Here is a 115,343-nt window from a genome sequence, read left to right as displayed (position 1 = left end):
GGCTCGTCGCCGACAACGACGTGGATTACGTCCCGTTCTATGTCAAAGCCGAGGTGGGAAACGAGAAGAAGATCTGTTTCCTGGCGCCCACGGCCAGCTACATGGCGTACGCGAACGACCACGTGAGCCTCTCGGCTCCGCTCGCACAGCTGTTCGTCGCAAGGACTCCCGTCCTCGAACAGAACAACATCGTGCTCAGCGAGCACCGCGAGTTCGGCCTGTCCACCTACGATCAGCACACCGACGGATCCGGTGTCGCGTACTCCACTCGGCAGCGACCGATCCTCAACATGCGGCCCGGCTTTCGGCACTGGCTCTCTCCATCACTGTGGCAGTTCAACGCCGACTTGCACCTGATCGACTGGCTGACCGAACTCGGCTATGAGTTCGACGTCCTCACCGACGAAGATCTCCAACTTCAGGGCGTGGACGCGATCGCCCCGTATCGCGTCGTGCTCACCGGTTCGCATCCCGAGTACTACTCCGAACAGATGCTCGACGCGATCCACCAGTACACCGCTGAGGGCGGCCGGTTGATGTACCTCGGCGCCAACGGCTTCTACTGGGTGATCAACTTCGACCCCGAGGACCCGAGCGTGATCGAGGTCCGCAAGGGCAACGGCTCGAACGCCTGGAAGTGCAAGCCGGGCGAGTACCACCTGTCTTTCACCGGCGAGTACGGCACCCTCTGGCGGCATCGCGGCCGGGCGCCGCAGCGTCTGGTCGGGGTCGGCTTCGGTTCGGAAGGATTCGATGTCTCCTCGTACTTCCGCCGCGTCGCCGATGGACTCGGCGGCGCCGCGGACTGGATGTTCGACGGAATCGGCCGCCACGAACGCATCGGCGACTTTGGACTGGTGGGCGACGGCGCCGCCGGACTGGAACTCGACATCTACGACGCCTCGCTGGGAACACCGCCCGAAACGGTCATCGGCGCGACGTCCGAGGGACACACCGACGTCTACCTCGAAGTCGCCGAGGAACTGTACTTCAACGTTCCCGGTACCGGCGGGACGCAGAACGGTCGGGTCCGTGGTGACATCACGTATTTCCCGACCCAGGGCGGCGGAGGCGTCTGGTCCTGCAGCTCGATCGCATACTGCGGTTCGCTGTCGCACAACAATTACGACAACAACGTCTCCCGGCTGACGCGCAATGTTCTCGACCGGTTCCTCCAGGACGGCCCCGCACCGGCGGGCGCGTCCGAAGCCCCAGAGCCGACGACCAACTCCGCCTCCTAGCGGACCGCCAATCGGTTGTGGCGCCGGCGATGCGGCGCCACAACCATTTCACGAAAGCGTGCCCAGAAATGCTCCCCGTATTTCTCCTGTTCGTCGGCGCGAGCCTGTTCGTCAACGGAATCTGGATGTGGCGTTCCACCGCATCGGGTTCCTCGATTCAGCTGGCCGGCAAAGACATCGCAGTTGTCAACGTGTTCACCGGGCTCGTCGGCGCGGTAATCATCGCGTTGACCCTGGCGAAGAGCGCCGACGCCGCGAGCGCGGCGCCCGCTGCCTACATCGGACTGTTCGCGCTGACCTATCTGTGGGTAGGTGCCAACCAGTTCACCGGAGTCAGCGGTGCCGCACTCGGGTGGTTCTCACTCGTGGTGACAGGGGTCGCCGTCCCTCTTGGCGTCCATTCGCTGTCGATCGCCCACGGCACGTTCGACCACTGGATCGCGATCAGCTGGTTTGCATGGGCCGGGCTGTGGTTCCTGTTCTTCCTCACCCTTGGATTGGGCAGACCCTTTGTCCGCGCCACCGCGCTGGTCGCAGTAGCCGAAGCGATCGGCACCGCACTTCTTCCCGCGGTCCTCGTGTTCACCGGAGTGATTCCGGCATGATCTTCGAAGTGATGACGAACTGAATATCGACCGAGCACACCTCTGCGACAGTTCCATACCCCGCACTCGAATTCACCATGGCGGCCGCATGCAGGCACCTGCTCCACAACACTGCGGAGTCACCGGCGCGCAGCCGGTGACTCCGCAGTGCGCTCTCGGCCGGCGAAGTCCGCCGCGACCTGCTGCATGATCTCCCGGGGATAGTCCTGCGCACGACAAACCGACTTGCCGAGGCCCATGACCGGCAACAGGTACATCACCGTCCCACCTCTCGCGCGCAATGACCGATCCGCCGCCTCCGATTCAGCCGACAAGGGGTGTATCGACACACGTCGCGCAACTGGACAGCCGCCTCTGAGGCGGCGCCGAACTCGCCCCGGAGCGCAATATCGGTCAACTTACGGATTCCGGCCAAGAGATAAGACTGCCATGCTGAGTACATCGTTCTTTTGTGGAGTTCAGCAGGAGTCCATGATGACCTCGATGTGGCATTCTGGTACCGACCTCAGCGGCACCTGTAAATTTTATGTTGCATTCGGCATCGATGGACGCCGGCCGAGTGATCCCTGCATCGTCGCGGTAAGGATCGCGGAACTCTGCGCCGTCATCGGAGGCAACCCGTGAGGTAATGAGAAATGTATATACCCGGATATGCCTCACGCGTCACCGAGCCAGCCGCACAGCCTTCGTCGAACAGGGCGGTGCCGCTATTGGAGCCCGAGCATCTGCTTCAGGCGATCTCGGGTCGCAGCGACAATACGACACCCCTTGCCGGGTGGGCGCGAGATCTCAGCGATCTGCACGCCGAATTGATACATGCCAAGCTCGACCGGGAACCTCTGCGGGTCGGCAACACTTGTGAGCAAGTCCGGGCGCAAATCGAAGAACTTGTCGACGAAATCAACGCATGGGCGGCATGTTACGTACCGCGCACGAAAGGCGCGCGCAAACACACGCACTCATTGGGGGAGGTGATGAATCATATCGCAAAGATTTTCGCGGAGGCGTGGTGGACGGTTCTGCATTCAGCCGAATCCGATAAGCGGCACCAAGCGTGGTTTCACCTGAGCGAAGCTCGTGAAGGATATGCCGAAATGGTAGATCAGATCCGGGAACGACGTCTCCAATTACCCATGGGATGGAGAGGAATCTGATGATGCGGGACAGCCGCACGACTGTACGAGTGCCGTTTCCCGTGAACCGTCCCCACGGCAGGCCATCAGAGCGGCGCGCCGCTCCGGTGTTCCGGGATTTCCGTTTCGGGTGTGGGTGCTCGACACTCCGCCGTCTGGCAACGACGCCGATGACGGTCCACAATGGCGTGGACCCGAACGGGCCCTCATCATGGCTTTCTGGTCAGGCGTCGGAGGAATATCGGCAATCTTTGCGCATCCGTGCCCGGAAGCACTACCTGATGAAATCGGATAACTGGTGGACCACATTTATTGCGGTTTATGCGGAATAACGTTGTTTTCCACAATGGAGCGACGTCAACGCCTGCATGCCTCGTGTGTCAGCGAGCACGCTCGTACACGGATGACTTCTAATGATTGGAAAGCTGTCGCGTGTTGGCTCGATCCGGGTAGAGGTCATCCGATGGGACAGATGGGGCCGGAATAGTAACTCCGTTCAGCGCGGCGCCCAGGCCGGCTGCTGGCCTTCGTGGCGTATCGGCTATTCGGAAGGACCACTGTTCCAAGAGATCGGTCGCGCGCACAGACCGGGGCGCCCCTTGGTTCCAGAAGGCTTACGCGGTCAGGTGCCGCGGTGAACCTCCCTGCCGCGATCCGAGTACGCGATCGTGCCCGTGGACTCGGCCGCCAGGCTCAGCGACCACCGCATCGATGGCGCCGGTGACCATGTCGGGCGTCGAAGCGACCTTGATCGAGATGGCGTTTCACCAGATCCGGCGGGAACAGCACCGCCGGATCGGCCTTGGTAACGCGCACTTCGAAAGTTGGAGGACTGATTCCTTCGGCCTGGGACATGATCTTGGCGACAGTCTTGGCTGCGACCCGCTCGCCCTGGTCGCGAAATGCACCCGGGATGTGTACCCGCCGTCGGACTGGCGATGGACAGTGGCGATCTTCGTTTCGAGGCCCGCCCGTCGCTGCTGCCGATCGGTGAGAACGTTGTCGGATTGCGCTTCCAGATATGCGTAGTAGCCCGACTGCGATACCCGGCGAAGCCGTGCCATTCGACGAAGCGAAACCACAACTGGCAGTCGGATCAGTGCCATCAACGCTGGTGGGATCGTCGGGGTCGACGTACTTGGCAATCCTCGATACCGCAGCTGTGCCGGCCGCCGACACCTTTACCCCGACGAGCCCGACCAGCTGCTCACCAACTCCGGCCGCATCTGCCAGTTCGCGTTAGGCGGAGTGGCGTCCAGCCTCAGCCGAGGCTGAAGGGTTGTCCCCACAGCGTCACCCAGGTGGTAATGCTCTCGGTCTCGACGTACACGCTGACGAAGGCGCGCGCCTGGGCGTAGCCCGCGCAGCCGTTCAGGCCGATGGTCTCGTCGGCCCACGCCACCGAACCGCTGGTGCCCTTGAAAGAATTGCGGATCTTGTGGGTCTCGTTGCCGAAGTCGTCGGCCTGCTCCAGATCGAGCACATAGAACGACTTCGCCTGACCGGGGCCGAGCGAGAGGTTGCCGCCGGAGTTGGCGCCCACGCCACCAGTGACGTTCTGCCCGTCGCTCCAGTCCACATTGCCGTCCACACCGCCGGTGGCACCACCACCGGCGATGTTGACCTGGCAGCCGACGGTATAGCCGGGAAAAATTAGTCCACCCGCCGCGCCGGAGAGCTCGACCTGCGCGCTTCCGGAGACCCACGCGTTGCGGTGCAAGGGTGTAGCGCCCATGGAGGGGTTGATGTTGGCCGATTCGCCGACCAGGCGAATGGTCACGACGGTGCCGTCCGACAGCGTCTTGGTCAGTTCCCCGCCCGGCAGCGGGACGAAGGTGTCGGCGTTGGCCGCGCCGGTGGAGAACAGGCCCATGGCGATGGTGGCGGCGGCGCCGACGCCGGCCATCCGTGCCAGGTTCTTACGGTTGAACATAGTTGATATCCCTCGAGGGTTGAGTCCGCTTCAGCGGGAGGATGGTTCGTTGGATTCGACAGACGTCAGCCGATGCTGAACGGCATCCCGTAGAGGGTGGTCTTCGAGTAGTGATCACCGATGATCTCGACAACCGTGTACGAACGCGCCTGCGTGTAACCCGCACAACCCTGGATCTGGATCTCGGCATCCTGGTACTCGACGGAATACACACCAGGCTTGAGGATGTCCTTGTAATCGATCTGAACGAACTTGACCTCGCCGGGGCCGAGGTTGACGCCGATCGAACCACCGGCGCTCGCGCCGCTGAGGTTCACACTGCCCGACACACCCGCGGCGATCGCGTCATCGGCGATGCCGACCTGGCAGCCGACGATGTAACCGGTGCTCAGCTGCGACGACCCATGCGTCGAGGAGTTGTTGGTTCCGGGGTTGCCCGTCGGACCGTTGTTGGGACCGATGGCGCCTTCCGGCGTCTCGGTGACATCGGCGACGGCGTTGCCCGACACCCAGACCACACGACCTGTGCCGTTGGCGGCCAGCGACGGCGAAATCAGGGCCCGCTCGCCGTTCCGGGTGATGGTCACGCCAGGTCCCATCTTGTGGCCGTCCGGCAACGGCACGAAGGTATCGGCATTGGCGGCACCGGTCGAAAGCAGGCCCATGGCAACAGCCGCGGCAGCGCCGATGCCCGCGACGCGGGCACCGCGGCGCAGACCTGTGGTGCGGTTCTCATTCATACATTTCCTCATCACATGATGCGTGGAGTTATCCCCGCAGTGGTTGCAAACTACATATTCGCGACAATTACTTCCGCCAACGATGCTCCATCTGCGCAGCGATACAACCCGACTGTAACCGAGCGTCACATTAGGAAGCTCATATGACCGGATGCATTTCTGATGCGATAGTCGCCGAAACTGAGACGAATGTTGTTCGGGGATCCTGAATGCGGCACTTTTTACGTCGCGGCGATTCGCTGGCGACCTCGATCGAACTTCAGGGCGACAGCGCTCCGTGGCGAGCCCGGCCGCAAGGATTACACTCGAATATTTGATCGAGAGGCCGATGTGTAGCGTTCCGGCATCGCCGCAGGATCGTTCGAACGGAACCCGCTTCCCGACCCACCGAACTGGCCTGACCGTGACGGCGATATCAGGACGGGTTCGGCTCGAACGGTTTCATGCACACTGCCGAGAATTATCAACATCGCCGTATGCTACGGATTTCGTCTCCGCCTGTAGGCGGTCGACGGTCTCGTACCATCGCTCATACAGTTCGTGTAGAGATCTCCATAATTCGCCCGCGGTGGAAATCCACTTTTGCTTTAGTTCCGCCGACCGCAATGCGGGGATTTCCCGTTCGACTTCGTTCTCCGCGTGCGCGGCACGGTCGACCAGTTCCGTCCAGAGGCCGAAATCCCGATACAACTCATTCTCGATCGTTCGCTCCATCGTAATTCCCTTTGACATCTATTTCCCGTTTACGAACCCCCGAACTCATCCATCAGCTCGCGGACTCTGGTGGGTTGGTCCCCACCTGAGCCCATGGCGCTCCTTCTCGATAGATAGGCAGTCAATGCCCACGACTCGTGAAGCGTTCGATCGCCTGGGCTGTCGTCGGCTAGCAGAGACTCATGTCTGCCAAGGGCGTCAGCCTCGACGCTTCGTCGGCTTCTTGCCGATACTCGTAGGATCTCCGCCCGAGCACGCCGAGGCCATACGTCGATCGACCGATTTGTGTGACGCAAAGTCCGCTCAGCCCAGTCGTCGATGTCGCGGTGGTGGCGCTTCCGCTCGAATTCCGGGTGCGTCGAATCGGAACGGCGCTGCGCCGCGCCCGATTGCCAATTCGCGAAGTCCGCAGATAGCACCTGTCGGCACAACGGGGCCCTTCCTCCAGTGTGGCGAGGCCGGACACGGAGGAGTCGGCTCGGGTGCGGTCAGACGCTGATAGCTGGCGACGGCTTCCCCTGTCGATGGTTCGCTGGTGGTCGACTTCGAGATCGCGCCTCGTCGGGGCGATGTCCATGAGATCGTCACTCTTCGTGAAGAGAGGAAGTCTTCGTTGAAGAGCCCGCATCGGTTGCTCGAACACTTATGGCAGCGGATTCGCCACACAAGTGGGTTCACGGCGCGTGTCGACACCCTCTCGCGCCGGCTGGGCACCGTCGTTTCCTGCGGGAACGGCGCAGGGGGGCGTGCTGAACGAGATCCTGGCACTGGTGGTGTCGGACGGGTTCGTTCGCACCGCGTTCCGCACGCCGGGACGACCGTTCTCTCATAACCCTGTACCGTCCGCAACATGTGTCCGAGCCGCGGTGCTAATGCAGTGTGTGACAGGTCGACGCGCGGCCGGGTGATCGATACCACCGTTTCTTCCCGCGCTGGGATGGGTCCGGCCTCGAGCTCGGTTATCGGCGACACGGCGGCGCACTCGTTGTGGGGCACTTGGACCCCGTGCGGCTGTGGATCACCTCAACCCGGTGAGCTTCGGCTTCGGTATTCGACCGGCGCGTGATGGGCACGCCGCTCACGTCCGATGAGCGAAGGTCGGGCTTCGACACGTCGGGCCTACTGCGTACCCGGTGCAGCGTGACGCTGCTGCTTCCGTGGGAGGCGAGGTCAGCCCATCAATCTGTCATCGGGATTCGTAGAGGCGTTTGTGGCCGGAGATCGCGGCCAACCGGAACGGGCGGGTGGTCTCCGTGGGAATGGCGTAGTACCTCCCGTCGGTGGGAGTCCGGGTTTCGTGGAGTTCGCGGTAGCGGTCGTAGCCGAGGGGTGCGCGAGTGGTCACGGCGGCCCGGTTGGCGTCTGTTCTGAGGTGGTCGCGGTAGCCGGATGCCAAAGTACCGCCGAAGAATTCGGCGACGCTGCCCGATCCGTAGCTGATGAAGGCGACGGGTCGGTCGGTGAGGTCGTCGGCGTGGTCGAGCAAGGAGATCAGACCGAGGTACAGCGAGGCGGTGTAGCTGTTGCCGACGGTGCGGTTGTAGCTGGTGGTATGGCGAATCGCGGTGTCGATCGCGGCCGAGTCGGCGGTGTGGCCCTGGCTTTCGAGTAGGTGGCGGTGTGCTTTGGCGGCCATCCTGGTGAACGGTTGGTGGTAGCAGAACGCGGCGAACTCGCTCAGGTTGCGGCCGCCTTGCCGCCGGTAGTCGGTCCAGGCTTCCTGGGTGGCCTTCTGGTACGCGTTGACCGATGTCTTGCCGTCGACCAGCGCGGCGGTGCGATAGTTGGGGCGCCAGAAGTCCATGATGTCAGCGCTGTAGAGCCCGGAGTGGGGTTCCAGCCGCAGGATGGCCGGATTCGCGCTGACGAGCATCGCGACCGCGGCGGCGCCCTGCGTCGGTTCGCCGGGCGTGTCGAGTTCGTACTTCGCGATGTCGGTGGCGATGACCAGTACGCGCTGGGAGGGGTCACGGGCGATCAGTCCGGCGGCGAATTGAAGTCCGGCTGTGCCGCCGTAGCAGGCTTGTTTCAGTTCGACGACGCGGGCGGTATTGGGCAGTCCGATCAGGGGGTGGAGGTAGAGGCCCGCTGATTTCGACTGGTCGACACCACTTTCGGTGGCCAGCAGCACCGTGCGGATGTGGTCGACGCCGTGGCGGTCGATTATGGGCTTGGCGGCGGCCGCGGCGATGGTGACGATGTCCTCGTCGGCGGCGGCGACGCTCATCTTCTCCTGGCCGATGCCGAGGTAGAACTTGCTGGGATCCACGCCGAGGCGCTCTGCGAGCAGGGCGTGATCCAGCGCGTAATGAGTGGTGGCGAAGGACAGGTCGTGGATTCCAACCGGCGGGGTGGTCATGGCAGTACTCCGTTGCTCGTGGTCGACCGTTCGAATCGGGTGTGGGAGCGCATCAATTCACCGCGGTTGGTCTGGGCCGCCATCAGGGACAGTTCGCCGCACAGCACGGTGGCCGCCGCGATCACGGCGAGACGGCGGGCGTTGTCGCCGTTCTGCCGCTGCGATCGGCAGCCGAGGCGGGTGAGATTCTCGTCGACGAAACTCTGGTGCTTGCCGTTCCCGACGGTCCCGACGATGAGGTTGGGCAGCGTGCACGAGAAGTAGAGATCCCCGGCGCGGTCCTCGGCGTGCGTGACGCCTTGGGATCCCTCGACGATGTTCGCGGCGTCCTGCCCGGTGGCCAGGTAGAAGGCCAACAGCATGTTGGCGTAATGGGCGTTGGCGGAGCGGATTCCACCGGCGAGCAGCGTGCCGATGAGGTTCTTGCGGATGTTCAGCTCGACCACCTGTCGAGCGGTGGTGTGCAGTCGCCTTTGGACCACGTCGCGGGGTATGAGGATTTCGGTGACGACATTCTTGCCGCGACCGAGGATGCCGTTGACCGCGGTGGCCTTTTTGTCCGTGCAGTAGTTTCCGGACACCGAGACGTATCGCAGCCCGGGAATCGTCGCCACGATGTGGTTCATCAGGTGATCGGAGGCGAGCGTGGCCATGTTGTGGCCCGCGGCGTCACCGGTGGTGAATGCGAATCGCAAGAACAGCAGATTCCCGGTGATCTGATGGTGCACGTCGATGAGGCGGGCGTACCGGCTGCTGCCCGCGGCCACCTCCTGCAGTTCGCCGAATCGGCTCGCGAGCCGCTGCACGGCGGTGTGGGCGGTGTTCGCGTCGTCGGCTTCGAGCAGGATCGAACGGGTCATGCGGTCGTCGACCAAGGTTGCCACCACACCGTTGTCGGCCAGCGTGGATATCCGCGCGCCGCGCCCGACCGACGGCCACAGCGGAGATTCGTAGGTGGCTAAAGGGACTGCGACGGCGTCGTCGACGGTATTGCCGGTGATGCGCACGGGTCCCACCCACTGCAGCGGGACAGCCGCATACGACATGTCGTTCACGGGTGGCTCCTTCTCTCCGATTCGTTCCACCACAGGCTCCGGTGGGCGTACGAGGCCGCGTCGATGCCGCGAAGCCGGCAGAACGTCGCCACGTCGCCGGTGATCAGCAGATCGCAGCCGACCAGGTCCGCGGGCGTGGCGGCGCCGAGGACGGTCGAGATCAAGCGCAGTTGGACGAGCCACGCACGGATCATCTCGACCAACGCGGCGGCGCCGCGGCCGACGAGCGTCTCGAGGAAGCGTCCCGCCACACCTGTCGCGCGGGCGCCCAGCGCCAGTGCCCTGGCGATGTCGAGGGGCGAGCGGATACCGCCCGAGGCGAACAGATCGATCCCGGTGACGCCCGCGCAGTCCAGCAGGCAGCTCGGCGTCGACTGGCCCCAGCCCTCGATGAAGGAGAAATCCGCGGCCGCGCGTCGATCGTTCTCGATACGCGCGAAATTGGTACCGCCGCGGCCGCCGACATCGGCCACGGCGACTCCCGCGTCGCGCAACCAGGCGACGGTGGGCCTGCTGAGTCCGAACCCGACCTCTTTGACGATCACCGGCACGGGCACGTGGGCCGTGATGTGCTCGATCTGGCGTGACCAAGACCCGAAAGACCGGTCGCCCTCGGGCATCACGATCTCCTGGACCGAGTTGAGGTGGATCTGCACGGCGTCCGCCTCCAGCAGGTCGATGGCCCGGTGCACCTGGTCCAGGGTGGCCGTCGCGTTGACGTTGGCCATGACGAACCCGCGCGGGTTCTCCTGCCGCAGCACCCGGTAGCTGTCGGCGACCGAGCAGTCGCGGAAGTAGGCGCTCATCGACCCGGATGCGATGGGGATACCGGTCTCGCGGGCGGCGATCGCCAGTTGGCGATTGATCTCACCGGTGTTCGGGCTCCCTCCGGTCATCGCGTTGACGAACAACGGTGCGTCCCAGAGCTTCCCGGCGACACCGACGGCGAGCGACACGTCTGCGCGGTCGATACCGGCGAGGGCGTGGTGCACGAAGGTGACCGAGTCGAAGTCGTTGGACCCGGTGCCGTCGCGGTGCTGGTCGACGGCGTGGCGGACGTGGTCGTCCTTGCGGTTGCCGGTCATCCGCGGTTCTCCTCGTGCGGGTGGGTGCGCAGCGACAGTGGGTGGATGCCCGCGGCGATCCAGCGAGCGGTGAGTTCGGTGATGGCTGCGCTGCGGGTGCGGTCGATCAGCGCGATGCCGCAATCGCCGCCACCGGCTCCCGACGGCTTGGCTGCGGCGCCTACCGCTTCACTCGCCTCGCACAGCGCGTGCAGGCGCGGTGTCATGATGCCCACCCGCGCCTTCGCGTCGATTTCCATCAGAATTGTTCTGGCATTGCGTATTTCGCGTTCAATTCCGGCGGAATCGTCGGCTTCCAGTGCCGTGCCGAGCCGTTCGACGCACTGCTCGCTGTTGGCCAGGAAGGCGCCGTGGTCGGGCAATTGCCGGTGGTGGCCGTGGCGGAGTCCCGCGACCAGCGCCGGTGTCGACGCGGGTTCCCCGGTCCACCCGACCTTCATCGCGAGTCGCGTCGGCGGCGGCAGTCGATGCACCGACAACCCGGGCCACGGCGCGCGCAGTGCCGCGTCGACCCCTTTGTCTGCAATCGATTCGGACATGCGCTTCCGGTCGGGGGAACCGTAGGCGATCCAGCCGCCCCAGGTGCTCGCCGCCACATCGCCACCGGAGGCAGCCGGGTTGACCGACAGGGTGGCCACCATCGCCAACCGGTACCTGTCCATCGTGCTCAGGCCGAGCCGGTGGAAAATGCCGAGAGCCGCGACGGTCGAGGCCGTGACCGCTGCGCTGGCACCGAGACCGAGCTTCCTGCCGTCGGAGTCGGCGAAATCGCCGGTGACTCGCAAACGATAGGGACGCGCCCAGATACCTCGCTCGATTAGCAACCGATCGATGACCGCGACCGCCGCGAAGACGTATGCGAACTCCGTCGGCACACGGGCATCGGCGGTTCGCGGGATCAATCGGGCGCCGTCGCGCCGGAACGACAACTTCCCGGCGCCGTCCAGGTCCGTCCACAGTGTGGTGTCCTCGTCGGAGGATGCCTCGACCACGGTGGCGGTCGCGTAGCGGTCGACCGCCGTGAGTATCGCGCGATGGCCCGGCTCCACGACGGCGTACTCTCCGGCGACGAACAGCTTGCCGGGGGCGCGGTAGCCGATCATCGGTCGCCGCCCCGGACGACGGCGGCGCCGGGGCCGAGATGCGCCGTGTGGGTTTCGACGAAATCGCCGACGTCGCGCAGGGCCGCGTCCACCCGCTGCACGTCGGCGCGGGCACAGAGCACTGTGACATTCGGTCCGGCATCGATCGTGGCGTAGGCGGCGACACCGTCGTCACGCAGCCCCAGTACCCGGTCGAGAATCGCCACCGACTCCGGTGAGAGATACCGGATCGACGGTTTCGCCGCCAGCATGGTGGCGTGCATCCCCAAGGCGTTGCGCTCGGCGATCTCGCCTGCCGCTGGAAGATCCCGGCGCGCAATGGCTTTGCGCATCTCATCGAGGTCGGCGGCCGACGACTCGGCCCACGCCCGGTAGAGCGGCGAGGTGGCGCAGGTCCGGCGCATGGCCTCCCGGCTCGACACCGCCTTCGACGCGGTGTCGACCACGGCGACGACCAAAGCCGGGTCCAGCGCATCGCCGTCGATCGGTTCCGCGTAGGAGCTGAGATCACCCGCCTCGCCGGAGCCGTCACCGGCATGCCACACCACGAACCCGCCGAAAATGGATCGGCAGGCCGACCCGGAGCCCCGCCGCGCCAGTCTCGACAGCGCGCGGACGTCCCCGCCCAACCCGTAGCATGCGGACGCCGCGGCGGCCAGTGCGGCGAATCCGCTCGCCGAAGAGGCCAGGCCCGCGCCGGTCGGTCCGGTATTGGTCGAGACGACCAGAGCATGTTCGGCGCGCTGGGCGCGGGCGCGAACCAGGTCGAGGAACCGCTCGACCCTGGTGTGCGCCGGACCGGTGGCGCGGCAGCCGTTGAGCACGACGACGTCGGCCGGGCCATCGATCAACCGCACCGTCGTCGTGGTGGGATAGATGTCCAGCGTCATCGACAGACTCCCTGTGACGGGCAGGAAGAACGATTCGTCGCGCTTGCCCCAGTACTTCACCAGGGCGATGTTCGGATGGGCGACGGCGACCGCTTCTTCGCCGACCTCGTTGCCACGGAAGAGATTCGGATCGTGCCCGAGAAGGTCGATGCCGTCGACGGCGAGAACGGTCGCCGCATCGGGGGCGAAAGTCGTCGGTGTGTACCGAGTTCCGTTTTCGGGCGGGATCGCGGGGGCGGTCATGGCAGCACGCTCCGGGTCGGGACGGTCCAGGTCTGTACGGCTCCGGCCCGGCGTAGCGCCGAACTCACCGTCGAGGCGCCACGGCCCGCCTCGGTGAGGGCGAGGACGCAGCCACCGAGGCCGGCGCCGGTGAGTTTCGCCCCGAACGCCCCGGCCTCGAGCGCTGCCGTGACCAAGGTGTCGATCCGCGGACTGCCGACACCGAGTTCATCGAGAAGTTCCTGAAAGTACAGAAGCGCCCTGCCCAGCGGCTCGGCGCGCCCGGCCGCCAGGGCCGCGTGAGCGGACTCGACGAGTTCCGTCGCGCGCTCCAGAAGCCGTCCAGCGGACTCGCGATCTCGGTCCAGCCGTCCGCGCACCTCGGCCACCGCCTGCTGTGTGGCACCGAGTATCCCGGTGTCCGCGATCACCAGGGCGGCGTCGAGGCCGACGTCCAGCGGGCGGGCCGTGCCGGCATGGAACCAGATCGGCCGGTCGGACGAGGCGGCGCGGGCGTCCACGCCGCTGGCTCGCCCGTGCGCGAACTGTTCGCCGCATTGCACCAACTCGTAGAGGGAGTCCGGGTCGACGGTCCTGCCATGCAGACCCGCGACCGCCCGCACTGCGGCGGCCGCGTCGGCCGCACTGGATCCCAGGCCACGCGCCTGCGGAATCTCGCGGCGCAAAACGACCTCGACGACCTCGCCGGGCAGATCCCACCGTCGCAACGCCTCCTCCACCGCGACGCGAGGGCCGGACACCGGAGTCGCCGCGGGAAGACCTTTCCCAGCGAGAAATCGAGAGCCGTTGTCGGACAGCGCAAAACGCCCCGACAGGGCTGGCGGCGCCACGGTAGAGCAACCTGCCTCGCTGGAGTACGCGACAGCGCGTACCGGCAGCGCGGGCAGGGGGAACGCGATCGCGGGCGTTCCGTGGACAACCGTGTGTTCGCCCAGCAAGATCGCCTTGCCGTGCGCGCGCCCGATGCCCACGCACGGGGCGGCGGGCTTTCCGCCGCTGTGGACACGAGGACTGTTCACGTCGATTCATCTCCAAACTCGAGTAGGGCCGCCCACGTGTTCCCTCGGGGACGCGGCGACGGACGGTGATGGTGGGGTCCGGCGAGGACATCGGCGACGAGCAGTTGGGGGACGCGTCCCGACGCGACGTTCGGCTCAGCCGCGGGCGTGCGAATTCGCCTTTAGCGCTGACGAATCGACGGGCGTGACACGCGCGGCCCGCGCGGGCGTGCCCGCGCGGACGGGCGCAGCGGCGACGGGAAGAACGCGGGCACCTGGGTCGCGTAGGCGCGATAGGTAGCACCGAAGCGAGCGACGAGATCTCGCTCTTCGAGGACCGTGCCGAGCAGGATGTAACCGGTCAATCCGACCGTCCAGAGCAGGTGACCTGCCGTGAGCGTGCTCGCGCACCAGAAACTGAACAGCAGGCCGGTCATCAGCGGATGGCGCACCAAGCGGTAGGGCCCGTGCACTTGCAGCCGGTCGGCGGTCGCGTCGGGTACCTGGATGACGTAGTGGCGGTATGCCTGGTCGAGGCCGAGCAGATAAAAGTGGTTCAGCAGGAGGGTGGCCGCGTAAACCAGTGCGAAACCGAGCCAGAATCCGGCGTCGAGTACCGTGGCGATGATGCCGTCGGCCGACCAGATCCGGTGTGGCAGCGGCTGCCAGCCCAGGCACAGCACCCACACGGCGAGACTGGCCATGACGACGTAGACGGTGCGCTCCAGGGCTTGCGGCACCCAGCGGGTGACGAACGCCTTGAACGACGGCCGGGCCATACCCGAGTGCTGCAGGCCGAACAGCGCCAGCAACAGTACGTCGATCACGACCGCCGGGCCGGGCGGCAGGTGCGGTCCGTCGTCGACCGTCTTGGGTAGCCACCAGCCTCCGGCGAACAGCAGGAACAGGGGCACGGTCACCCCGGTGAAGGCGTATCCGGCGAACGCGAGCAGGAACGGGACGAGCCGGCGACGGTCGGTGAGCACGCCCCGGACCTGGCGCGGAGTGATCAGATCCATGCGAACCAGGGCAGGTACCGCGAGCGGACGCCACCCTCCTCCATTCGCTTCTCCAGCTTGGCCTTCCACCGCTCGCCGTAGGGTGTGTCGAGGAAGCCGCCCGGCACGACCAGACGCCAGGCCGAGTTGAGGGTCATCCAGTAGGGCACGATGACGCCGGGGTCGACCTGCCGCATGAAGTCGAGTTTGTCGGGGATCTGGCTCCAGTGGACGCCGGGGTAGCGGTGGTGCACGCTGTGGTAGCCCTGGTTGAAGATGAAGAAGTTGAGCCAGTTGCCCGCCGTGTTCAACGATTTGCTCGGATCGTCCTCGAAGCCGCGCGCCGGGGCGTGGGTTAGCCAGGCGAAGTAGCCGGAGTTCACCTGGGTCACCAGGAACGGGATCCAGTAGAAGAGCACGAATCGGGTGTCGTCGGCGAAGTACCAGGTGACTCCGATCAATACCAGGACCAGCGTGAGATCGAACAGGAACTGGTTGCGCCGCTGGCGCTGCTTGGTCGTCGCGTCGGCGGCGAAGATCTTCCGGACGGTGTGGTTCTTGACGATGGTGCCGTATCTGATCCAGTACCAGACGGCGCCGAGCCCGTGCTCGCGCCCTTCGGTGGAGGTGATGTCACCGGGCCCGTCGTTGTAGCGGTGGTGGTTGAGGATGTGCACCTCGCGCATCTCGGCTGCCGTGAGCGTGGCGGGCATGCAGCAGAACAGATCGACCACCCGGTTCAACCGTTTGGACACGAACAGCGGCCGGTGGGTGTGCATGTGCAGCACGCCGATCGTCAGCGAGAAGCTCAGCAGCGTCAGCGTGATGATCAGCGGCACGGCCAGGTACCAGTTCGTGGCGGCGGGCACGAGCAGGCCCACGGCCAGCAGCGCGACCCACGCCACGATATGGGCCAGCGGGCCGATGTTCGCGGGGTGCTCGAGCTTCAGCACACGTCGGCTGAAGGGTGTTGGGCCGGATGGGCCGGGTGTTCGGGGGCTGGGACGAGGCGTTATGGTGCTCATGAGGGGCTCCTTGGGAATGTCTTGTCGAAGGCGGCAAGCGGGGTTTTCGCGACAGGGCTGATGAGCGGCCTCCTCAGGTAGCGGTGTCGAGTGCGGCGAGCTGGAATCTCGCGGCGAGGTTTCGCATCGCCTCTGCGTCGCCCGGGTGCACCCGTTCCAGGGCGCCGAAAGCCAGATGATCGGCAATCATCATGCGGCGGATGTCGGAGCCGGGAAGTTCGCCGGTCAGCGGTTCTTCCGGCAGCGCGCGCACCAGGGTGAAGGCGGATTCGATGATCAGCGGCCGCATCGCGAGCGGCATCGAGCGATAGTCGACCGAGCCGAGCATCTCCGGTGCCGGGCCCGCCCCGGCAGCAAGGTCGGGTGACGCATCGAGCGCCCGGTGGACCGCCTGATCCACGGCATGCAGTACCCGTTCCTGCATAGTCGTCCAGTACGCCGGTGAACTGGCAGCCAGTGCGGCCGCCGCGAGTCGCAGTCGCCGCCGGTAGGGTGCGGGCGCTCCGACCGCGGTGCACAGGAAAGCCGTTGTCGTGATGGCCATATAGGCCATCGCGGCCCGTGCACTGAGGCCGGGCGTGCGCGGGCCCAGCCGGGCCAACAGGGTGAAGCTGCCCAGTGCCGGTGCCAGTAGCTGTAGCATCACCACTCGGGTCAGTTCTTCGCGGTCGGCGACGCCGTACAGCGCTAGTTCGCCGTCGCGCAGGTCGTTGGCCAGCTGGGCGGTGACCCCGACGCATCCGGCCAGCTCGCCCAGATCTTCTTCGGCGTAAGCCTTTTCGGCGACAAGCGAGCAAGCGTAGAGAATTACGCGTCCCAATACACCCTCGCCGTAAGCGGCCCGCGGCAGGGGCTGATCGAGGTTGCGGGCCATCACGCCCCCGACGTCGAGCAGCATTTGGCCGATGCGTTTCCGTCCATCGGAGGGAAGTGCCGACAGCAGTGTCCGGACGTCGCGCACGCGTTCGGCCAGTATCAGGTCGACGGCTTCGCTGTCACGGGCGGCGACCGCCTCCAGACGTGGGGGAGGCGTATCGGTGTCGCCGTTCAGATAGGCCACGGCCGCCCGCACAGCGTTGCCCGCCGAAGAGCGATCCATGAGGTCCTCGTAGGCGTCGAGCACCCGGCAGGCCAGTAGGGCGGCGGTGGCCTCGGCTCGCTGGTCGGCGGGTAGTAGACCCACTGCGATGCCCAGGTTCCGCGCTGCCGGAACCAGCGCGATCCGGGCCAACCTCTCCGGTGATTGAGCGCTGCGCAGCGCAGCGACATCCGGCGCTCGCCGCACCTGCCGCAGCCCGCGGGCCAGGACGCCGATGCGCTGCCCGATCATCGCGAAACCACCCGCGTCGAGAGTTCGCGCAGGTGCTCACGCGCAGGGGAGGGCGGGAACACTTCTATCGCCCGGCAGGCCGTCTCGGCGGCTTGGGCGGCGACCGCGCACGCGAGTTCGGTGGCCCCGCTGCTGACCAATTCGGCCTGCAGGTCCGCACTGGAAGTTTCTGTGGAAAGCCACATTTCAAGAGCTGCGTGCCGCAGGCCCAGCCATTCGATAACCGGCCAGGTCGGCACGCGGCGATCGAGGTCGCCGCAGGCGTCCTTGCCGAGTGCAGGGTCGCCTTCGACGTCACGCACGTCGTCCATGACTTGGAAGGCGAAGGCGAGTTGGTCGGCGTATCGCATCAAGGCGCGCAGCCGTTCGGGATCGATGGCGCCCGCCGTACCGCCGTAGGAGCAGGCCAGCCGGAATAGCGTCCCGGTTTTCGCACCGGCCACGAGCTCGTAGTGCCTGCGCAGGGCGGAGTCCTCGACCGTGGGCGGGAGAGTTTCCACGAGCTGACCGAACGAGAGATCCGACAACCGGTCAAGGTACGTGACGCCGGCCGCCGCACCGAGCGTCGCGAACACCGCCGGGTTGTCGGCGACTACCTGTGCGAGCACTTGCAACGCAATGCCCGCCAGATGAAATCCGGCTCTGGCCGCCGTGCGTATTCCGAACTCGGCCGGCACCGAGGGGGCATCGCGCCGCAAGAGTGAACCGTCGCAGATGTCGTCGTGCACGAGTGACGACTCGTGGAACATCTCCCAAACGCAGGCCATGTCGACCGCGTCGCGCAACGGTACCGCGGCGGCCGACGGGAGCAGTTGGGCGCAGGACAGAGCGAGCCCCGCACGGACCCGCTTGCCTGGAGCGGCGAGGATGTGGCGGTATACGGCGTCGAAAGGGCCACCGCAGACCAGGAATTCGTGCAATCGATCGTTGACCTGAGTCAATTGATCGGTGATGCGGTCGAACCGCTGAGTGGCCCGCTCGGAGTTCGTGCCGACAGAGGTGAGGATGTCGTCGGTCGACTCCCGCCGGGACCAGGCGCGGCGCGGCTGGGAGCCCGCGACTATCGTTGTGGCGCTGAGCATTACGTGGCCGGGCGGAATGTTATCGGCCCGCTGTCCCGAAGGCCCGGTCACATGAGCAGGTGGACGAAATGCTGGTGGTGGCACGGAATAGTCCATGGCGGTGAGTCCCCTTGGCATGATCACGATGGAAGGGAGAGATAAAGCGGACAGCACACAACTGACTTGTCGATACTGTTGTGCGGCAGCGTTTCTAGGTTTATTCGGGCGGGCCACTACATCGTCGCCCCAGATGTCCCCGAACCCCTACGGTCGTCGAACCCCGCCTTCGAAGGCTAACGCCCGACCCAGTTGCTCAACCAGAGCCTCTGGAAAAATCCCTAAGACGATGCCGTGTGACCTGTTCGATGTCACATCGACATATCGCAGCAATGATCACGAAAACTGTGGAGCCGCAACGCATATGGATACGGCGCAACAGCGTCAGCACCGCTGGCGGCTCCGTTGCGACGCGCGCATGTCATGTGGCAGAGTGCCACATCCGGGCTGCGCACGATGACGTGCATCCCGACTGAGGCTACTACGTTCGCCAGGCGTGCCCGATGCCGGCGGGGTGGCAGAAGACCCGCTACAACCTGCGCTGCCGTGGAAGCCGAGGCATAAGCACCAAGCATGCGGCCGAGGCGTCTCGCCGTCGGGCCCTCGCCCAGCTCGGGCACGCCGCGCAGCATGGCCGCAGCGCAGACAACGGACTGGTGGGCGGTGCAGTTCAAACGGTGCGGCAAGGATATGCAGTTGGGCGTGAGTTGCACTGTGGCTCTGGGTAATCCAGGCCGGACACTCTCCGGTGGTCCCCGTACGTGGTTCGGTCCACGTCCGCCGCTCGATCGCCCCGGGCCTGGCACCTGAGGGGCCAAGCCGGTTGGCGCGGCCGCGCGGACACGTTCTCGGACGTCGGCATCGTTCGGCGTGTCGACGAAGGGACACGCCGAAACCTTCTCCGCGCAGCTATCTACTGGCAAATAGGGGCGGTTCGCTCACATGGAGCCTTGTTATCAGGCGCGCGTGCCGATCGGCGGGTTCATCTCAGGACGACACCGGCCGCGTGTGACTGTAGGTGGTGCGGGACCGGGTCGGTGGTAGGTAGGGCGCCGACGTGTGCGAGCCGGCCTAGAGCGGCGGCCTCTCCTCGTGAGCTGACTTTCAGCTTCTTGAGAATCCCGGCGACGTGGAATTTGACGGTGCTCTCGGCAACGCCGAGGTCTACGGCGATCGCTTTGTTCCGTTTGCCAGCACTGATCAGGGCCAGGACTTCTCGTTCCCGCCGGTTCAGTGTCGCCAGTCGGTCTTCGTCGGGACGGGCGGCTGGGGCATCGAGGGGGAGTTCGATGGTCACCCGGCTGCCCCACTGGGGGACGGTCTCGATGCGTAGGTCGCCCCCTAACGTCCGCGCTCTGCCGTGCAGTTGGCGCCGCAGGATCGCGGCGTCGAGCTCGCCGGACTCATGGTCGCGGACATCGATGGTGAGGGCGGTGTTGTCGCATGCCCATGCGATGCGCAGACGCGTGAGAGTGGGTTGGGTGGTGAAGGCCAGGACGGTAGCGCGTGTCATCGCCCTTGCCGCGTAGGCGATTTCGCCTGGTAGGGGTTTGCCGTCGGTGGGCGGCGGCACATACTCGACGCGCGCGGGGTGGTGCCGCAGTAGTTGGCGCATTTCTTTGCGCAGGCGTGTGAATGCGGTGGCAGCTGGTTCTTCGGATAGTTCGCGGTCGGTGTTCTGTGTTGATCGCAGTGCCAGAAGCGCCTGGGAGGCGGAGTCGGTAGCGGTGAGGCGAGCGGTGTTGTCGTCGAGGCCGGTCGAGCGCAGGGTGTTCAGGATGGCGACGAGTGCGGCTTCGTGGGCGGCGGTCAGTTCGGCGATGGTTCGCGCTCGTTCGGTGGAAGCGGCGCGGGACTCCGCTAAGTAGTCCGGGCTGGCTTGGGCGACTTGCTGTCTGATGGATATGGCAACGATGCCGAATGCCGCGGCCAAGTCGGCTGGTGCGGCGAGTTGCTGGCCCGGGTTGCGGGGTATGAGGACCAGCAGGGTGTCAGTGACGTCGCGTAGTGTCCACACCCATCGCTGGGCGCCGCCGATCGAGGCGGTGGTGCCCAGCGATGTTCCTGGCGCGAGTCTAGTTTTGAGGTCTTCTAGTTCGTTGATGGTGATCTTGTCGACGACGGTGGGGTCGCCGGCGATTTTGCGGGGTCGGCCGGTGCATTCGTGGGTGAAGATCACCAGAGCCGTATGGGGCCAACGAGGGCTTAGGAAGCGGGAGAATCGACGCGCGATCTCATACAGCGGGCCCGCGATGACATCGCGGAGAGCGCGAAGTTCCGCAGCGCCTTCGGTGGCTGTTGGAGCCATCAGCTCGGACATTCCGGCAACTTTACGCAGGTGAGGAGACCTACGGGTCGTCGACCTCGTGATTGGCGACCTGGATTCATGGATGGGTTCTTCCAGCCTTTCGGCTAGGTCACCGTGTGGGCCGGTTGTACCTAGTGTCTTCGGAGTCATGCCGGGAGGCGCATGACTCCGGCTCGAGATGAAGGAACCGAAGTAACATGCCACAGCAGGTCCGCGGTGTGATCGCCCGCTCGAAGGGGGCGCCTGTCGAGCTCACCGACATCGTGATCCCTGATCCAGGTCCGGGTGAGGTGGTCGTGGCGGTGGCTGCGTGCGGGGTCTGCCACACCGACCTGACCTATCGCGAGGGCGGCATCAACGACGAGTTCCCGTTCCTGCTCGGCCACGAAGCCGCCGGCATCGTGGAGAGCGTGGGCGAAGATGTCGACTCGGTGGAAGTCGGCGACTTCGTCATCCTGAACTGGCGCGCGGTGTGCGGCCAGTGCCGGGCCTGCAAGCGCGGCCGGCCGCAGTACTGCTTCGACACGTTCAACGCCAGCCAGAAAATGGCGCTGATCGATGGCACCGAACTGACTCCCGCGCTGGGCATCGGTGCGTTCGCCGAGAAGACGCTGGTGCACGCGGGTCAGTGCACCAAGGTCGACCCCACCGCGGATCCGGCGGTGGTCGGACTGCTGGGCTGCGGTGTCATGGCCGGTTTGGGCGCCGCGGTGAACACCGGCGCGGTCGGGCGCGGAGACTCGGTGGCGGTGATCGGTTGCGGCGGCGTCGGTGACGCCGCGATCGTCGGCGCGCGCCTGGCGGGGGCGGCGAAGATCATCGCGGTGGACCGGGACGCCAAGAAGCTGGCCTGGGCGACCGACCTCGGCGCCACCCATACGGTCAACGCCACCGACGCTGATGTCGTCACCGCGGTGCAGGAGCTCACCGGCGGGTTCGGCGCCGATGTCGTGATCGACGCGGTCGGGCGCCCGGAGACATGGAAGCAGGCGTTCTACGCCCGCGATCTGGCGGGCACCGTGGTACTGGTCGGTGTCCCCACCCCGGAGATGCGGCTGGAGATGCCGCTGCTGGACTTCTTCTCCCACGGTGGGGCGTTGAAGTCGTCGTGGTACGGCGACTGCCTGCCCGACCGGGACTTCCCGGTGCTGGTGGATCTCTACCATCAGGGGCGTCTGCCGCTGGAGAAATTCGTCACCGAACGCATCAAGATCGACGAGGTCGAAGACGCGTTCCACACCATGCACGCCGGCAGCGTGCTGCGCTCGGTGGTTGTCCTGTGAGGGGCGAGCTGCATATCGATCAGGTCGTCACCTCCGGGGTGTTCGAACTCGACGGCGGCACGTGGGAGGTCGAAAACAACGTCTGGATCGTCGGCAACGACGACGAGGTAGTCATCATCGACGCCGCACACGACTCCAAGCCCATCATCGATGCTGTCGCGGGCCGCAACGTCGTCGCGGTGGTGTGCACCCACGGGCACAACGACCACGTCACCTTCGCACCCGAACTCGGCAGAACCCTCTACACCCCGGTGGTCCTGCACCCCGGTGATGGTCAGCTGTGGGAGATCACCCATCCAGGGCAGCCGTACTGGCACGCGACGGATGGTCAACGTATCGCGCTGGCCGGTACGGTGCTCGAGATCATCCACACCCCCGGCCACTCGCCGGGCTCGATCTGCCTGCACCTGCCCGAGGCGAAGGCCCTGTTCTCCGGAGACACTCTGTTCTCCGGCGGCCCCGGCGCCACCGGGCGGTCCTTCTCCGATTTCCCGACCATCATCGGCTCCATCCGCGACCGCCTGTTCGCCCTCCCGGAGGACACCCGCGTCTACACCGGGCACGGCGAGGGCACGACCATCGGCACCGAAGCACCGCACCTGGCCGAGTGGATCGAGCGGGGCTTCTGAGATGCGCGATGCTCCGCAGCGCGACATCGACGAAGCAGCGCTGACTGTCAGTGCGCCGAAGACCGCGGCTGCCGGAGTAAAGGCAGTCACCGTGGCGCTGGAACGCGCCGTCGAGCAAATGGGCGTCGCGCGTTCTGCGCGGGCGCTGGCACGGCTCAACCAGCGTCACGGTTTCGACTGCCCCAGTTGCGCGTGGCCCGACCCCACTGGCACGCGGCGGCCCGCGGAATTCTGCGAGAACGGCGCCAAGGCCGTCGCTGAAGAAGCCACAGTGCGTACGGTGACGCCGGAGTTTTTCGCGGCCCACTCCGTCGCGACACTGAGCGAGAAGTCGGGTTACTGGCTCGGGCAGCAGGGCAGGCTCACACACCCGATGGTGCTCCGACCGGGTGATACTCATTACCGGCCGATCGAGTGGGAGGACGCCTATCGGTTGATTGCAGATACTCTGCGCGGTCTGGGTTCACCGGATGAGGCAGTGTTCTACACCTCCGGGCGCACGGCCAACGAGACCGCGTTCGTGTATCAACTGTTGGTGCGCAGCTTCGGAACGAACAACCTTCCGGATTGTTCCAACATGTGTCACGAATCCTCCGGGACCGCGCTGACCAAATCCATCGGTATCGGCAAGGGGTCGGTCACCCTCGATGACTTCCCGGTCGCGGATCTGATCATCGTGGCCGGGCAGAACCCGGGCACCAACCATCCACGCATGCTCATCGCACTGCAGCACGCGAAAAACCGCGGTGCGCGGATCATCGCCGTCAATCCGTTACCCGAGGCCGGACTCCTGGGGTTTCGGGATCCCCAGACGGTCAAGGGCTTCACCAGTGGTGGGAGGATCGCCGACGAATTCCTCCAGATCCGCCTCGGCGGGGACATGGCCTTGTTCCAGGGCCTGGGCAAGCTGCTGCTCGAGGCCGAGGACCGTGCTCCCGGCACGGTGATCGACCATGCGTTCATCGACTCCCACACCGCCGGCTACGCCGACTACGAAAGCCACATTCGCGCAGTCGATCCGAGTGAGGTCGAGGTCGCCACCGGGCTGACCCGCCAGCAGCTGGAACATACTGCTGAGCTGCTGGCCGGGTCGAAGGCCACCATCCTCTGCTGGGCGATGGGCCTTACCCAGCAGTCGCACGGTGTGGCCACCATCGAGGAGGCCACCAACCTGCTGCTGCTGCGCGGCATGATCGGCAAGCCTGGCGCGGGCGTGTGCCCGGTGCGCGGCCACTCCAACGTCCAAGGCGACCGCACCATGGGCATCTGGGAGAAAATGCCCGAGGACTTCCTCGACACGCTCGATCGCGAATTCGGGATCACGAGCCCGCGCCACCACGGATGGGACACCGTGGACTCCATTCGCGCCATGCGCGACGGCCGGGCAAAGGTCTTCTTCGGCATGGGCGGCAACTTCGTCCAAGCTACTCCCGATACTGCCGTCACCGAAGCAGCATTGCGACAGTGCGAACTGACGGTGCAGGTGTCGACCAAGCTGAACCGCAGCCACGTCGTGCACGGCCGCACCGCGCTCATCCTGCCGACACTCGGCCGCACCGACCTCGACCTCGCCCCGAACGGCACCAAGAATCAGGTCTCGGTCGAAGACTCCATGTCGATGGTGCATCTGTCCACCGGACGGTTGAAACCGGTCAGCCCACACTTGCGCAGCGAGGTTGCCGTCGTCTGCGAGCTCGCCGAAGCGCTGTTCGGAAGCGGCCATGTCGTGCCCTGGGACCGCTTCCGTCACGATTACGACAGCATCCGCGACGCCATCGCCCACGTCGTTCCCGGCTGCGCCGATTACAACCGCAAAGTACGGCAACGCAACGGTTTTCAACTGCCACATCCACCGCGTGACAGCCGGGAGTTCCACACGATGACGGGCAAAGCCCACTTCGCGGTCAACGACCTGACCTGGCTGCCGGTCCCCGAAGGAAAGTTGATCCTGCAAACGTTGCGCAGCCACGACCAATACAACACCACCATCTACGGGCTCGATGACCGTTACCGCGGAATCCGCGAGGCCAGAAAAGTCATCATGGTCCACCACGACGACATCACCGTCCTCGGCTTCCGCGATGGCGACCTCGTCGACCTGGTCTCGGAGTGGGGTGACGGCATCGAACGACGGGTCGAGGGCTTCCGCCTGGTCTCCTATCCCACGCCGCGCGGCAACGCCGCCGCCTACTATCCCGAGACCAACCCGCTGGTACCCCTGGACCACGTCGCGGCACAATCCAACACCCCGGTCTCGAAAGCAATCGTGATAAGACTCGAGCCGTCTAGATATCCGGAGCGGTAAACACGATGGACCAGATGTGTGCTCGTAGGCAGTTCGCGGGGACTGTCAGCTCGGATACCGGCGAGATGCGGTCATGTCGCGAGTGACCACTCGACGCCGGATGACGCGGGTCTCCGAGTCCGGACAGAGCGCTCGTCCCGATACGCTCGTTGTCGAAGAACCCTTCGAGATCAGGGTGGACGGAGTGCCGCTGACTGTCACGATGCGGACCCCCGGCCACGACATCGACCTGGTGCACGGATTCCTGCTCAGCGAAGGAATCATTCAGGACCGTGATGATGTCGTGGCGGCACGCTACTGCGCGGGTTCCGACGACAACGGTCGCAACACGTACAACATTCTCGATGTAAGACTGCGCCACCCCGTTCCGATTGTGAAGCGCAGCTTCCTGACCACGAGCGCCTGCGGGCTCTGCGGCAAAACAGCGCTCGATGAGGTCCGCGCGGGTACCAGATTTCCCATCCCCGCGCGTAGTCTCGTGATCGACGCCGCGACGTTGTCGGCACTGCCGAGTATTCTCCGCTCACGCCAAGCAATCTTCGATTCCACCGGAGGGCTGCATGCCGCAGGCCTTTTCACGGCCGACGGAACTGCGGTCGCGGTGCGGGAAGACGTGGGCCGGCACAACGCTGTCGACAAGGTGATCGGCTGGGCATTGCGTGAACATCGAATGCCCGGCCACGATCTTGTGCTGATCGTGAGTGGCCGTGCATCCTTCGAACTGGTGCAGAAGACGGTGATGGCGGGCATTCCCGTGCTCGGAGCGGTCTCTGCACCTAGTTCACTCGCGGTGGACATGGCCGCTGAATCAGGCCTGACATTGGCCGGATTCTTGCGTGGGGAGACGATGAACATTTACACCGGCGAAGAACGCATTGCCTTCGCTTGACTTGCGCAGTGACCTCCGGCAGGAAGCAGTCACGGCAGTGGCGAGATCTCGCGTGGGAGACGAGGATGTTCTCGACTTCGATCGGGTAGATGTTGAATCCGCCCTGGACGAACATCTCGGTGGCCCGGCCACTCAGGAAGATCGAGCCTCGGTGTCGACCCGGGTTATGTCGTTGGTGTGCAGCCAGCCGTCGCTGTCGAGGACACTAGCCGTGTCGGCGGGGCTTGTCGTGGTAGCCGGCCATGGTCGACACACCGCGAAGCAGGGAACTCGGTTGTCGATCGGTCATGGGAGCGTGTCGCCGGGCGCCACGTCGATCGCGGACCGGTAGACCATCGGCCGCGCGACGACGTCCAGGTCGGGGTCGTCGATCATCCGCCGGATCGATTGCTGCCACTGCGGGTCGGTGCGCGCCGCGTCCAGCGCGGTGCCGGTCTCCCATTCCGCCACGTTGACGAAGGTCAGTTCCGCCTTGTCGCTGACGGCTTGGAGCATGCGGGCCTGGATGAACCCCGGCGCTGACGCCATGCACCGCGCGTTGTCCTTCCAGCGGTCGAGGAATCGGTCTTTCTGCGACATCGGCACTGAGAAGGCGTTGATCAGAGTCACGGGCTGCTCGGTGCCGGCTGCGGCATGTCCGGTAGGCAAAGTCATATTGTCATCTTAGAAGACAGTCTTCTTAAATTGCTATACTTCGTGTGTGCTGAATCAACCATTGGACGATCGCGGCGCCTTCCTGCTGTCCCAGATCGGTCATCATGTCTCGCGCAGGTTCACCGAGCGGCTCGCCCCGCTCGGGGTCGAGCCAGCCCATTTCGGGATCCTGACGCACCTTGCGGGCGGTGACGGGCGCAGTCAGCAGGAACTCGCCGACCTGCTGAAAGTGCACCGCAACGCGATGGTCGGCCTCATCGACGAGCTCGAAGGGAGGGGCCTGATACAGCGGCGCCCGCACCCGGCCGATCGTCGTGCCCATGCGGTCCACCTAACCGAGCAGGCGCACGTGCTGCTGGCGGCGGCGACGGCCGAGGCCGAGGCCCTCGAGGGGGAAATCCTCGCACCCCTCGACGGCGCCGAGCGTGCGCAGTTGATCCAGCTCCTTCGTCGCACCTCCGCGCAGGCAGGGTTACCTCGGGGGGCGCATCCCGGTCTGCAGCGTCGGCGACGTGCCGCCCGCAGCGCTCCTGCACCTAGCTCCAGATAGATATATGTGATAGATATTATATGACATAGATACATTATCCGGCTGTGGCCGAGCGCGCCGGACGTGGAGAACGCCGTCCCGCCACCGGCTCGGTCCCCGCTGTGTCGACCACACGCGCGGATTCCTGCTGTCGGATCAACCGAGGAGATTGTCATGGCACACACCGACCGAGTCGCCGTCGTCACCGGCAGCGGGCGCAGCATCGGCCGCGCGATCGCGCTGCGCCTGGCCGCCGACGGGGTGAAGGTGGTGATCAATTACCGCACCAATGCCGCGGCCGCCGAAGACGTGGCCGCCACGATCGAGGCAGCCGGTGGGCAGGCGCTCGTCGTGCCCGCGGACGTCACCGATCCCGGCCAGCTCGAGTCGCTGTTCGACACCGCCGAACGGTGGCGCGGCGGACTGGATGTCTTCGTGCACAACGCGTATGGGTATGCGGCGGGGCCGATCGCGAAGGCGGCCGACGAGGACTACGCGCGGACGTTCGCCGCCAACTCACAGGCGGCGTTCTCCGGTTTCCGGCATGCTGCCCGCCGGGTGCGCGACGGCGGCCGTATCGTGTACATCTCCTCCTCGGCCACCCGCGCCAGCGATCCGTTCATGCCTCTGTATGCGGCGAGCAAGGCGGCAGGCGAACAGCTGGTCCGCGCGCTCGCCCGCGAGGTCGGACCGCGTCAGATCACCGTCAACAGTGTTCTGCCGGGACCGACCAATACCGATGCCACGCAAGGCATTCGGGACCTGTTGGCAGAACGCGTCGCCCGTACGCCCCTGGGCCGGTTGGGCGAGCCGGACGATATCGCCGAGGTTGTCGGGTTCCTGGCCTCTCCTGCTGCACGCTGGGTCACCGGCCAGAGCATCGCCGCGGACGGCGGGCTCACCGCCTGAGTCCGCGGCGCCCGGGGAGAGGTTCTCGCGGCCCGTTCGGCATCCGGGGAGACCTGGGCGCTGTCGGCGGAAGGGGGAAATGCTCGCCTCATCGGCGGACCGCCAATTTCTCCCGGCCACTTCGAGCACCAGATGGCTCGACGTCAGTTGTCCAGTGCCAGTTCTTCGGCGGATTGCTGCCCGGCGGCGCCGGTGCGCCGCAGGAAATCGGCGATCACTTCGAGTTCGGCGTCGGAATAGCTGCGGCACAGCTCGTCCATGCGCTGGTTCATGCCGGAGAATATGTCGAACAGGACGGAGTTGCGTTCGCGGACGGCCCGTAAGGTGACCGCGCGGCGATCGGCGGCGTCCTGGTCACGCTCCCGCGCAACCCAGCCCCCTTTTTGCAGGCGGTCCAGGATGCCGGTCAAGGTGGCCGGGTGCAGGCCGGCGCGGCGCGACAGCTCCGTGGGTGACATCGGCCCGTGCCGGTTGATCAGGTCGAGGCAGGTCATGTCCACGTCGCGTAACTCTGCCCGCCCGCTGAATCGCCGGTTGAGCAACGCCATCTGGATGTTCAAGTCCCGCAAGGCGTCCTTGACCTCCACGGTCAGCTTCCGGTGACCCCGCGACCTCGCCCGGTCCGTCGCCATCCTCGCCCTTTCTCCAGCACCCGAAATACGATATGAGTCTCGTATTATACGAACGGCTGGCATCGGCCGGTCGATGCCGTGCCGGTGCGCGACGGTTTCGGCGGTGCGCCGGGCTGCCCGGTCGGATCGGACGGACCGTGGCTTTCCATCGTCGTTTGCACGGCCTCGGGTGTCACGATTCGCTCGCACTGCACGCCACCTGTTTCGGGAGGTGGCGTGCAGTGCTGCCGCAGTGCGACGGCTTATCGACTTGACATGCACTTCTTGTAGTCGGCCTGTGCCCACTTGTAGCACTGTGCTCGTTGGTCGTTGCTCTTGTAGTTGAGATCGCAGAGCGCGATGGCCTTCTGATACATGTCGGCACAATTGCCGCCGGTGGCGTGGTAATCAGCGTGGCGGTCGGGCGAGGTGATCGTCGCGGCGGCCGAACCGGCGCCGAGGCCGGACAGGGCGGTCGACGCCGCTGCCGCTGCGATCACCAGAGAGAACTTTCGCATGTCAAACTCCGTTCAATGGTCACGCCCGCCGGTCCTGACACGGCCCGGCGAGCCGGATTCGGGCACACGAGTGGCCCGTTCGGATGTGTTTCGAGTCCCGCGCGTATGTCTCAGCGGCGAGACCGTGGTTCCGTCACCACCTCCCTCGGTCGGGTCCCGAGTTCGCCGTCGGCTTCGTCGTGGTGGGTCGGCAACCCGGTGCCGCTGGTCGCGCGGATGAACTCGTCGATCAGTCTCGCGAGTTCGGGGCCCCGGTCCTCTTGTAGGAAGTGACCGGCACCGGTGATCGTGGTGTGCGGCTGCCCCGATGCGCCGGGAATGTGGTTGCGCAACAGCGCGTCTCCGTTTCCGACGCCATAATCGCGGTCGCTGAACGCGCACAGCACCGGCAACTGCAATGTCGCGAGTGCGGCCCACGCGTCGCGGTTGGCCGGGGCGGCGTCGTCGAGACGCGAGATCGGTACCAGCAGCGGAAGCTGTCGCGGTCCGGCGAGATACGACTCGTCGGGGAACGGGGCGTTGTAGGCCGCGCGCACCTGCGGATCGAGGTCGGTGACCGTGCCACGATCGACCACCTGCCCGATATCGAACGGGTGGGCTCGCTGGCTGAGCTGCAGCCAGACCGCGTACGAATGGCCGAGGTCCTGGTCGCCGGTGGGGAAGAAGGTATTCGTCGCGACCACACGCCGGAACCGGTCGGGCTGCTCGGCCACCAACCGAAATCCCAGCAGGCCGCCCCAGTCCTGGCACACGAGGGTGATATCCCGTAACCCCAGCCGGGCGATTGCCTCGCCCAGCCAGTCGACCTGCGCCTGATAGGTGTGCGCGAAACGGTCGGCGGGTTTGTCCGACCTGCCGAAGCCGATCAGGTCCGGCGCGACACAGCGATGCCCGGCCCGCACCAGGGGCGGAACCACATGCCGGTACAGGAAGCTCCACGACGGCTCGCCGTGCAACAGCAGCACCGTCTCACCGGAGTCCTCCGCCGCATCGCCCGGTCGTTCGTCGACATAGTGCAGCCGCAGCCGGGTACCGGCCCCGTCGCCCGCGGCGACCTCCGTGTAGCGCGGCGGGAACGGGTAACCGGGCAGATCGTCGAATCGCGCCTCCGGCGTGCGCAGCACGGTCATCGCACGGTCGGTGCCGATGCCCATCGTGTCTCCTCTCGATCGGGCGGGGGAGCGGCCGGGCCGAGACCGACCAACTACGGTTTCAATAATGTATTTTTATCATATAATCGTGTTGTCGTAGTAGTGGTCTTCGAGAGTCGGGCACCACTCACTTCCGAAGAAAGTGGCGAAAGGATCCGTCGCACATGGCAATTCGGTATCCCGTTTCGGACAGCGGGCAGGGAAGGGCAGTTCGTGTCGCCCTCGTCTGAATCCCTCCGGCCCAGCCTGCGCAGCCGCGGCACCCTGCTCGCCTCGGCACGATTCGCGAGTCTGGTATTCGCGGGGATGTTCGCCGGATTCCTGATCACCGTGCTCGTAATGGAGCTATCGATGGGCGATGCCGACGGTGCGGTGTACACGCAGGTCCGCCACGTCGAGCTGATCGCCATGGACGTACTCGCGACCGTCACCCTCGTGCCCGCCATCATCGCCACCGCCACCGTGACGGTGCTGTACCACCGGACCAGCACCGCAGGTCGCCGGCTGGTCGCGGTCGCGTTGCTGCTCCTCGCGCTGATCGTGATCGTGACCGCCCTCGTCAACCTGCCCATCAACGCCGATCAGCGCGACTGGCTGATCACCGCGCCCCCGCAGAACTGGGCGGACATCCGCGATCGCTGGCAGCTCGCCCACGCCGCCCGCACCGCCGCCGCCGTGATCGCGTTCGGCTGCGTCGTCTTCGCCGAGACCGTCGGCACCCGAACTCAGCGGCCGTTCATCACCGAATCCCCCGATACACAGGAGTAGAGATGGTTCACACACCGTTCCAAATCACCGACGACACAGGCCGAGCCATCTGGCATTTCGGCTCCCTGATCCAACTCGACGCCACCGCCGAACAAACCGGCGGCCGCTTCGCACTCATCCGCCACACCTGCCTGTCCGGCACCGCCGCACCCCTGCACAGGCACACCCGCGAGGACGAACTGTTCCTCGTCGTGCACGGCCAACTCGACATCCACATCGACGGACACCGCCACCACGCCCCAGCCGGATCAATCACTCTCGCCCCCAGAGGCATCCCGCACGCCTACCGCGCAGTCACCCCAACCTGCCAATTCCTCACCCTCATAACACCCGGCGGATTCGAACACTGGTTCACCGAAACAGGAACGGCAGCAACCACACTCGCCTTACCGCCCGCACCGACTACTCCACCCGACATGGCCGCCCTCACCACGGCAGCATCCCGGCACGGAGTCGAAATCCTCGGCCCCCCACCGAGTTCAGAATGAGACGGCTCCGCGACGCACGCAGCGTGTCGAGGACCGGCGCACTTGCGCCGAGGCGAGCAGTATGTAAAGCGAAATTTCTGAACTAGATAGGAGATCTTGATGTTCCTGGTAACCGGCGCGACCGGCCTCATCGGCCGGCCGTTGATCGACGCCTTGATCAGTTCGGGCCGAGACGTTCGGGCACTGTCACGACAGCCCGCAGCAGGCCTTCCCGAGGAGGTCGAGGTCTTTTCCCTGGAGGCCGCCGAGGCCGCTATGACCGGGGTCGACTGCCTGTTCGTCCATCCACGAGCAACGCAGGACCACGTCGATGATCTACTGAAACTCGCCGCCACCTGCGGCGTCGCCCGTGTGGTGGTCATGTCTGCCATCAATGCCGACGACGAACCAACGCACCAGCCGTCGCGATACAACGGCGACCGCAACACAGAGGTGGAACAAGCCGTAGTCGGCAGCGGCCTGCCCTGGGTGAGCATACAACCGAGTTCGTTCGCCATGAATACCTTGACGATGTGGCGCAGCCAGATCGCCAGGGGCGACACCGTCTTCGGACCGTACGCCGGCTATGCCGAGGCAGTCATCCACGAACAAGACGTCGCGGACGTCATCGCCCACGCCATGTCCGACGACACCCTGCTCGGCCGCCGCATCCCGATCACCGGGCCCGACGCGATAGCTTTCGAGGGTATGGTCGCTATCATCGGCCAAGTACTCGGCAAACCTATTCGTTACCAACAGATTCCCGCGGACGCCGCCGCACGCGGAATGATCGAGCATGGGCTCGACCAAGGGTTCGTCCATGCCCTCATGGCCCGGTACGCCCGCGAACTGGAGCGGACACCGGTCGTAACCGACCACGTCGAGGCGCTCCTCGGACGACCAGCACGCTCATACACCGCCTGGGTACGCGACCACGCCGACGCGTGGACATGAGTTAGGACCCGGTCGCCGCCGACCACGACAACATAAACGGCCGGAAGCGCATGGGCCCGGTGATACCGGGGGCAACACTGCCGCGGACCAGAATGCTCTTGCCCGCAACCGGCGCACGCGGTCCCGGAACATGCCACAGCAGGCGTTTGCCGCGCCCGTCGGCCACGCAAGGCCGCACCGATCGACGTGCTGCGCGACGGGGTGCTGTTTCGAGGCCGCCAACAACTGCGGTACCCGCACCAGGATGCCGGTGGGTTCAATTGAGTTGGCTGATGTCACCCGGCAGAACATCTGCGTGACGTTGCGTTCTCGTTCCCGTTCGACGTTCGCGCGAGCGCCGTCGAGTGATCGCCGTAGAGTGAGGTTCTCGGTCCTGGCTTTGGTTAGGTTCTCGTTCAACGTGGCGAGACAACGTCGCAGCTCGGTGCGGCAGGCGTCGACACGCTGGATGCCGTGGTCGAGAGTGTTCCAGTCGATGATGCGGCGGGCGAAGGCGGGGTCGGCGGCGGTGGATTCGTAGGGTTCGAGGACCCAGCGCCGACCGGGATCGGGGCGTGGAGAGCGTACTGGAACGCTTCGTCGACGTAGTAGAACGAAACCTCGTAGCAGAAATCGATGCGGGCTGACCAGGATGCCCCTCCAATCGAGAGCGTCCAGCTCATCGTGGGCGACGAACATGAGGCCGATCGAGTCAGCTCCTGCCGCAGGCTTGATCGCGTAGCGGTTGGCCTGCGGCAGGCAGTCCAAATCGTCGAGGCGGTCGACGGTGGGGATGACTGGATACCCGTCCGCAGTCAGGTCCAGCAGATACTGCTTGCCGACCATGTCGGCCCGTCCGGTCAGCGAGTTGAACACACGGATGCTGCGGGCGGCGGCCTGGTCCCGGAACTCGTCGTATTCCCGGATAATCCGCCGATATCCGCAGCCCAGCAGCGCGCGACAGGTGTACGCCCGTTACTTGCGGGCTAGGGGGTGAGGCGCGCCGGTGAGTGCGACCAACACCTCAGCCACTTGTGCTATGCGCCTGGGATCGTACCGATCGTGGTGTTCGTGGTTGTCGATACGTCTGGGTCCGCGTTTGAACAGGCTCGCAGTGCGACGCCCGAATTGCTTCTCGACGAACGCCTCTGTGGTCTGACAGATCCAGTCCATGTTCACTTGTAGCTCGTCAGCCCAGGAGAGTTCACAACGGAACCGGCGGACGAGGTATGAGCTTGCCCCGGTCTTCCGGACACCAATAGTGAGGCGAGATACTCGCCTTCGAAAGGAGTCTGGATGCCACCAGCACACCCGCCGGAGTTCCGGCAGCGCGCGATCGAGCTGGCCCGCAGCAGCGACAAGCCGATCGGTCAAGTCGCAATGGGCTTGGGGATCTCAGAGTCGTGCCTACGGAACTGGCTCAAACGAGCCGACATCGACGCCGGCGCACGCGAGGGCGTGACCAGCGCTGAACGCAAAGAACTGGCCGAGTTACGGCGCAGGACTCGCCAGCTCGAACTGGAGAACGAGGTGTTGCGCAAGGCCGCGGCCTACTTCGCGCGGGAGAACGTCCTCCCAAAATAGTGTTCCCGGTGGTCGCGCAACTTGCCGAAGCCGGCATCCCGGTCACGGTTTCATGCCGTGTTCTGCGGGTGTCGACCTCCGGGTACTACGAGTGGAAACATCGCGGCGAGTCCGCGCGTGCCCGCGCCGATCGTCAACTCACGGCCACGATCATCGACATCCACATCGCGTCACGCGGCACCTACGGTGCTCCGCGGGTGCATGCAGAGCTGCGGCTCGGTCGAGATATCCGGGTGGGCCGCAAACGCGTGGCCCGGCTGATGTGCAGCGCTGGACTGGCTGGAGTCTTCCGCCGCCGCCGGGGTGGCACCGCCCGGGACCCGCAGGCCAGTCCGCACCCGGACCTGGTCAACCGCCGCTTCGCCGTTGAGGGCCCGGACCGGCTGTGGTGCATGGATGTGACCCAGCACCGGACCACCGAGGGCTGGGTGTACTGCGCGGTCGTGCTGGATGCGTTCTCCCGCCGCATCGTCGGGTGGTCGATCGCAGACCATTTGCGTGCCGAGTTGGTCTGCGACGCGTTGGACATGGCCCGCTGGCGGCGCCAGCCACCAGCCGGCCGCACGATCGCCCATTCCGACCACGGAGTCCAGTACACCAGCTGGGCCTTCGGGCAGCGGATCCGCACAGCCGGATTGCTCGGCTCGATGGGGTCGATCGGGGACTGCTTCGACAACAGTATGGTCGAAAGCTTCTTCGGAACACTGCAATTGGAGTTGCTCGACCGCAAACAGTGGATCACGCGCCAAGAACTGGCGAACGCGATCTTCGGCTACATCGAAACCTTCTACAACCCCGCAAGGCGACACTCGAAGATCGGAATGCTCAGCCCCGTAGAGTACGAACGAGCCCACACCCCCGCTCACGCAGCCGCGTGAGCATCACACCCAACCAGTCCGGGAAACCGGGGCAAGCTCAGTATTGGTAGCGGGCGAGATCAACTGGCCTACCGTCTTGGTAGCGCAGTACTTGATCGGTGGCTTTGCGACCACCACGGTGTCTGATGTGGCCGAGCAGTCGGTTCATCAGAGTGGGGGAGATCGGCTGCCACCGGATCGCGCCACCGTATTCGTGGAGTCGGACCAGGCAGTCGTCGCGTTCGAGGTCCTCGATACGCAGCGCGAGAACTGGTTTTCTGCGGCAGGCTGTTTCGATGTGTAACCGCAGGATGAGCGCGTCGAGTTCGGTGTCGTCACCGGTGGTCGAGGCCACGCGGCCGAGTTCCGCGATGTGGTCGAAACTCAATACCCGCGCCGGCCCGGGAGGCTGGGGTGTTTTGCCGGCTTTGGCGGCCGGATTCGCATCCGGTTGGATCAGGCCGTCATCTTGGGCGTCCTGGTAGAGGAAGCGCATCGCGGAGATGACGTTGGCTTCAGCGCCGCGTCCGCCCCTGCTGTTCGCTCGCACGACAGCTCGGCACCGGTGCCAGGCCGCCAACTCCTCGATCTCCACCACCGTGAGCGAGTCGAGAAGTCTTTCGCCCCAAGCTGTTTCGATGATCGGCCAGTAAGAGCTGTAATGGCTCGTGCCTTTCGGTTTCTTGATCGCCACCCGCCGGAGGTACTGGCTGATCGTGGGCATGCCCGCTCGATCGGATTGCGCCGATGCCAGGTCGTCGAGGGTCAACCCGAGCGAGCCCACGAACTCGAGCGCGATATCGACATCGTCACGCTTCATACGACAACACCCTCGAACAGATCCGGTCGATACGACCACAACGCCGCACCGACCGCCCGAAGAGGGCAGATGACGAGAACATCGCACTCCAGCCCACCAGCCATCAGAACCCGCTCGCCGACACGCAGACGCGAAGCGCGGCGTGCTGAGATCGGGAGGAACACATAGCCGTTCGCCGCCACCAAGGACTCGCTCTCGCCAACGCGAGTGATACGCAGCAGCCCCTGGCTGGGCTCGATCGACACCGGTTGACCGGCACTCCAGCCGAGCCTTTTCATCACCGACCGGTCACCCAACCGGCCCGCGGGATCGATCGTTGTCGTGGCACAGGTGAACTCACCCTTCGGCGGCACGGGTAACTCGACGGGAGGGAAGGCGAACGGAATCCCGGCCACCAGGGCGCTCTGGGGCTCCGGCGAAGCGTCCACGACGCCATCTGCTCGGTCGATCTGGCCGCTGACGTCTCTATCACCGCCTACGACACCAGACCGTGATCCGGGCGTCGAGGACATCGACTCGGTTTCCGCGATACCCCCGTTTGCCCCCACCGGGCTGAATGGCAGACCGCCAGAAATACTGTCCACGCTTCGATTACTCCTTCTAAACCCTGCAAACGATCCGCTGCCGCGCCGACATCGCGTTCACCATCGCCACGACCGGACCTCTGCCGCTGTTTCACAGCTCAGCCCAGGTCACCCGTGTCTCCTCTCCCATGACGATGACACCAACCCCTGAGCAGGAACAATCCACCCGACGCAAAGCAATTGCGGCACAAGCTCTTACAACATGCTACACCGCCTTCCGACGATACTTATGGCGTCCCAACCGATCGACGTCGGCGTGCTTCAAGCATTCAAAACGAATACCCTGCGCGTCAATATCAAAAGGGCACCCACGTTGTACGACTTTTCGGTGGAATGCACCCAGCGTGGGTGCCTTTTCTCTGTCGATAGATAAAAAGGCACCCACGCTGGGTGACTTTTCAGCCGAAAGGCACCCCACTGGTCGCTATTCGGCTTCAGTAGACGCCTTCAAGGACAAAGGCTGCCGCACAGACCGCCGCGACGGCAAGCAGCAGACGCAACACGGACCCGCAGCCATACACCGACAGCCCAACCCGGACCCCGCCCTATACCGCGGTGACCGCAGCGCCGTCCCGTCGGACCCATCCAACTCTTGTCCATAGGCGCACTCCGACGCCTTACCGGCTACCAGTGAGAAGCCCACAGACACCCCCGCGAGGCACCCGGTAGCGAAGGCGCCAGCTCCACTGGAGCGATCCGCGCTTCGATTGCCGCACCGATCCGCGACCACCGAACCCCTCACTCACCGATGTTACCGATTACGCCTTTTAACGGGCCACCTGCGCAAATTTGCAGATCGACCGTGTCCGGACCCGCTCCGGACACCGTCCAGAGCCCAAAAAAGAATGCATCCTCTGCAGAATTGCGGAGGATGCATGACAAAACAGTGTCCGGAGGGGGAGTCGACCACTACGCACACGTGCTGCACCGGCAGAAACTGCTGGTCGTCGGCGGTTGACCTCTGGATGCTGTCGCAAGTTCGTTCCACCGGCAGGGACGTAAAACGTGGGCAACCTGCACGCCTGGTCATCGCGGGACGTACCCGACCTGGCGATTGTGGTGCGCCTGCACGGATTGGTTGACCATTTCCCGTATCCGTCGTGCCCAGGGTGAGGCGTGTCGAGTACGGAAACGGGGGGCGACCAGCGGTTTTGGGTGGGCGGCTGGTGATCGCAGCCGATTTCCAGCTGTGAGCGAAGCTCGAACGCGGGCGGACTTCGTGACCACACGACACGCCGCTTGCCAGACGGGCTCAATCGCGGCCGATCGACTTGTCGTACCGAGGCGATAGAGTCGGGTGCGTTTGTACCGAGACAACAAAGCGGGGGAGCATTGGCCAGCCTGCGAGGCCCTATCGGCGGTGCGGGTGCCGAAGTTGGGTCTGTCCACCGCGCTGGCATCGCGGCAATTGTTGTTGTCCATGGCCTGTGCCGGACCCCGTTGTTACCGGTGTTCGCTAACTCGGCATCTACGGTTGCCGATGCCGTACCGTTCAGCGTTCAGATGGAGGTCGATCATCCGGTCGACGACCTGCTGGTGGTCAGCGAGGCTGGACAGCGCAGCTATGTCCAGGCAAAAGCCGACCGCAATACGAAGCGCGCGCTGCTTGGCGCCCTTGAGCAGTGGATCAGCGCTGTAGTCCAGGGGGGAACGCAGGACGACGCGTTGGTGCTGTGCACCGCGCATTCGTCCACGACGCTTGATGACCTGAACAAGGCTTTGGCTCGTTCGCGTGACCGGTATGCGCAAGTGCTCAGCGCGAAGGAGCAGGCTGCTTTCGACGCTTTCACAAGCGAGATTATCAATGGGAGTCCGGAGGGGGACGAACTGAGGGTGCGCGACGAAATCCTGCGTCGTTGCGTGATCTGGCACGCCGATGGTGCCAGCGATGATTCTCCTGCGGTCGTAGCGGCGTGCACGATGCTGGGATCGGTTTTTGGCGGCTACGACAAGGGGCGGGCCGCGTTTGCGCTGCTGCGGGACAAGATCTGTAGCCAGGCGATGTTGAGGTCCGGGCTCGACATCAATCAGGCGCGGGAGCTTCTCGCCAGTGCTGGTCTGCTTCCGGTCAGGTCGATTCCGGCCTCGACCAGGGCAGCGCTGGCAATGTATCGGACGGCGATGCGTGATCGGGCCGCGGCTTTAGTGGTGCCTGGGCTACCGCTCGACGTCCCGTCACTTCCGGTGCCTCGGTTGTTGGACAACCTTCGCGTCTACTGCCCCAGTTTTGTCGACAGGCCGTATCACACCGCCGATGCCTACAAGTTTGTCCCGCTAACTGTGTTGGCGCGTCGCGTCGCACGCCTGCTGCTCCTGGGCGGACCGGGAGTCGGAAAGACGACGGCGTTGGTCCACCTCGCCGCTGCCACTATCGGCCATGCTGGCGCACCGATGCCGATTCTGGTGCGGCTTGGAAAGCTTGCGGATCGGTTAAAGAATGAGCGGGAGATTCAGATTGCCGACCACGTCTTGATCGACGCGATGGACATCCCCACACTCGATGCAGCGGCGGCGGATCTGGTGAGAGGCGAAGCGATCGCGCAGATGCGAGACGGACGCGCACTCGTCATGTTGGATGCGCTCGACGAGACCGGCGAGATTCGGCATGACGTCGTGCGGGCGCTGAAGGTGTGGCTCGACACCGTTCATGACGATCTGCATGTGATCGTGTCCAGTCGGGATACTGCCTATGCCAGTGCCAGTGTCCTTGGCCTCACAGAAGCCGTGCTCGGGCCGCCGTTTGACCTGAACGAAACCGTTGTGCGTGTGCTGCTGTCGGCAGCTGACTGGTCTGGACGGCCAGACTTGGGCGACGACGCTGGCGTGTGGTTGGACAAACGCCTGCAGTGGCTGAATACAGCGGTCGGTGATTTCTGGGAAATGATGGACATCCCGTTGTTTGCGATCCACATTGCCGCCGTCGCCGCCGGAAGCCGGATCAACGACCTTCCGTCCGATAATGCTCATGCACTTCGATCGGTGGTGGAGTCTGTGTGGCTCCAATGGGAAGCTGGAGTGCGACGCCAAGGGCCCGACGCGTTGCCTGGTCTACCTGACCGCGGTTCTTCTGCAGACGCTTTCAACTCCACGTTTTCTCTGGTCACAGACCAAATCGATAACGACGGCGCACGCATCGAATCATTGGTTGGAACGGTCGCCGATCATCTGGAGGCCGACTACGGGTTACCACGAGGTCTTGCGCGGACCAGCGCACGACGACTGTTGCAGATGTGGGATGACGCTGGCTTGTTCGTCGCTGGTGGTCCATATGCCGTGGTCACTGCTCGCACGAGGCTGCTCCTCGAACTCGGCCGGGCAATCCGGATATCGACGATGGACAAGGGTTCAAAGGAAGCGCGGATCCGGGAACTGCTCAGCAATCCTGCGAAGAAGGAGATCGTGCAGTTCGTTGTCGCGTTTGATCCGGAAGTTTCCGAGCTGGTAGTGCATATGGCCACCAAGGAAGGAGACCTCCCCGCCGCACTGGTACTCGGGACGGCTTTCCGCAGACATCCCTCCAGGTTCGCCGACTGCTTACATGCATTGATCAACACGCTCATCGCGAGCGTTTTCGATATGAGAAACCAGCGGTTCGTATCGGTCGCTTTGCTGCTCGCTCACCTTCCGATACCGCCTCAACGGCAAGACACTGTACGGTCGGCTGTGCAGTGGCGGTTACCTCCGGTCTGGGCTGCCATTGCCGAAGCGATCGCGGCCTACGAGTGGGGTATCAGAGATTCTGACCAGTTGACGCTGGATCTGCCAGGGGTGCGAACTGCGGGATCTCTTGACCCGGACGACGTCGCATGGCGAGTGGCTGCCTTTCATAGGGTGATGACAGTCAACGAACCACCCGAACGCGGTGTCGAGGTCAGCGACCTGGAGTGGAAGATCGAGCCTGGTTTCGCATTGCTCAAGGCTGCCGAGGTGCTCGCGGCCGCCGACTTCGATCTCGACATCGTGGAGATGGCACGTGCTTCGCCACTGGTCTTGAACGAACACGCTATGTTGCACGTTGATATGTTGGCCGCCGACCAAGCGCGCCTACCTCCGGGCTCGGCTGCGGCTCAATCACAGCAGGGCTTGCCTACGGCGTTTCGTCGCGATGCCGCGGCATTAGCCCGGGTCATAGACACGTTGGCCGAGTCCGCAGCGGCAACACCTGACTCTGGTGACTGGTCATTAGACGTATTTGTAGATGTACTACGGATAGCGAACCTTCACCAGGTAATGCCCGGTGTAATCGATGACATCGTCAAGCAGGGGCTGAGCAGCTTCGTGCGTCTACTCCGTGACATTGCCTCCGTCGCGGGGATCACACAGCAGGAGCTGTCGAGCTCAGCAGTGTCGTGCGCCGAACTCCTGTCCGTTAATACCGACAATGAAACCGTCATCGACTACCAGTGGGATGCCGTCCTCTACGGGAATGGGGCTGAATGGGCGAAGCTGGATTTGCCGTACTCTATCGACATGAGCGGTGACGAAGGCGGCCATCGCCAACAAGCGCTCGAACGGATCGTCTCCGTGGCGTTGTCCGATGACCCGCTCGCGCTTTACGTGGCGGGTGTCGTGCTTCAGCGGCTGGGAAGCGGAAGTCCCGCTGCGGTTGCTGGTGCTGTCCGGTCTCGGTTGGTCGGCATCGACACTGGTGAATTCGACGAGGCGTCGGCGGCATTGTCGGCTCTGATCTGCAAACTCGACCCAGATGCGATCTCCGAGCACCGAGATTCCTGTGCCCCAGGGATACGGTGGGGTGTGTTATACAGTCTCACTCATCGTGTGGCTTGTGAAGGCGCCGCCGAGTGGCGCAGCGAATTGGAATCACTGGCTTGTGATCCGGATCTTACCGTTCGTGATGCAATCCTCCAGCATCTTGAGTTCCATGAGGAAGAACTTGTTATTGATGCCGAGGAGGTTCTCAACGCCGCGCTGGTCCGGCCAGCCGAATACTGGTCCTGTATTGAGTGTGGTTCCACCGGACAACCCGTCGACTCCACGACTTGCCGGAACTGCGGGGAGGAGACACGCCCAATCTTGAGCGAAGACAACCCTTTCGACAGACACAACTAGTATATGAGATAAGGATCAGCCCTGCTGGGGATGACAATGGAGCCTTGTTAGTCTCTCTCTACTGCGGACTGAAGCCGTGACCGTCGCGAGCCGCACCGCATCAAGATCGGCCTTGGCACAGTCGGCGCGCGGAGCATCATAAGGACTCTCGACCCCGCAATCGGTGCCATCCAGAGCCGACAGAAGCCCGCATCAAAGACTGCGAAAGTCTTCTCCAAGCAGCCGAGGTCACACCACCGTTCACCGGTCGATCAGTCACGGATTGCAAATCGCACGGACCGCCCTGCGCGGCAGTGCCGAACTCGATTAAGTCGGCACCAAGGGTGACCGTGCCTGCAGCTGGCACCGCTGATCGGCTCGAAGATGATCGGGGAATCCGACAGCACCAGCTCCGACTGCGCTGGACCGGCTGGTCGACCGACCTGGGTCAACCGGGCATCGTTCACGGCGGGCGGTGACCATCACCACTGTCAGATCCTGATCATCCGACGCTCGCCACGGCACGGTCAAGATCTTCAAGGCAAATCCACCTTGACGAGGTTTACCGAGGTCATCGGACTGAACGTGGTCCGGTTCGGACATGTTCTGTCGCACCCAACCAACACAAACCGCGCACAGTCGCGGCGGCGGAGCCTTCGTGCCAGCCACAGCGTCACGAATGGTGCGCCATCGACATCGGCGTTCACCTGCCGTCCGCCGTGTGTAACCACCGAACGCGCAGCATTGGGCTCACTGACAACTGAACCAGGTTCGCTCATCGAACCCACGTTGATCGAGCCTGCAGAAGGCCGCATCTCGGGCAAATCGACAGCACATGATTCCTGAACAGCTTTCACCATGTGGATTAAGCATCGACGGACATGGTGCACGTATCTCTACGAGGGGCGGCGCGTGATCGACTGACTCACAGCCGATCCGCATCAACCGTACGACGAGGCCGGGTCAGCTCCCATCATAGGCAACCTGCAGTCGTACGGTGCCCTTGGCTGTGTGCAGGAAGGCATCGCCCTGTCCGGCCAGGGCTTCGGCTCCGGTCTCGTCCAGAATGATGCGGCTATCGGTCGCGGTCTTGACCCGCAAGGCGAGCTGGGCGGGGAAATTGGACCGGATGGTCGTCGAGATAACGTCCGCGCTTGGGCGCTGCGTGGCCGCTATCACATGGATGCCCGCAGCTCGAGCCTTCTGTGTCAGGCGCTTGAGTAGCGCTTCGATTTGCTTCTTCTCGTCAGGGTCGCTTGTCAGATCGGCGTACTCGTCCAGGACGATGGCAATCCATGGTTTTCGGTCGGCTTTATCAACCTTGGCGTTGTACTCGGCAAGTTTGCGCGTGCGGATCGCCTTCATGTCGGCGTAGCGCACAGCCATCTCTTCGACCGTTTCCTCAAGAATCTCGATGGCGTCGGCGGCGTCTATACCGATCATTCCATCAAGGTGAGGGTCATCCTCGAAGTCGACAAGCTCAGTGCCCTTGGGATCGACGAGGCGGAGCCGCAGGGTATTCTTGTCGTACCGAACCAGGCCCTTGAGGATCGTATCCAGGGCGACAGACTTTCCTGATCCAGTCGTGCCAGCCACCAACAAGTGCGGTGAGTCCGCAGAGGACAGGTCAACGGTGACCGGGTTGCCTTCGATGTCAGCGCCCAGTGGGGCGATGAGGTTGTCGGGATTTGTTGGGCACTGCTGCCACAGTGCCTTGGCGTCAACACCGTACTTCTCGTCGTCGGTCTTGGGGATCTCGAAAAGTACGGAGCCGCGGTCGGTGCGGGTACGAATGCTGAACCCGGAAGGCAGTTCCAGGGCCAGGAAGATTTCGTCGCGTCGATTGATCAACTTGTCCACGGTAACCCCAGGACTGGGGATAAACCGGAAGATGTAGAAGCCAGGCCCTTCTTGCCATTTGCCGACATCCGGCGCCGTTACCGTGACCCTGTGGTGGGAGAAGACGTCGAGAACCTTGTTGTATCGGAGCCTCAGCTCCTCCTCGGAGAGCGCGCCGCGCTGAGTATCGAGAGGAGCATCGTCTATCTGCGCAGCAGGGTCACGCCCCACTATGGTTCTCGGCGCGGTTGTCGAATGTGTCGCTCCGGAAATCTCGGTAGATACCGCCGGCACTTCGGTCGTGGGTAGTTCGGCGGAAATATCTGCGGAGACGGGCTTGACGACCGCGTCGGAGACAGCCGGGTTGGGGATGCGATCCTCAAAGGCGACAAGGGGAACAGCATTCGTGGGATCTTGGTTGGCACGCAGAGCGCCGATAAGATTCAGCAACTCGCGCTTATTCAGCCTGACCAGAGTGTGCCTGCCGAAGTCGCTTACCGCTGGGGCTAGCCGCTCGTCCTCAGCGGAGATAGCCACGGCAACGCCGGTGACTCGACCGAGCTGAACGTCCTCGGAGCGCAGGGCATCAAGGACTTTCGCCTCGACCTGGCGGGGGTCGTCGCTTCCGATAATGAATCGGGCTGGAAGATCCGCGGGCTGTAGGACACTGCCACTGGTCTGAGTGATCGCGGCCGCGAGCTCGTCCAGCCAGAAGGGACGGTCATCACGAGCCTCGCCATCCGACCGGAAGGCATCCACGCACAAGTCGGTGGTGCGATTGAGCTGTTCCTCGGCTGAGCCCACGTCGAAGGTCTGGCGGAACTTGGACTCGACAACCAGGACATCGAGCTGAATCGTGCCGTCATCCTGAATGGTCAGTACGAACCGGCCTAGATCGGCGCGCGTTTTTTGGCCGCGACCGAACCAGCGGTGATGCTCGTCGAAGCTGATCCAGGTGACCAGACTCGTGCCCTGGCGAGGGACCGGGAAGTTCTGGTCGATGACAAACCGGGTGGCGACCAAGCCGACGACTTCGTTGACTGTGGTGCCGATACCGAGCGAGCGCAGGACGGCGCCAGGGGCCACATTGCGGCCGACCTCGTAGATCCGCTTGGCAGTGCCCTCGGAATCCTGCGGAGTGACGACCCTGATCTGCTCCAGCCGGCGACGCAGTCGCTGGACGACGAACTGCTGACCCGTTTGGGAGCTGACAATCAGGGTGTACGACTCGTTCTTGCCGACGTTGGGTTTGACGAGGATCACGTCAGGACGGTTACGGAGGGCATCGATCTGCTCACGACCGATGAAGCTGTCGAGGGTGACGACCCAGTGGGCCACGTCGTGCAGTTTCGCGAACAGATCCAGGTGCTGGTCGAAACGCACCTGCATCTCGAAGTAGTCGATGCCGTCGACGCTCTCGCGGGCGACCGGAGAATCGCGGTGGTAGCGCACGCACATTGTCGACCAGGACTCGAGCGCCTCGTCTGCGGTCTCGGGTAATAGAGCCCGTACGACGTTCTCACTGGTCTGAGCCAAGCTATGTGAGGCGGGATGCTTCCAGGAGTTGAAGGAGCCGGACAGGGATTCCTTCTTGGTGCTCTCGTTGATACTTGTCTGCGCGCCAAACAGCGCGGGAGCCAGAGCGAGATCGATGGTGTCTTCCAAACCCGACAGATCTGCTTCCTGGTCAGGCTCCCATGCTCGCAAGATGAGTTGGACGTCGGGGAGGAAGCTGTCCTCGGACATCTCCGCTCCGGAGAACTGCAGGTCGAATCCCTGGATGATCTCGTGATGGTTAGCCTGCGGAGCCAGCACGACTAGATCAACCTTCAGTTGAGGGTTTTTCGCACGCATTTGCTTTGCCACGCGCAGCGGCAAGACGGGGTCGCCGTTGCGGTCCAGAAGCAGTACGCGCAGGCCGTCGAGTTTGTGGGGGTAGGTCGTCAGGTAGTCGGTGATGACGCGAACCATCTCGTCGATCGCGGTCTCGTCCACGCTGGAGAGCCAGTCCTTGGACTCGTTGCCACCGTAACGGACCGGTGCGTACTCCTCGTGCCCGGCCGATTCGCGCATAGGAATGGCGATAGTATCGCCGGGGCCGACGAGGACCGCCGGTGTCCCGTGGGGGGAGATCCGGTCGATGGCGTCGAAGAACAGGTCCTCGTTCTCCTGATTGAGGCTTAGGCCTCCCTCGCTGTTCAGGGCGGTCCCGATGTTGCGGGCCGTCTCGACGTAGTTCCTTGCCAGCCAGCGCAGCTTCAGCGGGTGGGTCGCCAGCATCATCATGCGGCGGTCGGCAAGTCTGACGACATCGGTCAGGACGACCGCCCTCAGATCCGCGTCCGGAGCATTGTTGGGAACCAAGGCAGCCCGAGCTTCGCGGATTACGCGTTCCCACTCGTCCAGGTAATCGCTGATCTTCCCGGCATCGAGTCCAGTGGATAACCGCTTGAAGTGCTTCAGTTTGAGTTGTTCCAGCTGGTCGGCGAAATGTGTCGTGGAGACAGACTCAGATTCGTCTGCCTGCCATTGCCGGGGGTCGTTGAACTTTCCGAGAAAGGTGTCGAAAGTCAGATCGCTGGCATAGCCAGGTGGATTTCGTCGGCCATGGATGATGGCCGCCAGCGCTATTTGCCCGGGGATGCCCAACGGGTCCCAGCGAAAGCGTCGCTGCGCAGCGCCATCTATCTCGATCAGGATGCGCAGCGGCGCCCACTCTGTGTTCGGATCAAACGGCTCGTCTTCGGCGGGCAGGGGCGGCTTGGCCAGGTCTAACAAGCAGTCCTTAACATCAAGACTCAGGCGAAGGCCGGTGGAGTCCTGGATATCACGCAGGGTGCGTGCGTAAAGGAAAGCAAACAACCAACGGCTCCACTGTCCGGCAGCCTGGTTGCCTTCGAGCCCGACGACGACAGAGCCTTCCTCTTCGTCGGCGAAGTAAGTCAGCTCACGCAGCAGGGCCCGGAGTGGGTCCTGGACGGACTGAGTGTTCGGGAAGGCAAGCTTCTCGACTCTGCGGCGAGACCGCTTGGACAACAGGTCAGCGAGCGAATCGACCTCACTGGCCGGAGCCTCGTCGAGGAATCGCTGTGCGGACTCCTGGTCTCCGCGGTCGAGCGCGTCTTCGATCAGCATGGCGTCGAACTCATCGACCCGAGCCGGCGCGGTCCTCTCGATCTCTTGCCGGATCTGTTGGCCCAGGCCGACCTTCTTGGATTTCTGCTCAAAGACCTCGAGCCAGAGCGTCAGGTCGTGCTCGCCGCGCAGCTGACGAGGGTCCCGCGGGTTGGAGCCACCGCGATTGCGGTTGAGTACGAGGTTTCGCATGCGCGTTTTGACGGTATCGGAGTCCGTACCGATGTGGTCAAGGGACTCCTCGCTGAACTCGGTCTCGGCGATGCGGTCGCTCAAGTCGTCTTCGGTGATCTCCTTGCCGGTGGGCTGTTTGAAGGCGCTGACCGAGACGTTCTTCTTGATCCGGGCAGGCAGTGCGGCGGGCCTTGTGAAGAGTTGCCGGTCCGGGAAGAGGTCGAGTGTGGGGAGGGCCGCGGAGATCTCGGGGTAGACCGCGTCAGGGGTGCGGACTGGAATCGCCGCGACCCTCCGCGCGGTCTCGACCAGGAAGGCCGCCCAGCGGCGTAGAGATCGGGGCTCCGCATCGGTGGTGGCGCGCCAGATCTCCGACAGGGAACTGGCCATCACGTCCGGCACGGTGCCGCTGCCACCGGCCTCCCGCCATGCCTCTGCTATAAGCCTGTCGAACCCACGCTGGCCATCGGCGTCGTGGTGGTCACCCAGGATCATGGCGTCATCAAGGGCGTTCATGGCCGCCAACCCTTGTGCGTCCGGCGACTCGTCCCACTCGAAGAGCAACACCGCCGTACCCTGTCCCGAATTTCGCCACTTGGTCAGTTGGTCCTGTGGATCCAGCAAGTACTCAGCTGGTACGCCTTCGATCGGCTTAGAGGTGCCGACCTTGACGACGACCTGGCGGTCGGGCGACCGCAACTGGCTCTGGGCGACATGACGGAGGGCCTCGGTCACGGTTGGTCGATCGAACCCACTGACTCGCAGGCTGGCGCGGGCTCCGGTGATCTCAGTGACCTTGCGGAGCGCTTCGTCAGCGACGAAGCGACCGAGGGCTTGAGTACTGCTGTCGGTCACTGGGCTTCCCCTCGAACCATGCTGGTCGCATCCGAATATTGCGTGAGCAGGCCGATAGCGGCCAGCTTTTCCCTGAACGCCCTACCGTTGTGGTCGAAGACCGATCTGTCGACCTCGTAGGCCAGGGGGTCCACGGCCACAACCTTCCCCGTGACGAGCCCGTACCTCTCGTACAGCAGTGAGCAGAACTGATCGAACTCCATCTCCGTGCCCTGCGGGACGGTGGCGTAGACCAGGCACTCAAGCATCGCGGGCTTCATCGTGAAGTGTCGGCGCCCACTTGTCGCGTTGAGGGCTCCCACAGCGGCGAGGGTCTCACTGAAGAATGATCGGGGCGAGGCGACGGCTTTGCCCGCCTTGGTGAATCTCTCGTAGCCGCGCTTCTTCACCTCGTCACCACGGGCGTCGCGGATCATTTCCGTGGCCTGGACGTTGATCGCGTTGACAATGTCATTGCGGCAGTTATTGAGGTTCTTTTGTGATTCTCTGCGAAGTGGACTCGCCTCGTTGCCGAAGTCCAACAGGATCGACCCGCGATCGGTGGCACCGAGCTTCGCGTGTGCCAGATGCAGTTGATGGCGTGCCAAGCAGTATGGGACCCAGTGCATGAGGCTCTCCGTGCGCTTGGCCCGCGGAGCGTTCGCCCGAGTGACGATGTTGCGGGCCCCTTCTCTCAGCAGATCGGGCCACGGGCTGATATTCTCGTGCAGCTCAATTTCCGCATCCGAGCTTCTTACGGGCGCTTCGTCGGAGGCGAAGTCGTGTGCGCTGAGGGCCTTGGCGAGGTCGCCCAAGGGGGTGCCGCTGTCCTGTACGAGCTCGGTCAGACCCCGGCGGGTCGATTCTTTGCGGTCAAGATCACGGTCGGTGCGTAGGACCTTGTAAGCCCAGGTCCCACCATCGCGAAAGAGGTAGCGCTCGATATTGGGAGCTTTGGTGGTGGTGCCAGCGGAGGCCCTGCTAGCCAGTGCCCGCTTCTTAGCGCTTGCTCCCTTAGAGGCATCGCCTCGGCTGATTTTCCGGTCGACCGCGTCGTAGTGGATGAGCTCACCGACGAACGGATAGAAGTGCGCGGCAAACCAGCTGGGTTGGATACGACGCCCAGGAATCTCGACCAACAGGGACGAGAACAGAGCGTGGAGCGTTGCCAACGTCTCAGTAGAGTCCATATCGATGGCCTTGCCGAGTTCATCGTCGCCTTCGACGATGACGGTGTTGGTAGCGATCCGCCGCGCCAAGTCGTGCGAGGTGCGCTTATAAGCCGTATCTGCTCCGTCCGCCAGGAGTCCTGCGAACGTATCCGGGTCGTCCTGATGCGCCAGGTAGACACCGCGGGCGATAGCGAGCATCTCAAGCGGTACATAGAACCCCCGGCCGTGCTCTTCGAGATTCACCCCGAAGAGGCCACGGACGACCTCGGACCTGGAATAGTCAGCCACCATCACGCACGCACCGATCTGATCTTGTCGCCGATGTCGATCATGAGCTTCCTCATGACGTTGCCCACCAGTACCTGGATCTCATCGACGTTGTCCGATGAATCGGTCAGCCGCGCGAGGGATGCGCTCAGGCCCCGGATCTCCGCCTCATGCTGGACCTCGCTCCGCAGGCCCGCGGCCCACCGTGTCAGCATCTCGAAGCGCAGAAGATCGGCTTCCACGGAGACCGCGTCATGGCCGGAGGCGATGGCCGGGATACGGATGTAGATAGCCCGGTTCAGCCACTCGACAGCGTCCTGCATCTCCGGAGTGACGTTGGTCTGGCTTTCCCGCTGCCACTGAGTGACCTGGTCGACGACCTCGATGCCCTTGCTAGGCTCCCGCCGAGAGATCACGGCAGCGCGGGCGTGGTGTGTGAGGAACGCTGGGTCGAGTATCAAGAAGTCGGGGTTGCGCCCCGCTCGGTAGATACCCTGGACAGCTTCCAGGCCCTTGAGGAACCCATCTCGCACCCGGGTGTCCGCCGGGTCCCGATTCTCATCCTCGATACTGATGAAATCGTCCCCGGCCAGCAGGCCCATGCGGGCGAACCGATCCTTGTTGTCGTCGCAGTTGAAGAAGTCAGTCCGTCGAAGGAACGTGTACAAGCCACGCAACTGTTCGGCCTGCCTCTGAACTTCTCGATTCGTACGGACCTTCTGCAGGTAGCTGCTGGCGTCTGCGGGAGGGAAGTCGCCGGCCGCGTCCGGGTCCAGCTGGTCGTCGACTTGGCGGCGAGAGACCTTGCCCGGGTCCAGCTTTCGTAGCGCCAGGAAGGTGGTAACCCGATGACGTTGCTGCTGGGTCAGCCGGTCACCGAAGAGAGCCTGGTGATACATGTGGGGAGCCTGCCACGACGTATCCGCGTGTGACCGCTGGTACTTGGCGTGGACGTTTTCGCAAGATAGGCCGCCTGTCAACATGTAGCTGGTTACCGATAGCGCCTGGCGGGTCGTGACAACGGCCCCGGTGCGTTCGGCCGCGGCGAACACGTCCCGGATCGCGGTCCGGCGCTGAGGCCCACGAGTGGGATCGCTTAGTTCGTTGCGGTTGGCCAGGATTGGGCAGACGTTCCGCGCATCACAGGTCTCGCAGGTCTTCCACCGCTGTTGCATCGTCCACTGCTTCAGGACCCACGGGAGCAGCCCGCCGCTGCCGCGGCTGTCGGCCGCGACAGACTGGTAGTTGAGGTTGATGACAGTGACCGTGCCATCTGGGTCACTGACCTGCCCACGCGTGATGCCGGCCGCGAGTGTGGTCACCAGAATCTTCGCGCGCTCGGTACCGTCTTCGGCGACACACTTGCGCAGCTGGCCCTCGTTCGCGCAGATGATCGCAACACCCTCGTCCGGAGGATCGAGCAGCCTCACGAGCGTCTCGGCACCAATTCGCACGCTGAGCTCGCTGAGATCTCTGATGATGTACAGCGGGCGCCCAGTATGGGTCCGACCGATAGGGCGGCTGGCGTCGCCGGCCTCCGAGAGCTCGCGGAAAACGGCCTTCCGGGCAGCTTCGGGCGTGACCGACTCAGCATCGGTCCGCAGCTCAACCAGAAGGCTGGCGCACAGGCTCGTCTTCCCGTGCCCAGCATCCCCGGTCAGGACGATGGTTTTCGTTGTCGGTCTCTCGATAGCCGCCTGCAGATAGGGGAGCGTGGCAACGGGGAAAAGCGCCTGCGTGGAGTCCGCCTGCTGCTCGTAGATCATCTCGGAGGCGTCGGCGTCGAATGGCTGGTAGCGACGTATGCGTTGGACGTGTTTGTTGACCTCTAGCGACATGCTGCCCTCCCTCATCGACCGACCCCGAAGCGCTGCGAATTCTAGCCGGAAGCGCCGGCGACGGAGATTCAAATCCGTTGTCGGTGAGTTGGAGTACCTCGTTGTGAGCGACGGTGTAGCGTGGTCCGCAGGTCTTTCGTGCCCCGATTGTGGGGCTGGGACACTAGCCTCCGGGAGCAACCCGTGACAAGGTAAACCCTGGAACAGGGAGGGCGGCCGAGGGCCATGTCAACCCGATCGATGTTGGAACGGCACATGGGCGCCCACCCGAGCTCGACTAACTGACAGAACGATCGAGTTCCGTTCCGGCCGCAACCGCGCCTCGGTTACGACGAGAGAGGCACAGCCGAGGTGGTGGCGCGAACGCCCGGCTCTGCGGAGGGGTTTTGCCGGTGTTGGAGTACCGCGTCCTCGACGCGTATGGCCGCTGCGGCCGGGTCCTCGTGCTCCCAGATCCGGAGGACGGTCCATCCCGCTTCGACGAGTCGGGCGTCGGTCTCCGCATCGCGCTCGCGATTGCCCGCGATCTTGGCTTCCCAGAACTCGGCGTTCTTCCGCGACGGCCTGTGATGATCCGGGCAACCGTGCCAATAGCAACCGTCCACGAAGACCGCGACCCGTGGACCCACGAAGACGACGTCAGCTCGTCGCCGGAGCTGCGGAAGTGGTCGCGCGTCGACTCGATACCGGAGGCCTCGCGCCCAAAGGTTTTTGCGCAGCGCGAGTTCCGGCCCGGTATTGCGGCTCCGGTTGCCTCGCATCACCGCCCGGACGGCAGGGGTGCTCGCCCAGGAACCCGTCGTGGCGGTCGGAGTCGGCAGGAGGCTCATCGCTATAACCGACTGCCATGCTTTCTCAAGGTTTCCTCGCCGCGTGGTGGCGTCGACCTCTCCGACGTAGCGCGTGACTGTCCTGCCGCAGTCGTACCAGCGAACGTAGGCGCGGATCCGGCGCGTCCGCGGCAACACCTTCAAAACGACTGAGGCGTGGGCGATCCGGCCGTCGGCGAGCCCGACGAGCCGGTTGTGGTTCCCGCCAGCGGCTCGGTCCTGCTCCGCTGTCCGCTTGGCCCTGTCCAAGCCGGGCCGACACTTCCACGCGCTGTCCGGTGGCATCCTGTCGCGCCACCGGTTCGGGTTCGACCTAGTCACCATCGTACCTAGTTCTTGCTCTTGGCCATTCCGGCGACCTTGGCCTCCGCCTCGGTGAGGACCGTGGCCACGGCGGTCGCGAAGACCTCGCCGAGCCGGACCGGCACCGCGTTTCCGAGCTGCCTCATCTTCTCGCCGCGGGGGCCGGAAAGTACCCAGTCGTCGGGGAACGTCATCACCCTGGCAGTCTCGCGGACTGTCATGTAGCGGTGGGTCCCGTCGTCGAGGAGCATCACCGACTCGCCGCCCGGTACACCGTGCACGCCCGCCTTGACCGTCTTCGCTGGTCGGTCCAGCTCGTTCGGCGTGTGGCCCGGGTAAATACGCGCGTCTGGCCAGCCGATGTGGTCTTTGACCACGACCGCCCTGGTCACCGGGCTCCAATGCTTTTTGGCGAGGTCCTTCCAGTGGTCCTTGCGGTCCAGCTGGCACGGCGGGATATCCGGCAGGGGTGGTATCCCATTGGCCTCGTCGCCGAGCAGCGCGTCACGTAGCGTCCTCCAGGGCTGTAGCTGCGGTTCGTCCATGAGCAGCGGACTCTGGGGCGTAGGGGGGATCCGGCTCATGACCGATTTGCGCACGGCGGCAGAAATTTTTGCCTTGTAGTGCCGGTTCCAATACGTGCCGTCGTGCATGTCCGCGTACAGACGCGCGGCGGAGTGCGTGGGGCGCACGAGTTTTCGGAACCTGTCGAAGTCGACGCCGAGGTCCCGGCGAAAGGCGATGAGGATCACCCGGTTTCGGATCTGCGGTACGCCATAGTCGGCGGCGTTCACGGGGAAGTGAGCGACCTCGTAGCGCTCGTCGTCCGGGATCGACGAGGAAGTGGACAGGCGGCGCAGGATCGCGTCGTGGTCCTCCCAGTTGGATCCCTCGGCCCGTCGCTCGAACGGGAGGGACAGCTCTCGCTCGATGTAGTCGAAGTACGGCCTGAACGACGGGCGCAGCAGGCCGCGCACGTTCTCGCAGATCACCGCCTTCGGGCGCATCTCGCGGATGGCGCGAAACATGTGCGGGAAGCCGTTGCGTTCGTCCTCGTCGCCCCGCGCCGCGCCGCCGAGCGAGAACGGCTGACACGGCGGACCGCCGGCGAGAACATCGACTCGGCCACGAAGGTATTCGAAGTCGACCTTCGCCACGTCCCCCTCCACGAGGGGTGGGCGCTGCTTGCCCACGGGAATCCAGGGCGTGTCGCCATCTTCGACACGTCTGGCCGCGTTGTAAGCAAGCGTCTCGCACGCGCGCTTCGCGAACTCGTTGAATAAGAGCGGCCGAAACTTGGCCCGGCCCACGGCCATCGCCAACCCGCCACCGCCCGCGAAGAGCTCTACGCTGGTGCGCTCGTGGACTTCCCCGCTGGGCTGCTGCGACATGGCGGAAACCATACCGCGGAACGGTGGCGTCGAACACATGTTCGATAAAGCGACTTCGGGTGATGCGTGGCGATTCAGGAGAAAGCCTCGTCGGGTGTAGCGGGCAGCCGAGGATGTGGATGACGCTCAGCCGGGTCTGCCATGCCTCCCGTTCACGGACGACCTGGTGACATCAGCTCTTCTATCTCCCTGGTCGTCGGCTCGCTCAACACTCGTCACCCATGCCTGACTGATCACCCTCCATGCCGAGTCGTAAGTCCTCAGCATCTTTGGCGGGACCTTCCTACGCATCCGGTCGATGTACTCACCGAGCCGCGGAGAACCGACCGGCGAGCGGCCAGCATCGCCGGCGCCGCGGTCGAGCACCGGCGGCTGATGGGGGAGCGGGAGTGGTGTGACGGGGACTTCGTCGAAACTCACGGTGCTCCTCAACACGAGACGAAGTGACGGTGTTTGCAAACCCCAGGGCTGATTGGCTGGAGACGCTCGGGAAAATAACGGCACCAGCGCCGACTGCACTGGACTGGGGTGGTCGACCGACCGGCACAAACCGGGAATACTTCACGGCTCGCGGCGACCATCACCACCGTCAGGTGTCCATTATCCGATGTTCGCCAGAGCACGGTCAAGATCTTCAAGGCAGATCCACGACGACGACTTTTACCCAGGTCATCGGGTGAATGTGATCCGGTCGGACATGCCCTGACGCGGCAAACCAACGCATGCCCGCGCAGCCGCGGCGGCAGATCATTCGTGCCAGCCACAGCGACACCGGGACCGTGTCCGAGCCGTTCAATGACACCACCGCGCGGCAATCTTGCCGCTGAAAACGAGTCCGGACCCCGGTTAAAGCCCCAAAAAAAACACGGTTCTGTGGCAAATCTGCCACAGACCGTGTCATTGAATGTCCCGGAGAGGGACACATGCGCTAACCACAGAGATCGACCTGTGGAAGCGGTGACCTCCGTTGAGAGCTTGCGTCGCAGCCCAGTGCGTCGATGATCACCGATGCTCAGGCGGCTCGTGGAAACCATCGCGCCGAACGTAGACCACCTTGCGATTCCCGCGACGACAGTCGGAGGTGAGCCAACGCCTGCGAACCTATGCGGTTGGAGACTCGAGCCACGACGGGGGTATAAGTTTCTCCCCGTTGCGCCAGTTCTGGACCACCGATTGCTGGAACCAGTCCTCGGGAAGATTGGCATGGTCGCATACTATGATCTGCAACTCGGGCGCTAACTCCTGAACGACGTCGTGGATTAGCTGGAAAAGTCTACGGACGGCTTCGCGGTCGGTGTCGGAACTCGGCGAACCGGATTGTTGGTCAACCTCGGATCGGTACCATACCTGCGTTGGCTGGTCGAGCATGAGGATGCGCGGCACCGGGCGCCCCTGCCGTACGAAGTACCGATGTAAGGCCAAGTGCGCCACGAGGTGGTAACCCACCCAATTCTCGCCGCTGCCGATGCGAAACAAGGGTGCCGGGCCTTGTTCGGTGTCCGCGACAACGGTGAGCCGATTTAGGTCCAGCCGCACATTGCTGTCGCCGTGCTCCAACTGCAGTCGGTTCGCCCACTCGGTCATGTCTTGGCTGATAGTGACCAGACGTGAAGTAAGCTGTTCGCGCTCCTCTTCAGGGTCGAGTTCGGCCTCCAGTCCCCGTACACGCTGTTCAGCGATGTCGAGTAGATGCTTCAGGCGTGCGATGTCGCTATCCGAGCCATTCGCAATGGCGCTGAGCGTTGCGTGGATTCGTCCACGAGTGAATTCAGTGCGGGTCTCTTCCGGCAGTTGATCGGTTGTCGCTCTGCTCTCGTTGATCGAACGCAGAGCCGACTCGATACTGCGCAGTCTGGCACGGACCTCGGCGGCACTCGCATCCAAGTCGGTGATGGCTGCACGACGGGCTGGTCGCGCGGCATCGATTCTTGCCAGCTGGGCACTCAAATCCCGCAGGCTGTTGTCAAGGTCCCGAACTGACGGAGCCGGTTCATCTACCGTGTTACCGCAGAATGCGCATACAACCTCTGAATCCGTATGGCCGAGACCGTTTTCGCCCTGGGAGGCGAGGCCGAGCAAATTCAAGCTCTCCAGGCGGGCCGATTGCGTGCGAACCGCACCGACATACCCGGCCTCCGATGATTGTTGTTGTAGAAGCATTTCGCGGTCCGCGTTGATGGCTCGCAGCTGATAGCGAAGCGCATCCCGCTGCTCGTTCAGCTCGACCGTCCGTGCAATCTCAGTATCGGCATCTGGTACTGAGCTGTAAGCGGATGTCGCTGCGTGGAGAGCACTGATGGCTGCTGGACGGGTGGGCGGGTCAGCCGTATCGACCAGGCCCTGTGCGTAAGCTTCCCGCCATAGGGCGGCCAGTGTGCCTTCAGCGAGTTGGCTGGCATCTTCCGCTTGCCGGTACCGGCTCTCGAGATTGCGCAGATCGCGTCTTGCTGCGACCAACTGTGCACGGCGCAGTGCTTGGTCACGAGGTACCGCGCCGATGAAGTAGGGGATCGTTTCTTTGAGTGTCTGGAAGATACCCTGGTCGCCTTGACGGTGGAAGAGGTAATGACGGTCGGCAATTTCGTTCTGCCCTTGAAGACACAGCAGAGCTGCGTGCCCGAGGTGTGCTTCGTACGCGTGCCGGACCGGCCCTGCTGGTTCGTGCAGATTCTCTTCGATGCCGATTCTTCGACCGATTTGCTCACGAACCGAGTTGGAGTCGGTATCAGCGGTTAGTTCGTGCAACTCTGGCGGCTCGAGTTCGGTGCCGAAGCGGAGCATAGCCAGCTGAGTCGAGCTCTTGCCCGACTTCGGTGCTGGCCGCGCCACGAATGCCCTACCGCCGCCGAGGTCGAATAGAGCCGAGTACCACATTACCGAGCGGGTGATCGGTCCGATCGGCATCTGAAGGCTGTCTCGTCCGAGGCAGTACTCCAGGATGTCCAACAGGGCGCTCTTCCCGGTCTTGGACTCGCCGGTAACGATGTTGAGGGAACCTGGCTTGAACTCGAGGGTGCGCTTGGCGCCCGATGCGTTGTAGAGAACGATCGCAAGCAACTGCACAGGTATCAGGGTGCCACGCCGAGGATCGCGAACACAGTAGCGGGGCTGTCGGTCTTGGACAGCCACCGACCGACCAGGTTCGACTTGCGTAGGATCCCGTCGAGTTCCGTGGGCGTTTGGAAGCCACGAGGGCGTCGCCGCTGCGACGTTACCAACCGGTCGCCTTCCACTCGAAAGACTCCGTGTGCAAGACCGAATCGCATGCCGGCCCGGACTGGTTCTACCAACGATATCGCGCGCTGTGGGAGGCCGGCTCGCGCTACTGGGTTTCGTGAAACCCAGGTGGCGAGATGTGTTCTGGTCGTCGTCGGCAGCGTGTCGCGTGTGCTGCGGTGAAGAACCATTGGAGCAACGACGAACGACAATGCCCACGGTAGTCCAACGCCGGATTCCCTGGCATAGCCATCAGCCGCGTGGGCGATCACCGCAGCGAGCAGAGCGGGATTCAGCATCGTCGCGACTGCCGCGGGTTGGTGGCTCTGTACCGTCAATGGAGGCTTCCGATCTCAACTCATGCCGACAGTTGGTTCAGACTCGTATCCGGAGTAGGTCTTCCAGCCGGGCCTTGAAGTCGGCATGCCAGCCGATGCGGCCGGTGTCCGCCAGCGCATGTCGCTGCCCACGGGCGTAAAATGAATCGTTGTAGCGCGACCGCACGGTGATCGCTGTGTTGGCTAGAAGCGTTCGAAGTAAGTCCTTGCCTGCCCGCTGCTTCGCTATCTCGTCGGCTGGTTCTTCCAGGCCATCCAACATCCATTCGAACTCTCGCTCCCACTCGTCGACGAGCTCGCTCTCGAATTCAGCCAGTTCACCGACGCCGATCAAGTCCTCATCGAGCCACCGCACGGTCTGCGTGTAGGCGCGGTAGTAGTCGACGATTGCTTTCTGCAGGTTGTTAGGCGGAAAGGCGACCCAGTGCATCTGCTGGACGAACTTGTGGGTGCGGTAGCTCTCGACGACGTCGTTCTCGTTGATGTCGGCGAGCTGAACTAGGGTCGGTAGTGTTTCCTGTGTGAATTGGTCGCGTATGTGGGCGATTGCTTCTTGCGCCGCACCGACATCAAGGTTGGCGATGCGCCCCTGCAGGAGTGCGAGGGCTTGGCTGTCCCACCACTGCCAGACCATCGCGAGGAACAACTCTTCGTGTCCCTTGGGAAGCGTCCACCGAAGGCAGCTCCGTACGGCCTCGTGAACGTCTTCCGCATGGGGGGACGCGTCAGAAACAGAGATTCTATGGAGAAAAGCGCGTTGTTGCGAAGTACCCAGAGCAAGGAACTGTCGACGGGTATCCAGTGTTTCCTTCGCGCCCTCTTCCGTAGCGACCGCTAGTAGACCAGCGAGCGCCGCATCCTCGTTGCGGCTCGTCGGACGCAGTGCTGCCATGGCGCTTCCCGATGCCGCCTTCTGGGTGGTGACCAAGATCAGTCGTGGACCGTCGGCATCGCCTGGTCGCGCCGTATCCATCCAAACTTGAATCGTTTTCCATACGTCCGTGGCGCGGTCCGTTAATGAGCGACTGTTGCCTTGATGATGTTTGACTTGCAGTAATTCGGTTGGAGTACCGGCATTATCCCATGCGATATCGTCATATAACTCCAAACTGATGGCGCTGTCCGGCCGGTCAGGCCCTGATCGCAGGAGTTCGACCAGGGCCCACCAAGTTTGATGTTGGTAGCCAACCGCGTTCGGTGCAGCGTTGTGTGAGCCATCCGCCATCCTACAAGTCTCCAGTGCCCAGGCATCTTCGTCTACCTATGAGCAGGCCGAGGCGTGGCGGGAGCGGGCCAGCAGCATTCGCGACTACAGAGAGCTACTTGTCGCTTGGCTTGCAGTTGGCTGACGGTGCCCTAGTTGGCCAAGAAGGGACGAGTCCAGTCAGCGAACTCCTGCCCGAACTACGCCTGTGCCGTAGCGACGACCGCCTCCGGATTTTCTGCCACCAGCAGGCCGAAGTGCTGGCCAATCCAGGCCGCGTACTAGGAGTGGTCCGTGCTGTGCGGTTCGTCCGACTCGCGCCAGAATGAGACTCCGTCCCAGTCCACTTGATCTCCGACTCGAAGCCGATCGTTCGTGCCCTCGGCAGGATACGTCTCGGTGTGCGCTTCCGGTCCAGCCGATGATGCGTTCTCAGGCGCGCTGCTTCACCGTAGTCAATGCGGTTGGGTCGGGTGTGGTGTGCCATGCGTCGGCCATGGCGCGTGCCAGGGGTGGACGGTTTGGTGGTGGCGAGCAACGATTCAGCCGCTGCTGGTGACGGCGTAGCGGGTGTAGTTGATCGCGTCGTGGCGTGGTTGTCCGAACTCGGTGTCGAACCGAATCAGGGCGTAGTGCAGGTAGGTCCAGAATCGTCCTGGGTCCATCGACGGCTGGGTGTGGTCGGCGCGCCAGCGGCGCGCATCTGTTCGACGAGGTGCAGCGCAATGTGACCGAAGTCGTGTGGGTGTAGTCGCCGTCGCACATGGCGGTGGCTCGCAGGATCTGCACACACGTGGGCTGATCCATCTTCTCGGTCAGCCGCGACGCCGTCAAAGAATTGCAACCTACCCAAGGCGTGCCCGGCAGATCGACCGAGGCGCGCTCGGTGTCGAGTGGCCGGGCGCTGCTGTCGCCTCTAAACGGAAGCCGGGAATTCGTCCAGCCGTTGTCTGATGAACGTCAAAGCCTTTACCAGGGCACGGTCGTGCCCTTCGGCAGGCAATAGGTCGTGCTCGATGTCGAGGCGGGTAAGCACCTTCTCGACATGGTGGTCGGCGAGAGCGCGGAATTCCATGTCGGTGTCGCGCGGTTTCGCCAGGCCCAGCGGTAATCGGTTGTCCAGCACTGTGCGCAGGACGAGATCGTAGTTCTGGCTGTGGTTGGCGATGAGATCTTCGAGATGGTGGATGCGGTGAGGATCGGCGCGGTGGTCGCGGTAGTCGAGGGCTGCCTTGTAGTAGCCGAGAGCATCGGGTACGGCGCGGTCGATTAGTACAACATCGGCAGTCGTCCATGATTGAATCTCGTTGCTGATACCGCGGGTGACGATCCACAGCGTCGATGCCCAGGTGTGGTTATACAAGATTGGCAGACCGAGTTGCTGGGCTTGGGCGCCGAGGTCGCTGACAACGGCGACGTTCACTCGGTCGCGTCTGAGCCTGTCGGCGAGTCGAGTCAGGAAGGTCGTTTTCCCGGTGGAATGTGTTCCGGTGATCGCGACGGTGACTGGTCGCACCACTTCGGGTCGTGGTTGGCTCACCAGAGTCCTCCTTCAGGCTCGGGTGCCGGCACGAACTCCTTAGGTGCTGCCGCGTTGACAAGACCGGTCCAGTCCAAGTGGGTGTCGTCGATGAGTTTGCACAGCAGCAGCCATGCGGCCCACGTGTCGTAGCCTGCGCGGTGGTATCCGTGTTCGGCGAGTGCGGAGACGTCGAGGTGGGCGTGGTCGATGAGTTTGTCGAGGCTGTAGCCGGGCAGGCCGGGCCAGACTTTCTTCGCGAGTCGGAGGGTGTCCAGCACCATGGGTGGGGTCCAGGACGGCAGGTGTGCGGCCAGGACACGTTGTTCGACGCCGGCGTTGTGGGCTACGAGGGTGCGTTGTGCCAGTGCGGCATCGATCTCCGGTGCGACGTCTGCCCATCGGGGGCAGTTGTCGACGTCGTTGTTGGTGATGCCGTGGACTTTGCGGGTGACGATCGGGGTGATCGGGTGTTGTGGGCGGATGAGCCATGACCGGAGGTCGGTATGGCTGGCGGTGTCGCCGGAGACGGGGAGGATGGCGATCTCGATGATTTCGGGTGGTGTCTGGCCGTTGCCCTCGACGTCGACAACGGCGAGGTTGTTGCCGCGCAGTGCGTTCGGGATGGCGATCACTGCTTCTCCTTGCTCTCGGGCCAGCCGAGGTCGGCGCGACCGTGGCGGTGGGGGTGGTGCGGTTTGGTGACGTCGTGGACCTGGTAGCGCAGGTTGTGTTGCATGAGGTAGCGCGGCTGCTCCGATAGGCCGCTGACCACGATTGCGCGGTCGTTGACCTCCACTAGACTGCCCCCGAGTTGCTCGGCGAATGTGGCTGCCTGCTGGGTGTCGGGGCGGTGCCAGTCGTCGGCGCAGCGCTGGATCTGGGCGGTGGGGCAGATATCGCACAACTCGCGGATACCGTAGTGGCCGTTGTAGTCGGCGACGCCATGGGCGTAGGCGACGGCGCAGCTGGTCTTGCGAAACAGTGGCGATCCGGTGCCGTGTTCGGCTGCCGCATTCAGGATGCGGTGTTCGATGTCTGCGGGGAACACTTTGCGGCGCGCGCCTTCCAGGTACGGTTCGGGCAGTCCGTGCGACTGGTAGTAGTCCCGGATTTCGTCTTTGAAGAACAGTCCGGTGAAGACGGTCGCGTGCGCGTAGTGGCTCAGTTCGAACGCGTGTTGGAGGTGGTCGTCGGTGTCGTTGAGCGCCGGGACGATCGGTCGCCAGTACAACACGACCCGGTATTTGTCGGCGTGCTGGTAGGCGGTGCGCAGGGATGTGGCGGCGATGTTCGAGTCGACGGGCTCGATGCGATCGTCGTCGATGCCGGAGTGTGTGACGAGGACGGTGAGTCGAAGGTTGCTGATCGAGTTGAGGATGTCGCAGTCGGCGGGTTCGATGCGCCAGCGGGTGATGACCAGGACGTGGTTGGTCAGCGCTTGCTGGTCCAGCAGTCTGAGCATCTCGAACGTGTGCGGCTTGACCGGCGGCAGCATGGGGTCGGTGGCCCGGTTGAACAGCTGGATCGGGGTGATGTGGGGCCGGAAGTATGGGTGTGCGAGCAGCATGGCCGCGGCGTCGGCGTCGGTCATGAGGGCGCGTGGTGTCTTCATCTCGAAGTTGTCGAAGACGTGCCGGATGCAGTATCCGCAGTCGAGCGGGCAGCCGATGATGTGGTTGACGCTCAGTCCAGATTTCCGGTATTCGATGACTTCGCGCAGGTCTGGTCGTAGCAGTTCCTGTTGCGCAACGGTGAGGAGCGGCAGTTGCCGCCTGGCGCGGGACAGGCTGGATACTTGCTCGCGGTCGCTCATGGCAAGCGCCTTTCAATCGGTGATTCGCGGCAGTGGTTCGGTGGGTGCGGACGCGGTGACGCGCGGCCGATGACGTTCTGCGGCGTCGAGGGTTCGGTCGATTGCCCGACGTCGGGCGCAGTGTCGGCGGTCGCATTCGCGGTGGTGGACCAGTTGCTCGCGGGCCTGGGCCACCGACAGTGGACGGTGTGGCGCGTCGTGGGAGAGCCGGTCTCTGATGGTGGCGACGGTCAGCTTGCCGCTGCGCTGTGAGCGCGAATGCAGCAGTAACCAGCCACCTGTGCCGATGACACTTGCCCCGACCAGCACGTAGATGACCGTGACAGCTGAGAACGTGTCAATTGTTCTGCGCCTCATCTGCGAACCAGCGCCACGGTTGGGAGTTGGTGATCTGCTCGACGAGATCGGTCCACCGGTTGGCGAGTTCGCCAAGTGCTGTCCATGCTTGGTGCACGGCGCCGACTGATTCCGAGCCCAGCCGCAGCCGGTCGGCTTCGACCTCAGCTGCAGCCATGTCATCGAGCAGGGCACCGAGCGACCTTCGCGGGCTGCTGGTGCCCGGCCGCGAAGGGATGGCCAAGGCGACCCAGTTGTCCACCATTGAAGCCACTTCCGATCGGCGGCGGTCGATGCTGTCGCTTCGGGTTGGAAAGAGTGCGCGATTCAAGTGAAGTTGGCCGAAGGCGCGGGCCTGGCGGATGAGGAACGTGTCAGATGGTCTGTCGCGGAACGCGTTTCGGATAGCATCCGCCACCGATCGATAGTCTGGAAGCACGACTTCGGCGCCAGTCCTTTCGATCAGCATGGTGCGTTGGTTTGACGTCATGGCGCGTCCTTCCTGCGTCGCTGTGGAACGCCGTAGACGCCCGTGCCGCTGGCTCCTTTTCGTGGAGCGACATCCGTGAGACAGGCCGTCTTGCCGAATTCGACGCGGTCAGGATTCGGCGGTGCTGGCGCGGACATCTCCTTGCTGAGATCCGTCTCCCAGAAGCCGCCCGGCTCGGCGCGAACAGCGCTGCTCATGTTCGACCTGCCGTCCGGCAAGACCGGGGGCTTGGCTTCGTTCAGGACCTCTTCGGTGTCGCATGCTTCGCCGAGCTGCGCAGACGGCGCATCGGCCGAGGTGTGGCGCACCTGGACTTCGACCGGGCCGGGGTTGGCGTCGCGCTCTTGAGGTGAAGGTGGTCCTGCGGCACGCATCCGTGCGGCGTGCTCTGTCATGCCCAGTTGGTCACACCAGGCGAGCATGGAGTGGTAGATCTGTCGTGGAGTTGCCTCTGTCTCGTTGCCGCTATGCACGGCCATTGATTCGCCTCTCGCCGTCGGAAAATCCCGACGCCGGGGGCTTTCGCCACCAACCGCGGCTCACCGCTGGTCGGTGTGCCGGGATGTGGGACCGGCATCGACCCGGCGTCGGGTGTCTTCGACGCTATGGCGAAAAGCAAAGAGGCGGAATGAGTTTGGCGTTGCCTTATCGTTGCCTGTCAGCAGGCGGCGACTTCGGCGACCAGGCGGCGTAGTGCGACGCTGTGGCGATCGGCCGACAGGTCATTCAGCGCTCGGCGTGCGTGCGCGATGCCTTCGGCCCGGTCGCCGGACTTGGCGAGCGCCAGCCCTCGGTGCATTTCGAGGTGAGTGGCGTAGCGAGCGAATCGATTGGGCATGGTCCGCTCGGCCTCTTGCTGAGCCCGGTCGGCGGTCTGGTCGCCGAGTCGAGCGAGCACCAGCGAGATGTCGACGTTCATCCGCCACTCCGGCATCGCCCAGTCTGAAACCTCGTCGGTGGTGCCCACCGAGTCGAAGACACGTTGTGCGTCTTCGAGCACGGTCCGGGTGGCTGATTCGTCGCCGCTGAGAGCGTGGACGTTGGCCAGCGAGATGAGTGACATCAGCCGACCCACCGTCGGAGCTGGGGATATCTGGCTGCCTGCCTGCGCCAGCTCCTGGCAGACGGACAGGGCTGCACTCGGATGCGCCATGTTCAACGCTGAGCGTCCGCGCACCCACACCTGGGTGGATGTGTCGTCGGAGCGGTCGGCGGCGCTCACCGCTGCCTGGTACCAGCGCGCGGTTGCCTGGCTGTCGGCCACGTCGGACAGCGGTGCGCCGTGCAGGACCATGAGGCGGGCGGCAATGGCCCACATCTGGCGAGACAGCAACTGCGGGCGCAGAACGATGAGATCTGCTGCGATGCGCGACTGCATCTCGGCTGCACCGACAGTCATGCAGTCGGCGGCGTGCTGCTCCATGCGTGCTGTCCAGGCATCGATGCCGATCGGCATGACGTCGTCTTCGAACATGCGCCGGACAGCATCGGTGACCGGGCCGGGCACGACGGCACCGGCCAGACCACCGAGCAGGGTACGACGGCGTATGTCCACTCCGAGTTGCTCCTCGTATCGGTCGATGATCCAATCGGGGACGGCTTTCCCGGCCGGTCCCGTTTCGACCCGGCTCAGGTACCCCTTATCGAGCATGATCCTCTTCGACATCTCGCGCAGCGAGACATCCGCGGCCACACGTGCATCCCTGAGCATCTGTCCTGTCACCAGCATGACACCACCCCCTGAATAGGCAACGCACAGGCAACGCCGAAACACTGTGCCGACTCGTCGCACCGTTCGACGCTGGTGCGCAAGCCAGAGCGGCGGTGGCATCGAACGGTGATGAGGAGTGCGACATGTCGGATTCTTGCAGAGTTTCGATGGCAACAACCATAAGCCGACCAGGGCGTTTCTCGCCGGGACAACGGCCTACGCGGAATTGGCCAAAGAATTGGTCAGGCTGTGCCGCCAGTCGGCGGGGAGTCGGGCTGCCTGATGCGGATGTGTCGTGTCATGGTGTTCGTTCGGCGACGCCGTGCAGACGAGGGAGTAGTGATGGGACGTGAGCTGTCCAGAATCTTCAAGGCGTACGACGTGCGGGGGCTCGTCGACGTCGACCTCGACGAAGACCTTGTCCGGCAGATCGGAGCAGCATTCGCACGGGTGGTCAGTACAACGGTCGCGGTCGTGCGGGACATGAGGCCGTCATCGGAGTCGTACGCTGCGGCGTTGATCGATGGCGTGACCGGCCAGGGCCAGGATGCGATCGATCTCGGGCTGGGTTCGACCGACCTCGTCTACTTCGCCGCAGGACAGCTCGATGTCGCTGGCGCGGTGATCACCGCCAGCCACAATCCCGCCCAGTACAACGGCATCAAACTGTGCCGCCCTCGGGCCGTGCCCGTCGGGCGGGGCAGCGGACTCGATGACATCCGAGGCATGATCCACCACGGCATCCCGTCGTACACGGGATCGACAGGCCGAATCGTCAAGCGCGACGACCTGCCCTACCGCTACGCCGCGTACCTCAGGGAACTGGTCGATCTGTCCGGCATCCGACCTCTCAAGGCAGTGGTGGACGCGGGCAACGGCATGGCGGGGAAGATGGTTCCGATCGTCTTCGATGGATTGCCGGTGGAGCTAGTACCGATGTACTTCGAGCTCGACGGCACCTTTCCCAACCATGAGGCGAACCCGCTCGACCCTGCCAACCTGGTTGATCTTCAGACAGAAGTTCGACGCGTCGGCGCGGATATCGGACTGGCCTTCGATGGCGATGCCGACCGCTGCTTCGTCGTCGACGAAACCGGTACACCCGTCTCGCCATCATCGATCATCGCGCTCATCGCTAGCCGAGAACTGCGAAAGGCTCCGGGCTCAACGATCGTTTACACCGCGATTACCTCCCGCGCGGTGCCAGAGATCATCGCCGAACACGGCGGGCAACCCGCACGGACGAGAGTAGGGCACACACACGTCAAAAGCCTGATGGCCGAACGTGACGCCATCTTCGGTGGTGAGCATTCCGGCCACTATTACTTCCGCGATTTTTGGAACGCTGATACGGGAATGCTCGCCGCGCTCCACGTCTTGGCTGCTCTCGGCAGCACGGATCAACCACTTTCCCGGCTGATCTCCCGATACCACCGCTACGTCGCATCCGGGGAGATCAATTCCACGGCAAGCGACGGCGCCAGGGTGCTGGCCGCTGTCGAGCAGGAGTTCGCCGATGCCGAGATCGATCGACTCGATGGGCTCACCGTCCAGCTTCCTGGCGGCGCGTGGTTCAACCTCAGAGCCTCCAACACCGAGCCTCTGCTTCGCCTGAATGTCGAGGCACCGGACGAACACGCCATGGCACGGCTTCGAGACGATGTGCTTGCCCTCATCCGGCGGTGACTACCGCGCCATAGCAAGACTTTCCGAGCGGCGGGCTTGACCACGCATTCGGTGTTGAACGGCGAGCAATCGGCGGCACCAGCACGTGTTGACAAATCTGGTCTGCTCGGCGCTGGTGCAACTGTGCTACAGCCCTTGGTCGTATTCGTGACTGTAACCGTAGTCAGGACCGAATTCCGGTGCGTCGAAGGGCTCCTCGCGGCTCGCCTGGGTTTCGGCAGCGGCGGGAGCCTGCGCCAACTCCGGTTCGTCGGGCGCATTGAGGTCGAGATAGCGGCGGGCGCGGTCTTCGAGGTCGCGTTGCTCCGGGGTCAGCTGCGCGCGGCGCTGCTGTTCAGTGAGCGCGTCGTCGAGTTGACGCTCCTCGCGAAGCCAGCGTCGTTCCGCCTGCGCCAGCTGATGCGCAAAGGCGCTGTCGCTCTGCTCCGCGGCGGCCAGCTCGGCGGCGCGCGCGGCATGGTTGTCAGCACGGTGAAGTGTCGAGTCCCATACGTCCTCCGCGAGGGGCACCGCGGCCCGGGAGCGGCGCGCGGCATCGCGGGCGGCAAGCAGATCGTGCTCGGCATCGCTGACGGCTCGGCGCAGGTGCTCGACGCGGGAAGCGTGCTCCGCGCGGATGGCGCGCGCGGTATCAGTGCCGGTGCGCCACCACGGGATCTTGGGTGGGCTGTCCTGCATGGTCGCCTGCTTCTGATGGGCGATGGAGACTGCGTGTTCAGCGGCCACGACCGCGGCCTGTGCTTCGCGTGCGGCACGGATCGCCAGCGCCTGTTGATCGAGTTCTGCGTGAGCGCGGCGTACAACGTCGGCGTCGTTGCCGCGCTCATGTCGCTGGCCGCGTTCGATGATGAGACCCATGTCCAGGATTGGGTCGAGATCGAATTCGAGTTGAGCGGAATGGATCTCGTCTTCCAGTTCGGCGTCGCTCATCCTCCGCCACCGGTCGACCTGGACCTCAGAGACGGCGCGGGTGAGCTGGTCGGTGTTGCGCCGCTGGGCTTCTTCGAGGGTTTCTACCAGCCGCCAGCGCAGCGCGGCCGCGGGCTGCTCGTCCGGCAACGGACGCTGCGCGGCCGCGGTGCGGACAGCGGTCGGTATGTCCAACCCAGTGGCGACGGCGTGGGACAGTTCCTCGGCCAGCTGCGGCCAGTACGGGTCTGTGGTGATCCGTTCGTCGATGTCTTGGGCGAGGGCTGCCCAGCGGCGGGTGTTGGTGTCGAGGTCGCCGAGACAGGACCGCACCGCGGCATCCAGCTGTAGCTGGGTGTGGCGTTCGTCGATTGGGTATTGCACTGGGCCGGTTGGGCGTCGGTCGTGGTCGGGGATCGCGTGCGCGGCGCGCCAGATCGCGAGGGAGGCTGTGAGGTTCGGGTCGTGCTCGGCCAGCTGTTGCGCCCACACCGGTGCGGTCTCGGGCGTCCAGCCGCGGGCGGTGTCGTGAATCTGGGTGGCCAGGTCCTTGATCTGGTCGGCGCGGTATTGAAGGTGCTGACCGTAGTTGGTGTCGTTGCGCAGGACGGCTGGGATCACCGGGATCCATCCCAGCGGGCCGCCGATGGTGTGGTGGCCTATGCGCCACACGAGTACGGCGGCTTTGTCGTCGGCGGTGTCGAGTTCGCGCGCGGTGACGGCGTCGGTGAGCGCGGTGATCGGGTCGCGCCCGGTCAGGGCGACTATGGCCAGGTGCTGGCGCAGCACCGGCCACGCCGCCTCGTCGGTGAGACCGGGCATGAGTCGTTCGGCGGCTGCGGTGACGGCGGTGTGGTGCTCGGTGCCGAGGTGTGTGTCTGCGACCGTGGCGAGTGCCTCGAGGTAGGCGTCGATGGCTCCGGCGAGTTGGCGTTGGGGGTCGGCGGCCTGGCGGGTCTGGGTGGTCGCGGAGACTTGGCTTCCGTCGCGGCCGAGGATTTGGGTGAGCATGTCGATCGCAGTCGGTGGGTGCAGCGCGTTCCACGTCTCGGCGGGAGCGTCCTGGCCATCGCCCGCGGTGGCGAGGTAGAGGTGTCCGCAGGCACGGGCGCGGGTGGCCAGTACATACAGCTGGAAGCAGTCCTCGCTGCCGGTCAGCACGCCATGGCAGGTGTCGGTGGTCAGCCCTTGCGCGGAGTTGATCGTGCGGGCGTAGCCGAGCTCGACGCATTCACGCACGTAAGCGGTGGGCAGGGTGACTTTGCGGCCGGATCCGATGTGGCTGGCGGTGATCCGCCTGTCCGAGTGGACGGCACGGACCTTCCAGCGGTAGCCGTTGCGGACGTGATCGGTTTGCGAGATCCGCAGCCGATAGTTGTTCTCCCTGGTCGTGATGATGTCCCCGACCGAGGCCGAAAGCCCATCCGACAGCAGCGTTTCCGGTCCCTGCAGGCCTTCGCGGCGGAGGCGTTCGTCGCGGGCGAGGGCGTTGAGCTGGCGCACCAGCTCGTTGGTCGGCGCCAGCAGCGCGACGTCGCGGCCTTGGGCGTAGTCGACCCGCCACGCCCGGTACGCGGCGTGCACTACGGCACCGAGGGTGCCGACGTGGACGCGGCCGTGGTCGGTGTAGAACGCGATCGCGGCCGTATCGCCGTGGCGTAGGGCGAGGCTGGCGGCGCGCTCGCTCGGGTTGTCGAAGCGGACGACGCTGGTGAGGGTGGCGGCTCCGGCGTGGTGGACGATGTCGCGGATCACGCCCCCGGCCTGCACGGAAGACAGTTGCCGGTCATTACCGACCGACCGCACGCTGGCCCCGCGTTCGATCAGCCAGGACACGGCCGAATCCAGTTTCAGGGTGGGGGTCTTCGCTGCCTCATCGAGCACGACGAGGGTGCGGGGTCCGATCGCCCGCACCCAGTCCGGTGCGTCGTCGAGGGCCCGCTCGCCCGACCGGATGTCGTTGATCACGGTGACGAGCATGTCTACGGTCTTGGAGTCCGCGCCGATCTCGCTGCCCAGGACACCGGCGGCTGGTCCTTCCGGTGCCAGCCCGAGCACGGTGCCGCCCTCGGTGGTCCAGGCGCGCACCAGCGCGGCCATGGCGGTGGTTTTCCCGGTCCCGGCTGGGGCGATCGCGACGTGTAACCGTCGTCCGGAGGTGGCGAACTCGCGCAGCAACTGGACTTGGCCGTCGTTGAGCATCTGGCCGTTGTTGTTGGCGGCGTGCTCGATGATCGCGGCATCCACCGCGGCCGCCGGGATAGTGCGCCCTCCTTTGAGCAGGCTCGCCGCTATCAGGCGTTCCTCGGCCGCGAGGATCTGTGGGCTCGTGTAGAGCTGGGAGCCGGAGGTGGTGAACACGCTAGTGCCGTCGCGGCGGGTGAGTGCCTCGACCGTGGGTGCGATGTCTTCGGCCTCTGGTGTGCCGCGGGGATCGACCGCGGCTCGCTCAAGGCGGTGTCGGTGACCTGGGTGATGAGGGTGTGCCAGTCGGCCGGGTCGATGCTGCCGCGCAGCTGGCGGGTGGCTTCGGCGCGAATGTGGCGGAATTGCCAGGTCGCCCGGGAATCGGACACGACCTCCACCACTCTCGCGGCAGTCGCGGCCACCCACGCGGCGTTAGTGACCTCCCGCTGCGGGATCGGCTGTCCCAGTGCGGTCGCGACCATCGCATCAACCGCGCTCTCACCGCCGAGCAGCTGCACGGCGTCGCGGCGCCAATCAGCGCGCTGCTCAGCACGCGAACGGGCCGCCACCTTGTGGCCGCGGGTCTTCAATGTGGATTCTTGAGCGAGGTCGTGCAGCTCACCCGGTGTCGGTTCGCGGCCACGCTCGGCCTGAAACCGCGTCGTGCGGGTGGTCAGCTCGGCATCCACCGCAGCCGATCGCTTCGACCATTCCTCGGCCAAGCGCTCCTCGACGCCGACGATCTCCCGCACCAGCCGCTTCCCACGCCGCCGACGGCCGCTGCTGTGACGTTCAGCGAACTGCACACCGACCGACTGCTCAAGGTAGTGCTCCAACCGGGTATTGAACAGCTCGGACGCGGCGACGTTGTGCTGATAGATCATCCTGCCGTCGAGTGCACCCCACTGCCCGTCATGGCGTTTGACCGCGTTCGAAACCACCACGTGGACGTGCAGATTCGGGTCACCCGCGCGACTATCGCGGTGCTGAAACGTGGTGGCGATCAGACCACCGACGACGTCGACTTGGCGGCGGCTGTGCCGACCGACCCGGGTAAACACCGCGTGCTCCTCGAGATAGACCAGCGCATCGCGCAGGGCGGCATCCACGGCGGCCTCGATCTTCTCCGACACCTCACGTGGGGCCAGCGCCCACAACGTCGACACCGACTTGACCGGCGAGAACGTGAGGTCGAACCCGGCGACCCGCTTCGAGGTCGCTCGGCTGGCGCGGGCCACCCAGCCCGACAGCTCCCGGTCATCGCGGGGTGGGCGACCGTATTCCTCGGCGAACATGCGCCCAGCGACCTCGGTGGCGATGCGGCTACGCTCCTCCGCCGGGATCGGGGCGTAGTCGACGCGGCCGTGCTCGGCGTTGTAGGCGGCATACGCCCGAGTCCGCTCGTAGCGGTAGGAGTACTCCGCCACCGCGTGTTTGGTGAAGGGGGCACCCAGCCGGACCAGCCGTACTGCGTGCGCCCGCGCGGTGCGACGCGAGATGCCCTCCGCGGCGAGGGCTTGTACTTCGGCGGTGATCATCGCCTCGGCGTTCGGGTGCAGGCCGTGACCGAACAACGCCCGCATCTGGGATTCGGTCACCACCTCACCGGCCTCGATACCGACGTTCGGCAGGCCGGAACCCAGCCAGCGGCCCGGGGATTCGCCGCGCTCGCTGTAGTAGGTCGAAAGGTCCTGCGGACCGCGATCGTTCACGTCCTGCGTGGCGATCGAGCGGAGATAATAGGTGTAGCCGTCGCCACTGCCGAGTTTCGCCAGTGACATCACACAACCCCACCGTACGCGCCCCGACTGCGAAGTGGCCGTGATGTTTCCGCGACCAGAGAGCATGAGGTGTGACGGATTGTGATAGTAGGGCTCACCTTAAGTTTGGTCGTCTTGTTCGCAGATTGTTTGCGGTGTGCGGGGATAGCTTCGGGTGTTGCAGAGTTTGGATGTAGTTTGCGGGTTCTGAGGATGCAGTCTGGGTGGTGAGATGGACTCCGTGCCCGTGGGAAGGCTGAGGCGGGTGCACGGGGACGCGCCCGACACCGTCAGAGGGTTCCGGCAGCGATCGCCGAAAATCCAGCGAAGTTCGGTCTGTGCACTGGTAGGCAGTGAAATTTTCAGCTGGTATGAGCCGCAAGGTAGTTTCGCGCTCAGGCAGGTCCGAGGTGACGGTAGATGGTTTTATGTGGGGGGAACGTCGAAGGACTGGGTAACGAACGATGGTGAGTGTCGGTCAGGCGGAGTCGGCTCGGGCAGCCGTGTTCGCCGAGGTGATCATCCGGGGCGGCTCGGAGCATCAGAGGGCGGACGTCGTGGATGGGCGCCAGGATCTGTTCGACCAACCGCATTGGTTGGACATGCTGGCAGAACTGCGGAAGGCGTTGCCGGGGTTGCCGTCGTTGTCGTTGGATACAGCGGTGTCGGAGCAGGCACTCCCAAGTAGGGAACGCGGTGTTCGAGGTCGAGGAGCGCCGCAGTTGGTCAAACGGCAGACTGTGCGGGACGAGTTCGCCGCCGGAAAGCCGGTTGCCCGTGTGGCGTATACCTTGGCCAGGCGCCACGGTGTCGAGGACCGGACGCCGTGGCCGGTGAAGGCGGTGGTCAACGCCAAGCTGTTGACGGTTCCTGTCGATAGCATCACCTCCGCGATGCTCACCGCCGAGTCGATGCCGCAAGTGGTGGAGGTAATAACGCGGCGGGCGCGGAATGAGTTGGATGTGCTCGCTCCTGCGCTGTTGTTGGAAAAGCAGAGCCGTATCTACCTGGACTCGGATGGGGCTCGGATCGGCAGATTGCTGTCGGATGCGGCGCGCAGCTACGGGGTGGTCGCACCAGGTCCGTACATGACGTTGTTGGCCCAGAACTGGTCGATGCTTTACTGGGCGCAGGCAGTCGCCACCGCCGGTCGGGTATTGGTCGACCCGGATGGCGACCATGATTTGTACTTCGCAGATGGGCTTGCAGGACAGGCGATCCTGTCTGACGCCGCGCGGTGCGCCGGATGGGACATGGCGCTGCCGTCGACGTGCGGCGTGCTGCTCGCGGTAGGGGATGTGGAGACAACGCATGGGGTGCTGCTGGCGTGGCGGGATACCGGCACATACGTGGATATCGTACGGATTCCGATAGCTACGCTGTGTCGACGTCTACGTAATCCGAACCTGAACAAGAGTATGTGGTCGATGGTGAGGATCGACCGGGAAACCGGAGTGGCGGACTCCTATGGGACCACGAAGGGCGTGGAGGAGCTGGGGCGTTTGACGCGGCTGTTGGCGGCAGCACCGACGGGGCCAGGGACACGGCGTGTGCCGTCCCTCGGCGGTGCGCGTCGGCCTCGTCCTGCTGTGGTGGTGCGGTACACCGCGAAACCCGTCGGTCACCATGACAGTGAACCTCGGGCAGCGGTAAATCTGGAGGCGCTGAAATGGCGTGTTCGGGGCCACTACCGGCGTCAATGGTATCCATCGTTGGGGAAGCATCGAACAATCTGGATCTCCGAGCACTACGCCGAGCGCGGGAGCGACGGCGAGCTGGTGGATCGACCGGTGGTAACTAAGCTCAGCCAGCCGCACTCTTCTCAGATTGAGGTTCCAGTGGAACCCGCCGAATTTCCAACGGATGCGGCGAAATAGCTGATCGTCAGGTGCAGCGAATTCTATTGCGCAGCAACTACTTCTTCCGTTGATGCGAGCAGAGAGCGAAATCGTCCGGCTGACTGTCGCGAATTCAAGTCTGCTGATGCTCAGGCGCACCTTCGCCCACAGGTGGTAGCGAAATCACCGGGAGTCGGCTTTCATAGAAGGCGGGAGAATCGGCAGGCCTGGAGGAACCATGCCCTTCGATCTCCACGGTCAGCTCTCTACTGACCCTCTTGGCGCCCGAGCTGTTCCTGGGCCTTTGCCGCCCGCGCCGCTTTCGTTCACGACTACTCGCCCCAGCGCATCGGTCTTTGGTTCTCGGCGGAGGGATAGCCACGCCCGAACGCACGGGGCTCGCGATCGGTGCAGAACGAGATGCGGATCATCAACGGACAGCCGCCAGTTGGCGACCGTAGTCGAGGACGTGCGCCGTGCGCTCTGATCGCGGCAACGCTCATGATGACGCTGCCCGAAGCTGCACGAAGGACCTCACAGTCTTCGCCCCGGGCGGCCCGCCTGAGCTGAACGCCGTAGCCGCTAAGTGTTGCTGGAGATTATCCTCCGACATGTCCGCGAGACTCGTGGCGAGACTGTCGATAGTCCCCGACCGATTCCAGTATCGAATCCACGGCCGACTTCCTCCGCCACAACTCCCGAGGATGGGGCGGTGCGGCGCGGTCGTCACCGAACACCGATGTCTTTCTCAACCAGCAGGAGGAATCGCAGCAATGATCAGGTTCGCTTTCGCCGGGCGGGTCTCCACCGAAGACCAGCAAGATCCGGAAGCGTCTCGCAACTGGCAGCTCGGACGAGCGAACGCTCTGGTCGGTCAGCACGGGCAGATCGTCGCGGAGTTCTTCGACATCGGGCAGTCGCGGTCGATTCCGTGGAAGCGCCGCCCCGCAGCCGGGCGGTTGCTCGAGCTGCTCAAAGAGCCCGAGCGAGGGTTCGACGCGGTCGTGATCGGGGAACCGCAGCGCGCGTTCTACGGCAACCAGTTCGGGCTGACGTTTCCGGTCTTCGTCCACTACGGCGTGCAACTGTGGGTGCCGGAGGTCGGCGGCCCGATCGACCCGGACTCCGAAGCACACGATCTGATCATGTCGGTGTTCGGCGGCATGTCCAAAGGCGAACGCAACCGCATCAAGATCCGCGTCCGCGCCGCCATGGCCGCGCAAGCGCAAGTCGAGGGCCGCTACCTCGGCGGCCGACCACCCTACGGGTATCGTCTCGCAGACGCCGGGCCTCATCCGAATCCGGGCAAAGCCGCCGACGGTAAACGGCTACATACCCTTGAACCCGACCCTGTCACCGCGCCGGTGGTGCAACGGATCTTCAGCGAGTACTTGTCCGGCATAGGGATTTTCGCTATCGCGCAACGCCTGACCGCCGACAACATCTTGTGCCCGTCGGCCTACGACCGCAGGCGCAACAGCCATCGCTCCGGCGCCGCGTGGTCCAAGAGCGCGGTGCGCGCGATCCTGGGCAATCCGCGCTACACCGGCTACGAGGTGTAGAACAAACAGCGCAAGCAGGAGTCCCTTATCGACGTCGATGACGTCGCCTTGGGCCATCACACCCGCTTGGCGTGGAACGCGAAGACGGAGTGGGTCTACTCCGACCAACCTGCCCATGGCGCGCTCATCAGCAAGGACGTCTTCGAGCAGACACAACTTCGGCTCGCCGCCCGAGGCCCGCAGTCGACGGGCAGGACCACTACCCGCCGCCAGCGCCCGTACGCCTTCAAGGGACTGTTGTTCCACGACGCCTGCGGACGCCGCATGCAAGGCAACTGGAACCACAGGCTGCCGCACTACCGCTGCCGGTATCCCTCCGAGTACGCCCTCGCTAACAAGATCGACCACCCGACGACCGTCTACCTGCGCGAAGACCAGCTCAGCGCCCCGATCGATGCATGGTTGGCCGACATCTTCCACCCCGACCGGATCGAGCATTCGCTGACCATGCTCGAGGATGCGCAGACCGACAACACATCCGCCATCGAGAGTGCACGACGGTCGGTTGCCGAATACGACCGCAAGCTGTCCCGGTACCGAGCAGCACTGGAAGCGGGCACCGACCCGGCTCTTGTGGCGGGCTGGACCCAGCAGGTCCAGCGCGAACGCCGGGCCACCGCGGCACAGCTCGCCGCGCTGGAAGTTGAGCAACGCGCGGATCACCACATGAGCAAGGAGGAGATCCACCAGCTTGTGACCTCGCTGGGCGGCCTGGTCCACATACTGAAGGCGGCTGACCCCACCGACAAACTCGAGGTCTACCGGCAACTCGGCCTGAAGCTCACCTACGACCACGAAAAACGGGTGGTCGTGGCAGAAACTGCTCCACAACCACCCGTGTGCGTAGTGTCTGTGTCCGGAGGGGGACTTGAACCCCCACGCCCGATAAAGGGCACTAGCACCTCAAGCTAGCGCGTCTGCCATTCCGCCACCCGGACCGGTGTGCTCAGCAAGATTATCGGATCGCCGGGCGTGGACCAAATCGTGGCCTGACCTGGGGATTGTCGGATGGTTGCGGAGGGGTGGTTCGGGGTGGGCCGGGCCGGGGTTCGTCCCGGCGCGGCCCGTGCGGTGGGTTAGCGGAGTTCTTCGAATGTGCGTTCGAAGGCGAGGTGGCCGTGGCCGTCGGCTACTTGGCGGTCGAGGAGGTTCTTGAGGGGGGCGACGAAGTCGAGGGTGACGTCCGCGTCGCGGCTGGCGCGGTTGATCGCGTCGAGGGCCGCTTTGTGGAAGGCGATGGGCTGGATGGATGGGCCGGTGTAGTCGGCGGCGTCGATGGCCTGGCCTTGCAGGGGGAGTGTCTGGGTCATCGCGGTGAGCCACGCGGCGGCCCGATGGGCGAAGTCGGCGGCGGGGACGCCGACCGAGCGCATCATGGCCGCGCCGTGCAGGAAGCCGCCGAACATGGCGTACATGGCGGCGAGCAGGGCGAAGTCGTAGGTCGACGCGAAGCCGGCGTCGTCGCCGAAGTATTCTGCGGCGGCGAGCAATTCGAGGGTCTCGCGATGGGTGTCGAAGACGGTCCGCGAGCCGCTGTAGAGGATCGAGGCGCCGGGCTGGCCGATCATGGACGGGACCGCCATGATTCCGCCGTCGAGGTAGGCGATGCCGTGCCCGGCCGCCCAGCTGGCGAGTTCACGGGCCTCGTTCGGCGCGGTGGTGGTCAGGTTGATCAGCTGCCGCCCGGACAGCTGGTCGGCCACCGGGTCGAGGGTGGCGTGCACCGAAGCGTGGTCGAACAGGACGGTGATGATCGCGCCACCCGCGCTGATCGCGTCTGAGACGGTTCTGGCGCCGATAGCTCCGGCGGCGACGAGTTCGGCGTCCTTGCCGGGGGTGCGGTTCCAGACCGTTGTCGCGAGGCCTGACTTCAGCAAGGTCGCGGCCAGGGCCTGGCCCATCGCGCCCAGTCCCAGGATGGTTACCGGGGTGTTCGTGGTTTCCGCCATTGCGGGTTCAACTCCTTGGATCGAGAAGGTCCTGGTCGGCGCGCCGCAACCAAGACTGCTCGATGCCCGACGAGTGGACAAGTACCCACTAATTGGTCTGGTACTTACTAATTCGTATGTGAACAGGTAGAGAGGATGCACGATGGGCGCGAAGCGATCAGGGCCATACTTCTGCGGCATCGACGCCGCGATGGATGTGGTCGGCGGCAAGTGGAAGGCGTTGATCCTGTGGGAGCTGGAGAACTTCGGTGTCCGGCGTTTCGGCGAACTGCGCAAGGGGTTGCCGGGGATCTCGGAGAAGATGCTGATCCAGCAGCTGCGCGAGCTGGAGGAAGACGGCATCGTCGACAGGACCGTATACGGCGAGGTCCCGCCGCGTGTCGAATACCGGCTGACCGACCTCGGCGTCGCCCTGAACGCCGCGCTCGCGCCGCTCGGCGCGTGGGGCCGCGACCGGATCGATCGGATCGGCGCGGAACGGGTGCATCCGGCGCTCTGAAGTGAATCCTTCAAAAGTGAATGTTTCATCTTGGCAACATCACCGAGCGAAAGATCAAGCTACTAGTTGGTAACTTGAGTTAATCTTGTGCACACAGCACATAATTGACGGCTAACCGGGGCCGTCGTATGTTCCACGTCACAACTTTGCACGATGTGGGTGGCGTGGCTAGATGGCGGATGATGGGTACGACCTTCGGGTCTTGCTGACACGGGCACTTCGCCGGATTCAGGAGTTGGAGACAGGTCCGCGGCAGGAACCGATCGCCGTCATCGGCATGGGCTGCCGCTTCCCCGGCGGCGCCGAAAGTCCGCAGCAGTACTGGGAACTGCTCTCCTCGGGGCGCGGCGCGATTGTCGAAGTGCCGGAAAACCGTTGGCCGGTAGCGGATTCGGCGCCTCGGCGGGCGCGGCGGCGGGCCGGTCTGCTCGCCGGGCCGATCGATGCCATGGACACGGAGTTCCTCGGCATCGCGCCGCGCGAAGCGGCGTCGATGGATCCGCAGCAGCGTCTGGTGCTCGAAGTGGCTTGGGAGGCAATGGAAGACGCGGCGCTGGCGCCGAACGGGCCCGCCGCGGCGCGCACCGGGGTCTTCCTCGGCGTCAGCTGGCAGGAGTACCAGCGCACGATCACGCCGGACTGGGTGAACTCGGTGGACGCGCACACGCTCACCGGAACGATGTCGAGCATCGTGGCCGGGCGGGTGTCCTATGTGCTCGGGTTGCGTGGCCCCGCGGTGGCGATCGATACGGCGTGTTCGTCGTCGCTGGTGGCGGTGCACCAGGCGTGTCGCAGTCTGCGGGCGGGGGAGTGCGAGGTGGCGTTGGCGGGCGGGGTGAATCTGCTGCAGTCCGAACTCACCTCCGAGGCGCTGGCCCGGATGGGCGCGCTCTCACCGGACGGGCACTGCCGTCCTTTCGACGCGCGGGCGAACGGGTATGTGCGGGGCGAAGGCGCGGGTGTCGTCGTTTTGAAACCGCTGTCCAAGGCGCTCGCCGACGGCGATCCCATCCGGGCGCTCATCCGAGGCTCGAGCGTGAACCACGACGGTCGTTCCATGGGACTGACCGCGCCGAACCCGACCGCGCAACGCGAGCTGCTGCGTGACGCGCTGGCCGACGCCGGATGCGCCGCCGACCAGGTCGGCTACGTCGAAACACACGGCACCGGTACGCCACTGGGCGATCCGATCGAGATCGAGGCGCTGTCCCAGGTTCTGGGCGCGCCGCGGGCGGACGGGTCGGTCTGCCTGCTCGGTTCGGTCAAATCCCAGATCGGTCATCTCGAGGCGGCGGCAGGCATCGCCGGGTTGATCAAAGCGGTGCTGCAACTGGAGCACGAACGCATTCCGCGCCAGCACGATTTCGCCACGATGAATCCCAAGATCGCGCTCGATGGCACGGCACTGGCGGTGCCGACCGACGATGTCGCGTGGCCGCGCACCGACCGGCCACGGCTGGCGGGGGTGAGCTCGTTCGGGTTCGCGGGCACCAATGCGCACGTGCTGCTGGAGCAGGCGCCCGAACCGTCGCCGACCGTGGACGCGGAACAACCTGAGCTGCTTGCTCTTTCGGCGCGGACCGCCTCCGCCCTCGACGCACTCTCTCGGCGCTACGTCGAGCAATTGGATACGACCCAGTCGCCACTCGCCGACATCGCCGCCACCGCGGCGCTCGGGCGCTCGCATTTTGCGCACCGGCGCGCGGTCGTTGCGCGGACTGTTGCGGAGGCCGCGCGGAAACTCGCAGAACCACCTGGTCGGTCGACCGACCTGGATTCGGGGAAGCCGCGGGTGGCGATGCTGTTCACGGGGCAGGGAGCGCAGTACGCGGGGATGGGTGCGGCGCTCGACCGCGGGTATCCGGCTTTCCGCGCGGCGCTGGACCGCTGTGACGACATCCTCGGACCGCTGCCCGGCGGATTGCGTTTGCGATCTGTGCTGTTCGAGGCGAACGACGAGGTGCTGAGCCGCACCGAGTACGCGCAACCAGCGCTGTTCGCGATCGAATGGGCGTGTGCCGAACTGTGGGCGACCTTCGGCGTTCGCCCCGATATCGTGCTCGGCCACAGCCTTGGTGAGCTGGTGGCGGCGACCGTCGCGGGAGTTCTCGACCTGGAGACCGGGCTGCGTCTGGCGGCTGAGCGCGGTCGGCTGATGCAGTCGGTGGCTCGGCCGGGCGCGATGGCGGCGGTCTTCGGCAAACCCGAGGAGTTCGCGGCGCTGCTGGACGAGTTGGCGGCGGAGGTGGCCGTGGCGGCGGTCAACGGTCCGGGACAGTTCGTGGTCTCCGGAACGGCGGAGGCGGTGCGCCGGATCCTCGAGGACGCTGCCCGGCGGTCGAGCCGCTCGGTGAAGTTGCCCGGCAGCACGGCATTCCACTCGCCGCTGCTGGATCCGATGCTGGACGAGTTCGAAACCCGGGTCGCCGAGCTGGTCCCCGCGCCGCGAGCGGCGGTGATTCCACTGGTGTCGAACGTGACCGGCACTCGGATCGAGGCCGCGTTGGACGCCGCGTACTGGCGTGCGCATGCCCGCGGCACGGTGCGGTTCGCCGACGGCGTGCGGTCGGTGGCCGACTTCGGCGTGGACGCCTATCTCGAGGTGGGACCGCATCCGGTGCTGCTGGAGTTCGGTCGGCAGGCCGACCCGGACGCGCTGTGGCTGCCGAGTATGCGCCGGACGTCCACCGACGACGAGGTGCTGCTCACCGGACTCGGGGAAATGTATTGCGCCGGTGCGGACATCGATTGGACGGCGGTGATTCCGCCGCGAGCGCGGCGGCGCAACGGGCTGCCCACCTACCCCTTCGAACGAGAACGGATCACTGTGCCGATCGCTGGCGCGTCCTCGAACACCGGATATCTCGCCGAGCACCGGTTCCAGGACCGGGCCGTGGTGCCCGCCGCCTATCTCGCCCTGCGAGCGTTGCGTGCGGCCGGGGGCGCGAACCGCGAGCTCGTCGACTTCGTCGCGGCCCGGCCGGTGCCGCTGGAGGAATTGGCCGACCCGATCGTCTCCGGCGCGGACGGCCACGCCGATGTGCGCTTCCACGTCGGGAACGGCGCTCGCACAGCGGCTTCCGGATCGGTGCGAGCCGCCACGTCGAAGCGTCCGCGTGACTCCAACGACCTGGCCGAGGCACGCCGCGCGTCCTCCACCGAGTGGGAGGTCGCGGATTTCTATCGCCGCTGCGCGGACGCGGGGTTGAGCTTCGGCCCGCGGTTTCGCTGGATCACCCGGCTGCACGTCACCGGCAGCAGCGTGCTCGCCGAACTGACCCGCCCCGCGGAGCTGGCCGGCGAACCGGACGCGGCACTGGCGTGTCTGCTGGACGCCGCGGTGCAGACCGGTCTCGCGTTGACCGCCCGGCACAGTCATGCGGCGCAGTTGCCGGTCGGCATCGGCAGATTGCGTGTGTCCGGCGGGGAGACGGCGGCGAAGGCGTGGGCGCTGGCCGAACGCACCGGCCGCACGGTCCGCATCACTGTTTTCGATACCGCGGGCGCGGTGGTTTGTGAGTTCGACGACGTGTGGTTCGCCGAGTCCGGCGCGGCCGGGCAATCGCAGGATCGAGACCTCTTGTCCGGCCTGGTGCGCGTTCCGGTCTGGGAACCTGCCGCGGCCTCGGCGACCGGCCGCGGCCCCGACGCGACGCTGGTGATCGGCGTCGGGCAGCAGGCCGACCGGCTCGCCGCCGCGTTGCGCGCCGCGGGCACCGACGCGGTGGCGGTGGAGCGCACGACCGATCCCGCCGCCTGGCCCGACGACAACCGGGCGGTGGTCTACCTCGCCGACACCGAGGCCGACGACAGCGCCGACACCGCGCGCACGGAGACCGAATTCGTCCTCGGCGTGGTTCAGGCGATGGCGCGGGCGGCCACGGCCGGCCCGCTGTACCTGGTGACCATGGGGGCCACCGGCGCGCTGCCCGGCGAACGCGTGCGCCCCGCCGCGGCCACGCTGTGGGGACTGGGCGCGGTGGTGCGCACCGAGCTGCCCGAACTGCGCTGCCGCCTGATCGATCTGCCGGTGGGCGCACGCTGCGACGACCGCCGTCTGATCGACGAACTCGCTTCCAGCGCAGCGGATTTCGTGGTAGCGCTGCGCGGACGCCAGCGCTACGTGACGCGGACGGAGTCGTTCGACGACGCCGGGGAAGCGCCGCGACTCGAGCGTGATGCGGCGTATCTGATCACCGGCGGGCGCGGAGCGCTGGGTTTGACGGCCGCGCGGACGCTGGCCGAGTGCGGTGCGGGCACCGTGGTGCTGGTCGGGCGCACTGACCCGGACGCTCACGCCCAGCGGGAGATGGCGCGGATCGCCGCCTTGGGCACTCGGGTCGAGACCGCGACGGTCGACGTCGCAGACCGAAACGCCCTGTCCGGCTTGCTCGCTCGCTTCGGCGGCGAACTTCCCCGACTGGCCGGAGTGGTGCACTGCGCGGGCGTGCTCGACGACGCGATGCTGATCGAGCAGACCCCGGCGCACGTCGATCGCGTGTTCGCCGGAAAAGTCGCCGGAGCCTGGCACTTGCACGAGCTGACCGCGGAACACTCGCTCGAGCTGTTCGTGTTGTTCTCCTCGGTCAGCGCCACGGTGGGCACGGCTGGACAAGGCAATTACGCCGCGGCGAACGCGTATCTCGATGCTCTCGCGCGCCTGCGGCTCGCCGAGGGCCTGCCCGCCGTCAGTATCGCGTGGGGCCCGTGGGCGGGCACCGGCATGGCCGGAGGACTCAGCGACGCGGCCCGCCGCGCCTGGGAACGCCGCGGCATCGCCGAACTCGCCGCCGAAGATGGCGCTCGGGCGCTGCGCTCGCTGCTGGCGGCGGAGGGGGTCGTCGCGGTGTTCCCCGCTGCCGCGGACGCTTCGACGCGGCAGGAGGCGGTGGCCGATGCCGACGAGCAGGACATGGAAGCCCCGCGTGCGGCGGCGGATCTGCTCGAGCTGGTCCGTACCCACGCCATGACCGCGCTCGGCCGCAGCGCGGCTGTTTCCGATCGCACGCCGCTGCGTGAGCTCGGCCTGGATTCGATGATGGCCGTCGAGCTGCGCAACGCGCTCTCCGCCGACCTGGGGGTGCGGCTTCCGGCGACCCTGCTGTTCGATCATCCGACCGTGGCCGCGGTGTCCGAGGAGATCGCCCGGTTGAGCGCGCGCGAGGGCGGCGCCCCGCGCCGCACGGCACAGGAGCAGGCCGAACAGCGACCGAACACGCGCATCTCCGAGCAGCTCACGCACTCCATGTACCCAACTGAACCGCCGGTTACACCTACTGCGCCCAACGTGTCGCAGTTCACAAATCCTGAATCCGAACGTGCCGCCGACGATTACGCCGACGCGATCGCGATCATCGGCATGGGCTGCCGTTATCCCGGTGGCGTTCGCGGACCGGCGGACCTGTGGCATCTGCTCACCACCGAGACCGACGCGGTGACGGAAGTGCCCGCGCACCGCTGGGACGTGAACGCCTATTTCGATCCCGACCCGGACGCCGAAGGCAAGACCTACACGCGCTGGGGCGGTTTCGTCGACGGCGTCGAGGAGTTCGACGCCGGATTCTTCGACATCTCCGTCGGCGAGGCGCGCATGCTGGATCCTCAGCAGCGGCTGCTGCTGGAAACGTCCTGGGAAGCGTTGGAACACGCCGGATATCCCGCGAGCCGATTGGAGGGCAGCCGGACCGGAGTCTTCATCGGTCTGATGTCCAACGACTACGCCGAGCGGATGGCGCGAGCCGATCTGGCGCCCAATGCCTGGTTCGGCACCGGCAATCTGTCCAGTGTCGCCTCCGGACGGCTCTCGTATTTCTTCGGCGCCAACGGACCGAGCCTGACCGTCGATACCGCATGCTCGTCGTCGCTGGTGACGGTGCACACGGCGGTGCGTAGCCTGCGCAGCGGCGAATGCGACCTCGCACTGGCCGGTGGCGCCACGGTTGTGCTCACTCCTTCGCTCGACATCTACTTCGCCCGGGCGCGCGGACTGGCCGCCGACGGGCGATGCAAGAGCTTCGACGCGCGCGCCGATGGTGTGGTCTGGAGCGACGGCGCGGGGGTGCTCGTGCTCAAACGGCTGGCGGACGCCCGGCGGGACGGCGACCGGGTGCTCGGGTTGGTGCGCGGGTCGGCGGTCAACTCCGACGGTCGCAGCCAGGGGCTGAGCGCGCCGAATGGTCCGGCGCAGGAGCGGGTCATCCGAGCGGCGCTCGCGGACGCCGCGGTCGAGGCCGCGCAGATCGACTACGTCGAGACCCACGGCACCGGAACCGCTCTCGGCGATCCGATCGAGGTCAACGCGCTCGCCTCCGTGCTGGGCGACGGCCGCACCGCGGCCGCACCGCTGTGGATCGGGTCGGTGAAGTCGAATCTCGGGCACACCCAGGCCGCGGCCGGTATCGCCAACATCATCAAGGTGATCGAGTCGATGCGGCACGAGCGCATCCCCGCCTCGCTGCACTTCCGGTCGGGTAATCCGCATATCGACTGGGATTCCGTCGCCGTCCGCGTGGTTGCCGAGGAGCGGCCGTGGCGGCGTTCCCGGCGGCCGCGCCGGGCAGGGGTGAGCGCGTTCGGGATCAGCGGAACCAACGCGCACGTGGTGATCGAGGAGGCGCCGCCGGTGGCGGAAGCCGGTCCGGTCGACGATTCCGGACCTCACCTGCTGGTCCTGTCGGCCAAGAGCACCGACGCGCTGCGTGAGCTGGCGGCCCGGTACCGGGATTTCCTGGCTGCGCATCCCGAGACCGGGCTGGCGGAGGTGTGCTCCTCGGCCGCGCTGGGCCGGACGCATTTCGGCGAGCGGGTGGCGATCACGGTCGATACCGCGGCACAGCTGCGGGCGGCGCTCGACAATGTCGCCTCCGGGATCACCGCTAGCGGGTCGGTCGCCGATCTGGCCGAGTCGGGCGATGCGGGCGATCTGGCCCGCCGGTATGTGAGTGGAGCCGAGATCGACTGGGCGAAGGTCTATTCCGATCGCCCACGGCGCCATGTGGACTTGCCGACCTACCCGTTCCAACGCAAGAGGCACTGGCTGGAACTCGCGGCACGGCCGGATGCCACGCCGTCGTCGCGCGCCCTGCGGGTCACTCCGGAGATGTTCGCGGGGCACCGGCTGCGCGGCGTGCCGACCGTGCCCGCGGCATGGCTGTGCACCCAGGTGAGCGGCCTTGCCGCCCAGCTGCCCGGAACCTGGGTGATCACGGGGCTGCGGCTGGTGACGCCGTTGGAGGTCACCGCCGAAGCAACGGTGCGGGTGACGCTCGATCTCGGCTCGGACGGATACGACGTACGAATCGTCCACGCCGACGGAACTTCGATCGCGGACGCGAAACTCGCTGTCACGGAGCCGAACTCGTTCGACGGCACAGCTGAGGACGCGGCGACGACCGATGCGGACGCGCGGGTATGGCCCGCCTACTACGAGAAGCTGGCGCGACTGGGTCTGCACTTGGGCGCGGACTACCGCTGCGCCACCGAGTTCCGGCGCATCAGCGACACCGAGGCCGAAGCGGTGTTCCGGTTGCCCGAGCACGACGCGGCGACGCTCGATCCGATCCTGCTGGACGCCTGCCTGCACACCGTCGTGCTGACCGGCGCGTCGGCGGATGCGCTGTTCTTGCCATCGGCTATAGATCGTGCTCAATTGTTCGGCAGGCCGACTGTCGGGGATACGACCGTCAGGTGTCGAGTGCGGGTGACCGAGCGTGGCGGACGGGTCGTCGTCGGTGACGCCACACTCCGCACCGCGTCCGGGCGCCTGCTCGCGCGGCTGAGCGGGGTGTGTCTGCTCGCCGCGAACACCCCTGTGGCAGAACCGGAACCCCATGCGCCCGAAGCGGAATCGTCGAGGATCGCTCAGCTGCTGCATCACGTCGACTGGACGCCCGCGGCGGACGACCTACCGGTTCGGGGCTCGAGCGCGGGTCGCTGGTTGATCTTCAGTGACGGACCGGTCGGCGACGCCATCGCCGCCGGACTGGCCGCGCGCGGCGCACAGACCGTGGTCGTCCGGCCCGAGGACATCGACGACCCGGCATCCGTGATCGGCATGGCCGACACGAGTTCGGCGCACGGCGTCGTTTTCGCCTGGACCGCTGTCGCCTCCCGGACGCGCATCGACGCAGCCCTGCGGCTGGCCCGTGCGCTGGACGGGTCAGGGCGTCCGCCCGCGGCACTGTGGCTGCTGACGGTGAACGCGCAGCGCGTCGTCGCCGCCGACCGACCTGACCCCGATCAGGCTCTGCTGTGGGGGTTCGGGCGCACGCTGGCGACCGAACACCCGGAGTTCGGCTGCCGTTTGCTCGACCTACCGGAGGAACCCACGGACGGCGCGCTGATCGCCGAGGGGATGCTCGGCGCACGCGAGGCAGGCGAGTTCGCCATCCGCGACGGCCATTGGCTGGCCGCGCGCCTCGCGGCGGGCCCCGCGCCCGCCGAGGACTACCGTTTGGTCGCACACCGTTCCGGCCAGTTCGACCGGCTGCGCCTGGAATCCGGCGCTCGACGCGCACCCGGAACCGGTGAGGTCGAGATCGCCGTGGCCGCCACCGGTCTCAACGCACACGACATCTGGGTCGCCTCCGGCTTACATCCGGACGCCGCCGCGGCATTGGGCGCGGAATGCGCCGGACGGGTCGTGGCAGTCGGTGCGGGAGTCGCGGAATTCGCGGTCGGCGACCGTGTTGTCGCGCTGGCCAACGGCAGTTTCGCCCGCTATGTGACGGTGGATCATCGTCTGGTCGCCGCGCTGCCCGATCAGCTGTCCTTCGCTGAAGGCGCGACGGTGCCGTTCGCTTTCACCACGGCCTGGCACGCGTTGTTCGACGTCGGTGAGCTGCGGGCCGGTGACCGCGTCCTCGTGCACGCGCCCGCCGACGGGATCGGTATGGCCGCGGTTGCGCTGGCCGCGCACGCGGGCGCGCAGGTGTTCACGACGGCGGCGCTGCGACGCTGGGCCGACAACGCGGGTCTGCCGGTCACCCAGCTCGATGCCTGGCGCGACCATGAGCTGGCCGAACGCGTCCGGGTGGCGACCGCGGGGCGGGGGCTGGATGTCGTCGTGCACGCTCTCGGCGGGGACCTTGTCGTACACGGCGCCGAAATCCTCTGTCCAAGTGGACGGTTCGTGGATGTCATCGATCCGGTGCAGACGCGTGTGAGCGCACGTCACGATATCGATCACCGCGAATTCGATCCGGCCGCCGTCGACCCGCAGCGCCTCGGCGCGATTTTGCGGACCGTGATGGCGCTGTTCGAGCAGGGCGCGTTGCATGCGCTGCCGCACGCAGTGCACGGCATCGATGACGCCGCCACGGCATTTCGCGCAATGTCGCGGCGCGAGCACCCTGGCCGCGTCGTGCTGCTCGGCAGGGATGCCGCGCCGGTGGCCGCCCGGCGCGGCGACCGGCTCACCGACGGCACCTATCTGGTCACCGGCGGATTCGGTGGTCTCGGTGCGGCGGCCGCGCGCTGGCTGGCGGCCCGTGGGGCAGGGCATCTGGTGCTGGTCGGCAGACGAGCGCCGGACGCGGCCGGTTCGCAATTGCTGGAATCGTTGCGCGCGAGCGGTATTCGCGTGGCCGCGCGCCAGGCGGATGTGAGCGACCGTGCGGCCGTCGCGGCGCTGCTGCGAAGCATCGAGGAATCCGGGTTGCCGCCGCTGCGTGGCGTGGTCCACTGCGCGGGCGTCCTCGACGACGGCGTGGTGACCGAACAGTCGTGGTCGAGATTCGAAACCGTGCTCGGGCCCAAATATCATGCGGCGCGGCACCTCGACGAGCTCACTCGCGACCAGCCGCTCGACCTGTTCGTCACCTATTCGTCCGTGGCGGGCGTGCTCGGCACGCCCGGTCAGGCGAACTACGCGGCCGCCAACGCGGCGTTGGACGCGTTGGCGTGGCGGCGGCGGGCCGAGGGACTGCCCGCGTTGAGCATCGCGTGGGGGCCGTTCGCCGACGTGGGCATGGCCGCCGACCGAGCGGATATCACCGCCCGGCTGACCCGGCGCGGGCTGCCGCCGCTGTATGCGAACGACGCGGACACGGCGCTGGATCATCTCCTTCGACTGGACAGCGCCACACCCGGCGTCTTCGATTTCGTGCCGCAGCGCTGGTACGCGAACTCGAGCGGGCCCGTGACGGCCGGGACGACGATCCCAACAGCAACCGCTACAGCGACACCCATTGCCGGAGAGGTTTCGACGACGCCGACGACAGTGCCGCAATCAAAAGCGCCGACCGATTCCGCGCCGTGGGAGACGATCGTGCAGCGCGTCGCAATGCGAGTGCTCGATCGCGCGAGCGAGCTCGATCCCGATCTGCCGCTGCATGACACGGGTGTCGACTCGCTCACCGGGATGGAGTTGCGTGCCGCGCTGGCCGCCGAAATCGGGATGCCGCTGCCCGCCGGACTCGTTTTCGACTATCCGACCGTGCGCGACATCGCTCGGTTCTTGCAGCGCAAATCTGCACCCGCGCCGACCGGGGTCGACGAGTCGACTGGGCCGGGCGATGGTCGTGTGGTCGACGGTGCGCTGGAACCGTCGGCGTCGGCCTCGATAGAACGCCCGGTGTCGGCGACGCCGCCGGAACACCGGCTGCCGGACACGCTGGAGCCGCCGGTGTCGGCCACGCCGCAATCGCTGACCTCAACGGCGCCGGTCCGAGGAATAGCCGCCGCTGTGGAAGCGCCGATCTCGGCATCACCGATGTCAACTGGCGCGGAACCCCCGCTATGGGCAACGCCGGAACAACCGATCACCGCCGCTTCGGAACGACTCGCGTCGGCGACGGCGGAACGACCAGTGACGACCACGCCGGAACAACGGATATCGGCCACCGCGGATGGATCGGTCTCCGCCACGGCGGATCGATCGGCCTCGGCCACGGCTGCACCATCAGCGTCGTACCGAACGGAAAGTTCAGCGCCACAACGGTGTTCCTCGTCAGTGATGAACGCCCCTATGCGCATAGAGGTCGCGTCCGACGATGGCGACCAGCTCGGGACCGACGACGACCCGATCGTGATCGTCGGCATGAGCTGCCGTTTCCCCGGCGGTGTCGGTACGCCGGAGGAATTCTGGGATCTGCTGTGGCAGGGCCGCGACGCGATCACCGAGGTGCCGCCGCAGCGCTGGGACATCGACGCCTATTTCGATCCCGACCCTGCTGCGCTCGGCACGATGTACACGCGGTGGGGTGGGTTCGTCGACGGCGCCGATGAATTCGATCCGACGTTCTTCGGTATCGGCGCGGCCGAGGCGCGGGCGATGGATCCCCAGCAGCGCCTGCTGCTGGAGACCAGCTGGGAGGCGCTGGAGCGCTCCGGCCGCGCACCGGGCGGTCTGGCGGGCAGCCGCACCGGCGTGTTCGTCGGCCTGTGCTTCAGCGAATACCCCGCAACACCCGCCCGGGCCACGAATCCGGCCGCAATCGGCGCGTACTCGGTGATCGGTTCGGCGCCGAGCGTCGCGGCCGGACGGCTGGCCTACGCGCTCGGGCTGCAGGGTCCGGCGGTGACGTTGGATACGGCGTGTTCCTCGTCGCTGGTGGCGCTGCAGTCGGCCTGGGACGGGTTGCGCGCGGGTCGTTGCGATCTGGCGCTGGTCGGCGGCGTCAATCTGCAATTGGCGCCGGAGACCACCATCGGTTTCTGCCGCCTGGCATCGCTGTCGCCGGACGGCCGGTCGCGGGCCTTCGACGCCGACGCCAACGGTTACGTCCGCGCTGACGGTTGTGGCGTGCTGGTGCTGACCCGGCTGTCGGAGGCCCGCCGCAATGGTGACCGGGTGCTCGCGGTGGTCCGCGGGGTCGCGGTGAATCACGACGGGCGATCCAACGGCCTGACCGCGCCCAACGGTCCGGCCCAGCAACGCGTTATCGCCGACGCGCTGGCCAGGGCGGGTGTCCGGCCGGACGCGGTGGACTATGTCGAGACGCATGGCACGGGCACACCGCTCGGCGATCCGATCGAGGCGACCGCGTTGGCCGAGGTGTACGGCACGGGCCGCACGCAGCCGCTGCTGATCGGGTCGGTCAAGACCAATATCGGCCACACCGAAGGGGCCGCGGGTGTCGCGGGAGTCATCAAGGCCGTGCTCATGTTGCAGCACGGCCGGATCCCGCCCAGCCTGCACTTCCGCACGCCGAACCCACTGATCGATTGGGCGGACATGCCGCTGGAGGTGGTGCGCGAGGCGCGGGAGTGGCCGCGAAGCGGAAACGAACCGACGATAGGTGTCAGCTCCTTCGGCATGAGCGGCACGAACGCGCACGTCATCCTGGGGCAGGGCGATCCCGAGCCGCCGCGGCGATCCGATACGGCGAATGCGCAAGTGCTCGTGCTCTCGGCCCGCAACGAAGCCGCCCTGAGCGCCGCGGCGCGCCAGTGGGCGGACGAAACAGCACGGGAACAAGCCGATTTCGGCGATCTGGCCTACACCGCCGCCACCGCACGCACGCATTTCGAAGAGCGGCTGGCGGTAGTCGCCGACACCGGTGCCGCCGCGGCGCAGCGTCTGCGGGACGGACAGGGAATCCGCGGGCGGGTGGAGCGAGCGGCGACCGCGAAGGTGGCGTTGCTGTTCACCGGGCAGGGGTCGCAGTACCCGGGTATGGCGCGGGAGCTGTTCGATTCCGAACCGATCTTCCGTGACGCGCTGCGACAGTGCGACGCGGTGCTGGGACCGATCGAGGACGGCATCGGCCTCCTGGACGCCTTGTACGGCGACCACGACGCGGGCCTGTTGCGGCGCACTGTGTTCACCCAGCCCGCGCTGTTCGCCGTCGAGTGGGCGCTGTGGCAGCTGTGGCGAGCGTGGGGCATCACCCCGGCCGCGGTGCTCGGGCACAGCGTCGGAGAGTACGTCGCCGCCTGCGCGGCGGGGGCCATGACGATGGAGGACGCGCTGCGGCTGATCGCGGTGCGCGGCAGGCTGATGCAGCGCCTTCCGGACGGTGGCGGGATGCTGGCCGTCGACGCCTCCGCCGACCAGATCGCGCCGCTGGTGACGCGGTATGGGTCCGCGGTGTCGATCGCCGGATACAACGGACCGGCCCAGGTGGTCGTCGCGGGACCGGGTTCCGCGCTCGATCTTCTTCTGGATGACTTGGCCTCCAACGGAATTCGAGCCACACCGCTGACGGTTTCGCACGCGTTCCATTCCCCGGCGATGGACCCGATCCTCGACGATCTCGCCGCGGCGGCGGCCCGGGCGGCGTTGACCGATCCGGCGATCCCGCTGGTCTCGAACCTCACCGGCGCGCCGCTGCGGGCGGGCGAGCTGACCCCGGACTACTGGGCTCGCCACGCCCGCCAGCCGGTGCGGTTCGCCCAGGGCATGCAAGCCATAGCCGACCTCGGGATCGGCACGTTCCTCGAAATCGGTCCCCAGCCGACCCTGTCCACACTCGGTGGGCGCGTGCTGGGCGACTCGGCGCGGTTCGTCGCGTCGCTGCGCCGCGGGCGCGGTGACCGCGAGACGATGATGACGGCGCTCGCGCACCTGTATGTCGCGGGCGTGCCGGTGAACTGGGAGCACGTCCACCGGCCACACGGCCGCCGGAGGGTGCTGGCGCCGACGTATCCCTTCCAGCGGCAGCGGTATTGGATCGAGTCCCGGCCCGACGCCACACCGCGTCCGGCGGCGAGCACTCCCGCGCGCCTGGGCGTCCGGACCGACCTGCCGGGCGGCACCGTCGATTTCGATCTGACGCTCGGACCAGATGCCCCGCGCTACCTGGCCGACCATGTCGTCGATCGGGATGTGGTCGTGCCGGGCGCCTGGTTCGTCTCCACCATCGCCGCCGCCGCGCGCGAGGTGGGCGTCGGTGAGGTCGTCGCGATCGACGACCTCGTGATCACCAGCAGCCTCACCCTGACCGGACCTCAACCGGTGCGGGTGCGGTTCGAACCGAGCACCGACGGTTTCGCCGTGCTGGTGACGGCCGAGACCGCCGAGGGACCGCGCGTCCACGCACGCGCCCGCGTGCTCGCCGGACAGCACCGGCCACCGGCCGGTGCGAGCCCGGCGGACATTCTGCGACGCTGCCCGGATCACCTTGCCGGCGCGGACTTCTACACGCTGCTGACCACCGCGGGCCTGCCCTACGGCCCGGCGTTCCGCCGCGTCGTGGATGTTCGCGTGGGTGAGCGGGAGGCGCTGGTGACGCTGTCGGATCCCGACACCGACGCCGGTCCCGGCATGGTGCACCCCGTCCTGCTGGACGCGGCGTTCCAAGCCACGTACGCGGCGATGTCGCCGCGCGCGGGGGACCACACCTGGGTGCCGTTCGCCGTGGACCGGGTGCTCGTCCCGGCCGGTGCGGGCACCGTTCGATTCGGCCATGTGCGCGTCGTCGAGCAGACGCCACAGCTGTGTGTCGCCGATGTTCGACTGCTCGATGAGGAGGGCTGTCCGTTGCTGGTCGCGGAGGGATTGCGAGTGATGCGGACACCCACGCCGGACGCCGCCAGGCAGCCGTCCGGTCACACCGCGCATGATCGGTCCGCCTCGGACACCTATCGAATCGACTGGCGGAACGCCGAATCGGCGCTGCCGGGCGCGGCGACCGGACGCTGGTTGGTCGTCGGGACGGGTGACTTCGCCGACGCGCTCGCCGCGGCGCTGCGGGCGCGCGGCGCGGAGTGCGTGCTGGCGCGGCCCGGGCGCGGTTTCGCCTTCCGCGCCGAGGACGAGTTCGAGGTGGATCTGGGGGTGCCCGCGGCGGTGCGCGCGCTGCTCGGCGCCGTGAGCGACGGCCGCACACCGTTGCGGGGGATCGTCTCCGCGGCCGCGTTGGGGCCTGCTGACGCACCCGCGCCAGAGCATGCGGAGAGTCTGGTGGTGGGCGCGGTGCATCTCGTGCAGGCCGCCGCACTCGCGGGGGAGCCCGCGGTGTGGCTGCTCACGCGTGACGGTCAGCGGGTCGATCCGTCCGATCGGGTGGCGCCGGAGCAGTCCGCGCTGTGGGGTTTCGCGCGCAGTTCCCAGCTGGAGCAACGCGAAATGGGCTGTCGGATCATCGATCTGGATCGGTTTGCCGAGGCAAACGCGGTGATCGACGCCGTCCTCGCACCCTCGGGACCACGGCAGCTGGCGCTGCGCGGGGGACGTCGGCGTGTGCCGCGGCTCGTTTCCCCGGGCGCGGTTCCCGGCGGGGGCGCGACGATGCCGGACGGTGGGACGGTGCTGATCACCGGCGGTCTGGGCGGCGTGGGGTTGCTGCTGGCCCGCTGGTTGGTCGACCGAGGGTGGCGCGAGCTGGTGCTCGCGGGACGTTCGGGGCCCGGCGAGCAGGCGGAGTCGGTGCTCGCCGAACTGCGCGGACGCGGAGCTCGGATCAGCGTGCGATCGCTGGACGTCTCCGATCGTGCCGCCGTGGCCGCCACACTGGACTGGATCGACCGCGATCTGCCGCCGCTGGCCGGGGTAGCGCATCTGGCCGGTGTGCTCGATGACGGGGTGATCGCCGAGCAGACGGCGGCGCGCGTCGGACGGGTGCTCGCGCCGAAGACGTTCGGTGCTTGGCACCTGCACGAGCTGACCGCGTCCCGCTCTTTGCGGTTCTTCCTGCTGTTCTCCTCAGCCGCGGGCGTGGTCGGCCTGCCGGGTCAGTCGAGCTACGGCGCGGCCAACGCCTTCCTCGACGGTCTGGCCGAGCTGCGGCGGGCGGCGGGAGCCCCCGCGTTGTCGATCGCCTGGGGTCCGTGGGCGGACACCGGGATGATGGAACGGCTGACCGGGGGCGCGGTGGAGCGGCTGGCCCGGCGCGGCTACGGCTTGCTGCGCCCCGAGCAGGCCCTCGAAACGCTGTCGCACGTCTTCGATTCTGCGACAGCAGGCGCGGTGACCGCTCTTCCGCTCTTGGCGCCCGCGGCCGGTGCCGACGCGCCGGACGTGCTGTTGGACGCCTTCGCGCCCGTTTCTGGTATCGAAAACCATTCGGCCGCAGCCGATGTCACCGGACTCGCCGCCGAGATGGAGGCGCTGGTTCGACACTGCCTCGGGCTCGGTCCCGACGCCGATCTCGATCGCCCGCTGCACGAACTCGGGCTGGACTCGGTCGCGGCGCTCGAGATCCGCGACGAGCTGTCGCGCTCGAGCGGGCACCGGCTGCCCGCGACGCTGGCCTTCGAATACCCGACGCCACGGGCGGTCCTCGATCTGCTGGTGCAGTTGGGGACTACACGGGCGTCCGCTCCGCCGTCGACCGAGGGACATGGCGATTCGCCTCTGCGTGCGGCGGCGCGGACGTCCGCTCCCGCCGGGCACGGCGCCGGGATTCCGGCGAACGGCGCTCCCCACGCACTCGGTGACGGAACGAATGCGATGTCCAACGGCTCCATCACACCCGCGCACCAGCTCGCGACGAACGATGAGCCGAACCGGCACGGGAACGAGCCCGCGACGAACGGCGGTCCCCACCAGCGGAATAACGCACCCGTGGCGAGCGGCGGACCAGACCACCTCGCGCCCGCGACGAACGGCAGACCCGAGCACCGCGAGCCTGCGACGAATGGCGCGGCCGATCGCCGCGGACTCGTGAGCGACAGAAGCGAACAGCGAACGCCGCAGCCACCGAACGACCAGCGCTCTGTGATCTCCGAACGCGCATCGGCCGACTCGTCGACGGCCCCGGTGGCGCCTAGTGCGATCGCTGGCTTCAGCTCCGGTCACCGCGCCGACGCGGTCGGGGATATCGCGATCGTGGGTGTCAGCGGCCGCTACCCGGGTGCGGACGGACTCGACGAGTACTGGCGGGTGCTGGTCGAAGGCCGCGACTGCATCACCGAGATCCCCTCGGAACGCTGGGATCATTCCCGGTACTTCGTCCCTGATCGGCACAACCCGTTCACCTCCTACACCAAGTGGGGCGGGTTCCTCGACGACGTCGACTGTTTCGATCCGCTCTTCTTCGCCATCTCGCCGCGCGAGGCCGAAGTGTTGGACCCGCAGGAGCGACTGTTCCTGCAAACCGCGTGGGCGGCACTGGAAGATGCCGGGCACACCCGCGCCGACCTGACCCGCGGCGGTCTGCGGCCCGAGGAAGCCGGTGTGTTCGTCGGCGTCATGTGGGGCACCTACCAGATGTTCGGCGCCGAGGAGTCCCGGCTCGGACGTGGCACGCTGCCCGGGTCGACGTTCTGGAGCATCCCGAACCGGGTGTCGCACGCGCTCGATTTCCAGGGGCCGAGCATCGCGGTGGACACGGCGTGCTCGTCCTCGCTCACCGCCTTGCATCTGGCCTGCCAGAGCTTGCGCACCGGCGAATGCCGCCTGGCCGTGGTCGGCGGGGTCAACCTGTCGCTGCATCCGTACAAGTTCGTCGCGCTGAGCCAGGGTCAGTTCGCCTCCACCGATGGCCGCTGCCGTTCCTTCGGCGCGGGCGGAGACGGATACGTGGCCGGTGAGGGCGTCGGGGCGATGGTGCTACGGCCGCTGGCCGACGCCGAAGCCGATGGCGACACCATCTACGGCGTCATCAAAGGCACCGCGGTGAACCACGGCGGCCGGGTCAACGGGTTCACGGTGCCGAACCCGGCCGTGCAGGCCGCGGTGATCCGTTCCGCGCTGCGCGTCGGCGGCGTCGACCCGGCTTCGGTGTCCTACATCGAGGCGCACGGCACCGGCACCGCGCTGGGTGATCCCATCGAAATCGCGGGTCTTGCCAAGGTTTTCGGTGATGTCGGCGTGACCGAGCTGCCGATCGGTTCGGTGAAGTCCAATGTCGGCCATCTCGAGGCGGCGGCCGGTGTCGCGGCGCTGACCAAGGTGCTGCTGCAGCTGCGCCACGAGACCATCGTGCCGTCGCTGCATGCCACACCGCCCAATCCGAACATCGACTTCGCGGCCACACCGTTCCGGATTCCGACCAGCCCGCGGCCGTGGCCGTCGGGTGATCCTTCCCGTCCGCGGCGAGCGACGGTCAGCTCGTTCGGCGCGGGCGGCGCCAACGCCAACGTGGTGATCGAGGAGTACGTGGATCGGCGACCGGAGACCCGGTTCAGCGGCGGCCAAGTGGTTCCGGTGTCGGCGCGCGACTCCGATCGCCTCGCGGATTACGTTGCCGCACTGAATCGTTTCCTCGCCGGGCAGCAGCCGAACCTCGCCGATCTGGCCTACACCATGCAGGTCGGCAGGCAGCCGGGCCGTGCTCGCGCCGCGTTCGTCGCCCGTGACATCGACCAGTTGCGCGCCGCCGTTCGCGCCTGGATCGATGACGCGCCCGGTGCGCGCGACGGCCGGGACGCGGCCGAGGATTCGCGGATCGCGCGCTGGCTCGGCGGCGCCGACATCGACTGGGCCACCGTGCGCGATCCCGGCCCACGCCGCCGCATTCCCGCGCCGACCTATCCGTTCGCCCGTGAGCGGTATTGGATTCCAGATGTCGCGCCCGCGCCGGAATCCGCTCCGGCACAGCTCACGCACGCCGCGCCGACTACGCCGGTGCAATTCACACCAGCGCGGCAATCTGCGCAGCCCGCGCCCGTGCATCAGCCCACGCCGACCGCGCAGGCCGCGTTCACGGCGCAGCCCACGCCGACCGCGCCCACGGCGCAACCCACGCCGACCACGCAACCCGCGTCCACGGCGCAGCCCATGTTCACGGCGCAGGCCGCGTCCACCGCGCAGGCCGCGTCTACAGGGCAGCCCGCGTCCACCACGCACGCCGCGTCCACGGGGCAGCCTGTTCCTCGGGCAGTGCAACAGCCTGCTCTCGCAGCAGACCCAGGACCGGCGTTGCAGCTGGCTCGGACGGACCGGCGGCTGCTGGTTCCGGTGTGGCGGGAACTCCCGTTGGCCGCCGGTGACCTGCGGTCTCGGCGAGCCCTCGTCGTCTACGACGCGAGGACCCCGCACCCGCTGGTCGAGGCGCTGGCTACCGCGACCGGCGATCCCGGACGCCTGGTCCGGGTCGCGCAGACTGCCGGTGGGTTGGACCGCGACGACTTCGACGCGGGCGCACAACTCGGCCGGAGGTTGATGGCTCGCTACCCCGACACCGATTCCGTGATCGATCTGTGTGATCTCGCTCCAGCGCCGGGCAGCCGACCGACCGGCGACCTCGGGCGGATGGGCTTCTACCAGGGCGTCATCGAGGCGCGGACGGGCGCCCTCACGCTCATCCACCTCACCGCGGGGCATCCAGGCGTCGACGGCCCGGAATTCGCGCCGCTGGGTGGCCTGGCCGCCGCGCTCGCCGAGGAGATCCGCGGCGTGCGGACACGCAGCGTCCATCTGGTCGCCGAGCGCGCCGCGGTGTGCGCGGACCCGGCTCGATTGCTGGAAGTCCTCGGCGCGGAATGCGCGGCCGATGACGGCGCACCGCGGGTGCGGTATCGCGGCGGAGTGCGCGAGTCGGTCGAATTCGCGGACGCGACCCCGCGCGACGGTCTCGTCGTCGATCCCGCGCGCACCTATGTGGTGACCGGCGGTACGCGCGGTTTGGGTGCGGAGTTCGCGGCGGCGCTGGTCGAGCGCGGCGCGCGCCGCCTGGCCATCCTCGGACGGGAACCGCTTCCGCCCGAGACGGAATGGGACCGGGTGGCCGGTGGGTCCGGCCCGGAAGCGGACAAGGTGCGGCGACTGGTCGCGTTGCGTGATCGCGGCGTCGCGGTGCGGACCTACTTCGGCAGTCTCTCCGACGAGGCGGCGCTGACCGGGTTCTTCGGACGGGTGCGGCGCGAGCTGGGGCCGATCGGCGGCGTGCTGCACTGCGCGGGAAGCGTCTCGACCGAGAGTCCGGCGTTCGTCCGGAAAACCGGTCCCGCCGTCGCGACGGTGCTCGCGCCCAAGCTGGCGGGTACGGCGGTCCTCGCGGACGTGCTCGCCGCCGATCGTCCGGATTTCTTCGTGTTGTTCTCGTCGGTGTCGGCGGTGCTGCCCGGTCTCGCGGTGGGCCTGTCGGACTATGCGATGGCGAACGCGCACCTGGACCGGTTCGCCGAGGCCCAGCACGCCGCGGGACGGACGTGGTTCCGGTCGATCAATTGGCCGTCGTTCCGCGACACCGGATTCGGTGAGGTGACCAGCGCGGCTTACCGGGCCACCGGCTTTCCCGCTCTGACCGCCGCGGAAGGATTCGACCTGCTCGACGCCGCGCTCGGCCTGCCGGGAATACCGGTGGTACTGCCGTATCACGGTGCGCCGCTGCGTCTTTCGACGAGGGCGAGCCGGTCGGCCGTGGAGGTCCAGCCCGTGGCGGCGACACCAGCTGCCCAACCCGCCCCGAACGGCTCCGGGCAGGCGTATCAGGAACTGCTGCGGATCTTCTCCGACGAGTTGAAGCTCGCACCGGAGCGGTTCGAGGGCGACAAGCGGTTCGAGGAGTACGGCGCGGATTCGGTGCTCATCGCCTCGGCGGTGCGCCGGATCGAACAGGTCGTGGGTCAGCCGTTCGACCCGGCGCTGGTGCTGGAATTCCCGACCTTGGACGCGCTGGCGGGCCTGCTGACCGAGCAGTTCCCCGAACGCTTCGCCGCTGCGCCGCAACCGGATGCCCCGCAGCCGACGAGCGCCGCAACGTCGCAAGGAGACGATCCGGTTGCGCCGCGCCGCGCGACGGCCACCTGGTCCGCCGACGCCCGGCGAGGAAGGGCGGCCGAACCCATCGCCGTGGTCGGCATCGGCTGCCGCCTGCCGGGCGGCGATGATCCGGACTCCTTCTGGCGCATGCTCGCCGAAGGCCGATCCGGTATCCGCCAGGTGGATCCGGCGCGCTGGGATCCCGCGCGGTTCTATCGCCCGACCGGTGGGCCCGGGTTCACCAACAGCAAGTGGGGCGGATTCGTCGACGGCGTGGATCTGTTCGACCCGGAGTACTTCGGTGTCAGCGACGAACAAGCGTGGCAGATGGATCCGTTGCAGCGGCTGCTGCTCGAGACGTCGGTGCTGGCCACCGCTGACGCGCGATACCGCCGCGAGGAGCTGGCGGGCAAGCGGGTCGGGGTCTACGCGGGCAGCCGCGCGGCCAACTACTTCAACCGGATTCCGGTCGCCGACCGGCACACCATCATCGGCATAGGCCAGAACTTCATCGCCGCCAGGATCTCCGACTACTTCGACTGGCACGCGGGCAATGTCGTGCTCGACAGCGCGTGCTCGTCGTCGCTGCTGTCGGTGCATCTGGCCTGCCAGGCGCTGCGCGCAGGGGAGGTGGACGCCGCGCTGGCGGGTGGCGTGGAGGTGCTGCTCGACGAGATGCCGTTCGTGACGCTCTCGGCGGCCGGAGTGCTCTCGCCGAACGGCAGGTGCGCGACGTTTTCCGAGGACGCCGACGGTTTCGTGCCGGGCGAGGGTGCTGCGCTGCTGCTGCTCAAGCGGCTCGATGACGCGCTCGCCGACGGTGATCGGATCTACGCGGTGCTGCGCGGCTCGGCCATCGGCAACGACGGGCACACGATGGGCATCACGACACCCAACATGCGGGCGCAGATCGAGGTGGTCACCGCGGCGCTCGAGGTGGCGGGGATGTCGCCGGACGCGCTGTCCTACCTGGAGGCGCACGGCACCGGCACCATGATCGGCGACCCCATCGAATTGAAGGGGCTGGCCACCGTGCTGGGCGACCGGTCGGGCCGCCTCGAGCCGTGCGCGGTCGGCAGCGTGAAAACCAACATCGGCCACCTGCTTTCCGCCGCGGGCATCGCCGGGGCCGTCAAGACGATCCTGGCCGTGCACCATGCGGCGCTGCCGCCGTCGCTGCATTGCGACAACCTCAATCCGCGCTTCCAGTTCGCCGGTTCGCCGCTGCAGGTCAACCGGGAGCTGCGCCCGTGGCGGCCCGCCGACGGCAGGCCCCGCGCCGCGGGCGTCAGCTCGTTCGGGTTCGGCGGCACCAACGCTCACCTCGTCGTCGAGCAGGCGCCCGATGGGCACCGGCCGACACGTCGTCCCCTGGATCCACCTGTCTTCCGCAAGAGGAGCTTCATGCTGCCGAAAACGGTTCCGAGCACACCCACGGAGCCCGCGCCACGGTTCGTGGTCCCGATGACGCCGAGCGCCCCGGCGCCGTCGTTCCTGCGGGTGGAGCCGCTGCGATGAGGGGAATCGACCTGGACAGCTTCGCCACCACCCTGCACGCCGACGACCCGGTGGTGCGCGACCACCGCGTGCACGGCGTGCGGATCCTGCCCGGCGTGGTGTATCTCGACATGATTCTGCGCGCGGCGATGGCGGCCGGTTATCAGCCCGGCGACCTGACCATCCGGGAGGCGCTGTTCCAGCGTCCGGTCGCCCTCGCCGACGACGGCGCCGTGCGCATCGCGTTCCGGGTGGATCGTCCCACCGGGCGGATCGCCATCGACGTGCAGCGACTCGACCACGCGGGCGCGCCGTACGGGCCGGTCGATTCCGTGGCGGAATGTGTTGTGGTGCGGTCGAGTTCGCCGACCGAGCCACCGGCATCGGATACCGCGGTCGGTTCGGCGCAGGCGCGCGGCATGGCAGAGATGTACGCGCAGAGTGGTAGCCGTGGCATCGAGCATCGCGATTTCATGCGCGCCACCGGTCATTTCGCGCGCAGCGGCGACATCGTCACCGCGACGATGGGGCTCGGCCCCGAGGCAGCCGCGCACCTGCCCGGGTTTCTGCTGCATCCCACGTTCCTGGACGCCTCGACGATCGTCCCGTTCGTCGATCCACAACGGTTGGGTGCCGACGACGACAGCGCGTTCATCCCGATCTACTTCGGTGACGTGCACGCCTGGCAGGCAACGCCCGAACAGGTCTTCGTCAGGGCGTCGGTACGCGGCGGCGGGCACGGCGGCGACCTGCTCGAAGCCGACGTGGCCCTCTACGCCCCGGACGGATCGCCGGTGGTGCGCTATCGGCTGACCTCCAAGCGTGTGCGCGGCAGCGCGGACATCCACCGGTTGCTGACGCCGACGGAGGCGCCCGCGCCGCAACAGCCCGTACCTGCCAGCTCAACGGTCATGCAATACGATCCGGCGGCTACCGGACCGGTATCCGCCGCGCAGTATGGTCCGCCGGCCGCCAGCCCGGCGCAGGGCCCGTCGACGAAGGACCCACGCGCACTGATCACCGCCGACCTGGCTGCTCTGGTCGCGGCCGAATTGGGTGCCGATGCTGCCGGTATCGCCACCGACGTGGGGTTCTATGAACTCGGCTTGGATTCCGGCCGACTGCTGCGGCTGACCGCCGAACTGGAAGGACGGGTCGGCGAGCCGCTGTATCCGACACTGCTGTTCGAGTACCAGACCATCGACGCGCTGGCCGGTCACCTCGCCGAGACAGTCGGCGCGAACTATCGGCCCGACGCCGCCACGACCGCGCACCAACCCGGCGCAGGTACGACACCGGCTGAATTCGCCACCCAGTCAACGGGACTCAGTCGGGCACCGCAGGTGGCAGCCCCACCGAGCGGATCAACCGACCCCGGTCCCGCGCCACACGCAGCCACACCGCCGGGATCAAACGCACTGGGATCGACTCCGCAGGCGGTTACCCCGGCGAGCGGATCGACCGACCTTGGTCCTGCTCCGTATGCGGCTACACCGACGACAGGATCAACCGGACAGGGTCCGGCGCCGCAGGCGGTTACCCTGACGACCGGATCGACCGACCCCGCCCCCGCGCCGCAAGCGGCAGTCCCCACGACACCATCGACTGGTTCGGTACCGCAAGCAGCCGCCCCGAAAGCAGGCTCGACCGAATTCCGTTCGGCGCAATCGGACGCGCCGATTGCGGATCCGCCCTTCGCATCGTCGACAACTGTCGCCCCCGCGTCAGCGGCCAGGGACGAGCTGGTCACCTTCGGTTTCGACTGGGAAACCGACGCCACCGCACATCCTCGCCGGGAAGCGATCGGTCTGCTCGTCTTCGACACGGCCGACCACCCCTACCGTCACGCAGGGGCGGCCGCCGTGGTCAGGGTGCGGCCTGGTGATGAGTTTGTGTCGGGCGCAGTGGATTTCGCTGTCAACCCGACAGATCCGCGGCATATGGGTCTGCTGGTCGAGCAGCTGACGGCTCGCGGGCTGCGCTTCGATGCCGTGTTGTATCTGTGGCCCGAATCGATCGGCGACGATGACTCGCGGGACTTGATCGAGCGGGTGTACTTGCCGCTGCGTGATCTCGTGCGTGCGACAGCCGGGCTATCCGAATCGCCGGTGCGGCTGCTGCTCGCTGTCACACGCGCCACACCCGCGGGTGAGCTGAGTTGCGCTCTTCTGGGTGGGTTCGCGCGAACGCTGCGGCTGGAGCAGCCGCAGCCGATCCTGCGCGCCGTGCAGTGCGATCCGGGTGCGGCGATCGATGACATCGTGGCCGCCGAACTGGGCGTGGAGGAACGTCACCCGGCCACCGAGATCCGCTATCGCGGTGGCCGACGCGAGATCAGGTCGCCGCGCCTAGATACGGATTCCGCGGGCGCCACCGGGGACCCGGTTCTGCGGAGGGGATCGGTGGTCGTGGTGACCGGCGGGTTCGGCGGCATCGCCCGGCATCTGGCGCGCCGACTCGCGACCGACTACAGCGCGCGTCTGGTGCTCGTCTCGCGTCGCCCGCTCGACGCGGCGGGCGCTGGCCTGCTGGCCGAACTCAACGACCTCGGCGCGGAAGCGGTGCATGTGCGCGCCGACGTGTCGGTCGCCGCCGACGCCGAGCGCGTCGCCGCGATCGCCCACGCCACATTCGGGCCGGTCGACGTGCTCTACCACGGCGCGGGACAGCTGCGCGACGGTCTGGTGTCCGGCAGCGGCGGCGACGAAGCGATTTCGGTTCTGGCGCCGAAGGTGCACGGCGTGCGGCACCTGACCCGCGCGCTGCCGGAAGCCCGGCTGACGGTGTTGTTCTCCTCGGTCTCCGCGGTGCTCGGCAATCCGGGGCAGGCGGACTACGCGGCGGCCAACCGCTACCTCGACGTCTTCGCCGAACAGCGTGACCAGGCCGGAACCAGGACGGTCAGCGTCAACTGGCCGCTGTGGGCCGAGGGCGGCATGCATCCACCCGCCGAGCAGATCGCCGCGCTGCGGCGCGCCGGGATCGGACTGCTGCCCACCGCGACCGGACTCGACCTGCTGCTGTCGTGCGCCGCGCTGGACCGCGCCCAACTCGCCGCGGTCTGGGGCGACCCCGAAGTCGTGCGAGCCCGGCTGCGTCCGGCCGCCTCGCAGGCACGTGCGGCCGTCGAGTCGGTGACCGCCGACGAGCATCCTGCCCCGGCGAGACCGGTCGGCGTCGAGGAGCCGATCGCGATCGTCGGCGTCAGCGGACGCTACCCGGACGCCGACGACCTCGACGAGTTCTGGCGCAATCTGCGCGACGGCCACGACGCGGTCGGCCCGGTCCCCGCGGAACGCTGGTGGCTCACCGCCGCCCGAGACACCCCCGGCGCACCGCCGATGACCGGCGGCTTCCTGCGTGACGTAGGCGGTTTCGACCCCCAGTTCTTCCGCATTCCGCCCGTGCAGGCGCCACTGCTGGATCCGCAGGAGCGGCTGTTCCTGCAACAGGCGTATGCCGCACTGGAACACGCGGGCTACCACCACACCGACCCGAGTGTGCGGGATCGGCGCGTCGGTGTATTCGTCGGCGCCACCTGGAGCGACTACCGGCTGCTGGGCGTGGAGGCCAGCCGCGACGGCGATCCGGTCGCCGTGGCGTCGATTCCGTCGTCCATCGCCAACCGCACCTCCTACACCCTCGGCCTGCGCGGACCGAGTCTGACCGTGGACACCGCCTGCTCGGCATCGCTGACCGCTCTGCACCTGGCGCGGCGCGCCATGCTGGATGGCGAATGCGACGCCGCGATCGTCGGCGGCGTGAATCTGCTGCTGCACGAGGACAAGTTCCTGCTGCTGAGCAGCCTGGGCATGATGTCGGGCAGCGGCCGGTGTCGGCCGTTCGCCGCGAGCGCCGACGGGTACGTCCCGGGCGAAGGCGTCGGCGCGCTGTATCTGAAACCGCTGTCCGCCGCCCGCGCCGACGGCGACACCATCCACGGACTGATCCTGGGCAGCGCCGTCAATCACGGCGGCCAGACCTCCGGATACAGCGTGCCGCACCCCGGCGCGCAGGCCGATGTGATCACCGAGGCGCTGCGTGCCGCGGGGGTCGACCCGGCGGCGATCGACTACCTGGAGGCGCACGGCACCGGAACGCCGCTCGGCGATCCGATCGAAATCGCCGGTCTCGCCGCGGCATTCGGCCGATCCGACGGAACCGGCCGCTCCCGCGCGCTCGGGTCGACCAAATCGAACATCGGCCACCTGGAAGCGGCCGCGGGCGTCGCGGGGCTGACCCGCGTGCTCTTGCAGATGCGGCACGGCCGGATCGCGCCGACGCTGCACGCGGCACAGGTCAATCCGGCGATCGCGTTCGACTCGGTGCCGTTCCATCTGCCGCGCGAGCTGGAGGAATGGCCGCGACGCACGGTCGACGGCGTCACGGTGCCGCGGTATGCCGGTGTCAGCGCGTTCGGTGCGGGCGGAGCCAACGCCCACGTGGTGCTCGCCGAATTCGTCGACGACCGAACTCGCTCCCGGATGCCGGTTGCGCCGGAGATCTTCGTGCTCTCGGCACGCACGGCGGCCCAATTGCGCCGCTACGCCGAGATCATGGCGCGGCACTTCCGCACGCTCAACCCGGCCCATTTCACCGACTCGGTGCGCACTTTGCAGGTGGGCAGGCCCGCGCTCGCACACCGGATGGCGGTGGTCGCGTCATCACCGGTCGCGGTGGCCGACGCGCTCGACCAGTTCCTCACCGGCCAGCCGGGTCCGGTGCTGACCGGCACAGCGGACGCGCAGACCCGTCCACAGTTCGGCCCACCGGCGAGCGATCAGGACCTGGCCCGCCATTGGGTCGCGGGCGCCGACATCGATTGGCGTGACCGCGGCGGCCCCGAACGACGAGTTGCATTGCCCGGCTATCCCTTCGATCGCACCGACTACTGGATCCTCACGCCGCCGCAGTCCACGTTCGACGCCGCGGTGGCGCAATTCGAGGCCGCGACCCGGTCCGCGGGCGTCGTCGAGCCCGGCAAGCCCGAGCTCGGCCGGTACGCGGCGATGCTCCTGTTCGCCACGCTGGCCGGGATGGGTCTCACGCCAGGGGAGTGGACCGTCGAGTCGCTGGACGCGGCGCTGGGCGTGCGGCCGGAATTCGCGCGGTTGCGCACCAGCTGTCTGGACATTCTGCTGCGGCACGGGCTCCTCTGCTCGCAGCAGGACACCATCGTCGTGCCCGGCCCGCCTCCCGGCACCAGCGGTATGCGCGCCGACCTGCTCGCGCGCTTCCCGGAGACCAAGGCGTATGTGACGCTGCTCGACGCCTGCCTGGCCGCGTACCCTCGTGTGCTGCGCGGGGAGCTGTCGGCCACGGAGGTGCTGTTCCCCGGCGGCGACCTCGAGCTGGTCGGCGCGATCTATCGCGGCAACGCCGCCTACGATTTCACCAACGGCCTGCTCGCCGAATTGGTGTCGGCTCTCGCGCGGCAGCGCGGCACCGCGCGCCCCCTGCGGATTCTCGAGATCGGCGCGGGCACCGGCGGTTCCACGCACGCGGTGCTCGCAGCACTCACCGAACATGGGACGGCGTACGAGTACCACTACACCGACGTCTCGCACAGTTTCGTCGCGCACGGACGGCGCACCTTCGGCACAAACCCGAACCTGCGTTTCACCGTGCTGGACATCGAGACCGATCCGGTCGCGCAAGGGTTCGCCGCGGGCGACGCCGACCTGGTGGTGTGCGCCAACGTCCTGCACGCCACGCGGTCGATCGACTCGACACTGCGCAACGCGCGACGGCTGCTGGCACCGGGCGGCGTGCTGGCGTTCACCGAGGCGACCACCGATCTGGAGGTGCTCGCACTGACCTTCGGGCTGCTGGAGGGCTGGCACGCCTACCGCGATCCCGCGGCGCGAATCCCGCACTCGCCGTTGCTCTCCGAGCAACAGTGGCGCGACGCCTTGAGCGCGGCGGGATTCTCCGGAATCCGGGCGTGGGGTCCGGGCCTGTCCGAGGACCCGGAACCGAGCTTCCGGCTGCTGGCCGCCGTCAGCGCCGCCGCGCCCGCCGATAGCCGGTCGGAACCCGCTGTCTTCCCGGAACCGGCGCGGGCCGACGCGGTCGGCGCATCCGCGCAGTTCGCCGACAATCCGGCGGGAAGTGTGGGACGCCTCGACTCGGAACCCGCGCGGACAGGAGCGGCGTCCGCACCCGCATCGTCTGCTGCTGCCTCGGCGCTGGAAGCCGAGCTCATCGGCCTCGTCGCCGACGGACTCGGCGTCGCGCACTCCGAAGTGCGCGCCGAGTTGCCGCTGTCGGAGTACGGCGTCGATTCGATCCTAGCGGTGAAGATCATCGACCGCGTCAACGCCCGCTACGGCTTGGCGCTGCGGCCGACAGTGGTGTTCGACCATCCGTCCGTGCGACTGCTCAGCAGGCGTATGGCCGAAGACGGCGCGACAGCGACCGGCACACCGCCGACTCAACCGACCGACAGTGCCCCCAGCCGAATGTCTTCGGCATCCCACCCATCGGCATCCAGCGCCAGGAGCGTCGGCGCGCCGACCGCCCAGCGCCCGCCGACGGGGCGGCCGAGCGAAAGGTCAGCATCCATGGACATCGCCATCATCGGCATGTCCGGCAAGTTCCCGGGCGCGGCGGATCTCGCCGAGTTCTGGCGCAATCTCGCCGCCGGACACGACTCCGTGACCGAGGTGCCGGCTTCGCGCTGGCCGGTCGCCGACTACTTCCGGCCGGGACCGGTGACGCCGGGCAAGACCTACTCCAAGTGGGGTGGGTTCCTCGATGACGTCGAGCAGTTCGATCCGGCGTTCTTCGACCTGGTGCCCGCGGAGGCCGACTACATGGACCCGCAGCAGCGATTATTCCTCGAACACAGCTGGCTCGCCCTCGAAGACGCCGCTATCGACCCGAAGTCGTTGCGGCGCAAGCGGTGCGGCGTGTTCGCCGGATCGCCCGGGTCGGACTACGCGACCCTGCTGCGCAACCGCGGAACGGTCGGCTCGCATCACATGTTCACCGGCAACAGCCCCGCCATCCTGCCCGCTCGGGTGGCCTACCAGCTGGATCTCACCGGTCCGTGCCTCGGGCTGGACACCGCGTGCTCATCGGCGCTGGTCGCGCTGCACCAGGCCTGTCGCAGCCTCGCCTCGGGTGAATCCGAGCTCGCGCTCGCCGGTGGCGTCGCGGTCTTCGTGACGCCCGAATACCACCTGCTGGCCTCCTCGATGGGCATGCTGTCCCCGCAGGGGCGGTGTGCCAGTTTCGACGCCGAAGCCGACGGGTTCGTCATCGCCGAGGGTGTCGGGGTTGTGGTGCTCAAGCCGCTGGCCGCCGCCGAACGCGACGGCGACCCGATCCACGGCGTGATCCGCGGCATCGGCGTGAACCACGACGGCCGCACCAACGGCATCACCGCCCCGAGCGTGCGCTCGCAGACCGAACTGGAGCTCGCGGTCTACCGCGAGGGCGGAATCGATCCCTCCACCATCGGTTATGTCGAAACACACGGCACCGGGACGCGATTGGGCGACCCGATCGAGATCGAGGCGCTCGCCGCCGCCTTCCGCCACTACACCGACGCGGTCGCCGCCATCCCGGTGGGCTCGGTGAAATCGAACATCGGGCACGCCTCGCACGCGGCCGGGATGGCCAGCCTGTTCAAGGTGCTGCTGGCCATGCGCGCCGGACAGCTGCCGCCCTCGCTGCACGTCGCCTCGGTGAACCCGCTGCTCGGCCTGGACGAGTCACCGTTCTTCGTCAACACCGCACTGCGCGAGTGGAGCGGGCCGCGTCGCGCCGCGATCAGTTCCTTCGGTTTCAGCGGCACCAACGCGCATGTGGTGGTCGATGCCGCGCCGAGCGCCGACGCCGCCCGGCCGCGCGTACCCGGGGGTCCACAGCTGATCGTGCTGTCGGCACGCAGCGCGACCAGCCTGACCCGGATGGCGCGGACCCTGCGCAGGCATCTGGCCGCGAACCCGGACCTGGTGCCCGCGGACATCGCGCGGACGCTGGCACAGGGGCGCAGCGGATTCGAGCACCGGCTCGCGATCGTCGCGGACTCGGTGGACGGCATCGCCGCCCGGCTTGCCGCGTTCGCCGAAGGCGACCGCCCCGCAGGTGTCTTCACCGGCGTCACCGACAGCGTGACGGATTCCAGCGGCTCGACGGTGCTGGATGATCCGGTGGCGGCGGCACGGCGGTGGGTCGAGGGCGCGCACGTCGAATACGCCGGCTGGAGCGACCCGGCAGCACGGCGAATCCACCTGCCCGGCTATGAATTCGACCGTGAACGGTGCTGGGTGCCCGAGGAGAGCGGTGTGCCTTCGTTCACGCAGGCGACCGACCTGCCGCCAGGTTCTTCCACGCCCCAGAGAGTCGTAGCTGCGTCCCCGATGCCAAGCCAGGTCGCCGGGGTTGCCGAAAGCGTCTCGAACCCGGCAACCCTTGCGGACCGAGTCGTCACTACATCTGACGGTGGCGCGACGCCTCCAGACGCCGAGTCCGGCCGACCCATGCCTGCGGCGCCACACACGGAGGCCGCCTCCACCGCGCCGTTGTGGCGTAGCGCGGAAACCTATTTGAAGGGTCTGCTCGCCGAGTACTGCCGACTGGCTCCGGAGCGGATCCGGACCCGTATCCCGTTGCAGGACTATGGGATCGACTCGGTGCTGATCAGCAAGATGAACGACCGGCTGGAAACCGACTTCGGCCCGCTGCCGAGCACCCTGTTCTTCGAGTACCAGACCGTCCGAGACCTCGCGGGCTATCTCGCCGACGAGCACGCGCCACGGCTTGCCGCGCTGACCTCCGCCCCCACACCCGCGGCGGCGTTCAACAGCGCACCGGCCCCAACGCACGCCATGGCGGATTCAGCACACGTCGACGTGGCCCACGGCGCATCGAACCCAGCCCGCACAGTGACCGCCGATCCCGCAACCGCGGCGTCCCATAGCGCACCGGTCTCAGCGCACATGATGGCCGCCGAACCCGCGAGCGGGGCTGCGTCCCACAACGCACCGCACCTGACCCGTGCGGTGGTCAGCCGCCCAGCGGATACCGACGTCTCCCACGGAGAGCCTGACAGCGCCCGCGCAGTGACAGCAGATCGTGTGGGACTCGACTCGACCCCCGCTGCGGCGAGCGCATCGGTCCAGCGACCCACCGCCGACGATTCCGATGACATCGCCGTCATCGGCATGGCGGGGCGGTTCCCGATGGCGGGCGACATCGAGGAGTTCTGGGCGAACCTGGTCGCGGGACGCGACTGCATCGTCGAGGTCCCGCCGCAGCGTTGGGACCACCGCGAATACCTCTCCGACGACCCCGACGAGCCGGGCACCACCTACGCACGCTGGGGCGGGTTCATCGACGACGTCGACAAATTCGACGCCCGCTTCTTCGGCATCACGCCCAAGGACGCCGAGGAGATGGACCCGCAGCAGCGCTTGTTCCTCGAAACATCCTGGGCGGCACTGGAAGACGCGGGCTACACGCCGGATCGCGTGCGTGCCAGCGCCGCGTCCCGGGGTCTGCTCGATGCCGGAGTGTTCGCCGGGGTCGGCTATGCCGAGTATCAGGCGTTCGTCGGCGTGCCGATTTCGGGCTATTTCGCGGTGGCGAACCGGGTTTCGTATCACTTCGGTTTCAGCGGCCCCAGCCTGGCGGTGGATACGGCGTGCTCGGCATCGCTGACCGCGCTGCATCTGGCGTGTGAGAGCCTGCGCCGCGGCGAGTCGGCGTATGCGCTGGCGGGCGGGGTCAACGTGTCGATCCATCCCGGGAAGTACCTGCTGCTCGGCTATGGGCGCTGGGCCTCCACCGACGGACGCTGCCGGTCGTTCGGCGCTGGCGGCGACGGCTATGTGCCGGGTGAGGGAGTGGTCACCCTGGTGCTCAAGCCATTGCGGCATGCGCGCGCCGACGGCGACCGCGTCTACGGCGTCATCCGGGGTAGCGCGATCAATCACGGCGGACGCACCAACGGCTTCACGGTGCCCAACCCCGCGGCCCAAGCCGACTTGATCGGCCGGGCGCTGACCGCCGCGCACGTCGACGCGGGCGACATCGGCTACGTGGAGGCGCACGGCACCGGAACCGCGCTCGGCGATCCCATCGAGATCGCGGCGCTGACCAAGGCCTATCGCCGCTCCACGACCGAACGCGGCTACTGCGGCATCGGTTCGGCGAAGTCGAGTGTCGGGCACCTGGAGGCCGCCGCGGGTGCCGCGGGCGTGGTGAAAGCGCTGCTGCAATTGCGGCACGACACCATCGCGCCGAACCTGCACAGCGATCCGCCCAACCCGGGGATCGACTTCGCGGCCACACCGTTCCGGATCATCGACCAGCCCACCGCTTGGCCGCGCCCCGACGACGGGCGGCCGCGCATCACCGCCGTCAGCTCATTCGGCGCGGGTGGCTCGAACGCCCACGTCATCCTCGCCGACGCCGAGCCGATCGCATCGACCCCCGAGGACGGGCAGCCCAGAATCGTCGTGCTGTCGGCCCGCGACGCCGACCGGCTGACCGAGCTGGCCACCCGCGTGGCCCGGCGGCTGCGCGAACACCCCGTGCCGCTGCCGGATGTGGCCTGGACGCTGGCCGTCGGCCGCACCGCGTTCCAACATCGGCTCGCGGTGGTGGCCGCGTCCACGGCCGAACTCGTGGAATTGCTCTACAGCGCGGCGGCTTCGGGCACGCCCGCACCGGCCGAAGGCATGCTGATCTTCCGCGGCGTGGCCCGCACCCACCGCGAGGTCGACGAGCTGCCCGGCGAATCGGACGCCGACCGCGCGGAGATTCGGGCGCTGTTGCGGTCCGGGAATCTGCCTCGTGTCGCCGAGTTGTGGGCGGGCGGATGGACCGTGGACTGGGCGCAGAGCTACGAGCGGCCGTTCGGCCGGATCGTGAGCCTGCCCGGCTACCCGTTCGCGCGGCGCAGGTACTGGATCGTGCCCGAGGACTACCGCCGACGCAGCCAACCGGTGGCCCCGCAGCTGGTCGCGAAGACGGTGGTCGCGCACGAGACCGACGCGCACGAGACCGGGCGACGCAACGGTCACTCCACGAATGGCAACGCGGCCCAAGAGGTCCTGCGTTCCGATCCGGCCGCACCGGAACTCGTCGAATCCGATACGGCCACCACGCCGAGCGCGATCACCGAACCGGCTGCTGGGATCACTGAACCCGGGATCACGGAAGCGGCTACTGGGGTCACCGAACCGGCCGGGGCCACCGAACCGGCCGGGATCACCGCGCCACGTCCGGTCGCCGCCGAGCCGGTGGGCGACGGCTTCGACACCGCACTGCGCGACCAGCTCAGCGCACAGATCCGCGACATCTTCGCCGATCTCACCAAGACCGACCCCGCCGAACTCGACCTCGACGCGGAGTTCGCCGACTTCGGATTCGACTCCGTGGCCACCGTCCGGATGCTCAACCGGCTGATGAAGCACTACGACGTGAAGATTCCGGCGGAATCGACCGAGCTTTATCCGACCATCGCGTCGCTGTCGGAATACCTGGTGACCGAGGGCATCATCACCGGAGAGGCACAGGCCGAGGCCCCGCGCGCCACCGAAACCGCCGCCGCCGAAACGCAGCAGCACATCCCGCCGGTGACCATGGACGCCCCGATTCCGGTGCGCTCGGTGTTCATCACCGGCGTGACCGGCGTGCTGGGCGGCAAACTGCTGCACGACCTGCTCGCCGATTCCGACGTGCGGGTGACCTGCCTGGTACGCGGCAAGACGGTGGACGCGGCCGAGCGCAGGATCAAGCACTTCCTCGCCACCTACGATCCGGACGGCACCCTCGACCAGGCGTTCGCCGACCGGGTGACGACGGTGCTCGGCGACGTCTCCAGCGAACGTCTGGGTCTGGACGAGGCGACCTGGCACCGCCTCGCCGACGAGGTCGACCTGACCATCCACGCCGCGGGCCGCACCACGCTGGTCACCTTCTACGACGCGCTGGCCCCGATCAATGTCGAAGGCACCCGGCGCGCGGTCGAATTCGCGCTGCGCTCGCGCGGCAAGTACCTGGTGTACGTGTCCAGCTTCAGCGCGCTGGGCGATCGGCTCAACTTCAACAACCCGCCGTTCACCGAGCGCGATCTGGAACTGGGGCAGGGCTACGACCATCTGCCGTATCAGCAGACGAAGTACGAGTCCGAGAAGCTGATCCGGGCGGCGAGCGAACGCGGACTGCTCTGGGACATCGTGCGGCCGGGCAACATCATGGGCGACAGCCGCACCGGCCGGTACCCGTTCTCCGAGGTCAGCGTCAAAGGCGCGTACTACGACATCCTCAAGACGATGATCGAGACCGGCGAGACGATGCTGACGCCGGTGCACTGGGACATCACCCCGGTCGACTACGTCAGCGCCGCGATCGTGCACATCGCCCTGCACCGGCCCACCTACCGGGAGACCTACCACCTGACCAACCCGGACATCCGCCGCTACTACGACGTGGTCCGCTACGTGCAGCGCGCCGGATACGAGGTGAGCCTGGTGCCGCTGGAGGAATTCCACCGCAGGGCCACCGACCGGCAGATCTACCGGCTCGGCACCGACGAGGTCTACGACAGCCAGACGCTGGAGATGTTCAAGTACGGCATCGAGCTGTTCGGCACCATCCACTACGAGGAGAGCTCCTACGCCGACTGCGCCTACACCCGGCGGGTCCTGGGCGCGGCCGGTATCGACTGCCCGCCGACGGAGGATCTGGTGCGGGTCTACCTGGCGCACTGCGCCGAGGTCGGTTACCTCCCCGCGCCACGAGCCGCCGAGTCGACCGCGGAGGTGCTGCGATGAGCACCGAGCCTTCCGAGTGCACCATCGTTTTCCCGGGACAGGGCGCCCAGCGGACCGGGATGGGCGCGGACTTCTGCGCCGAATTCCCGCTCGCCCGTGACACCTTCGCCGAAGCGAGTGCCGCAGTGGGTGAGGATCTGCTGCGGATCTGCGTCGAGCGGGATCCGCGGCTGCACCGCACGGAGTACACCCAGCCGTGCTTGCTGACCATGGAGATCGCCGCCTACCGGGTGCTGGTGGCCGAATACGGGGTGCGGCCGGTCGCCTTCGGTGGGCACAGTCTGGGCGAGTACGCCGCACTCGTCGCGGCGGGCGTCTTCGACCTCGCCGACGGGGTGCGGCTGGTGCGCACCCGCGGGGCGCTCATGCAGCGGGCGGTTCCGGAGGGCGAGGGCGCGATGGCCGCGCTGATCCTGCCGGACATCGCCGACTACGGGGTGGCCGAGCTGGTGGCCGCGGCGGGCGCTGAAGTGGCCAACGACAATTCGACCGATCAGCTCGTCATCAGCGGCGCGGCCGACGCCGTGTCCGCCGCCCGCGCGGTCCTCGCCGAGCGTCTTCCGGACCTGCGATTCGTCCCGCTGCGGGTGAGCGCGCCGTTCCACTCCCGGTGGATGCGGGGGATCGAGGCCGAGTTCGCCGAGCACCTCGCCGCCTGCGCGCCCCGCGCGCACGCCGACCGCGCGGTGGCGGTCACCTCGAACTACACCGGAGAATTCCACCGGCCCGAGACGCTTGCCGAGCATCTGGTCCGGCAGATCTCCGCGCCGGTGCGCTGGACCGACAACATGCGCGCGCTGCTGCGCTCCGGCACGCACCGGTACGAGATCGGTCCGTCGGCGCCGCTGTCGAAGTTCTTCGCGACGCTGGGCGCGCCGGTGACCCGGATCGCGACCGTGGGCGACCTGCGGGCTCTTCCGATCCAGGCCGGAAGCCGAGACCGAGAAGCGAAAGGCCCTGCGGCTCCGTTACTTCCGGCAACGCTCACGCAGACGACAACACAACCAGCGCGAGCGACTCCGCCTTCGGACGACACGGGGGTGCTGACCATCCACCGCCGGACCGCGGGCACGCCGAGCCTGCGGTTGTTCTGCTGGCCGTTCGCGGGCGGCAAGGCCGCCGCCTACACCCCGTGGCGGCGCCACCTGCCCGACTGGGTCGAGCTGTGCGTCATAGAGTTGCCCGCCCGGCAACGGCATCTGGCGCAGACGCCGATCCGCCGCTTCACCGATCTGGTCGACGCCTCGCTGGCGCAGGTCCTTCCGCTGACCGATCTGCCGTTCGCCTTCTTCGGCCACAGCCTCGGTGCGCTGACCGCCTACGAGGTCGCGCGCGGGCTGCCGGCCGGGATCGAACCGCGGGCACTGTTCCTCGGCGCGGTGGCGGCGCCGCATCTGCCCAGGCCGGGACGTCTGTCGGGCCTTCCGGATCACGAATTCATCGCCGCGGTGGGCCATTACGGCGGCATTCCGCCGGAGGTGCGCGACACGCCGGAGGTGATGGCGCTGTTCCTGCCCGCGCTGCGCAGCGACTTCGAGATCTTCGACGACTACCGATTCGCGCCCGCCGCCGCGCCGTCGTGCCCGGCCCACCTGTTCGGCGGTCGCGACGACCGCCAAGTGGCGACCACCCAGCTCGAGGCGTGGGCCGACGTCCTGCCGGGCCTGCGCTCCACCGAGCTGATGCCCGGCGGCCACTTCTTCCTCGTCGAGCATCGCGAGGCGTTGCTCGGCTCTCTCACGGACAAGCTCACCGCTGTCCACCCCGACGTAGTACCCGCTTGATGAAGGGATGCAGTAATGAAGGTCGAAGTTCTCACCCCGTCGTGCAATCTCGACACCGTCCGCGATGGGCGCGGCGGCATATTCACGTGGGTGCCCCCGGAGCCCCTGCTGGAGTTCAACCTGATCTACATGCACCCGGGCAAGGTGCGCGGCTTGCACTACCACCCGCACTTCGTCGAGTACCTGCTGTTCGTCGAGGGCAACGGCGTGCTGGTGACCAAGGACGACCATGAGGATCCGGACTGCCCCGAAGAGTTCATCCACGTGTCCAAGGGCATCTGCACGCGCACCCCGATCGGGGTGATGCACACGGTGTACTCCATCACGCCGCTGACCTTCATCGCCATGCTGACCAAGCCGTGGGACGAGTGCGACCCGCCGATCGTCCAGGTAGCGCCGCTGCCGCACACCTTGGAAGGCAACCAGGCATGAGCGGTCCGGCCCGGAAGCGGCAGCGAAGCGTGACCATGCAGGGCCCCGCTCATGCCGGAAGACGACACAGCATGAGCGATACGGTCTTGAGGCATTCCCGGGAGGGCACGGCATGAGCAGGCTGCGCGTGGCCGTGGTCGGCGCGGCGGGCTATGTGGGCGCCGCGCTCACCGAGGCGCTCGGCAAGCACGCCCGATGGGAGGTGGTGCCGGTGGTGCGCGCCGACCACGAACGCCACCGCACCGCGGGCCGCTACGACGTGCTGATCAATGCCGCCTGCCCGTCGAAACGCTTCTGGGCCGAGCACAATCCGGATGCCGACCACGCGGAGACGCTGGACAAGACGCGCCTGCTGCGCGAGCAGTGGCGCTGGGACCGGTTCGTGCAGATCAGCAGCATCTCCGCGCGCACCCAACTGGACACGGTGTACGGACGCCATCGCGCCGAAGCGGAGCAATTGTGTTCCGGCGATGACACTTTCGTGGTCCGGCTGGGCCCGATGTACGGCGGTGACTACCGCAAGGGAGTGCTCGCCGACATGGCCGCCGACCGGCCGGTGTTCGCCAGTGGCCGCTCGCGGCAGAGCTTCGCGCCGGTGGACTGGTGCGCGGACTGGATCGCCGAGCATCTCGGCGACACCGGCCTGCGCGAGGTGGGCGCACGCACGACCGTGACGCTGGCCGAGGTCCGCGACGCGGTGGGCTCCCGCTCGGAGTTCGCCAAAGACTATGTCGACGACCAGTTCCCGGTCACCGCCACCGGCCCCGAGTGGCCGGAGGCGGCGGCGGTGATCGACTGGCTGGCCGGGAGGGTCACCGGTGCACGAGCGAACTGATGCGATGGCGGCTGGGCCGGAAGTACTTCTCCGCGCACAGCACCAGCAGGAAACGCACGCTGGTCGCCACGTCGCGGGTGCGCATCTTCGACGCGCCGGCGGTGCGGTTGAGCACGTGAATGGGCACCTGCTCGATCCGGAAACCGTTGGCGTTCAGGATGTAGAGGCTTTCGAAGAAGAACGAGTACCCGGTCGACCGGACCTTATCGAAAGCCTCTACCGGAACAGCGTCCAGACGGTAGTATCGGAACGCGCCGGTGGCATCGTAGGGCATCCGCAGCAATGTCACGGTGAGAAAATGCCCGACCCGGGTGAGGACCTTGCGGAAGGGAGTCCAGTCGGCCAGGCTGTCCTCTTTCAGATATCGCGAGCCGACGACGATGTCGAAACCGTCGGCGGCGGCGCGCAATGCCGGAAGATACGACGGCGGATGCGCGAAATCGGAGTCCATCGTGATGATGTGCCGGTACCCCTGCGCGTAGGCCCAGCGAATACCGGCCTGATGCGCGGAACCCACGCCCTGGCGACCAGCCCTGTGCAGCACGTGAATTCGCGGCGAGTGCTCGTGCGCCAGCTCTTCGAGCAGGTCACCGGTGCCGTCGGGGGAGTTGTCGTCGACGAACAGGACATCGAAATCGGTGCCCTGTTCCAGGATCTGAGCAAGCAACGACCCGACGTTGCGACGCTCGTTGTATGTCGGAATCATGACCAGAGTTTTTTCGGAGGCCGCGCTCATGCGATCGAATTTTAGTACCGGCGGCGGCCGAAAGATAGGTGTTGCCGCCATTTTCGAGACCCGTTAGTCTTCGGGTTGGAGGTTTGATGAGAAAAGCTTTGATAACCGGCATCACCGGCCAGGACGGGTCTTATCTGACCGAATTCCTGTTGCAGCAGGGATACGAGGTCCACGGGATTATCCGGCGTGCGTCGAATTTCAATACCGACCGCATCGATCACCTGTATTCCGATACGCATTCACAACGCCGGTTATTCCTGCACTACGGGGATCTCATGGACTCCAGCAGCCTCAACCGCATTCTGGAGGACGTGCGCCCGTCGGAGATCTACAACCTGGGTGCGCAATCGCACGTGCACATCTCGTTCCAGATCCCGGAGTTCACCGCCGAGACCAACGCCATCGGCACGCTGCGCATCCTGGACGCGATCCGCAAGACCGGCATCGCGACCAAGTTCTACCAGGCCTCGTCCTCGGAGCTGTACGGAGGCTTGCACGACGTCGCGCTGAGCGAGGA

67 protein-coding genes and 1 tRNA gene (1 of these 68 running past the window's edge) are annotated in these 115,343 nt (G+C 66.3%); 25 read left to right on the top strand and 43 right to left on the bottom strand.

Annotated elements, in window-relative coordinates; translation table 11 throughout:
• A protein-coding gene (locus ON34_RS31570) for a N,N-dimethylformamidase beta subunit family domain-containing protein (RefSeq protein WP_040786708.1) crosses the window boundary here: on the top strand, positions 1–1,241 show its 3' portion. 1,066 nt of this gene lie to the left of the window's left edge; the window shows 1,241 of its 2,307 coding nt (coding positions 1,067–2,307); its start codon lies beyond the left edge, outside the window; it ends in the stop codon at positions 1,239–1,241.
• A 68-nt stretch (positions 1,242–1,309) separates the two neighbouring features.
• Positions 1,310–1,846, top strand: a complete 537-nt coding sequence (locus ON34_RS31565) for an AmiS/UreI family transporter (RefSeq protein WP_040786847.1) — start codon at positions 1,310–1,312, stop codon at positions 1,844–1,846.
• 119 nt (positions 1,847–1,965) lie between these two features.
• On the opposite strand, the gene ON34_RS36610 is transcribed toward ON34_RS31565, so the two are convergent.
• A complete protein-coding gene (locus tag ON34_RS36610) occupies positions 1,966–2,106 on the bottom strand; it encodes a hypothetical protein (protein ID WP_157172548.1) in 141 nt (46 codons plus the stop codon).
• Positions 2,107–2,481: 375 nt separating this feature from the next.
• On the opposite strand from ON34_RS36610, the gene ON34_RS36605 reads away from it, so the two are divergent.
• On the top strand, positions 2,482–3,000 hold the full coding sequence (locus ON34_RS36605) for a hypothetical protein (RefSeq protein WP_157172547.1): 519 nt from the start codon (positions 2,482–2,484) through the stop codon (positions 2,998–3,000).
• 1,240 nt (positions 3,001–4,240) lie between these two features.
• On the opposite strand, the gene ON34_RS31550 is transcribed toward ON34_RS36605, so the two are convergent.
• From ON34_RS31550 to ON34_RS31490, 14 genes are all read right to left on the bottom strand, one after another.
• Positions 4,241–4,912, bottom strand: a complete 672-nt coding sequence (locus ON34_RS31550) for an MspA family porin (protein WP_040786702.1) — start codon at positions 4,910–4,912, stop codon at positions 4,241–4,243.
• A 65-nt stretch (positions 4,913–4,977) separates the two neighbouring features.
• A complete protein-coding gene (locus tag ON34_RS31545; protein WP_040786700.1) occupies positions 4,978–5,652 on the bottom strand; it encodes an MspA family porin in 675 nt (224 codons plus the stop codon).
• Positions 5,653–6,093: 441 nt separating this feature from the next.
• Positions 6,094–6,366, bottom strand: coding sequence for a hypothetical protein (locus tag ON34_RS36600; protein ID WP_157172546.1), 273 nt, complete (start codon positions 6,364–6,366; stop codon positions 6,094–6,096).
• A gap of 1,186 nt (positions 6,367–7,552) precedes the next feature.
• The gene (locus tag ON34_RS31540; protein ID WP_040786698.1) at positions 7,553–8,725 is read right to left on the bottom strand and encodes a hydroxymethylglutaryl-CoA synthase; all 1,173 of its coding nucleotides are present in this window, start codon (positions 8,723–8,725) and stop codon (positions 7,553–7,555) included.
• A complete protein-coding gene (locus ON34_RS31535) occupies positions 8,722–9,771 on the bottom strand; it encodes a hydroxymethylglutaryl-coenzyme A reductase family protein (protein WP_051023429.1) in 1,050 nt (349 codons plus the stop codon). The genes ON34_RS31540 and ON34_RS31535 overlap by 4 nt, the downstream gene beginning before the upstream one ends.
• Before the next feature lie 5 nt (positions 9,772–9,776).
• A complete protein-coding gene (gene fni / locus ON34_RS31530; RefSeq protein WP_040786695.1) occupies positions 9,777–10,865 on the bottom strand; it encodes a type 2 isopentenyl-diphosphate Delta-isomerase in 1,089 nt (362 codons plus the stop codon).
• Positions 10,862–11,968 (bottom strand): phosphomevalonate kinase, encoded by a 1,107-nt coding sequence (locus ON34_RS31525; RefSeq protein ID WP_040786693.1) that lies wholly within the window; start codon positions 11,966–11,968, stop codon positions 10,862–10,864. Before ON34_RS31525 ends, fni begins: the two co-directional genes overlap by 4 nt.
• Complete coding sequence (gene mvaD / locus ON34_RS31520; RefSeq protein ID WP_083889938.1) at positions 11,965–13,101, bottom strand: diphosphomevalonate decarboxylase; 1,137 nt, start codon at positions 13,099–13,101, stop codon at positions 11,965–11,967. The genes ON34_RS31525 and mvaD overlap by 4 nt, the downstream gene beginning before the upstream one ends.
• The gene (mvk, locus tag ON34_RS31515) at positions 13,098–14,120 is read right to left on the bottom strand and encodes a mevalonate kinase (protein ID WP_083889937.1); all 1,023 of its coding nucleotides are present in this window, start codon (positions 14,118–14,120) and stop codon (positions 13,098–13,100) included. Before mvk ends, mvaD begins: the two co-directional genes overlap by 4 nt.
• A 161-nt stretch (positions 14,121–14,281) precedes the next feature.
• Positions 14,282–15,118 carry a methyltransferase family protein gene (locus ON34_RS31510; RefSeq protein WP_040786692.1) on the bottom strand — a complete coding sequence of 279 codons (837 nt, stop codon included), beginning with the start codon at positions 15,116–15,118 and terminating at the stop codon, positions 14,282–14,284.
• On the bottom strand, positions 15,109–16,122 hold the full coding sequence (locus ON34_RS31505; protein ID WP_040786690.1) for a fatty acid desaturase: 1,014 nt from the start codon (positions 16,120–16,122) through the stop codon (positions 15,109–15,111). Before ON34_RS31505 ends, ON34_RS31510 begins: the two co-directional genes overlap by 10 nt.
• A gap of 73 nt (positions 16,123–16,195) precedes the next feature.
• Positions 16,196–17,452, bottom strand: coding sequence for a hypothetical protein (locus ON34_RS31500; protein WP_040786687.1), 1,257 nt, complete (start codon positions 17,450–17,452; stop codon positions 16,196–16,198).
• Positions 17,449–18,534, bottom strand: a complete 1,086-nt coding sequence (locus tag ON34_RS31495) for a polyprenyl synthetase family protein (RefSeq protein ID WP_083889936.1) — start codon at positions 18,532–18,534, stop codon at positions 17,449–17,451. Before ON34_RS31495 ends, ON34_RS31500 begins: the two co-directional genes overlap by 4 nt.
• Before the next feature lie 1,018 nt (positions 18,535–19,552).
• A complete protein-coding gene (locus ON34_RS31490; protein ID WP_051023412.1) occupies positions 19,553–20,890 on the bottom strand; it encodes a LuxR C-terminal-related transcriptional regulator in 1,338 nt (445 codons plus the stop codon).
• Positions 20,891–21,075: 185 nt separating this feature from the next.
• Between ON34_RS31490 and ON34_RS31485 the strand changes: the two genes are divergently transcribed.
• The 4 genes from ON34_RS31485 (at position 21,076) to fdhD (ending at position 25,984) form a co-directional block, all read left to right on the top strand.
• Positions 21,076–22,161 carry an S-(hydroxymethyl)mycothiol dehydrogenase gene (locus ON34_RS31485; RefSeq protein WP_040786685.1) on the top strand — a complete coding sequence of 362 codons (1,086 nt, stop codon included), beginning with the start codon at positions 21,076–21,078 and terminating at the stop codon, positions 22,159–22,161.
• Positions 22,158–22,790: an MBL fold metallo-hydrolase gene (locus ON34_RS31480; RefSeq protein ID WP_040786682.1), complete on the top strand. Its 633-nt coding sequence runs from the start codon at positions 22,158–22,160 to the stop codon at positions 22,788–22,790. Before ON34_RS31485 ends, ON34_RS31480 begins: the two co-directional genes overlap by 4 nt.
• A gap of 1 nt (position 22,791) precedes the next feature.
• Entirely contained in the window at positions 22,792–25,095 is a 2,304-nt protein-coding gene (locus ON34_RS31475; protein ID WP_040786680.1) for an FdhF/YdeP family oxidoreductase, read from the top strand.
• A 73-nt stretch (positions 25,096–25,168) separates the two neighbouring features.
• A complete protein-coding gene (fdhD, locus tag ON34_RS31470) occupies positions 25,169–25,984 on the top strand; it encodes a formate dehydrogenase accessory sulfurtransferase FdhD (protein ID WP_040786676.1) in 816 nt (271 codons plus the stop codon).
• Positions 25,985–26,269: 285 nt separating this feature from the next.
• Here the strand turns inward: fdhD and ON34_RS31465 are convergent, their stop codons facing one another.
• Positions 26,270–26,638 carry an antibiotic biosynthesis monooxygenase family protein gene (locus ON34_RS31465; RefSeq protein WP_083889935.1) on the bottom strand — a complete coding sequence of 123 codons (369 nt, stop codon included), beginning with the start codon at positions 26,636–26,638 and terminating at the stop codon, positions 26,270–26,272.
• Between the two features lie 46 nt (positions 26,639–26,684).
• Between ON34_RS31465 and ON34_RS35350 the strand changes: the two genes are divergently transcribed.
• Both ON34_RS35350 and ON34_RS31455 read left to right on the top strand, forming a co-directional pair.
• Entirely contained in the window at positions 26,685–27,188 is a 504-nt protein-coding gene (locus ON34_RS35350) for a MarR family winged helix-turn-helix transcriptional regulator (protein ID WP_083889934.1), read from the top strand.
• Between the two features lie 153 nt (positions 27,189–27,341).
• Complete coding sequence (locus ON34_RS31455; RefSeq protein WP_040786673.1) at positions 27,342–28,076, top strand: SDR family oxidoreductase; 735 nt, start codon at positions 27,342–27,344, stop codon at positions 28,074–28,076.
• A 143-nt stretch (positions 28,077–28,219) separates the two neighbouring features.
• Here ON34_RS31455 and ON34_RS31450 read toward each other — a convergent pair whose 3' ends face one another.
• From ON34_RS31450 to ON34_RS31440, 3 genes are all read right to left on the bottom strand, one after another.
• Positions 28,220–28,708 carry a MarR family transcriptional regulator gene (locus ON34_RS31450; protein WP_040786671.1) on the bottom strand — a complete coding sequence of 163 codons (489 nt, stop codon included), beginning with the start codon at positions 28,706–28,708 and terminating at the stop codon, positions 28,220–28,222.
• Between the two features lie 242 nt (positions 28,709–28,950).
• Positions 28,951–29,205 (bottom strand): hypothetical protein, encoded by a 255-nt coding sequence (locus ON34_RS31445; RefSeq protein WP_040786663.1) that lies wholly within the window; start codon positions 29,203–29,205, stop codon positions 28,951–28,953.
• 110 nt (positions 29,206–29,315) lie between these two features.
• Complete coding sequence (locus ON34_RS31440; RefSeq protein ID WP_083889950.1) at positions 29,316–30,335, bottom strand: haloalkane dehalogenase; 1,020 nt, start codon at positions 30,333–30,335, stop codon at positions 29,316–29,318.
• A 234-nt stretch (positions 30,336–30,569) separates the two neighbouring features.
• Here ON34_RS31440 and ON34_RS31435 point away from each other — a divergent pair, with 234 nt between their 5' ends.
• From ON34_RS31435 to ON34_RS31425, 3 genes are all read left to right on the top strand, one after another.
• Complete coding sequence (locus ON34_RS31435) at positions 30,570–31,124, top strand: anthrone oxygenase family protein (RefSeq protein WP_218003962.1); 555 nt, start codon at positions 30,570–30,572, stop codon at positions 31,122–31,124.
• 2 nt (positions 31,125–31,126) lie between these two features.
• Entirely contained in the window at positions 31,127–31,612 is a 486-nt protein-coding gene (locus tag ON34_RS31430) for a cupin domain-containing protein (RefSeq protein WP_040786662.1), read from the top strand.
• Between the two features lie 99 nt (positions 31,613–31,711).
• Positions 31,712–32,545 (top strand): NAD(P)H-binding protein, encoded by an 834-nt coding sequence (locus ON34_RS31425; protein ID WP_040786660.1) that lies wholly within the window; start codon positions 31,712–31,714, stop codon positions 32,543–32,545.
• Here ON34_RS31425 and ON34_RS37305 read toward each other — a convergent pair.
• Complete coding sequence (locus ON34_RS37305; RefSeq protein WP_218003967.1) at positions 32,501–33,400, bottom strand: hypothetical protein; 900 nt, start codon at positions 33,398–33,400, stop codon at positions 32,501–32,503. The genes ON34_RS31425 and ON34_RS37305 overlap by 45 nt on opposite strands.
• A gap of 420 nt (positions 33,401–33,820) precedes the next feature.
• On the opposite strand from ON34_RS37305, the gene ON34_RS31410 reads away from it, so the two are divergent.
• Positions 33,821–34,986 (top strand): IS3 family transposase gene (locus ON34_RS31410; protein ID WP_373291996.1). Its coding sequence is split into 2 segments (ribosomal slippage): positions 33,821–34,106 and positions 34,106–34,986, totalling 1,167 coding nucleotides; the frame shifts between segments, so codons are not numbered across the junction.
• Between the two features lie 37 nt (positions 34,987–35,023).
• On the opposite strand, the gene ON34_RS31405 is transcribed toward ON34_RS31410, so the two are convergent.
• Both ON34_RS31405 and ON34_RS31400 read right to left on the bottom strand, forming a co-directional pair.
• Entirely contained in the window at positions 35,024–35,785 is a 762-nt protein-coding gene (locus ON34_RS31405) for a site-specific integrase (RefSeq protein ID WP_040786823.1), read from the bottom strand.
• Positions 35,782–36,213, bottom strand: a complete 432-nt coding sequence (locus ON34_RS31400; protein WP_040786656.1) for a hypothetical protein — start codon at positions 36,211–36,213, stop codon at positions 35,782–35,784. Before ON34_RS31400 ends, ON34_RS31405 begins: the two co-directional genes overlap by 4 nt.
• Positions 36,214–37,872: 1,659 nt before the next feature.
• Here ON34_RS31400 and ON34_RS31395 point away from each other — a divergent pair.
• Positions 37,873–41,439 carry an NACHT domain-containing protein gene (locus tag ON34_RS31395; RefSeq protein ID WP_040786655.1) on the top strand — a complete coding sequence of 1,189 codons (3,567 nt, stop codon included), beginning with the start codon at positions 37,873–37,875 and terminating at the stop codon, positions 41,437–41,439.
• Between the two features lie 942 nt (positions 41,440–42,381).
• Here ON34_RS31395 and ON34_RS31390 read toward each other — a convergent pair.
• The 13 genes from ON34_RS31390 to ON34_RS31345 all read right to left on the bottom strand — a co-directional run bounded on the left by ON34_RS31390 (position 42,382) and on the right by ON34_RS31345 (position 61,294).
• Positions 42,382–47,421, bottom strand: coding sequence for an FtsK/SpoIIIE domain-containing protein (locus ON34_RS31390; protein ID WP_040786654.1), 5,040 nt, complete (start codon positions 47,419–47,421; stop codon positions 42,382–42,384).
• The gene (locus tag ON34_RS31385) at positions 47,418–48,815 is read right to left on the bottom strand and encodes a hypothetical protein (protein WP_157172545.1); all 1,398 of its coding nucleotides are present in this window, start codon (positions 48,813–48,815) and stop codon (positions 47,418–47,420) included. Before ON34_RS31385 ends, ON34_RS31390 begins: the two co-directional genes overlap by 4 nt.
• Before the next feature lie 47 nt (positions 48,816–48,862).
• Positions 48,863–50,677, bottom strand: a complete 1,815-nt coding sequence (locus tag ON34_RS31380; protein ID WP_157172544.1) for a hypothetical protein — start codon at positions 50,675–50,677, stop codon at positions 48,863–48,865.
• 326 nt (positions 50,678–51,003) lie between these two features.
• The gene (locus ON34_RS38380; protein ID WP_306303665.1) at positions 51,004–51,828 is read right to left on the bottom strand and encodes a very short patch repair endonuclease; all 825 of its coding nucleotides are present in this window, start codon (positions 51,826–51,828) and stop codon (positions 51,004–51,006) included.
• An 8-nt stretch (positions 51,829–51,836) separates the two neighbouring features.
• Entirely contained in the window at positions 51,837–53,201 is a 1,365-nt protein-coding gene (locus ON34_RS31370; RefSeq protein ID WP_040786818.1) for a DNA cytosine methyltransferase, read from the bottom strand.
• 126 nt (positions 53,202–53,327) lie between these two features.
• Positions 53,328–53,621 carry a hypothetical protein gene (locus ON34_RS36595; protein ID WP_157172543.1) on the bottom strand — a complete coding sequence of 98 codons (294 nt, stop codon included), beginning with the start codon at positions 53,619–53,621 and terminating at the stop codon, positions 53,328–53,330.
• 681 nt (positions 53,622–54,302) lie between these two features.
• Entirely contained in the window at positions 54,303–56,264 is a 1,962-nt protein-coding gene (locus ON34_RS31365; protein WP_040786645.1) for a DUF3732 domain-containing protein, read from the bottom strand.
• 5 nt (positions 56,265–56,269) lie between these two features.
• Positions 56,270–56,755: a three component ABC system middle component gene (locus ON34_RS38700; protein WP_373291995.1), complete on the bottom strand. Its 486-nt coding sequence runs from the start codon at positions 56,753–56,755 to the stop codon at positions 56,270–56,272.
• A gap of 37 nt (positions 56,756–56,792) precedes the next feature.
• Positions 56,793–57,980 carry an ABC-three component system protein gene (locus ON34_RS36590; protein WP_040786643.1) on the bottom strand — a complete coding sequence of 396 codons (1,188 nt, stop codon included), beginning with the start codon at positions 57,978–57,980 and terminating at the stop codon, positions 56,793–56,795.
• A gap of 521 nt (positions 57,981–58,501) precedes the next feature.
• Positions 58,502–58,624 (bottom strand): hypothetical protein, encoded by a 123-nt coding sequence (locus ON34_RS38250; protein WP_281032474.1) that lies wholly within the window; start codon positions 58,622–58,624, stop codon positions 58,502–58,504.
• A gap of 251 nt (positions 58,625–58,875) precedes the next feature.
• Positions 58,876–59,499 (bottom strand): AAA family ATPase, encoded by a 624-nt coding sequence (locus ON34_RS31355; protein ID WP_157172542.1) that lies wholly within the window; start codon positions 59,497–59,499, stop codon positions 58,876–58,878.
• A complete protein-coding gene (locus tag ON34_RS31350) occupies positions 59,496–60,113 on the bottom strand; it encodes a 3'-5' exonuclease (RefSeq protein ID WP_051023406.1) in 618 nt (205 codons plus the stop codon). Before ON34_RS31350 ends, ON34_RS31355 begins: the two co-directional genes overlap by 4 nt.
• Complete coding sequence (locus ON34_RS31345) at positions 60,110–61,294, bottom strand: hypothetical protein (RefSeq protein ID WP_051023405.1); 1,185 nt, start codon at positions 61,292–61,294, stop codon at positions 60,110–60,112. The genes ON34_RS31350 and ON34_RS31345 overlap by 4 nt, the downstream gene beginning before the upstream one ends.
• On the opposite strand from ON34_RS31345, the gene ON34_RS36585 reads away from it, so the two are divergent.
• Positions 61,277–61,546: a hypothetical protein gene (locus ON34_RS36585; protein WP_157172541.1), complete on the top strand. Its 270-nt coding sequence runs from the start codon at positions 61,277–61,279 to the stop codon at positions 61,544–61,546. The genes ON34_RS31345 and ON34_RS36585 overlap by 18 nt on opposite strands.
• 85 nt (positions 61,547–61,631) lie before the next feature.
• Here the strand turns inward: ON34_RS36585 and ON34_RS36580 are convergent, their stop codons facing one another.
• The 3 genes from ON34_RS36580 to ON34_RS31325 form a co-directional block, all read right to left on the bottom strand.
• Complete coding sequence (locus ON34_RS36580) at positions 61,632–62,120, bottom strand: DUF4254 domain-containing protein (RefSeq protein ID WP_157172540.1); 489 nt, start codon at positions 62,118–62,120, stop codon at positions 61,632–61,634.
• A complete protein-coding gene (locus ON34_RS36575) occupies positions 62,117–62,599 on the bottom strand; it encodes a hypothetical protein (RefSeq protein ID WP_157172539.1) in 483 nt (160 codons plus the stop codon). The genes ON34_RS36580 and ON34_RS36575 overlap by 4 nt, the downstream gene beginning before the upstream one ends.
• A 179-nt stretch (positions 62,600–62,778) precedes the next feature.
• Entirely contained in the window at positions 62,779–63,849 is a 1,071-nt protein-coding gene (locus ON34_RS31325; RefSeq protein WP_040786636.1) for a helix-turn-helix domain-containing protein, read from the bottom strand.
• A 324-nt stretch (positions 63,850–64,173) separates the two neighbouring features.
• On the opposite strand from ON34_RS31325, the gene ON34_RS31320 reads away from it, so the two are divergent.
• Positions 64,174–65,517, top strand: a complete 1,344-nt coding sequence (locus ON34_RS31320) for a phosphomannomutase/phosphoglucomutase (RefSeq protein WP_040786634.1) — start codon at positions 64,174–64,176, stop codon at positions 65,515–65,517.
• 126 nt (positions 65,518–65,643) lie between these two features.
• On the opposite strand, the gene ON34_RS34030 is transcribed toward ON34_RS31320, so the two are convergent.
• Positions 65,644–68,787 carry an AAA family ATPase gene (locus ON34_RS34030; RefSeq protein WP_051023403.1) on the bottom strand — a complete coding sequence of 1,048 codons (3,144 nt, stop codon included), beginning with the start codon at positions 68,785–68,787 and terminating at the stop codon, positions 65,644–65,646.
• A complete protein-coding gene (mobF, locus tag ON34_RS34025) occupies positions 68,721–70,394 on the bottom strand; it encodes a MobF family relaxase (RefSeq protein WP_051023402.1) in 1,674 nt (557 codons plus the stop codon). The genes ON34_RS34030 and mobF overlap by 67 nt, the downstream gene beginning before the upstream one ends.
• 443 nt (positions 70,395–70,837) lie before the next feature.
• Between mobF and ON34_RS31310 the strand changes: the two genes are divergently transcribed.
• On the top strand, positions 70,838–72,250 hold the full coding sequence (locus ON34_RS31310; RefSeq protein WP_174372097.1) for a hypothetical protein: 1,413 nt from the start codon (positions 70,838–70,840) through the stop codon (positions 72,248–72,250).
• Between the two features lie 734 nt (positions 72,251–72,984).
• Entirely contained in the window at positions 72,985–73,773 is a 789-nt protein-coding gene (locus ON34_RS37925; protein ID WP_051023401.1) for a recombinase family protein, read from the top strand.
• A gap of 853 nt (positions 73,774–74,626) precedes the next feature.
• Here the strand turns inward: ON34_RS37925 and ON34_RS31300 are convergent.
• A tRNA-Leu gene (locus ON34_RS31300) sits at positions 74,627–74,711 on the bottom strand.
• 138 nt (positions 74,712–74,849) lie between these two features.
• The gene (locus ON34_RS31295) at positions 74,850–75,722 is read right to left on the bottom strand and encodes an NAD(P)-dependent oxidoreductase (RefSeq protein ID WP_040786632.1); all 873 of its coding nucleotides are present in this window, start codon (positions 75,720–75,722) and stop codon (positions 74,850–74,852) included.
• Positions 75,723–75,864: 142 nt separating this feature from the next.
• On the opposite strand from ON34_RS31295, the gene ON34_RS31290 reads away from it, so the two are divergent.
• The 6 genes from ON34_RS31290 (at position 75,865) to ON34_RS31260 (ending at position 114,090) form a co-directional block, all read left to right on the top strand.
• Positions 75,865–76,221, top strand: a complete 357-nt coding sequence (locus tag ON34_RS31290) for a winged helix-turn-helix transcriptional regulator (RefSeq protein WP_040786631.1) — start codon at positions 75,865–75,867, stop codon at positions 76,219–76,221.
• 172 nt (positions 76,222–76,393) lie between these two features.
• Complete coding sequence (locus ON34_RS36570; RefSeq protein WP_040786628.1) at positions 76,394–98,269, top strand: type I polyketide synthase; 21,876 nt, start codon at positions 76,394–76,396, stop codon at positions 98,267–98,269.
• Entirely contained in the window at positions 98,266–111,039 is a 12,774-nt protein-coding gene (locus ON34_RS36565; RefSeq protein WP_040786625.1) for a thioester reductase domain-containing protein, read from the top strand. The genes ON34_RS36570 and ON34_RS36565 overlap by 4 nt, the downstream gene beginning before the upstream one ends.
• Complete coding sequence (locus ON34_RS34015; RefSeq protein ID WP_051023400.1) at positions 111,036–112,823, top strand: thioesterase domain-containing protein; 1,788 nt, start codon at positions 111,036–111,038, stop codon at positions 112,821–112,823. Before ON34_RS36565 ends, ON34_RS34015 begins: the two co-directional genes overlap by 4 nt.
• A 15-nt stretch (positions 112,824–112,838) precedes the next feature.
• Positions 112,839–113,255 carry a cupin domain-containing protein gene (locus ON34_RS31265; RefSeq protein WP_040786623.1) on the top strand — a complete coding sequence of 139 codons (417 nt, stop codon included), beginning with the start codon at positions 112,839–112,841 and terminating at the stop codon, positions 113,253–113,255.
• 112 nt (positions 113,256–113,367) lie between these two features.
• Positions 113,368–114,090, top strand: a complete 723-nt coding sequence (locus ON34_RS31260; protein ID WP_218003960.1) for an NAD-dependent epimerase/dehydratase family protein — start codon at positions 113,368–113,370, stop codon at positions 114,088–114,090.
• Here ON34_RS31260 and ON34_RS31255 read toward each other — a convergent pair.
• A complete protein-coding gene (locus ON34_RS31255) occupies positions 114,068–114,796 on the bottom strand; it encodes a polyprenol monophosphomannose synthase (protein ID WP_157172538.1) in 729 nt (242 codons plus the stop codon). The genes ON34_RS31260 and ON34_RS31255 overlap by 23 nt on opposite strands.
• 116 nt (positions 114,797–114,912) lie before the next feature.
• Between ON34_RS31255 and ON34_RS31250 the strand changes: the two genes are divergently transcribed.
• The coding region (locus ON34_RS31250) for a GDP-mannose 4,6-dehydratase (RefSeq protein WP_040786620.1) at positions 114,913–115,343 on the top strand (431 nt) is incomplete at its 3' end.

It is taken from the genome of Nocardia pneumoniae NBRC 100136 (genome assembly GCF_000308755.1).
Classification (GTDB): domain Bacteria; phylum Actinomycetota; class Actinomycetes; order Mycobacteriales; family Mycobacteriaceae; genus Nocardia; species Nocardia pneumoniae.
The sequence above is the reverse complement of the archived record's forward strand: the minus strand, read 5'-3'. Positions and strand labels throughout refer to the sequence as shown.

What these genes read in the sequence shown, in the direction of transcription:
- ON34_RS31565 (WP_040786847.1), top strand. Translation starts at nt 1,310, where the DNA reads ATGCTCCCCGTATTTCTCCTGTTCGTCGGCGCGAGCCTGTTCGTCAAC.
- ON34_RS36605 (WP_157172547.1), top strand. Translation starts at nt 2,482, where the DNA reads ATGTATATACCCGGATATGCCTCACGCGTCACCGAGCCAGCCGCACAG.
- ON34_RS31550 (WP_040786702.1), bottom strand. Translation starts at nt 4,912, where the DNA reads ATGTTCAACCGTAAGAACCTGGCACGGATGGCCGGCGTCGGCGCCGCC.
- ON34_RS31545 (WP_040786700.1), bottom strand. Translation starts at nt 5,652, where the DNA reads ATGAATGAGAACCGCACCACAGGTCTGCGCCGCGGTGCCCGCGTCGCG.
- ON34_RS36600 (WP_157172546.1), bottom strand. Translation starts at nt 6,366, where the DNA reads ATGGAGCGAACGATCGAGAATGAGTTGTATCGGGATTTCGGCCTCTGG.
- ON34_RS31540 (WP_040786698.1), bottom strand. Translation starts at nt 8,725, where the DNA reads ATGACCACCCCGCCGGTTGGAATCCACGACCTGTCCTTCGCCACCACT.
- ON34_RS31535 (WP_051023429.1), bottom strand. Translation starts at nt 9,771, where the DNA reads ATGTCGTATGCGGCTGTCCCGCTGCAGTGGGTGGGACCCGTGCGCATC.
- fni (WP_040786695.1), bottom strand. Translation starts at nt 10,865, where the DNA reads ATGACCGGCAACCGCAAGGACGACCACGTCCGCCACGCCGTCGACCAG.
- ON34_RS31525 (WP_040786693.1), bottom strand. Translation starts at nt 11,968, where the DNA reads ATGATCGGCTACCGCGCCCCCGGCAAGCTGTTCGTCGCCGGAGAGTAC.
- mvaD (WP_083889938.1), bottom strand. Translation starts at nt 13,101, where the DNA reads ATGACCGCCCCCGCGATCCCGCCCGAAAACGGAACTCGGTACACACCG.
- ON34_RS31510 (WP_040786692.1), bottom strand. Translation starts at nt 15,118, where the DNA reads ATGGATCTGATCACTCCGCGCCAGGTCCGGGGCGTGCTCACCGACCGT.
- ON34_RS31505 (WP_040786690.1), bottom strand. Translation starts at nt 16,122, where the DNA reads ATGAGCACCATAACGCCTCGTCCCAGCCCCCGAACACCCGGCCCATCC.
- ON34_RS31500 (WP_040786687.1), bottom strand. Translation starts at nt 17,452, where the DNA reads ATGATCGGGCAGCGCATCGGCGTCCTGGCCCGCGGGCTGCGGCAGGTG.
- ON34_RS31495 (WP_083889936.1), bottom strand. Translation starts at nt 18,534, where the DNA reads ATGCTCAGCGCCACAACGATAGTCGCGGGCTCCCAGCCGCGCCGCGCC.
- ON34_RS31490 (WP_051023412.1), bottom strand. Translation starts at nt 20,890, where the DNA reads ATGTCCGAGCTGATGGCTCCAACAGCCACCGAAGGCGCTGCGGAACTT.
- ON34_RS31485 (WP_040786685.1), top strand. Translation starts at nt 21,076, where the DNA reads ATGCCACAGCAGGTCCGCGGTGTGATCGCCCGCTCGAAGGGGGCGCCT.
- ON34_RS31475 (WP_040786680.1), top strand. Translation starts at nt 22,792, where the DNA reads ATGCGCGATGCTCCGCAGCGCGACATCGACGAAGCAGCGCTGACTGTC.
- fdhD (WP_040786676.1), top strand. Translation starts at nt 25,169, where the DNA reads ATGTCGCGAGTGACCACTCGACGCCGGATGACGCGGGTCTCCGAGTCC.
- ON34_RS31465 (WP_083889935.1), bottom strand. Translation starts at nt 26,638, where the DNA reads ATGACTTTGCCTACCGGACATGCCGCAGCCGGCACCGAGCAGCCCGTG.
- ON34_RS31455 (WP_040786673.1), top strand. Translation starts at nt 27,342, where the DNA reads ATGGCACACACCGACCGAGTCGCCGTCGTCACCGGCAGCGGGCGCAGC.
- ON34_RS31450 (WP_040786671.1), bottom strand. Translation starts at nt 28,708, where the DNA reads ATGGCGACGGACCGGGCGAGGTCGCGGGGTCACCGGAAGCTGACCGTG.
- ON34_RS31445 (WP_040786663.1), bottom strand. Translation starts at nt 29,205, where the DNA reads ATGCGAAAGTTCTCTCTGGTGATCGCAGCGGCAGCGGCGTCGACCGCC.
- ON34_RS31440 (WP_083889950.1), bottom strand. Translation starts at nt 30,335, where the DNA reads ATGACCGTGCTGCGCACGCCGGAGGCGCGATTCGACGATCTGCCCGGT.
- ON34_RS31430 (WP_040786662.1), top strand. Translation starts at nt 31,127, where the DNA reads ATGGTTCACACACCGTTCCAAATCACCGACGACACAGGCCGAGCCATC.
- ON34_RS31425 (WP_040786660.1), top strand. Translation starts at nt 31,712, where the DNA reads ATGTTCCTGGTAACCGGCGCGACCGGCCTCATCGGCCGGCCGTTGATC.
- ON34_RS31405 (WP_040786823.1), bottom strand. Translation starts at nt 35,785, where the DNA reads ATGAAGCGTGACGATGTCGATATCGCGCTCGAGTTCGTGGGCTCGCTC.
- ON34_RS31395 (WP_040786655.1), top strand. Translation starts at nt 37,873, where the DNA reads ATGGAGGTCGATCATCCGGTCGACGACCTGCTGGTGGTCAGCGAGGCT.
- ON34_RS31380 (WP_157172544.1), bottom strand. Translation starts at nt 50,677, where the DNA reads ATGTCGCTAGAGGTCAACAAACACGTCCAACGCATACGTCGCTACCAG.
- ON34_RS31370 (WP_040786818.1), bottom strand. Translation starts at nt 53,201, where the DNA reads ATGTCGCAGCAGCCCAGCGGGGAAGTCCACGAGCGCACCAGCGTAGAG.
- ON34_RS36590 (WP_040786643.1), bottom strand. Translation starts at nt 57,980, where the DNA reads ATGGCGGATGGCTCACACAACGCTGCACCGAACGCGGTTGGCTACCAA.
- ON34_RS38250 (WP_281032474.1), bottom strand. Translation starts at nt 58,624, where the DNA reads ATGGACCCAGGACGATTCTGGACCTACCTGCACTACGCCCTGATTCGG.
- ON34_RS31345 (WP_051023405.1), bottom strand. Translation starts at nt 61,294, where the DNA reads ATGAGCGACCGCGAGCAAGTATCCAGCCTGTCCCGCGCCAGGCGGCAA.
- ON34_RS36580 (WP_157172540.1), bottom strand. Translation starts at nt 62,120, where the DNA reads ATGACGTCAAACCAACGCACCATGCTGATCGAAAGGACTGGCGCCGAA.
- ON34_RS36575 (WP_157172539.1), bottom strand. Translation starts at nt 62,599, where the DNA reads ATGGCCGTGCATAGCGGCAACGAGACAGAGGCAACTCCACGACAGATC.
- ON34_RS31325 (WP_040786636.1), bottom strand. Translation starts at nt 63,849, where the DNA reads ATGCTGGTGACAGGACAGATGCTCAGGGATGCACGTGTGGCCGCGGAT.
- ON34_RS31320 (WP_040786634.1), top strand. Translation starts at nt 64,174, where the DNA reads ATGGGACGTGAGCTGTCCAGAATCTTCAAGGCGTACGACGTGCGGGGG.
- mobF (WP_051023402.1), bottom strand. Translation starts at nt 70,394, where the DNA reads ATGTCACTGGCGAAACTCGGCAGTGGCGACGGCTACACCTATTATCTC.
- ON34_RS31310 (WP_174372097.1), top strand. Translation starts at nt 70,838, where the DNA reads ATGGTGAGTGTCGGTCAGGCGGAGTCGGCTCGGGCAGCCGTGTTCGCC.
- ON34_RS37925 (WP_051023401.1), top strand. Translation starts at nt 72,985, where the DNA reads ATGATCAGGTTCGCTTTCGCCGGGCGGGTCTCCACCGAAGACCAGCAA.
- ON34_RS31295 (WP_040786632.1), bottom strand. Translation starts at nt 75,722, where the DNA reads ATGGCGGAAACCACGAACACCCCGGTAACCATCCTGGGACTGGGCGCG.
- ON34_RS31290 (WP_040786631.1), top strand. Translation starts at nt 75,865, where the DNA reads ATGGGCGCGAAGCGATCAGGGCCATACTTCTGCGGCATCGACGCCGCG.
- ON34_RS36570 (WP_040786628.1), top strand. Translation starts at nt 76,394, where the DNA reads ATGGCGGATGATGGGTACGACCTTCGGGTCTTGCTGACACGGGCACTT.
- ON34_RS36565 (WP_040786625.1), top strand. Translation starts at nt 98,266, where the DNA reads ATGAGGGGAATCGACCTGGACAGCTTCGCCACCACCCTGCACGCCGAC.
- ON34_RS34015 (WP_051023400.1), top strand. Translation starts at nt 111,036, where the DNA reads ATGAGCACCGAGCCTTCCGAGTGCACCATCGTTTTCCCGGGACAGGGC.
- ON34_RS31265 (WP_040786623.1), top strand. Translation starts at nt 112,839, where the DNA reads ATGAAGGTCGAAGTTCTCACCCCGTCGTGCAATCTCGACACCGTCCGC.
- ON34_RS31260 (WP_218003960.1), top strand. Translation starts at nt 113,368, where the DNA reads ATGAGCAGGCTGCGCGTGGCCGTGGTCGGCGCGGCGGGCTATGTGGGC.
- ON34_RS31255 (WP_157172538.1), bottom strand. Translation starts at nt 114,796, where the DNA reads ATGATTCCGACATACAACGAGCGTCGCAACGTCGGGTCGTTGCTTGCT.